Genomic DNA, 115,343 nt, shown 5'->3' with positions numbered 1-115,343 from the left:
CGCGCCTGCCGGTCTATCACAACGACATCAACCAGGTGCAAGGCGTCATCAATACCCGTGACATCAGCCACCTGCTGCCCAAGGGCACGTTGACCAAAGAGCAGTTGCTGGCGGTCTGCTACGAGCCTTATTTCGTGCCGGAAAGCACACCATTGCAGCTGCAGTTGCTGAATTTCCACAAACAGCAACGGCGCCTCGGCGTGGTGGTCGATGAATACGGCGAAGTGCTGGGCATCGTCACCCTTGAGGATATTCTCGAAGAGATTGTCGGCGAGTTCGAAAGCGAGCAGCGACTGGATAATCCGCACGTCAAACAACAGGACGACGGGCGTCTTGAAGTCGAAGGCGCAGCGTCCATCCGCGACTTGAACAAGAGCCTTGGCTGGCACCTGCCTTCAGACGGTCCGAAAACCGTCAACGGGCTGGTTACCGAGGCACTGGAAACCATTCCGGACGCTCCAGCCTGCTTGAAAATAGGGCCTTACCGGCTGGAAATCCTCGAGACCGAGGACAACCGCGTCAAGCGTGTCGCCATGTGGCAGAACACGCTGGTCCGCACGTTCAAATAAATGTCTGCCTTCAAATAGATCGCCCCACCCTTGCCTCTCGACCCATTCGGGTTACTCTGCTCGACGCTGCACCCACAATCACAATAAATGCATGCTTGCCGGACACGGTCCTTGCCGACCGGCGAGTCGACTGTCAGGGAATCCGCATGACCAGCACCCCGCTCTCTCGTGAAGATCATGACGCGCCCGCAAAGCCGGTGAATTCGACGACCCGCGTCGCCACGGCCAGCTTCATCGGCACGGCCATCGAGTTCTACGACTTTTACGTTTATGCCACCGCCGCCGCTCTGGTGATCGGTCCGGTCTTTTTTCCGCAGACGTCGGGCACGGCACAGATGCTGTCCTCGTTTCTGACCTTCGGCATCGCCTTTCTCGCTCGCCCTCTGGGGTCGGCGCTGTTCGGTCACTTCGGCGACCGGATCGGGCGCAAGTCGACGCTGGTGGCCTCGCTGCTGTTGATGGGGATCTGCACCACACTGATCGGCGTATTGCCAGGCTACGCGACGATCGGGGCATGGGCGCCGATTCTGTTGTGCGTGCTGCGCTTCGGCCAGGGGCTTGGCCTGGGTGGCGAATGGGGTGGCGCGGCACTGCTGGCGACCGAGAATGCCCCGAAAGGCAAGCGCGCCTGGTTCGGCATGTTTCCGCAACTGGGCCCTTCAATCGGCTTTCTCGCCGCCAACGGCCTGTTTCTGACGCTGGCAATGACCCTAAATGACGAACAATTCCGCGCGTGGGGCTGGCGGATTCCCTTTCTGCTCAGTGCCGTACTGGTCATGGTCGGACTGTACGTGCGTCTGAAGCTTGAAGAGACACCCGTCTTCGCCAAGGCCATGGCTCGCCATCAAAGGGTCAGCCTGCCCATCGTGGAAACCTTCGGTCAGCACTGGAAACCCATGCTGCTCGGTGCGGCGTCGATGGTGGTCTGCTACGCACTGTTTTATATCTCGACGGTGTTTTCGTTGAGCTACGGCGTGGCCACGCTGGGCTATACCCGGGAAACGTTCCTGGGGCTGTTGTGCTTTGCGGTGCTGTTCATGGCGGCGGCCACACCGCTGGCTGCATTGGCGAGCGATCGCTTCGGGCGCAAGCCGGTGTTGATTGCGGGTGGCGTGCTGGCGATCCTGTCAGGTTTCACCATGGAGCCACTGCTGACCCACGGCAGCACCTGGGCTGTGGCGCTGTTTCTGTGCATCGAATTGTTTCTGATGGGCATCACGTTCGCCCCGATGGGCGCGCTGCTACCGGAGCTGTTCCCGACACAGGTTCGCTATACCGGCGCATCGGCGGCCTACAACCTGGGCGGAATCGTTGGGGCGTCGGTCGCCCCCTTCTTCGCCCAGAAACTGGTGGCGATGGGTGGCCTGAGCTGGGTGGGCGGGTATGTGTCTGCAGCAGCGCTGATCAGCGTGCTGGCGGTGTTGAGCCTGAAGGAGACGCGGGACAGCGAGCTATAGCGTTGAGGTCATGGTGAATAGGCGGCAAGAACACGCGCTGCGTTGTTTCTTGCCGCCTGCGGCGTGAGCCTTACAACTTGACGTCGACTGCCTGCGAGGCACGAGTGGCCTTGGCACGAGCGGCTTCGATGGACTCGTCACGCGCCAGGGCAACACCCATGCGCCGCTGACCGTTGACTTCCGGCTTGCCGAACAGACGCAATGCGGTGTCGGGCTCGGCCAGCGCAGCACCGAGGTTGGCGAAAGCGGTTTGCGTGGATTGGCCTTCGACCAGAATCACTGCCGACGCCGAAGGGCCGAACTGGCGGATCAACGGAATCGGCAGGCCAAGAATCGCGCGTGCGTGCAGGGCAAACTGCGACAGGTCCTGAGAAATCAACGTCACCAGACCGGTGTCGTGCGGGCGCGGCGAGACTTCGCTGAACCACACCTGATCGCCCTTGATGAACAGTTCAACGCCAAACATCCCGCGCCCACCCAATGCCTCGGTCACCGCCTTGGCAACCCGCTCGGACTCTGCCAGCGCAACAGGGCTCATAGCCTGCGGCTGCCAGGACTCCTGATAGTCGCCCTTTTCCTGACGATGCCCAACCGGCGCGCAGAACGTGGTGCCACCGATGTGACGCACGGTCAGCAGGGTGATTTCGTAATCGAAGTCGATGAACCCTTCGACGATGACGCGACCCTTGCCGGCGCGACCGCCCTCTTGCGCATAGTCCCAGGCTTTCTGTACGTCATCGGTGCTCTTGAGCAGGCTCTGCCCCTTGCCCGAAGAACTCATGACCGGCTTGACCACGCACGGGAAACCGAGGTCTTCGACCGCCTTGCTGTACGCCTCGAAAGTGTCGGCAAAGTGGTAAGGCGAGGTCGGCAGCTTCAGCTCTTCAGCCGCCAGACGACGAATGCCTTCGCGGTTCATGGTCAGTTGCGCGGCGCGTGCGGTCGGGATCACAGTGAAGCCTTCGGCCTCAAGCTCAACCAGCGTCGCGGTGGCGATGGCTTCGATTTCCGGAACGATGAAATCCGGCTTCTCGGCCTCGATGACTGCGCGCAGTGCTGCGCCGTCGAGCATGTTGATCACATGGCTTCGATGCGCGACCTGCATGGCCGGCGCGTTCTCGTAACGGTCAACAGCGATCACTTCAACGCCAAGGCGCTGCAGCTCGATCACGACTTCCTTGCCCAGTTCGCCGCTGCCGCAGAACAGTACGCGCGTCGCGGTGGGCGACAGTGGAGTTCCGATTTGAGTCATCTCAGGTCCTCGTGAAGCAGATGTCGAGGGCTGCCCGCCGTATGCAAGCAACCGCTGTGGAGAAAGGCGCGCAATTTACCACGAAGCCCCGGCAAGTGGGCGCTCAGCCCGGACACGCACTGTTGCGCGCCCGCCAGGCCATGATCATCCAGACAATGGTCACGCCAGCGAACTTCGATAGCAGCGCGGTGAGCACGACCGGCGCTGTCAGGGCGTCGATCATGCCGAAGAAGATAAAGGTATCCAGCGGAATGCTGAGTGCCGAACTGATCCACAACCGATCACGCAACGGGCGCCTGGTAATGCTGAACACCAGCCAGTCAATGCATTCGGAAACCGCAAACGCCGTGGCGCTGGCCAGGGCGATGGTGGGGTCGCTGGTGACATAGGACAGGACCAGCGCCACCAGCATGGCAATGATCGCGCCATGGCCAAAGCGAATCTGCACCATGTCCCGCAACACGAACACCAGCCCGCCCCAGGCAGACCAGATCATGTCCAGGTGCGGCGCACTGGAAAAGGCGAAGTTGATCAGCACGACACTGCTGATGTAAGCGATCAGGAAAAGCATGGAGGGTTTGGGCCTGTGCAAGCGAGCGGCAATGATAGCAAACGCGGGCAAGAGCCGCGCCCAAGCGAAAACGAAAGCGTTATTCCTGACGTAGCAAATGCATCGACTGCACCGCCCTCTTCGCGAACAAGTTCGCGCCTACAAAAGCTCGCGGATAACCTGTAGGAGCAAACTTGTTCGCGACTACAAGGCCATCAGAACATCAGCGTGCCCCGCCAACCGTCCACATCAGGCCGCTGGCTCTGGCGCGCTTGTCGCACAGGCCGAGCACGACACGCCGCTCGTCGTTGCTCATGCGGCTCCAGCGGGTGATCTCGGTGACGGTTCGCTGGCAACCGGTGCATATATCCTGCTCATCCAGTGCACAAATACTCACACAGGGGGAGCGGACCGGCTTTTCGATCGGGGTATCAGTGCTCATCAATCTTCCTGCACCGCCAGGTCACGGGCGTAACGCTGGGCATTGTGTACGTAATGGGCTGCGCTGGCTTCCAGCATCTGCTTCTGCACATCGGTAAGTTCGCGCACCACTTTACCCGGTGTCCCCATGACCAGCGAGCCATCAGGAATGACCTTGTTTTCTCCGATCAGAGAATTGGCGCCGATGATGCAGTATTTCCCGATCTTCGCCCCGTTGAGGATGACCGCGTTGATGCCGATCAGGCTGTAGTCGTCAACACTGCAGCCATGCAGCATGGCGTTGTGGCCGATGGTCACGCCTTTGCCGATACTCAGCGGCGAGCCCATGTCGGTGTGCATCACCGTGCCGTCCTGCACATTACTGTTTTCACCGATGTGAATCAGTTCGTTGTCGCCACGCAACACCGCGTTGAACCACACACTCGCGCCGGCCTCAAGCCTGACATTGCCGATCAGCGTCGCATTGGGAGCCACCCAGCTCTGCGGATCGGTCTGGACACGGGATTCTCCCAGGCGAAATTTCATGCAGCCTCCTCGGGCGGGTCGTACTCATGGGGACGAACTATAAACGACGACGCTTCAGGTGCCAGCGACTCAGATCGTCGAGCGTTCGGGCGGATGATGCAGGCTGATTCTGGTGTCGTACAGCACGTTGACCAACTCGACGATCATGATCGCGGTAAGCCCCCAGATCTTGTACTCGCCATAACGGTAACTGGGCACGTACCAGCTGCGGCCTTCGTAATCGATACGGTGAGTGTGCTCGCGCGTGTCCTGACGAAAGAACTCCAGTGGCACGCTGAATACGGCAGCGATCTCGCCGTCATTGGGCTGGTATTCGACGAAGTCAGGTATCACCCCCACATAAGGCGTGACCTTGATACCGTGCTTGGAAATCAGCGGACTCAAAGGCCCGATCACCTCGACCAGCCCGGGAGGCAGGCCGATTTCCTCCTCGGCTTCGCGCAACGCAGTGAAAATCAGATCGGGGTCGCCCGGGTCGCGGCGGCCACCCGGAAACGCCACTTCACCGCCATGCGTCGACAGGCCACTGGCGCGCAGGGTCAGAATCAGCTCGGGTTGCTCGCTGCGGGTAATCGGCACCAGAACAGCCGCCTCGGGGAATTGTCGATCCGAGTCGAGGGTTTCTGGCGTATGACTGACTACACGGCGAAGTAGCTCATCCAGCATGGGAAATCTCGATCTGTTGCCTGTCTGGCATCATGCACCAAAGCAACGCTGCGCCCAAGCCCTTGTAGGACAACTCCGGTCACACTGAGGGTTGCCGAGCCGCCGCACGACAGGCCAAGATAGCGACTGCGTTCACTATCGACTGATCCCATGAAATTTTGCAGCCAGTGCGGCAACCCTGTTATCCAGCGCATTCCCGAAGGCGACAGCCGTTTGCGCTATGTCTGCGAGCATTGCCACACCGTTCATTACCAGAACCCGAACATCGTTGCGGGCTGCCTGGTGACGTTAGGCGGCAAGGTCCTGCTGTGCCGCAGGGCCATCGAGCCGCGCCTGGGTTTCTGGACGCTGCCGGCCGGTTTCATGGAAAACGGCGAAACCATCGAACAGGCTGCACGGCGCGAAACCATGGAAGAAGCCTGCGCCACCCTGAGCGAACTGCATCTGTACACCTTGATCGATGTGCCGCATATCAATCAGGTGCATGTGTTCTATCGCGGGGAGATGGCGAATGAGGCATTCGCCGCAGGCATCGAGAGCCTGGAAGTGCAGTTATTCGACGAAGCCGACATTCCGTGGTCGGACCTGGCTTTCATGACAGTCGGGCGTACCCTAGAATACTTCTTTGCGGATAGGCGTCGGCAGACCTACCCGGTTCATACCAGCGCCCTTCCCCCGTCACGTCCGTTGCTGGACACCTGAAAGCCAGGGTCGCACACAACATCGGCGCTTTTGTTAAAGAAGTATCTTCAGGGAAATCGTAATGCGCTGGTTGCTCGCACTCTTTTGCATGTCGTTCATGCCGCTTTCGCAGGCCGCGTTTACTCAAACTATCGTGCCCAAGGGCAGCGAACAGAAAATCATCAATAACAAGGTCATCAATACCGAGAGTATCGCCAGCAAGCCTATCGACAAGGTGCTGGTGCTAAAGTCGGTGCGCCAATTGCAGCTGATCAGCGGTGGCGAGGCATTGAAGACCTACCGAATCTCACTGGGCAAGAACCCCAAGGGCACCAAGCTGCAGGAAGGCGATCAACGCACGCCGGAAGGTTTCTACTGGCTCGACTGGCGCAAGCCCAGCAATAACTACAACCTGTCGATGCACATTTCCTACCCGAATGTCTCGGACTCGGCACGCGCACGTTCCGCAGGCGTGAAACCGGGGAGCATGATCATGATCCACGGCACACCGGTGGATGAAGAGTATCCGGAATGGTATTTCCACACGCTGGACTGGACCAACGGCTGCATCGCGCTGAAGAACAACGACATGCGGGAAATATGGGATCTGGTGAAAGACGGGACGATGATCGAAATTCGGCCCTGAATAGACGGCGTTGCGCATTCGCGAGCAAGCTCGCTCCCGCGAGACACTCTGAGCGATGGTTGTCGTCCCCACGCTCCAGCGTGGTGATGCATTTCCGGACGCTCTGCGCCCAGCTTCAGAACTCTGCCAGCCGCCATACTTCATAAGCAGGCGTTTCGTAGGGATGGCTCTGCCTGAGAGCCTCCACCACGTGCTGAATCAGTTCGTCAGCGACGACCAGCTCGACCTTCCACTCCTCTACCGACTCGACCACACCGCTCTGCCCGATAAATGGCTGACTGCCATCCAGCGGGCGGAACTGGCCCTGGCCGAGCACTTGCCACGAGCAGTGATCGTAAGCGCCGATTCGCCCTGCACCAGCAGCGAATACGGCGTTCTTGACCTCGTCCACATGGCTCGGCGGAACGAAGAAGGCGAGCTTGTACACGCGCCTTAGTTAACCCAGGCCCGCGCGTTGCGGAACATGCGCATCCAGGCACCGTCCTCGTTCCAGTCCTCAGGACGCCACGAGTTCTGCACTGCGCGGAATACACGCTCCGGGTGCGGCATCATGATGGTCACACGACCGTCGAGGGTGGTCATGCCGCCAATACCGCGTGGCGAGCCGTTCGGGTTGGCCGGGTAGGTTTCAGTCATCTTGCCGTGGTTGTCGACGAAGCGCAGTGCCACGGTGCCGGAAACGTCAGCTTCAAGCAGTGCATCGTCACTGCGGAACTCCGCGTGCCCTTCGCCATGCGCGATGGCGATTGGCATGCGCGAACCGGCCATGCCCTGCAGGAAGATCGACGCCGACTCCTGAACCTGGACCATAGCCACACGCGCTTCGAACTGTTCGGAGCGGTTACGCACGAAATGCGGCCAGAACTCGCTGCCCGGAATCAGCTCGTGCAGGTTGGACAGCATCTGGCAACCGTTGCACACGCCAAGCGTGAAGCTGTCGGAACGCTCGAAGAAGCCCTGGAACGCATCACGCGCGCGGCTGTTGAACAATGCCGACTTGGCCCAGCCTTCGCCGGCACCCAATACGTCGCCGTAAGAGAAGCCACCGCAGGCGACCATGCCCTTGAAGTCGTTCAGGTCGACACGACCGGCAAGGATATCGCTCATGTGCACGTCGATTGCGTTGAAGCCGGCACGATCAAAGGCTGCCGCCATTTCGACCTGACCGTTGACACCCTGCTCGCGCAGAACGGCAACCTGAGGACGAACACCCGTCTTGATGTACGGCGCGGCGATATCTTCATTGACGTCGAAGCCCAGCTTGACGGTCAGGCCCGGATTGTCTTCTTCCAGCAGCGCATCGAATTCCTGATCCGCGCATTCGGCGTTGTCACGCAGGCGCTGGATCTGATAGCTGGTCTCGGCCCACTGACGTTGCAACAGACGACGCTGGCCACTGAATACAGGCTCGCCATGGAAGCTGATCGATACTTCATCGTTGTTGATCGGCTGACCGATCACTGCCACGCAGTCTTCCAGACCGGCCGCGCTGAATTGCGCCAGCACCAGTGGAGTAGCGTCCTGACGCACCTGGATGACCGCACCCAGCTCTTCGTTGAAGAGGATCGCGCTCAGTTCGGAAACGTTGTCGGCCACACCGTCCAGATGCAGGTTCAGACCGCAGTGACCGGCGAAAGCCATTTCCAGCGTGCTGACCAGCAAACCACCGTCGGAACGGTCGTGATAGGACAGGATATGACCGTCGGAATTGAGACCCTGAATCACGGCGAAGAAGGCCTTGAGGTCTTCAGCGTCGTCGACGTCCGGAGCGACTCGGCCGAGCTTGCCGTGAGTCTGCGCAAGAATCGAGGCGCCCATGCGGTTCTGGCCACGACCCAGATCGATCAGGATCAGGTCGGTGATGCCCTTGTCCATGCGCAGCTCGGGCGTCAGGGTTTGACGGATGTCGACCACTGGCGCAAAGCCCGTCACGATCAATGACAGCGGCGAGGTCACGCTCTTTTCGGTGCCCTCGTCACTCCAGCGGGTCTTCATGGACATCGAGTCCTTGCCCACTGGAATGGTGATCCCCAGTTCCGGACACAGCTCCATGCCCACCGCTTTCACGGTGTCATAAAGACGCGCGTCTTCTCCAGGGTGGCCAGCCGCCGACATCCAGTTGGCCGACAGCTTGATGTCAGAAAGCTTTTCAATACGCGAGGCCGCGATGTTGGTCAGCGTTTCGCCGATCGCCATACGGCCCGACGCCGGAGCATTCAGCAGCGCCAGCGGAGTACGCTCGCCCATTGCCATGGCTTCGCCGGTGTTGACGTCGAAGCTGGTGGCGGTGACGGCGCAGTCAGCCACAGGCACCTGCCATGGACCGACCATCTGATCGCGAGCGACCAGACCGGTAATGCTGCGGTCACCGATGGTGATCAGGAAGCTTTTGCTGGCGACTGCCGGGTGGCGCAATACGCGCTGCACACTTTCTTCGATGTCCAGCGTGCTTGGATCGAAATCATCGCCGATCTCTTCTTCGCGGGCGACCGAGCGGTGCATGCGCGGCGCCTTGCCCAGCAGGACTTCCAGCGGCATGTCTACCGGACTGTTACCGAAATGGCTGTCAGTGACGGTCAGTTGCGGCTCTGCCGTGGCTTCGCCGACAACCGCAAACGGGCAGCGCTCGCGCTCGCAGATAGCCTTGAAGCGCTCGAAATCCTCGACGCCAACGGCCAGCACGTAACGTTCCTGGGACTCGTTGCTCCAGATTTCCAGCGGGGCCATGCCCGGCTCGTCATTCGGTACGTTACGCAGTTCGAAACGTCCGCCGCGATCGCCATCGTTGACCAGTTCAGGGAAGGCGTTGGACAGACCACCGGCACCGACGTCGTGAATGAAGCTGATCGGGTTACGGTCGCCCAACTGCCAGCAGCGGTCGATGACTTCCTGGCAACGACGCTCCATCTCGGGGTTTTCACGCTGAACCGAAGCGAAATCCAGGTCTGCGGAGCTGGTGCCGGTTGCCATCGAGGAGGCCGCGCCGCCACCCAGGCCGATCAGCATCGCCGGGCCACCCAGTACAATCAGCTTGGAACCCACGGTGATCTCGCCCTTCTGGACGTGATCTTCACGGATGTTGCCCATACCGCCCGCGAGCATGATCGGCTTGTGGTAACCACGAACCTCGTCACCGTGGTGTGTGGTGATGGACTGCTCGAAGGTACGGAAATAGCCGGTCAGCGCCGGACGACCGAACTCGTTGTTGAACGCCGCGCCACCTAGCGGGCCTTCAATCATGATGTCCAGCGCCGTCACGATGCGCTCGGGCTTGCCGTACGGCACCTCCCAAGGCTGCACGAAACCGGGGATCTGCAGGTTGGAGACGGTGAAACCGGTCAGCCCGGCCTTGGGCTTGGCACCGCGACCGGTTGCACCTTCGTCGCGAATCTCGCCGCCGGAGCCGGTCGCTGCACCAGGAAACGGCGCAATGGCGGTCGGGTGGTTGTGCGTCTCGACCTTCATCAGAATGTGCACAGGCTCCTGAACCGCGCCGTACTGACGGGTTTCAGGGTCCGGGAAGAAACGACCAGCGACGTTACCGACGATCACCGAAGCGTTGTCCTTGTAAGCGGACAGCACGCCTTCGTTGTGCATCTGGTAGGTGTTCTTGATCATGCCGAACAGGCTTTTTTCCTGGCTCTGACCGTCGATGTCCCAACTGGCGTTGAAAATCTTGTGACGGCAGTGCTCGGAGTTCGCCTGGGCAAACATCATCAGCTCGATGTCGTGCGGGTTGCGCCCCAGACCATTGAAGCTGGTGATCAGGTAATCGATTTCATCTTCGGCGAGGGCCAGGCCCAGCTCGACGTTGGCTTTTTCGAGTGCCGCGCGACCGCCACCCAGAATGTCCACAGCGGTCAGCGGCTTGGGCTGAGCGTGGCTGAACAGGTTGGCAGCCTGCTCGAGGTCGCCCAATACCAGTTGCGTCATGCGGTCGTGCAGGCTGTCGGCGATTGCCTGGGCCTCGGTCTCGCTGAACTGGCCTTCTACATAGAAGGCAATCCCGCGCTCCAGGCGCTGGATTTTGCTCAGACCGCAATTGCGAGCGATGTCGCTGGCCTTGCTCGACCAGGGTGAAATGGTGCCAAAACGCGGCAACACCAGAAACAGACGGCCGCTCGGCTCTTGAACCGGCACGCTGGGGCCGTATTTCAGGAGGCGATCGAGAACCTGCTGTTCTTCGCTGGTCAGAACGTCGTTGACGTCAGCGAAGTGGGCGAATTCGGCGTACAAGCCACTGACAGCTGAAACTTTTTGTTTCAGTTGTTCTAGTAATTTGCTGTGGCGGAAAGCAGAAAGGGCAGGAGCACCGCGCAGGATCAACATCTTCGGGACAGCCTCGAGAAGGGGGTGTGCTTTGAGGCCGCGTATTCTAGCCTAAACCGGGCATTTGATCACCCAAAACGGCGGCATCCGCTGCGCCCGAATGTCGCCCCACGCAAAAAAACTCCGGAAATGCCCATAAAAGCCACTCGCCTATCAGACGCAAGCTTCACTGTCGAGATATGGCGCCCGGTGCGCTTTGCGTATACTGCACCGATGTTCTTCAAACCAGATTTCCGCCCACGTTGCGCCAAATGGCTCATCGCAACCGGACTCTTCCTGATGCTCGGCGCCTGTGTGGAAAAACCCACCACACTGGAGCGAGTCAAGGAGGACGGCGTACTGCGGGTGATCACTCGTAACAGCCCGGCGACTTATTTCCAGGATCGCAACGGTGAAACCGGCTTCGAATACGAGCTGGTCAAGCGTTTTGCCGAGGACCTGGGCGTCGAATTGAAGATAGAAACGGCTGACAATCTGGACGATCTTTTCGACCAGATGAACAAACCGGGCGGTCCGGTACTGGGTGCCGCCGGCCTGATCGAGACGCCAAAGCGCAAATTGCAGGCGCGTTTCTCGCATTCTTATCTGGAAGTCACCCCTCAGGTGGTCTATCGCAACGGCCAGTCACGGCCGACCGATCCCGGCGACCTGGTGGGCAAGCGCATCGTGGTGCTCAAAGGCAGTGCGCATGCCGAGCAACTGGCGGCGCTCAAGGCGCAGAATCCCGGCATTGAATATGAAGAATCTGACGCGGTCGAGGTCGTTGATCTCCTGCGCATGGTCGACGAAGGCCAGATCGACCTGACCCTGGTCGACTCCAATGAGCTGGCAATGAATCAGGTCTACTTCCCCAATGTGCGCGTGGCCTTCGACCTGGGCGAAGCACGCGCACAGCGCTGGGCCGTAGCGCCGGGTGAAGACAATAGCCTGCTCAACGAAATCAACGCCTACCTCGACAAGGTCGAAAAGAACGGCACGCTGCAACGCCTGAAAGACCGCTACTACGGCCATGTCGACGTACTCGGCTACGTGGGTGCCTACACCTTTGCCCAGCACCTTCAGGAACGTCTGCCCAAATACGAGAAACATTTCCAGACATCGGCCAAGAAAGAACAGGTCGACTGGAGACTGCTGGCCGCCATCGGCTATCAGGAATCGATGTGGCAGCCGACCGTGACCTCGAAAACCGGCGTGCGCGGCCTGATGATGCTCACCCAGAACACCGCGCAAGCCATGGGCGTATCCAACAGGCTGGATGCACGCCAGAGCATTCAGGGCGGGGCAAAGTATTTTGCCTACATCAAGGATCAGCTGGACGACTCGATTAAAGAGCCGGATCGCACCTGGCTAGCTCTCGCTTCCTACAACATTGGCAGCGGTCACCTCGAAGATGCGCGCAAATTGGCCCAGAACGAGGGGCTGAATCCTGATAAATGGCTCGACGTGAAAAAAATGCTGCCGCGTCTGGCACAGAAGAAGTGGTACAGCAAAACACGATACGGCTATGCCCGAGGCGGTGAGCCGGTGCATTTCGTAGCCAACATTCGCCGTTATTACGACATTCTGACCTGGGTGACGCAGCCACAGCTTGAAGGAAGTCAGGTCGCCGATGGCAATCTGCACGTTCCTGGCGTCGACAAGACCCAACCGCCCGTCCCGCCAGCCTCTCCCGTCCCTTCCTCCAACAGCACGGACGAATCTGCGCTCTAAACGCTGTCTTTGCCAGCGTCCTTGGCTGCCCTGCGCATTCTGAAAAACTCGCTCAACATCGTCCCGCATTCCTCGCCCAGCACCCCGCCTTCGAACAGCACGCGGTGATTGAGAAATGCCTGACTGAAAAACTGCCCCTGGCTCTGCACGATGCCCGCCTTGGGCTCGAGCGCCCCGTAGACCACACGTGCCACGCGTGAGTGCACGATCAGCCCCGCGCACATGCTGCACGGCTCCAGCGTTACGTAGAGCGTGCTGCCCGGCAGGCGATAATTGTCCAGCGTCTTGGCGGCATCACGAATTGCGACCATTTCAGCATGCGCGCTCGGGTCGCTGCCGCTGATCGGGCAGTTGTAACCGCGACCGATGATCTCGCCGTTCTGCACCAGCACTGCCCCGACAGGCACCTCACCCAACAGTGCGCCTTGCGCGGCGAGCGCCAGCGCTTCACGCATGAAGTACTGATCCTTGCTGCGGTCGATGATCTGCGGTTGCCGCATCATGCCACCTCGATGGCGGCCATCAGGCCGGTTTCCATGTGATCGATCACGTGGCAATGGAACATCCATACACCAGGGTTATCCGCCACCAGCGCCACTCGCGCCCGCTCGTTACGACCCAGCAAGAACGTGTCAGTAAAGTACGGGATGATCTTACGCCGATTGGAGGCGATCACCTTGAAACTCATGCCGTGCAAATGAATCGGGTGCTGATACTGAGTCATGTTCTTCAGTTCGAAGATATAGCTTTTACCGAGCTTCAACCTGGCGATAGGCCGATCGGCGCAAGTCTTGTCGGTAATGTCCCACGCTTCGCCATTGATCTGCCACAGGCTGGGCGGCTTGCCATTGTCGATGTTGACCGACATGGAGCCCACCCACTCGAAGTTGAAATTGATCTTCTCGGCGTTATCCATATCAGGCTCGGCCACCGGATTGGCCGGCAGCTCGGGCGGCCACTGGCCGGGCGCGTCATTATTGGCGACCGAGCGGAACGTACCCAGGCGCACCGGGCCGTTACGCAACGAGATCTCCTCGCCCGCCGGCGGAGCCTTGATCGCCAGACAGATGCGCATGCCCGGCCCCAGCCAGTATTCGTCACCGAAGGGACGAGGCTTTACCGGATTGCCATCCAGTGCATAGATCTGCGCCTCGGCGTCCGGCAGGTTGAGGCGGTAGGTCACGGTATTGTCGAGATTGAGCAAGCGCACGCGTGTGATCTGCCCGGCAGGCAACTCAATCACCGCCTGCGGAATACCGTTCAGCGTTGAAAGCCGCCCCGCCGTGCCCTCACGCGCCGCTTCACGTAGCACACTGAACTCGGTAAAGGCACCCTGCTCGTCCACGTGCCAGCTTTTCAGACTGACCGTGCGCTCGTGGGCAAAACCGGTCGGCTCGCGCTCTTCGACAATCAGCGGCCCGACCAGCCCGCGGCCCAGCTCTTCGCTGCTGCTGACGTGCGGGTGATACCAGTAGCTACCGGCGTCCGGCACACGGAATTTGTAATCGAAGTATTCACCCGGCTTGACCGGCAACTGAGACACATACGGCACGCCATCCATTTCCAGCGGCAAGCGGATGCCATGCCAGTGAATGGTCGTCTCGACCGGCAACTGATTGATGAAGCGCAGCCGCAGCCACTCGCCCTGGCGCACGCGCAACTCAGTGCCCGGCGCAGAACCGCCGAAGGCCCAGGCAGGTGTCTTGTGCCCCGCCACCAGTTCCACATCCAGCGGAGCGGCGATCAGCACGAAGTCCGAACCGGCCTCCGACTCGCGCCGCCCCATCCAGTAACGCGAGGCCCCACCCGCGCCAAGGCCTATGACGGCCAGACCGGCGATACCTGTAAGGATTTGACGACGGGTAAAGGACATGAACGGCGCAACCTCAAAAACGACAACTGAGCGCATCTGCGAGCAAATGCGAGGGGCGAATACGATACACCTGCATTTGCGTAAAGATAAGGGTAGATACCACGAACTGAAGTCGAGGCGTAAAAAAGCCGGGCAAGGCAGTGACACCCGCTCCGGCTTTTTGCATCGATCAACCGCTATGACTGACTAACCCGCTGCAGCCATTCGTTATACGCCGGCTCTGCATCAAGCGGTAGATGGGCGCGGTAATACCCCCAGTTCTTCCTGCATGCCAAACACCTTACACACCAACAGTGCCATGCGCGATGCAGGGCTATTCCTGGCAGTATTCAGCGATGGGCTGCTGATAAAAAGCATCTAGTGCCTCCTCACGCTGGCACTTCCAACGGATATTCACACCCATCTGCAGGACTGTGACAACGCTACTATCGCACTGACCGTTATCACAACGTTTCACAACTTTTCACAACGATTTGCAGGTGATCGCAGTAAGAATCGAAGAACTCCTTTTTTCGCTTTCTTGCGGCCTTACCTTTCAAGGCTCGCCTTAACTGACGAGGCGCTCATGAACATCACGCCCAAAAACGACACGCTCCCTCGCGAAGGTCTTGCAGATTTCGAGTCGAGGCTTAAGCGCAGCATCGTCTCCGCCAAAGGCGATGAGCAGAAAAAGCCAGACCGCACCGCAACCGACAACGAGCAATGGCCGCCGATTGAAGGCACCACCGTGTCGGTTACCGACAACGGTGACATGCGTTACGAGCGTGATGGGCAAGGTGTTGTCGTGGCGGCGTCGACCAATCCGAAGTTGTATCAGTTTCTCAAACAACTCGATGACCTGAGCCAGTCTCCGACACAGAAATCGCTGGTCGAAAAAGCCATCGCCGACGGGACCCCAATCGCAGATCGAAACACCGAGCTACCAGCGTGGGGCGATATCAAGAACTTTGAATGGCAAGGTCAGCTGGAAACAGCCGAGGTGGTCACTTACGTCAAACAGGATGGTGAGAAGGTCACTGTTTCAAAATCACTCACACCGGAATTGTTCACTGCGGCTCAGCAAATGGGCCTCTCGCGCGTTACCGTGGAAAACCGCGTCAATAACAACGGGCGCGAAGTGGCAGACGAGAACGTCTATGTCGCGGATCACGACATCATCAAGGCTGGCACCAAGGACGAACTGGGTAACGGCGTGATCGAGTTCGAGAGCCGCGACGGCAAGCAATACGTGGTCTCCGAATATCAAAACAAGGAGCTGTATGACCGGGTTGCCGACAAGAGCAGTTCCGGGGTGCAGGGCGACGTGCAGAAGATCCGTGACGAACACGGCCTGGGCAATCTCGACGAACTGGATATTCTCAGTAAACCCACAGGCGTGAAGTCTGACGAGAAAGACAAGGACTCCGAAGACCTGACCGTGGTCGAGCTGGCCACCAAAAACCTGATGGACAAGTATCAGAAGCTGGTCGACGACAAGAAAGTCGACAAGAACAGCGACGTTTACAAACTGGTCATGGCGATCCAGGCCAAGGCCGGTATGGAAAGTGGACGCACCATCACGCCTTATATCGAAGAGCCTCGCGGCGCCGAGTCCTGGCGCAGGTTCGACAGCGAGGGCGAAACCCTGACAAGCGCCGATATGCAGGACATCCTCGACGGCAATAACATCGATAAGGCGTTGACGGAGCTGTTTGCCAATGGCAATGGCGAGAAGGACAAGATCGGCAAGGAATATCAGGCCGAGATGGACGCGGCCATCGAGAAAGTCAGCGGTGGCGATAAGGAAGCGTTGGCCAAGGACCTGCATGACAAGTTGGTCAGCAGCGAGTTCGTCGATTACCTCGCTGATCTGGACAAGGCCGGTAAAAAGTCCGAAGGACAATCCGATGTAGCCCGCCTGCTTTCCAGCCTGGAACTTCTCGATCCGCAATTGGCGAAAGACGCCCAGAATGAGCTGCAGAAAAACAGCGTCATGGCCGAAGTCGATAAGTTGATGGCCGACCCTGGCGGTATCCCGGACGAATACAAAGAGCTGGCCCTGAAGGACATTTTCTCTGCACTTAAACAGGGGATCAAAGGTATGGCGGATATACCCCGCCGTACTCAGGAGACGATCGAAAAATTCATCAACGAGTTGCTACAGGACAAAACCAAACTCAGCGATTTTTCGGACCAGGTAGACAAGGTCAAATCAGGCGAAATGACTCAGGCGCAGCTCGAGGAAAACCTGGCAGGTAAATACGTGGGTGCCGAAGACAAGGAAGGCTTCAAGAAAGCCATCGGCAAGCTTAATCAGAGCGGCGTATTCGGCACCGCTGCGGGCTTCACCTCTCTCGGTGGCGCTATCTATATGCTGACGGCCAAGAACGGCCAACTTGCTGATGATCCACTGGAACGCCTGGCTATCGCCAAGGACTTCATCACCTTCCTGGGCTCCGGTGCGCAGTTTGAAAAGACTGGCATCTTTGATTTGATGACCCACACCAAAACTGCGGATTTGCTCGGGCTGAGCAAGAGCGTCCCGGAGATCTGGGGCAAGGAAGGTTTGTGGGGCAAAAAGATTGAAACGGCGCAGGCTGCCAATAACGTACCAGACGTTGCGGACGGTCTGGAGAACCGACTGGACAGCGTTTATGAGCTGCACAGCATCAGAGCAGGTAGCAGTATCGGCGACGTAATGGATCAGATTGGCCTGATCAATGAGGTCAACGACGCCGGCTCGCTTTCCGAGGACGTCAGTCGCGAACTGCTGGACGAGATCGTGACCCGATCTGGCGGCAATCCGCCCGCAGATTATTCGAAGTACGGCAATCTGAACGAACTGGCTGAAGATTTGAGACTGAACATCAATCAGGATGCGGTGGTGCAGAGTATCAATTCTCAGCGCGCCTTAGTCGACCTCCCTGCCCTGGATGCTGAAAGCCTGAACAATATGGCCGTCGAGGTGGAGCGTGCTGCCAGCACGCCGGTTCCGGACTCTGCTTCCGGCTCCGGTTACGCCAGCTACAGCGACTCGTTGTACGAACTCTACGACGATGCCGTGCAGCGCTTCGTCGCACAAGACATCACCCCGCCAACCCGTGAAGCGTTTGCTGCCGGCATTGAGGACCAGCTGGAGCGCAACGGTCAGCCGGTCCCGGCGGAAAACGATCGGGTCAACCTGAGTGAAATGCTTGGCAGCGACGAGATCGATCGCGAGTCGATCAACGTGATGCTCGAAGCCGATAATCAACCAATCCCGGCTGATGACATCGTCGATAACATGCGCAACTCGGTCGGCCAGGCCGTGGCCGGTAATGCAGGGGGTGCGGGCCTGGTAGACCCACAATCTGTTGCACAAGGCGTTCAGAATGCTGCACCGGACGGAGCGGACAAGGTGGTGCCCGGTGTATCGGCGCGCATTGCCGGGACAGTGGTCAAGGTACTCGGCGTAGCACCGGACATCATGAGCATCGCCGATATCGTCATGGGCGGGATCGCCATCAAGGATGGCATCAAGTCCGACAGCGATCTGGCAATTGCCAATGGCAGCCTGCAAATTGTTTCAGGTGTGGCGGGCACAGCAGCCGCCGGGATCGGGATCGCCGGTTTGCTCGGCCCTATCGGCGCCATTGCTGGAGCAACCGCGCCGCTATTTCTGGTGACGGCAGGCCTGGGGATCATTACCGGCATCATCAGCGTGTTCGTCGATCATCAGAAGAAACAAAAGGCCACCGACAAGGAAGGCCAGTGGTTCAAGGATCAGGCCGAACTGGGCTTCGCGCAGGACGACTGGGGCGACAAGCTTGAATACGGGCGTTACAGCTTCTACGAATATGAAGGCCGGGATGCACCGGACGATCAAAGCATCTTCGACTACCAGACCGAAGAGTGGAAACACTTCCAGGAAACCCCACAGGATCAGGGCTCGTCGATGATCCGCCTGGACGAAAGCGTGCATAAAGACAAAAACGGCATCGTTGGCGAGAATACCAACGGCTTGCCAATGGACGTTTACAACAAGGCGTACTACGACGCGCACAAGGAAGAGATCGAAACCCTCCGCGAGAAGTGGGACAAATGGAACGGTAAGGACGACATCGTCAGCAAAAAGGACTTCGAGAAGATTCTGAGTGGTGGCGACGAGAAGGAAAAAGCTGCAGCCGAGTTTATTCTTAGTGACCAAGGCTTCTTCGACTTGCTGGATAACCTCTGGAAGAAAGACAAGCGCGACACGAAGATCAGCACGGATGACCTGGATACCTGGCTCAAGCTGATTGATGTGATGGATCGGACACCGGGTGAGACGGTGTTTTATGAGAAGCCGGAGTCGAATATTTATCGAGGCAGGTGAGTTCTTTGCTTGATTGGATGGGTGTGCTGTCGCTTCTGCTGGATAACTGACTGGCCGGTGGAGGCAGTGGCTGAGACTTTCTGAAAAGACAGTCTCAGCCATGTCACGGTGCAGGCCACTGTGCACTCCTCCGTATGCTCGCGGGCGCGAAAATCACGCCCTGCCAAGGCCTCACAGGTTGGTATCATGGACGGCAGCGCGATCCTCCCGTGGTCAGTCGCGCACCAGCTTCAGCAGTCCGCCGTCATACCAGGAAAGAGCTAACGACCCATCCTGTGCCAGGAAAAATGCCGGCGTTTCTTTATCAAAAGGACCCCAGCTTCCAGATTTGCATTCAACGCTATAGCGGTCGGCTTTTTCGATGCCAAGCTTATGGAGTTGTGGCTCTAGTTCAGCTCCACTGATCGGCGGAAGCTTATGAAAAACAGGCCCCTTGCACACATCTTCCGTCGAGTTTGCCGACGCCTTCCATGCAAGCTGGTCGTGATTGAAACTGAGACGTCGCCCCATAAAGCTCGGATCATCATCCCCCAGTGCCTGCACGCCCGAGTCTGATACCGCTACACCTGCAACATGCCAACTACCGTAAAGAACGCTTTCTCCAGGCTGATGGTGCTGTGGTGCATCCATATTCGCTGCGCATCCTGTCAGCGACAATATGATCAGAAAGGATGAACTGAAAGAAAATAGGGATTTCATGAAGGGGGTCCTTGGTTTTTGCGGATGCGGATATTGAATCTTTTTGCTGGGCTACGCCGGCGTTGACGTTAGGGGCTTGGGGGGCCTTTGAGCGGATTTTCCGTAACGATTTTCCTCGAACTTCAGATCAGTTTCAAATGAGGTGCTTTGCGGATTGCCCAATGTACCGGCCTGCTCACCTTTGGTAGTTTTAGAGAGCCTGCTGATACCCGCCCCACGAATTCCGGAGTTGCGCGATGAATCCAAGTACCGTGCCCACGCCTGCCCGCGGCGCCATTCGCTGGGAGGCCCATGCCTGCCTGCCGTTGCTGCCCAACCAGGACATGTCTGCGCTACTTCGTTACCGCGACAGCGGCTTTCATCACGTCTCGGTCAATGTGGGCATGGACATGACCCCGTTCGGCGATGTGATACAGGTCATCGCAGGCTTTCGCCAATGGCTGGTCGAGCATCCCGAAAACATCATGCTGGCCGGTACCCTTGCCGACCTGCACGGCGCCCGCGAGCAGGGAAAGCTGGCGGTGTCTTTCGACCTGGAAGGCTCTGACATGCTGCTGCAAGACCCGGCAATGGTCCGCTTGTATGCCGACCTCGGCGTACGCCAGATGCTTCTGGCGTACAACCGCGATAACAGCTGTGCGGGCGGTTGCCACGGCAGCGGCATGGGATTGACCGCGCTGGGACGCGAGGTCGTGAGGGCGATCAATGCTGCAGGTATCGTGATGGATTGCTCCCATACCAGCAAGCGCGCAAGTATGGAAATAATCGAGCTGTCGCAGCGGCCGGTTATTTTTTCACACACTAATATCAAGGCCGTGTATGACCATCCACGCACGGTGGATGACGAGCAGATCATGGCCTGTGTTGAATCGGGTGGTGTGATCGGGCTGACCGGTCTGGGTATTTTTCTGGGCGATCCGCAGGCGTCGGTCGAAGCCTTCGTGCGCCAAATCGATTATCTGGCCGAGCGAGCGGGGACGGCGCATATCGGCCTGGGCCTCGACACCGAGCTGCATCCTGATGTTAAGGATTTGTCCGAGGACGTGAAGGAAGAGGATTGGTGGCCCAAAGCATTCTATGGCGGTATCACTGGACATCGTCAACTGCAACCGGAAGCGCTGGGGCTGGTGGCAGAGGCATTGCTACAGCGTGGCTATGATGCCGCGCAGATCGACGGCATTTTTGGCGGCAACTTTATGCGGGTCGCTCAGGCCACCTGGCCGTAAGCGTCCGGTGATCACGCCTGCGAACGGTGCTATCGGCGCGCTATGGAAAAATGAATTGTTTCATGGCTGCCATCATCGCGATCATCAGAACGGCGAACCCCACCGCAGAAGTCCACTCGGACTCCGGTGTATAGGCAAACCAAGAGCCCTTCGATGGATATTTACCTCGCGTGAGAAGCTTCACGATGGGCCAGCCAACAGGAAAGCAGATGGCGCGAAAAATCGCTTCAATCAGTACATCCAGCACGTTCGTACGTCCCTTTGCTCGGCGATAATCGACAGACAAGTATTACGTGCCGAGGATTATTCGACAATGGCGATGCAGAACGATGTTTGCACTAAGTAACGTCCCTCTCAGGGCATAGATAGCTTGCAGAGTACGGGGTATGAGCCGACATTGCCGCTCTGCCGCCAACCATAACATCTTCAGAAGGATAATTAGCAGTCTCGATCAAGGTCGGCATCTTTTCAACCCGGCGAAACTCTAAGACTTTTATCTGGAGCAGGCGGCGTCCATTGATCCACAAACGCCGCGACTTTTTCTTCAATATGGCTCTCGATAGTGCGTAGACGGAGCAAAGGAATGCCGCACTTTTCCAGAATGCTGTTTTTCACGGTGTCTCTTTCGATCTGTACCGGATCGTTATGGTGACCGCCGTCGACTTCAACCACACCCAGTGGGCTCTTGCCTACCTTGAAATAAAGCACGAAATCACATCGGCCGCCATTTCTCATAAACTCCAGCTCCCTCTCTGTGAAACTCGCACGGGTAACCGACGCCAGTTGTATCAGCAGGACCTCGTGATGGAACATGATCCCGCGGCGGGTATCCTGCGCCAATGCTTCACGGAGTAAATGCGCCACAATCTGCTCGGACTTGAAGAAGGAATCATTCGGATTGAGCCTTTTTTTGAGACGCTCCAGCGAGCGGTCATACTCTTTATAAAGCAGGTCAAAAGCCGAAATCACCGGAGCTCGATGGACGTGCTCGTCTTCTGCGTAATATTCCATATAGCGGATCAGCGCAGCGATATGCCCATTGCTGGTTTTGAAAACATTGTCGCCTGTAACCAGCGTAAACCTGTTCTTGGCTCTGGATACCGCCACATTAACCATCCGCGCATCGTCTACAAAACTCAGGCGCTCCGGGCTTTTGTACTTGTCCAGCACAGTAGAAAAAACGATTTCGTCGCACTCCCTGCCCTGAAATTTATGCACGGTGGCGCTGACGAAATCAGCTGGCAGGCAGGAACCTGAAAGCATCGCCTGATTCTTGAAGGGGGCAATGAACCCTCTACCATCTTCTCCCTCCCAGAGGCTTTCCCCGTCGGCCTCAAGCACTGCCAATAAAGAGTCGAGCTCTCTGAGATTGGAATTGTTGCGCGTGTGGTTTCCCTTGGCAGTCACCAGCAGCGTCAACGGTTTTTCGCCATTGTCCATTGTCATCGGCACGAGCTGATTATCGTAAAACTGCTGATTGCAGAACTGAATAATTCGGGGATGACACCGATAGTGCTCTTTGAGCAACGTCATCGGTATCGAATTGCCGAACACACTGACGCATGAGTCCAAAAGGCTGTACTTCTCACAGTCATACCAGGGCGCGGGCGCTTCCAGCCCGAGTTTTTCCGGGATGTGTGCAAGTTGCTTCCTGTCCCCCACGATGATCAGATTTTTCGCACAACTGAGTGCCAGTACACCTGGGACGATGTCCTGTTGCGAGGCCTCGTCGATAATCACGTAATCGAGAACAGCCTTGCCGCCAAGGGAGTTGACGATTGAATGCGTACCGCTGCCAATGACCGGGTAGCGCTTCAGGAACGCATCAAGCCGCTTTCTGTAAGTGGTGTCGAAGGTATCGTCATCAGAGATATTACGATACAGGTGGTGTTTCAGGTGAAGCATGGAAGAAGTGGTCAACTCCTCCAGCAGCGCCTTGAAGTTACCGACGCCCAACGCCTCTTCATGGGCTGCCAACTCTGCCTTCTTACCTTGCAAGACCTTGTCGTAATAATGGAGCTGCAGGCTGTAGAAGGCAGACATGCGCTTGTCCCAGTTATCGAAGGGGCGAGTGCGCAGAATTCTGAAATTGAACAAGAGCTCGATACGGTCCTTGATTCTGATGCGCTCGCTCGAAAGCTGCTCAAGGTAAGCCATCAAGTCCGTCGTCTTTTGGGGCGACAGTTTATATCTGTCCAGAGAAGGACCGACCACACCGTTATCCCGCTGCCACTCTTTAAGGTAGCGCCGTTCTATCTCCAGCTCGTTAATCTCGATCTGCAACTGCGCCACTGCGTTACGAGCACCCAGGTAGCTTTTCAGCTGTTGCAGCACAGTCTGGATATGCTCAATGGCAGGCGCTGGTGAGGGTTCTGTGGAAGGTCGAGAAGGACGGTTAGCAAAAAACTCCTTCTGATTGTCGTTTTTACCCAGTCTCGCGACCAGATAATCCAAGCCACACTTCCCTAGCTTTTCATAAACATTCTCGACTGCAGAGTTATTGTTGGACACCACCGCCACTGTTTTTCCCTGCAAAAGGATGTTGGCAATGATGTTCAGGATAGTCTGCGTCTTGCCCGTGCCGGGAGGACCTTCAATCACGCTTATCTGTGAAAGGAACGCTTGCTCCACCGCCTGGAGCTGACTTTCGTTGAGGCCGAAAGGAAAGATGAAATTGCCTGACGACTCCAGCTTTCCATGCTGCCCTTTGCAGTAGGCATGCAGCGCCGTGGCCGGAGACAACGAAAGAGTCCCCATTTGGCGGTCAATATTTTCGGCCATTCCCTTTTTATCACCGGCAGCGGCAGTGCTGACCCGAGCTGCAGCCACTGAGCGAAAATAAGTGAATGCAGGCTCATCAGTGATCGAGGTCGGGGAAACGAAATCGATGTTGTCCATGTTGAACGGGTAGATGTCCGAACTGCCCGGAAACTGAACGAGCGCGTATTTCTCGCCATAGATCACCGCTTTCTCGACGGGACTCAGAACATAGCCTCCTCGTCTCAAAAGAAGCATGCCGTTGACCTCTCGGGTCGGATCGACTTTGCAGTCGTCAAGCGGACGGGTGTAGGTTTTTTTTGAGGGGTAATGGCAAGTCAGAATGAATGCACCCCTGACATCCTTTTTTATAACCCAGTCGCTAATTTGCCGGGTCTTGTCCTCGCCACACACAAAGATGGAAACCATAAATCCCTTAAACAGGTGTGATGACCACCTGTACGCATCCGTGCCGTAAAAATCCGAATTCATTGATTCGGGTAGTCGGTGCCATTCTGGCATTGCTAAACAGATTGATGCCAGCGCGAAGTGTGGCGAGGGGCTGTTTGATAGGGCACGCCACATAAAAACAGTGCTTGGCGATGCACAAAGCTGCCAGAACTCACCAACCCCAGAAACCCAAAAGCCCGCAATTACGCGGGCTTCAAGGCATTTCTTGCTAGCGGGTGCCGGACAATACCGGACGCCCCATCATTCCCACTCAATAGTAGCCGGCGGCTTGCTCGACACATCGTAAGTCACCCGCGAAATCCCTTCGATCTCGTTGATGATCCGGCCGCTCACGGTCTCCAGCAGCTCATAAGGCAGGTGTGCCCAGCGAGCGGTCATGAAGTCGATGGTTTCGACCGCGCGCAGCGCGACGACCCAGGCGTAACGGCGGCCGTCGCCGACGACGCCGACTGATTTGACCGGCTGGAACACTACGAATGCCTGGCTGACCTTGTGGTACCAGTCGGCCTTACGCAGTTCTTCGATGAAGATGTGGTCGGCACGACGCAGGAGGTCGGCGTATTCCTTCTTCACTTCGCCGAGGATGCGCACGCCCAGGCCTGGGCCGGGGAATGGGTGGCGGTAGACCATGTCGTAGGGCAGGCCAAGTTCGAGGCCCAGGCGGCGGACTTCGTCCTTGAACAGTTCGCGCAGTGGCTCGACGAGCTTGAGGTTCATTTCTTCCGGCAGGCCGCCCACGTTGTGGTGCGACTTGATGACGTGGGCCTTGCCGCTTTTCGCGCCAGCGGACTCGATGACGTCCGGGTAGATGGTGCCTTGCGCCAGGTACTTGATGTTGTCCAGCTTGCAGGACTCGGCATCGAACACGTCGATGAAGGTACGGCCGATGATCTTGCGCTTCTTCTCTGGATCGCTCTCGCCTTCCAGGTTGTTCAGGAACTGTTCTTCGGCGTTGGCGCGGATCACCTTGACGCCCATGTTCTCGGCGAACATGGCCATCACTTGCTCGCCTTCATGCAGACGCAGCAGGCCGTTGTCGACGAATACGCAGGTCAGTTGATCGCCGATGGCCTTGTGCAACAGCGCCGCGACCACGGAGGAGTCAACGCCGCCGGAAAGGCCCAGCAACACGTTGTCAGTACCGACCTGAGCGCGAACCTGAGCGATAGCGTCTTCAGCAATCTTCGAAGGGGTCCACAGTGCTTCGCAGCCGCAGATGTCGAGGATGAAACGCGACAGGATGCGACCGCCCTGCTTGGTGTGAGTCACTTCCGGGTGGAACTGCACGCCGTAGTAACCGCGCGCGTCGTCAGCCATACCGGCAATCGGGCAGCTCGGGGTGCTGGCCAGAATGTGGAAGTCTTCCGGCAGTTTGGTGACCTTGTCACCGTGACTCATCCATACGTCGAGGCCAAACAGGCCGTCGGCGTCGATATGGTCTTCGATACCATCGAGCAGACGGCTTTTGCCGACTACGTCAACGCGAGCGTAGCCGAACTCGCGCAGCTCGGAACCGGCAACCTTGCCGCCCAACTGCTCGGCCATGGTCTGCATGCCGTAGCAGATACCGAAAACCGGCACACCCAGGTCAAATACCGCTTGCGGGCAGCGCGGGCTGTCGGCTTCGTGTACGGACTCGGGGCCGCCGGCGAGGATCACGCCTTTTGGAGCGAATTCGCGGATCGCTTCGTCGTCCATGTCAAACGGATGCAGCTCGCAATACACGCCGATTTCGCGCACGCGGCGGGCGATCAGCTGGGTGTACTGGGAACCGAAGTCGAGGATCAGGATACGGTGGGCGTGAATGTCGAGGGCCATGACTCATTCTCGTCAAAAAACAGAAACGACACGGGGCTGCGTCAACAGCCCCGGCTATGAAACTTGCTGGCCTGCATCGAGGCAAACACCCCGATGCAGTCCGGATCAACCGACGCGATAGTTCGGCGCTTCCTTGGTGATCTGCACGTCATGGACGTGGGACTCAGCCATACCGGCGCCAGTAATGCGAACGAACTCGGGCTTGGTGCGCATCTGCTCGATGTCGGCACTGCCGGTGTACCCCATGGAGGAACGCAGGCCGCCCATCAACTGATGGATGATGGCCGACAACGGACCTTTATAGGCCACACGGCCTTCGATACCTTCCGGCACCAGTTTCTCGGCACCTGCGGACGAATCCTGGAAGTAGCGATCGGACGAGCCTTGCGCCTGGGACATCGCACCCAGCGAACCCATGCCGCGATAGGCCTTGTAGGAACGACCCTGGAACAGTTCGATCTCGCCTGGCGCTTCTTCAGTACCGGCGAACATCGAGCCCATCATCACGCAGGAGGCGCCAGCCACGATAGCCTTGGACAGGTCACCGGAGAAGCGGATACCGCCGTCGGCGATCATCGGCACGCCAGTGCCTTCAAGGGCAGCGGAGACGTTGGCGATGGCGCTGATCTGCGGCACGCCGACACCGGCAACGATACGCGTGGTGCAGATGGAGCCCGGGCCGATACCGACCTTGACTGCATCGGCGCCTGCGGCAACCAGTGCCCTGGCTGCTTCGCCGGTGGCGATGTTGCCGCCGATGACCTGCACCTGAGGGAAGTTTTCCTTGACCCAGCGAACGCGGTCGATCACGCCTTTGGAATGGCCGTGAGCGGTATCGACGACCACGACGTCAACGCCAGCCGCGACCAGTGCGGTGACGCGCTCGCCGGTGTCCTTGCCGGTACCGACTGCAGCGCCGACGCGCAGGCGAGCCTGATCGTCCTTGCTGGCCAGCGGGTAAGCCTTGGCTTTTTCGATGTCCTTGACGGTCATCATGCCCTTGAGCGCGAAGTTGCCGTCGACGATCAGGACTTTTTCCAGACGGTGCTTGTGCAGCAGTTCGCGCACTTCGTTCTTGTCGGCGCCTTCGCGCACAGTGACCAAGCGCTCTTTGGGCGTCATCACTTCGCGAACAGGGACATCAAGACGGTTTTCGAAGCGTACGTCGCGGGACGTCACGATGCCGACCAGGTCGCCATTGTGCAGAACCGGTACGCCGGAAATGTTGTGCATGCGGGTGAGTTCGAACAGATCGCGAACAGTGGCGTCGGCTTCGATCGTGATCGGGTCTTTAACGACGCCGGCCTCGAACTTCTTGACCTTGCGCACTTCGGCAGCTTGCTGCTCGATGGTCATGTTCTTGTGGATGATACCGATACCGCCTTCCTGGGCCATGGCAATTGCCAGACGGGCCTCGGTGACTGTATCCATTGCAGCAGAGACCAAAGGTATATTCAGCTCGATGCCACGGGTCAAACGGGTTTTCAGACTGACTTCGTTGGGAAGTACCTCGGAATAACCAGGCACAAGGAGAATGTCGTCGAATGTAAGGGCTTCTTGACTGATACGCAGCATCGCGGGGGCTCCCGGGCGGGAAATTGGAAGCGCGCCATTATACCCACAGACCCCGCCCGGCTCAATGCAAACCTCAGCCTATTATCAAAGCTGTTTATAGACGCACATTAACGCAGGAGACCGGGCGATCCAGACGTTCGGCGAAGTCATCCAGAAAGGTCTGCGTGAACGACGCATCCAGCCAGTTATTGAAGATGAAACCGAGGTTGGAAAACCCGCAGGCGTCGAGAAAAAGAAAGCCGTTGATGTCATCTTCGTGGCGGCATTCGGGGCAGGTGAAATTATCGGTATGACCGGGCATCCAGTCTTCCAGGCTGTCGAACAGCGCCTCCCCCACTTCGCGGCGACACTCCGGGCAACCGGCCTCTTCGGCAAAGTCGTTCAGCGGGGTATAGATGCAGCGCTTGGTGACGATTTCCAGGCCATTGACGACCTGCCCGAACGGCAACGCATCGGGGTTCTTCACCACCCGCTTCGCTCCGGGTGCCACTGCGTAGGCCATCTTGTTATAGGTGCGTCCACACGTGGTCAGCTCCGGCTCGACCACATCGAGCTTGACCAGCCAGCGCAGGATCAGCCGCGCCCTGGCCTCGTGCCCGGGAAAGGTGGAAATTTGCGGGACGATGATGCTTTGGGTGTTCATAACGGAGCGTCGCTTAAAGCTGTTCGAGGCCGCAGCTTAATAGGCTGGCCATTCAGGTCAAGAAGCAATCCTGCCTTTACCGACGAGACAGACCTGTGCGCCAGACCGGCATTGCCATTATGATGCCGGACATGATCAAAGACCCTTTCGCAAGACTCGGCCTCGACCGGGAAGTCCTTACTGTCAGCCAGCTCAACGGCCGTGCCCGTGTGCTGCTGGAAGACGTGTTCAGCAGTATCTGGGTCGAGGGGGAGATCTCCAACCTCTCGCGCCCGGCGTCGGGCCATGTGTACTTCACGCTGAAGGACTCTGGCGCGCAGGTCCGCTGCGCCTTGTTCCGGCAGAGCGCGGCGCGTGTGCGTCAGGCGCTCAAGGACGGCTTGCAGGTCAAGGTGCGCGGCAAGGTCTCGCTGTTTGAAGGCCGCGGCGACTATCAGTTGATTCTCGACACGGTGGAACCTGCCGGTGATGGTGCGTTGCGCCTGGCATTCGATGCGTTGAAAGCCAAGCTCAGCGACGAAGGCCTGTTCAGCGCCGAGCGCAAGGTCGCACTGCCGCTGCACCCGCAACGTATCGGGATTATCAGCTCTCCGACCGGTGCGGTGATCCGCGACATCATCAGCGTGTTCCGCCGTCGCGCGCCGCGGGTCGAGCTGACATTGATTCCCACAGCCGTTCAGGGTCGCGAGGCGATCAACCAGATTGTCCGCGCGCTGAAGCTGGCCGACAGCAGGGGCTTCGATGCGTTGATCCTGGCCCGTGGTGGCGGCTCGCTGGAGGACCTGTGGTGCTTCAACGAAGAAGCTGTCGCCCGCGCCATCGACGCGTGCGTGACGCCGATTGTCAGCGCTGTCGGGCATGAAACCGATGTATCCATCAGCGACTTTGTCGCCGACGTGCGCGCACCGACGCCCTCCGCTGCCGCCGAACTGCTCGCCCCGGATTCCAGCGACCTGCATCGACGCGTCGACAACCTGCACCGGCGACTGGTCAGCCGCATGCAGGACCGCCTGATGCGCGAGCGGCTGCGTCTGGAGGGTATTTCCCGGCGTCTGCGCCACCCTGGCGAGCGCTTGCGTCAACAGTCGCAACGGCTGGATGATCTGGACATGCGCCTGCGCCGCGCCTTCGAACAGAACATGCATCAACGCCAAGTGCGTCTGGCGCACCTGCAGAGCCGCCTTGCTGCCCAGCACCCGGGCCGGACCCTGGCCTTTTTGCGCCAACGTCTGGATGCCCTGGCCGAGCGTCTGCCGCGAGCCATTCGTGAACAGATCAAGGCGCGCAAGCTGCAACTGCAAAGTCAGGTGCAGACCCTCAACGTGGTCAGCCCGCTCGCCACACTGGGACGCGGTTACAGCATCCTGCTCGACGAGCGCGGCCACGCGATCCGCAGCGCGGCACAGACGCAAACGGGCCAACGGCTTACCGCCAGGCTCGGCGAAGGCGAACTGCAAGTGCGCGTCGAAGACAATCACCTCACACCCGTGACCCTCTCCCTTCTGGACTGACTGCCTGATGCTACGTTTTATTGCCCCGCTGTTCGCCCTGCTGCTCTGTCTTCCCGTTCACGCTGACAGCTTTATTACCCGCGCACTCGACAAACCGGTGCCAGGCGGCGTGGCGGTTGTCGATCTGGGCACTGGCGCTCAGGCTCCGACCGCCACCTATCAAGGCAAACCGGTGCTGGTGGTCAAGGAACAGGGCACGCGCTGGCTGGCCATCGTGGGCATTCCGTTGACCGTCAAACCCGGCACTCAGCAAGTCACGTCCGGCGGGCGCACGCTCAACTTCACCGTTGGCAGCAAGAAATACCCGGAGCAGCACATCACGCTCAAGAACAAACGTCAGGTCAATCCCAACCCTGAAGACAACAAACGCATCGAGGGCGAATTGGCCGAGCAACTGCGCGCTTACCGCAGTTTCAGCCCAGGCACGCCAAGCAACCTGATTCTGGACAAGCCGGTCAACGGCCCGCTGTCGAGCAAATTCGGCGTGCGTCGCTTCTTCAACGGCGAAGAGCGCAACCCGCATTCGGGACTCGACTTCGCGGTTCCGGCCGGCACACCGATCAAGTCCCCGGCAGCGGGCAAGGTCATCCTGACCGGCAATTACTTCTTCAATGGCAACACCGTATTCGTCGATCACGGGCAAGGCTTCATCAGCATGTTTTGCCATATGTCGAAGATCGACGTGAAGGTCGGCGACCTCGTCCCGCGTGGCGGAGTGGTCGGCAAGGTCGGCGCCACCGGTCGCGCAACCGGGCCGCACATGCACTGGAACGTCAGCCTCAACGATGCGCGCGTGGACCCGGCGATCTTCATCGGCGCTTTTCAGCCGTAAGCCTGTTGGTGAGCGAGCGTTACGGCGCTCGCTCACGTAAGCCCTCACTTGCGCACATCGCTTTTGACCAACAATAACCTGGATATAACGCTTTAAATACCGCTATAAAAAATCGTCAAAGGCGTATTTTCGAGAATTTATTCCAATCTTTTTCAAGTGCTTGCCATCATCCATGCCAATGGTTACGGTTGGCCTCATGAAAACCTCTCAAACCCTTATTCTGTTGCGCCAACACCGGTGCCTCAGCCTGGTCAGCGCCCGACTGCCTGGCTAGCATGCTGTGCCTCGTCCCTGTGTTCGCAATTCCCTGTGCTATCTATCCAGAACGGCAGGCCGCCCAACCCCGGCCCCGTGAATACAAAAGGATTTCCTGATGACCATGCTCAAAGACCCTTCGAAGAAGTACCGTGCGTTCCCGACCATTGATCTGCCTGACCGCACCTGGCCTTCGAAGACCATCGATGCAGCGCCGATCTGGTGCAGCTCCGACCTGCGCGACGGCAACCAGTCGCTGATCGAACCCATGGACGCGGCCAAGAAACTGCGCTTCTGGAAAACCCTGGTCAGCGTTGGCGTCAAGGAAATCGAGGCATCCTTTCCATCGGCTTCGCAGACTGACTTCGACTTCGTGCGTACCCTGATCGAAGACGGCCATATCCCGGATGACACCACCATCCAGGTACTGACCCAGGCTCGCGAAGACCTGATCGCCCGCACCTTCGAATCGCTGCGCGGCGCGAAAAAGGCCATCGTCCACCTGTATAACGCGACCAGCCCGTCGTTCCGCCGCATCGTCTTCAATCAGGACAAGGCCGGGGTGAAAGAGATCGCGGTCAACGCGGCCAAGCTGTTCGTCAAATATGCAGCACAACAGCCTGAAACCCAGTGGACCTTCGAGTACTCGCCGGAAACCTTCAGTGCGACCGAGCTGGAATTCGCCAAGGAAGTCTGCGATGCGGTGATCGAGGTGTGGAACCCGACGCCCGAGAACAAGGTGATCCTCAACCTCCCGGCCACCGTGGAAGTGGCGACACCCAATATTTACGCTGACCAGATCGAATGGTTCGGCCGCAATATTACCCGCCGCGACAGCGTGCTGATCAGCCTGCATACCCACAACGACCGTGGTACGGGCGTTGCCGCTACCGAGCTGGGCCTGATGGCCGGCGCAGATCGCGTCGAGGGCTGCCTGTTCGGTAACGGCGAGCGGACCGGCAACGTCGATCTGGTCACCGTGGCCCTGAACCTTTACACCCAAGGCATCAACCCGGAGCTGGATTTCTCGGATATCGACGGTGTGCGCAAGGTCGTCGAAGAATGCAACCAGATTCCTGTGCACCCACGTCACCCGTACGTTGGCGACCTGGTGCACACCGCGTTCTCCGGTTCGCACCAGGATGCGATTCGCAAGGGTTTCACCCAGCAGAAGGAAGGCGAGTTGTGGGAAGTGCCTTACCTGCCGATTGACCCGGCCGACATCGGTCGCAGCTACGAGGCGGTGATTCGCGTCAACAGCCAGTCGGGCAAAGGTGGCATCACTTACCTGCTGGAACAGGAATATGGCATCTCCCTGCCACGCCGCATGCAGATCGAGTTCAGCCAGGTGGTTCAGGGTGAAACCGATCGTCTGGGTCTGGAGATGACGGCCGAGCAGATTCACTCGCTGTTGCGTCGTGAGTACCTGCAAGCCAACGTTCCTTATGCGCTGATCAGCCATAAGTTGCAGGAGGAGAACGGCAACAGCTCGGTGGATGCCGAGGTGCACGTCGACGGCGAAACCCAGCACTGGCGCGGCAAGGGCAAGGGCGCCCTGGAAGCACTGGTTGCCGGTCTGCCGGTGGCCGTGGAAATCATGGATTACAACGAGCATGCGATCGGCTCGGGTACCACCGCCAAGGCAGCCGCCTACATCGAGCTGCGCGTGAATGGCGAACGCGCCGTCCATGGCGTGGGCATCGATGAAAACATCACCACGGCGAGCTTCCGCGCCCTGTTCAGTGCCCTGAATCGTTCACTCAGCCAGACCCAGGCCAAAGCTGCCTGATTCAATAGCCGGATGGCGGACGCAGGTCCGTCATCCGCATCGCCCTCTTCCCTCCCGCCTCACACTGCACCAGCCTCTTGCATTCCGCGCATGACCCTGCCTGTTTCGGCATAATCTTTTTCATTTATGCTGTGGTAGCATGCTGCCCTTACTCCAGAGCGCGCCCAATCCAACAGCAATTCATATGCTGACGATGCCTGCTCGGACTTACCTGCCAGCTGCACCTTTCCTATAAAACCAAGACGACTATTGCATTGATTTCCGGACGAAAAGAATGCTCGGGCAGACCCACCGTGCATTGAAATTACCATCGGCCTCGGTACGCTGAGCTGATCCAATCACATTTGGAGCGATTATGCCCAAGGCTTCCCATCAAGATTTGCGCCGTAGCTTCCGTGCGCTCACCTCGTCGAACGCTTGCTTTCACACAGCCTCGGTGTTCGACCCCATGTCAGCGCGAATCGCAGCGGATCTGGGCTTTGAAGTAGGCATCCTCGGCGGCTCCGTGGCGTCGCTGCAAGTCCTGGCAGCCCCTGACTTCGCCCTGATCACCCTGAGCGAATTCGTTGAACAGGCCACGCGCATCGGCCGTGTCGCACAGCTCCCGGTCATCGCGGACGCAGACCATGGTTATGGCAATGCCCTTAACGTCATGCGCACCGTTGTCGAACTGGAACGTGCCGGTATTTCTGCACTGACGATCGAAGATACCCTGCTGCCGGCACAGTTCGGACGCAAATCCACTGATCTGATCTCCACTGCCGAAGGTGTTGGCAAGATCCGCGCAGCGCTGGAGGCTCGCGTCGATCCAGAGATGTCGATTTTCGCTCGTACCAACGCAGCGATCATTCCGGTTCAGGAAGCCATCAGCCGGGTTCAGCAGTATCAGGCTGCCGGGGCTGACGGCATTACCATCGTCGGCATTCGGGACTTCGATCACCTGGCGCAGATATCCGAAGGCGTGACCGTACCGCTGATGCTGGTGACGTACGGCAACCCGGAACTGCACGACAACGCGCGCCTTGCCGAGATGGGTGTGAGGATTTGCGTGCATGGCCACGCAGCGTACTTCGCGGCGATCAAGGCCACCTATGACTGCCTGCGCGAGCAGCGTCAGATACTGGGCAACGAATCGAACATGAGTGCGACTGAACTGACCCACACCTACACGCAGCCTGAAGACTACGTAGAGTGGGCCCGTAAGTTCATGAACGTGAACGAGTGACAGGCAACGCTGGACGCTGCGCCGCCTGATCAGGGGCGCAAGCAGCTGAATGCCCACGCAACACTGTGCGCGGGCATGATGAGCGTCACTTCGGACGCAAAGCAGGCGATATCACGCGGTGGTGTTTACACCGCCACCGGTTTCCAGCTGCAGCAACGAGGCCTGCAACGTCTGCAGGTTGGCGCTGATGGTCGCGATCTGGCCCTGAATCGCCATGGATTTCTGCGCCTTCTCTTCCGCTGACCCTTTACCGCTTTGAGCAGCAGCCAGCTGCGCCTTCTGCTCGGCGAGTTGCTTCTGAGCGTCCTTGATCTGCTGCTTTATCTGCTCGATCGTCTGATTGAGAGACGATTCGCTGGAGCCACCCACGCTGCCGCCGCCACCCGCTGCACCGGCCTTGCCACCTTCAGTCGACGCCTGATCAGAGCTTTTCTCTGTTTCGGTAGTCGTGGTGGCGGCAGCAGTCGCGGTCTTGGCCGTTTCAGCATCAGTAGGCTTGACCGTTAGCGTCAACGAGCTTGAGTAACTGTTCAGCGTGGAGGTATTGATAGTAGTCATGACGGTCTCCTGGAAGTCTGGAAGAGCTATCGGCCGACTGGAAACATTCTGAAGTACTTTTATTGAATATTGAAAGAGTCCGCGTCCAGCCCGGCCGGAAACCGCGTACGGTAGGCTTGCAGGTCTGCCGCGCTGAGCGTCGCCCTGAACACTCCATCCGCTTCGCCCGCGCTCAACAGGCTCTCGCCCTGAAAATCCAGGACCTGACTGTCACCGGTGTACGCAAAGCCCTTGCCGTCCGACCCGACGCGATTGACCGCCGCCACGTAGCACAGGTTTTCAATGGCTCTGGCGGGCAGCAGGCGGTTCCAGTGCAGACGCCGTGCGCCCGGCCAGTTGGCGGTGTACAGCAACAGATCGGTGTCCTGGGCGTCACGGCTCCAGACCGGAAAGCGCAGGTCATAGCAGATCAGCGGGCGTACCCGCCAGCCGTTGAGCTCAAACATCACCTGGCGATCACCCGGCGTGTAGTGCTCGTGTTCACCGGCCATGCGAAACAGATGACGCTTGTCGTAATGCAGCAGCTCACCGTCTGGCCGCGCCCACAACAGGCGATTGCGATGACTGCCATCGGCAGCGCGCATCATGACGCTGCCGGTCACCACGGCGTTGGTACGCCTGGCCTGCGCCAATAGCCATAGCGATGTAGGCCCGGCTTCCGGCTCTGACAGGGCCTCGGACTCCATCGAGAACCCGGTGGTGAACATCTCTGGCAGGATCACCAGGTCCGCGCCGCGCGCCTGATCCAGCAATGGCTCGAAATGCTCGAGATTGGCCTCGCGATCATGCCACGCCAGCGTGGTCTGGATCAGTGCGAGGTTGAGGTTGGGCAGCCCGCTTATATCGCGCATAGTTTCTCCGCCGCCAGACGCAGCGTCTCTTCCTGTTTGGCGAAGCACAGGCGGATCAGGCGCTGCCCTTCTGGCGGGCTCTGGTAGAACACCGAAATCGGAATGCTCGCCACGCCATGCTCACGGGTCATCCACAAGGCCATGTCGACGTCATTGAGGTCGGGCCTGATATGCGAGTAATCGACCAACTGGAAATAAGTCCCGCCCACCGGCCGGAAGCTGAAACGCGACTTGGCCAGATGACTGCAGAAAAAGTCGCGCTTGGCCTGATAGAAGCCTGGCAGTTCATCGACATGCTCAGGGTGTTCGGCCATGAAGTCGGCCAATGCGTATTGCAACGGCGTGACACCACAGAAGCTCACATACTGATGCACCTTGCGCAGTTCGGACGTCAGCGCAGGCGGCGCGACCACGTAACCGGTTTTCCAGCCTGTGACGTGATAGGTCTTGCCGAACGAGCTGACGACGAAGGCGCGCTGATACAGCGCTTCGTGGTCGAGCACACTGACGTGGCGTGCGCCGTCAAACACCAGGTGTTCATAGACTTCATCGCTGAGCAGGTAAATGTCGCGATCGGCGATCAGCGCGGCCAGTCGATCAAGCTCTGCACGACTGATCAGGGCGCCGCTGGGGTTGTGCGGGCTGTTGATGACAATCATGCGGGTACGCGGGCTCAGCGCATCGCTGAGCTTTTGCCAGTCGATGGAGAAGTCATCCAGCCCCAGTTGCACATGAACGCAGCGCCCACCGGCCAGTTCGACGGCAGGCTCGTAGCTGTCATAACAAGGGTCGAAAATGATCACTTCATCGCCAGCACGAATAACGCTATGGATCGCACAGAAAATCGCCTGGGTGGCACCCGGTGTAATAGTGATTTCAGTGTCCGCATTGACCGTACGCCCATAGCTGCGGGCGATCTTTGCCGCAACTTGCTGACGAAGCGCAGGCAGCCCGGTCATCGGTGAGTATTGGTTATGGCCTTGAGTGACGTGTCGGCAGACCGCATCACGCAGCGCCTGCGGCCCGTCAAAATCAGGAAACCCCTGGGACAGGTTGATAGCTCCGGTTTCGGCGGCCAGCTGTGACATGACGGTGAAGATAGTGGTGCCCACGTTGGGCAACTTGCTGTCGATCATGGAACCCTTTCCCTGCAATCTCCCGGCACCGGGCGGCACGGGGTGAGGCAGGATAGCCCATTAAACGGACACAAAAAAAGGCGCCGAAGCGCCTTTTTCCAGATGCTGACTCAGCGCTTGTCGCGGCGCTTCTTGTCGGCCTTCTTGTGGTGCGACATCATCCGACGCTTCTTGTTGACCTGACGGTCGGTGAGCGTGTTCTTGTTGCCTTCATACGGGTTCTCGCCGCCCTTGAACTCGATACGGATCGGCGTACCGACCAGTTTGAGCACACGCCGGTAAGTGTTTTCCAGGTAACGGACGTAGGACTTGGGTACTTTCTCGACCTGGTTACCGTGGATCACGATCAGCGGCGGGTTGGCACCACCCAAGTGAGCGTAGCGCAGCTTGATGCGGCGGCTGCCGACCATCGGTGGCGCATGCTCGCTGACCGCATCTTCGAGAATCTGGGTCAGGCGGCTGGTTGGCCAGCGGGTTACCGCAGACTTGAACGAGTTCTGTACCGACTGATACAGGTTGCCCACGCCCGTGCCGTGCAGTGCGGAGATGAAGTGGATGTCGGCGAAGTCGACGAAGAACAACCGGCGCTCCAGCTCGATCTTCACGAAATCGCGTTCGCCCGGCGTCATGCCGTCCCACTTGTTCAGCGCAATGACCAGCGCACGACCCGCTTCAAGGGCGAAGCCCAGCAGGTTCAGGTCGTGGTCGACCACACCTTCGCGGGCGTCCATCACAAAGATCACCACGTTGGCGTCCTTGATGGCCTGCAGCGTCTTGACCACCGAGAACTTTTCAACTTCCTCGTGGATCTTGCCGCGCTTGCGCACACCCGCGGTGTCGATCAGCGTGTACTTCTCTTCGTTACGCTCGAAGGGAATGTAGATACTGTCGCGCGTGGTGCCTGGCTCGTCATAGACGATAACCCGGTCTTCACCCAGCATACGGTTGACCAGTGTCGACTTGCCGACGTTGGGACGACCGATGATGGCGATCTTGATGCCGTCTTTCTCGCTAGGGCCGGGAATGCGCTTGGCTTCCTGACCTTCGGCGACTTCCTCGACCTCAACGCCCTCTTCAGGCTCGTCTTCGTCCCTGGGGAATTCGCGCAGAGCGATTTCGAGCATCTGCGAGATACCACGACCGTGGGCACCGGCCACCGGGATGGCATCGCCCAGGCCCATCGGGCTGAACTCGGCGCGTGCCAGGTTCTCGTCGATGTTGTCGATCTTGTTGGCAACCACGTAGGAACGCTTGTTGCGCTTGCGCAGGTGCTCACCAATCATCTGATCAGCAGCGGTGTAGCCCGCACGGGCGTCCACCAGAAACAGCACCACATCGGCTTCTTCAATGGCCAGCAGCGACTGCTCGGCCATCTTTTCGTCCATGCCATGCTCGTCACCGGAGATACCGCCGGTGTCGATCAGAATATAGGAGCGCCCTTGCCACTTCGCCTCTCCGTATTGGCGATCACGGGTAAGACCGGACAGATCGCCGACAATGGCGTCGCGAGTCCTGGTCAGGCGGTTGAACATGGTGGACTTGCCGACGTTCGGTCGACCCACCAGGGCGATTACGGGAACCATGCGGCTCTCCACTTCGTTATTTCAGAAAATACAAAAGCCGCTGCAGGGCAGCGGCCGGAGTTCGGGGCGATGCCACAAAGGCACCGCAGCCTTGCCGAAGCAAGGGCACCCGGGGCCATTGGCCCCGGGCATGGACACTTATTGCTTGATGGTCAGGGCTTCCAGTTTGCCGCTGTTGCCATACACGTAAATCATGTCCCCAACCACCAGCGGACGCGCACGCAGGCCGTCGCTGTCGATACGTTCGCGACCGACAAAACGACCGTCCACCTGGCTCAACAGGTGCAGGTAGCCTTCCATGTCACCGACCGCTACGTAGCTGGAATACACTTCCGGCGCGCCGAGCTGGCGGCGAGCCAGTGATTCGTTGCTCCACAGTGCAGAGGACGAACGCTCGTCGATACCTTCGACAGTACCGGAGGCCAGAGTGGCATAGACGCTGCCAAAGCCCTGGGCGACACCCGAGTAACTCGAAGCATCACGCTGCCAGAGCACACGACCGCTTTCCAGATCGAGACCGGCGACGCGGCCCTGATAGGTAGCAACGTACAGCGTACCGCCGGACAGCAACAGGCCGCCGTCGATATCGACCACACGATCCAGTTCCGAGCGACCTTGCGGGATGGCAACACGCTGCTCCCAGATCGGCACGCCGTTGGTCATATCCAGAGCGACGACCTTGCCGGTCGACAGACCTGCCACGGCAAGACGGTTCGTCGCCAGCGGAGCACCGGTACCGCGCAGGGTCAGCACCGCCGGGGTACTTTCGTAGATCCAGAGCTGCGAACCGGTAGAGGCGTCGAAACCGACGATGCGGTCATCCTGAGTCTGGACAACGACCACGGAACCGTTGGTGGCAGGCGGAGCCAGCACTTCGCTGGTGACGCGAGCGCGCCACTTTTCTTCACCGGACGTGGCGTCCATGGCAATCACTTCACCCTTGAGGGTGCCGATCATCACCAGTCCGTAGCCCACGCCGACTGCACCGGAAACGGGCAGGTCGAGATCCTTCTTCCAGATCACGTCGCCAGTCAGACGGTCCAGCGACACGACTTCGCCCGTGACGTCAGCCGCATAGATGCGGTCGCCATCAATGGCCGGCACGAGCATGTTGTAAGTCTTGCCCTGACCGTCGCCAATGGAACGGCTCCACTGCTTGTGCAGAACCACTTCTTCTTTGAAGTCGGTCAGCTCGGCCGGAGGCAATTCCTTTTTGCTGTTGCTGCTGCAACCCGCGGCCAGAATGGCCAGAGCCAGCAATGCTGCATGTTTCCAACGAATCACGTCACGCATCCCCTTTCGCCAGATCGTCGAGCTTCATTTGCAGGCCACCCACTGCTGCGTCTTCGGACAGAGCAGATTTGGCCTTTTGGTATGCAGCATACGCCTCGTCGGTACGACCCAGCTGTACCAGCAGGTCACCCTTGAGTTCTTCACGACTGGCGAGGAAAGCCTTGTCGGCATCGCCGTCGAGCAGCTTCAGCGCGTCATCGGTCTTGTTCTGCGCAGCCAGCACGCGTGCCAGACGTTGACGGGCAATCTCGCCCAGCGTGTCATTGGCAGGTTTGTCGGCCACGGTTTTCAGCTCGGCTGCAGCATCGTCCAGCTTGCCAGCATCGACCGCCACCTTGGCGACGAACAGGCTACCGAACTGTGCGTAGGTAGTGCCACCGAATTCGCTTTTCAGTTTGCCGGAGATCTCGGCGACACGTGCGGTGTCTGCCTGACCACTGGGCGTCAGTGCGGTTTCCAGCAATTGCTGATAAAGCATCGAGGCGCCTTGCGACTGGCTGGCCTGATACCTGTGCCAGAACTGCCAACCCAGAACCACGACCAACGCAAGCAGACCGCCGGTCAACAGAGGTTTGCCGTTGCGCTGCCACCAGTCCTTCATTACCGCCAGCTCTTCATCTTCGGTACCCGACACCCCAATACTCCTATTCGCTAAACGGCTGTTAAATCAGCTTCAACCCTGCACGACGCAGGAGGCCAGGTGCTCTGACAGAGCATCCCAGGCAATATTTTGTTGTTCACCCTGACCACGCAGGGGCTTGACGCCAATGACCTTCGCCGCCAGTTCTTCTTCGCCGAGGATCAGTGCGAACAGCGCACCGCTCTTGTCGGCCTTCTTGAACTGGCTTTTGAAGCTGCCGGCACCGGCGTTGACCTGCAACCGCAGGGTCGGCAGCTGATCACGGACCTTTTCGGTCAATGCCAGTGCCGCCAGCTCGGCCGCTTCGCCGAATGCGCACAGGTAGACATCGACCTGACGGGCAATCTCTTCCGGCACCTGTTCAAGGGTTTCGAGCAGCAGAACCAGACGCTCGATACCCATCGCGAAACCGACGCCTGCAGTAGGCTTGCCACCCATCTGCTCGACCAGACCGTCGTAACGACCGCCCGCACAGACCGTACCCTGGGCACCGAGTTGATCGGTGACCCACTCGAAAACGGTCTTGCTGTAGTAGTCCAGGCCACGCACCAGCTTGGGATTGATCACATAAGGGATACCGGCGGCGTCCAGACGGGCCTTCAGGCCTTCGAAGTGAACGCGGGATTCGTCATCCAGGTAGTCCGCCAGTTTAGGCGCATCGACCAGCACAGCCTGGGTTTCAGGGTGCTTGGTGTCCAGCACGCGCAGCGGGTTGGTTTTCAGGCGGCGCTGGCTGTCTTCGTCCAGTTGGTCGAGACGTGCCGAGAGGTATTCGACCAGCGCGTCGCGATAACGCGCACGCGCCTCGCTGGTGCCCAGGCTGTTCAGCTCGAGCTTCACGGCGTTACGAATGCCCAGCAGGCCCCACAGGCGCCAGGTCATGACAATCAGCTCGGCATCGATATCCGGACCGTCCAGGTTGAAAACCTCGACACCGATCTGATGAAACTGACGATAACGGCCTTTCTGTGGACGCTCGTGACGGAACATCGGACCGATGTACCACAGTTTTTGAACCTGGCCGCCGCCAGTGATGCCGTGTTCGAGGACCGCACGCACGCATGCGGCGGTGCCTTCAGGGCGCAGGGTCAGAGAGTCACCGTTACGATCGGCGAAGGTGTACATCTCTTTCTCGACGATATCGGTCACTTCACCGATGGAGCGCTTGAACAGCTCGGTGAATTCGACGATAGGCATACGAATCTGGCGGTAACCGTAGTTATCCAGCAGACGGGCAACAGTGCCTTCGAAGTGACGCCACAACGGCGTCTGCTCGGGCAGGATGTCGTTCATGCCACGAATGGCTTGTAGAGACTTACTCACAGAAAATCCTTAGCAATCCGGGTTAGCCGCGCACGATGACCGAGGCGTCGGCTTCGGCTTTTTCAGCCGCTTTCTCGCGAATCAAGCGTTCCAGCTCATTCACGAGATTGTCATTGGTCAGTTTCTGCGCGGGTTTGCCGTCGATGTAGATCAGGTTCGGCGTACCACCGGTCAGGCCGATATGCGCCTCTTTGGCTTCGCCCGGACCATTGACCACACAACCGATGACCGCGACATCGAGCGGAACCAGCAAATCCTCGAGGCGACCTTCCAGCTCGTTCATGGTCTTGACCACATCGAAGTTCTGCCGCGAGCAGCTCGGGCAGGCGATGAAGTTGATTCCACGCGAACGAAGACGCAACGATTTGAGAATGTCGTACCCGACCTTCACTTCCTCGACCGGGTCAGCCGCCAGCGAAATGCGGATAGTATCGCCAATTCCTTCGGCGAGCAGCATACCGAGACCGACAGCCGATTTCACCGTACCTGAACGCAAGCCACCGGCTTCGGTGATGCCCAGGTGCAGCGGCTGAACAATCTCCTTGGCCAGCAGGCGATAGGCAGCGACGGCCATAAACACATCGGAAGCCTTGACGCTGACCTTGAAGTCCGGAAAGTTCAGGCGTTCCAGATGCTCGACATGGCGCAGCGCAGATTCTACCAAGGCCTCTGGCGTAGGCTCGCCGTACTTCTTCTGCAGGTCTTTTTCCAGCGAACCGGCGTTGACGCCAATACGGATCGGGATGCCTCGATCACGCGCAGCATCGACCACGGCCCGCACACGGTCTTCACGACCGATATTGCCCGGGTTGATACGCAGACAGTCGACGCCCAGCTCCGCCACACGCAGGGCGATGCGGTAATCGAAGTGGATGTCGGCGACCAGCGGCACCTTGACCAGTTGCTTGATGCGGCCGAATGCTTCGGCAGCGTCCATGTCGGGCACCGAAACACGCACGATGTCGACACCCGCCGCTTCCAGACGATTGATCTGTGCCACGGTAGCGGCCACATCGTTGGTATCACTGTTGGTCATGCTTTGCACCGCGATCGGCGCATCACCGCCGACTGGTACGGAACCGACCCATATTTTCCGGGATTCGCGACGCTTGATTGGAGATTCGCCGTGCATGACTTATTGCCCTAGCTTCAGGCGAGCAGTTTCGCCGCTGGTAAAAGGTGCTACATCCACAGGCTGACCGTTGTAGCTGACCTGCGCACCACGCGCATAGCCCAGACGCAGGGTCAACGGCGGCTTGCCGCTGACATCCAGACTGTCGCCCTTGCGCTTGAGGCCGCTGACCAGCACCTTGCCGTTTCCGTCAGTGACCTGGGTCCAGCAATCGGCAACGAACTGTACGGTCACCTGACCGGCACCCGCCACGGCAGGCACTGGCTGCTCGGCAGGTGCAGTCGGCATCGACGGCACGGTCGGCGCAGCAACGGGGGCTTGCGGCGTGCTCGCCGGTGGCGTGGCAGCAGCAGGCGTCTGTGTTTGTGGTTGTGCGGTTGCATGACCTGTAACGCTGGAAGCCGGGGCCGCTGGCGCAGCAACTGGCGCCTCACTGGCAGGCGCACCGGTATTCAACGGCAAGGAAGTTTGTCCGGAGGCAGGCGTTTCAGCCACAGCAGGCTCTTCCGGCTCGTCGAGCGGGTGAATCTGCGTGGTGCCGTCGGCACTTTCGACTTCGACGTGCTCCATGTTCAGCCCGGACTGATCCCTGCCGCGCAAGGTCGCCTGATCCTGCCACCAGAAGAAACCACCGCCGACCAGGATCACCAGCAACAGCAGGCTGACGATACGCAGAATGTTGTGCGACAGCCTGACCGGCTCTTCGATACGGCCCAGCGCGTGGACCGAACTGCCTTTACCGTCAGTGCCGGTGAACTGGTCGAACTGTTCGACCAGCGCCGCCTGATCAAGGTCAAGCAGTTTGGCGTAGGCACGCACGTAGCCCCGGGCAAACGTATGCCCAGGCAGCTTTTCAAACTGGCCGTTCTCCAGATTGGTCAGGGAGGTCACGGTGAGATTGAGTCTCAAGGCCACATCTGGCAGCGACCAGCTCCTGCTCTCGCGGGCCTGGCGCAGGGTTTCTCCAGGATTCACGCGATTGGTTGCTACAACTTCGGGATGCGCCGCTTTCATCATTGCTCCGACAGGTATTGCTGATATTCCGGCGTACCGGGATAGAGTCTTTTCAACAGCAGGCCAAAGCTGGCTGCCTTGTTACGATCATCATATATCTTCGCCAGCCGTGTACCGAGCAATAGACTACGTGCATTTTGCTCGCTGAGTTGGCTAAAACGGTCGTAATAGTCACGCGCCGGCACATATTGCTTGTCTTCGTAGGACAGCTGAGCCATTTCCAGCAAGGATAATGGCAACTGACGGTCCAGGCGCAATGCCTTGGTAAAATGCTCGCGAGCCTGCTCGCGGTTGCCCAGTTTCAGCGAGGTCATGCCCAGGCTTTCAAAAACCCGTGACCGCTCAGGATACAGGTTGTCGGCAGCCGCCTGTTCAAAACGCTCGTAGGCTTCCTTGTAACGTTTTTGCTCGAACAGAAAACTGCCGTAATTGTTGACGATACGTGTTTCGTTATTGCTGGCAGCCAACGCCTTGCGAAAGTACTGCTCTGCCAGCTCCGGCTCCATCTCTGTCTGGAACACCAGGGCCAGCGCGGCGTTGGCCTGCGCATCCGAGCTGTCGAGTTCAAGCGCCTTTTTCAGCGGAACCTTGGCGCGCTCGGTCTGCCCCTGCTGGAAATAACCCAGGCCAAGCTGCACGTAAGCCTTGCGCGCTTCCTCGCGCCCCTGGGCCGTCGTCAGCGGATTGACGTTACCGGTGGACACGCACGCTGTCAGCAGGACGACAACACAGAGCAGCAGCGAGGCACGCACAGGCATGGAGTCTCTCTCGGTCAGGTTCGCAGTCAGGTTCGAGTCACCGCGACAGGGGCCGCATCGGCCTCGGCGCTCAACTCACGCACTGCAATGTAGCGTTCGCTACGGCGTGTGCGGTCCATCACCTGCCCGACCAACTGGCCGCATGCAGCATCGATATCTTCACCGCGTGTGGTGCGCACAGTGACGTTATAACCGGCCTGATGCAACAGGTCCTGAAAACGACGGATTGCGTTATTGCTGGGACGCTCGTAACCGGAGTGCGGAAACGGGTTGAACGGAATCAGGTTGATCTTGCAAGGTGTGTCCTTGAGCAGTTCGATCATCTCGACCGCGTGCTCTACCTTGTCGTTGATGTCCTTGAGCATGGTGTACTCGATGGTGAGCACACGCTTTTCGCCCAGATTGGACATATAGCGACGGCAGGACTCGAGAAGCATTTTCAACGGGTATTTCTTGTTGAGCGGCACCAACTGGTTGCGCAGCGCATCGTTCGGTGCGTGCAGCGACAAGGCCAGGGACACGTCGATGTGCTTGGAAAGCTCATCGATCATCGGTACCACACCGGAGGTGGACAAGGTCACCCGGCGCTTGGAAATGCCATACCCCAAGTCATCCATCATCAGATGCATGGCGGCAATGACATTGTCGAAGTTCAGCAGCGGCTCACCCATGCCCATCATCACCACGTTGGTGATGGCACGGTCGACGGTCGCCGGGACGCTGCCGAAGGATTTGTTGGCAATCCACACCTGACCGATGACTTCGGCGGCGGTGAGGTTGCTGTTGAAGCCTTGCTTGCCCGTGGAACAGAAGCTGCAATCCAGGGCACAGCCCGCCTGGGACGAAACACACAAGGTGCCACGCTTGCCCTGCGGAATGTAAACGGTCTCGACACAGCTGCCGGACTCTACGCGCACCACCCATTTACGGGTGCCGTCGCTGGAGATGTCCTCGCTGACCACTTCGGGACCGCGAACTTCGGCACAGGCCTTGAGCTTTTCGCGCAGGGCCTTGCTGACGTTCGTCATCGCGTCGAAATCGTCGACGCCGAAGTGGTGAATCCACTTCATGACCTGACCGGCACGGAAGCGCTTCTCCCCGATAGAGTCGAAGAATTTCTCCATTTCCTGCTGAGTCAGCCCCAGCAGGTTGGTTTTACCAGTCGATGCAATCATGAATTCACCCTTCACTCGTCAGTCAAAAATGACTTAGCGAGCGGTTACTTCGGTAGCTGCGAAGAAGTACGAGATTTCGCGAGCGGCGGCTGCTTCGGAATCGGAGCCGTGAACAGCGTTGGCGTCGATGGAGTCAGCGAAATCAGCACGGATGGTGCCGGCAGCAGCTTCTTTAGGGTTGGTAGCGCCCATCAGCTCGCGGTTCAGAGCGATAGCGTTTTCGCCTTCCAGAACCTGAACGACAACCGGACCGGAGATCATGAAAGCAACCAGGTCGCCGAAGAAACCGCGAGCGCTGTGCTCAGCGTAGAAACCTTCAGCTTCAGCCTTGGACAGTTGCTTCAGCTTGGAAGCGACAACGCGCAGACCGGCTTTTTCGAAACGAGTGGTGATCTCGCCGATTACGTTCTTGGCAACGGCGTCAGGCTTGATGATGGAGAAAGTACGTTGAACAGCCATGGTGAAACTCCAGAAGCAGTGATTGAAGCGAAAAATTAAACCCGCGAATTATACGCGGGTTCTGGTGTATTGCCTAACTGCGTACGTTACTGAACGTCAATCGGCCTCTTCGATCCATAACCCCTGGATCGCCTCGAGAACCTTTTCCCCACTACGGTCAGGGTGGTCATCGAACTCAGGCAAGGCCATGACCAGATTACGCAGCCTGGGAAAACTCACAGTCAGCGGATCGACATCCGGGTGGCTTTCAGCCAGCTGGATGGCGATTTCCTGCACATCAACCCATTTGAGACTCATGAGCAATCCTTGAATCAGTGTGGCGCTTCAGCGGCGTGGTTGAGCGAATACTTGGGTATTTCGACCGTGAGGTCTTCGTTGCCGACAATGGCCTGACAGGACAGACGCGATTGCGCTTCCAGCCCCCACGCCTTGTCGAGCATGTCTTCTTCCAGCTCATCGGCTTCATTCAGCGAACCGAAACCTTCGCGAATGATGCAATGGCAGGTGGTGCACGCACACACGCCACCACAGGCGCTTTCAATCTCGATGTGGTGCTCGTGGGCAATGTCGAGAATAGACGTGCCGGGCTCCACTTCTACAACCAGCCCGTCCGGGCAATGCTCGGCGTGGGGCAGAAAAATCACCTGCGGCATCAGTTATTCCTCAATCTCATTCAAGTTGCGCCCGGCCAGTGCGGCTTTTACCGTCGAATCGAGGCGTCGGGCAGCAAATGCATCGGTCACCTGCGACAGACGCTTGGTCTGTTGCTCGATGGCATAACCATCGGTGCCTTGCATCAGTTCACGGAGTTCGTCCATCTGCAGGTTAATGACCAGGCGCTCTTCCTCGTCGAGAAGACGCTCGCCATCGGCATCCAGGGCACCCTGAACAGCTTCGAGCAGACGCTCGGCATCAACCTGATGCTCACGCAGCACACGAGCGACCTTGTCGTCGCCGGCATACTCGAAGGAGTCCTTGAGCATGCGGGTGACTTCGTCATCGGTCAGCCCGTAGGAAGGCTTGACCTGAATGCTCGACTCGATACCCGAGCCCATTTCACGCGCCGAAACGCTGAGCAGACCGTCAGCATCGACCTGGAAGGTGACACGAATCTTTGCCGCACCCGCGACCATCGGCGGGATGCCACGCAGCTCGAAGCGCGCCAGCGAACGACAGTCGCTGATCAATTCACGCTCACCCTGCAGTACATGAATCTTCATGGCCGTCTGGCCATCCTTGTACGTGGTGAATTCCTGACCACGCGCCACAGGGATGGTGGTGTTGCGCGGAATGACCTTCTCCATCAGACCGCCCATGGTTTCCAGCCCCAGCGAGAGCGGAATCACATCGAGGAGCAGCAGTTCGCCACCGTCACGCTTGTTGCCGGCCAGAGTATCGGCCTGGATCGCAGCCCCGATGGCCACCACCTGATCCGGGTCGATCTCGGTCAACGGCTGACGACCGAAAAGCTCGGCCACCGCTTCGCGTACGCGTGGAACTCGGGTTGAACCGCCGACCATGACCACCGCTTCGACTTCTTCAAGCTCGATACCGGTGTCACGCACCGCACGACGACAGGCCTTGAGACTGCGCGCGACCATAGGCTCGATCAGCGCATTGAGCGCCTCGCGGGTCAGCGTGCCACGCCAGTCACCGTAGGCGACCTCGACAGACTCGGCGTCAGTCAGCGCTTCCTTGGCCGAGCAGGCAGCCTGCAGCAGGCTGCGTTGCGCGGAAGGGTCGATATCGGCAGACAGACCGGCATCAGTGACAATCCAGTTGGCTATCGCATGATCGAAGTCATCGCCACCCAGAGCGGTATCGCCGCCAGTGGCCAGTACTTCAAACACACCGCCGGTCAGGCGCAGGATCGAGATATCGAAGGTCCCGCCACCCAAGTCATAGATGGCAACCACGCCTTCGGCTTTCTGATCCAGGCCATAGGCGACAGCCGCCGCCGTGGGCTCATTGAGCAGGCGCAGTACGTTGAGACCCGCCAGTCTGGCAGCGTCCTTGGTCGCCTGACGCTGAGCGTCATCGAAGTAGGCAGGAACGGTGATCACCGCGCCTACCAGCTCGCCACCCAACGAGGCTTCTGCGCGCTGGCGCAGGACCTTGAGGATGTCGGCAGACACTTCGACCGGACTTTTCGGCCCCTGCACGGTGTCGATGAACGGCATGTGCGACTCACCGCCAACAAACCGGTACGGCAGCTGCTCGCCCAGTTGCTTGACGTCAGTCAGACCACGCCCCATGAGACGCTTGACCGACAGAACGGTATTGAACGGGTCCTGGGAGGCGGCGATCTTCGCTGACTGCCCTACTTCGACACGATCAGCGTGATAGCGCACGGCAGACGGCAGAATGACCTGCCCCTCTGCATCGGCCAGCGGTTCGGACAGGCCGCTGCGTACCGCAGCAACCAGAGAATTGGTGGTGCCCAGGTCGATACCCACAGCCAGACGACGCTGGTGCGGTTGAGGACTCAGGCCGGGTTCGGCGATCTGCAGTAAAGCCATGCTGTTCAGAATAATCACTGGCGCGCGGCCGAAGCCGCGCGGGGTTAATCGTCGAGGCGCTCTTCTAACTGGCGCACTTCGTGAGAGAGCTTGTCGAGAAACTGCATACGCCGCATCAGCTTTTCAGCGTGCTCGCGCTGTGCAGCATCATTCCAACAGGCCGCGAAGCTCTGGTTCAGTTCGTCCTGAGCGACCTTGAGCTGACGCTTGAAGGTCGCAACGCCGGCGAGATCAGCCTCTTCCTGCAAGTCCTCAAGGTCTTCGCGCAATTGCATCTGCTGCAGAAGAAACTCGGGATCATGCACCGTGACTTCGAGCGGCACTTCGTTGCCGTTCATTGCCAGCAGGTAGCGCGCCCTTTTCGGCGGGCTTTTCAGGGTCTGATAGGCCTCGTTGAGACTGGCCGAGCGCTCCAGCGCCACACGCTGCTCACGCTCGGGGGCATCCGCAAAGCGATCCGGATGCACGTTACGCGCAAGCTCACGGTAGCGCGTGGCCAGCTGGTCAAGATCAAGCTGAAACTCGGGCTTGAGGTCGAACAGGGCGAAGTGACAGGGAGTACCCACAATAAAAAGCCTCAGACGTTGAAGCTTTCGCCACAGCCGCACTCACCGCGCGAATTGGGATTGTTGAACTTGAAGCCTTCGTTCAACCCTTCACGCACGAAATCGAGCTCGGTGCCATCCAGATAGACCAGACTCTTCGGATCAATGATCACCTTGACGCCGTGCATTTCAAACACGGTGTCTTCGCTGGCCGCCTCATCGACGAACTCGAGCACATAGGCAAGACCTGAACAGCCTGTGGTGCGAACACCCAGACGAACGCCGTCACCCTTGCCGCGCCCCTCAAGGGAACGTCGTACGTGGTTAGCGGCAGCTTCTGTCATGCTGATAGCCATCGGAACTCCTTAGCCTGTTGCATTAGCCTGTTGCAGTTGACTCTGTCGCAAGCTTCTCTTGAAAAGCCTGCTTACAGCAGACCTTTCTTTTGCTTGTAATCGCGAACGGCCGCCTTGATGGCGTCTTCAGCGAGTACCGAGCAGTGAATCTTCACTGGCGGCAGTGCCAGCTCTTCAGCCAACTGAGTGTTCTTGATGGTCTCTGCTTCATCCAGAGTCTTGCCTTTCATCCACTCGGTCGCCAGGGAGCTGGACGCAATGGCCGAACCACAGCCGTAGGTCTTGAACTTGGCGTCTTCGATAACGCCCTGCTCGTTGACCTTGATCTGCAGGCGCATCACGTCGCCGCACGCAGGAGCGCCGACCATGCCGGTGCCAACATCAGGATCTTCCGCGTTCATCTTGCCGACGTTACGTGGATTTTCGTAGTGGTCGATGACCTTTTCGCTGTAAGCCATGATTCTATTCCTCTCACATCAGGGAGCCGCTCTGCAGGTCACGTCGCAATTGCCCATGACCTGTCTTGGAGGCGACTTTAAATTAGTGCGCCGCCCACTCGATCTTGGAGATGTCGACGCCGTCTTTGAACATGTCCCACAGCGGCGAAAGCGTGCGCAGCCGGGTGACAGCCTCGCAAACTTTCTGCGCGGCGTAATCGATTTCTTCTTCGGTGCTGAAACGGCCGAAGGTGAAACGAATCGAGCTGTGCGCCAGTTCGTCGTTGCGACCCAGGGCACGCAGCACGTACGAAGGCTCAAGCGAGGCCGAGGTACAGGCCGAACCGGACGATACCGCCAGATCCTTGAGCGCCATGATCAGCGACTCGCCTTCGACATAGTTGAAGCTCAGGTTCAGGTTGTGCGGTACGCGTGCGGTCAGACTGCCGTTGACGTACAGCTCTTCCAGGTTTTCGACCTGCTTGAAAAAACGATCGCTGAGTGCCTTGATGCGCACGTTTTCAGCAGCCATTTCTTCCTTGGCGATACGGAATGCTTCGCCCATGCCGACGATCTGGTGAGTCGCCAGGGTGCCGGAACGCATGCCACGCTCGTGACCGCCGCCGTGCATGGTCGCTTCAAGGCGAACACGTGGCTTGCGGCTGACGTAGAGTGCGCCGATGCCTTTGGGGCCGTAGGTTTTGTGTGCAGAGAACGACATCAGGTCAACCTTGAGGCTGGCCAGATCGATTTCAACCTTGCCGGTCGACTGCGCGCCATCGACGTGGAACAGCACACCACGTGAACGGGTCAGCTCACCGATCGCGGCGATATCGTTGATGGTGCCGATCTCGTTGTTCACATGCATGATCGAAACCAGGATGGTGTCGTCGCGCAGTGCCGCTTCAATCATGGCAGGCGTGATCAGACCGTCTTCGCCTGGCTCGATGTAGGTCACTTCGAAACCTTCGCGTTCCAGCTGGCGAGTGGTGTCGAGGACAGCCTTGTGCTCAACCTTCGACGTGATCAGGTGCTTGCCTTTGCTGGCGTAGAAATGCGCAACACCTTTAATAGCCAGGTTGTTGGATTCAGTGGCACCCGAAGTCCAGACGATTTCGCGCGGATCGGCGTTGACCAGATCAGCGACCTGACGACGAGCGTTCTCGACCGCTTCTTCGGCTTTCCAGCCAAAGACGTGGGAGCGCGAGGCCGGGTTGCCGAAGTTTCCTTCGACGGTCAGGCAATCGATCATTTTCTGCGCGACACGCGGATCGACCGGGGTCGTCGCGGAGTAGTCGAGGTAAATTGGCAATTTCATTGAAGCTCTCCTATCAGGCAGGCGCACCGCTCATTCATCTGCGTTCATTCGACGGCGGACGTTTCGATCTTACCCAGTTGCGACATGTGGTTATGACCACGGCGCATATCCTGGCGCTGAGCGACTTCTTGTACCTCACGGCGAGTGACAAGATCCGCCAAGCTGATACCGCTTAGAAATTCGTGAATCTGCTGGCTCAGGTCGCACCACAGGTGGTGAGTCAGGCAGGTATCGCCAGCATGGCAATCGCCCAGACCCTGACACCGCGTGGCATCGACAGATTCATTGACTGCATCGACAACCTGAGCAACCTGGATGCCTTTCATGTCGCGCGACAGCTGGTAACCACCGCCCGGACCACGAACACTGGAAACCAGATTGCCGCGACGCAGCTTGGCGAACAGCTGCTCGAGGTAGGACAGGGAAATACCCTGCCGCTCGGAGATGTCGGCCAGAGACACTGGCCCGTTCTGCGCGTGCAACGCCAGGTCAAGCATGGCTGTTACAGCGTATCGGCCTTTAGTAGTCAGTCGCATGGCGTATACCGCAGAGGTTCGGAATGAGAGCGAGTATGCTATTCCCGAGTAAAAGAGTCAACTATTAGACCAAGTAAAACAGTCGGGATTAGCGAAAAGCGCGGGCTGCATCATAGCAAAGGTGCGGCGTAATGGCACGCACCCTGCCCACCGTGAGCGCTAGCCGACCTTGCCTTCCTGGCAGTCCTTGACGCAGTCGAAAACTTCGTCACGCAGCTCCGGCAACTCCTTGGCGCGGTAATCGCTGCCAAGCCTGCCGAGTGCATCGCACATGCCTTCCAGGCGCCCATCGACAGCCTGCAAATGGTCAAGCAACTGGCCAATAGCGCGCGCGACCGGATCGGGCATATCTGCACTGACACCGTAGGCATCGAAGCCGAGCTTCTCGGCCATGGCCTTGCGCCTGGCCTCAACCTCATCGTCTGACTTGACGATGATGCGCCCCGGGATGCCCACTGCGGTTGCGCCCGCAGGCACAGCCTTGGTGACCACTGCATTGGAGCCGATCTTGGCGCCGGCGCCCACCGTGAACGGCCCGAGCACCTTGGCACCCGCCCCGACCACCACACCGTCTTCCAGCGTCGGATGGCGCTTGCCGGCATTCCAGCTGGTGCCACCCAGGGTCACGCCCTGGTAGAGGGTGACGTCACTGCCGATCTCGGCGGTTTCGCCGATCACGATGCCCATGCCGTGATCGATGAAAAAACGGCGGCCGATGCGCGCGCCCGGATGGATCTCGATTCCGGTCATCCAGCGGCCAAAGTTCGAGACCACCCGCGCCGGCCATTTCCAGCCGTTGCGCCACAGAATATGGGCGAAGCGGTGCAGCCAGATCGCGTGCATCCCCGGATAGCAGGTCAGGACTTCAAAGGCGTTGCGCGCTGCGGGATCGCGGTGGAACACGCTTTGAATGTCTTCTCGCAGACGCTCGAACATCACTGATCCTTTCGCTTGTAGGGTTCACCGCGCGCGGCTTTCTGGGTTTCAGTGAGCACACCGCGCAGGATACTCAGCTCGGATCGCTCGACTTCGCTACGCCCGTACAGCCTGCGCAACCGGGCCATCAGATGCCGTGGCTTTTCCGGATCAAGAAAACCGATGGCCACCAGCGTGGCCTCGAGGTGGGTGTAGAAACCTTCCATTTCGTCCATGGTCGCCAGTTCGGCACTGTGCGCCGACGCAGGCCTTGAAGCCTCGCCCTGCTCCGCGGCAGCCAGCCAGGCCACGCGCACCTCATAACTGAGCACCTGTACGGCAGCCGCCAGATTGAGAGAACTGAACGCAGGGTCAGACGGGATGTGCACATGGAAGTGGCAACGCTGCAGCTCTTCGTTGGTCAGGCCCGCATGTTCGCGACCGAACACCAGCGCCACCTCGGCACCGTCGCCGGCCTGTTCGATGACTTTCTCACCCGAGGCACGCGGATCCAGCATAGGCCAAGGCAGGCTTCGATCCCGCGCGCTGGTGCCCAGCACCAGACGGCAGCCGACCAGCGCTTCTTCAAGGGTCGCCACCACCTGCGCGCCCTCGAGAATGTCGGTAGCGCCGGACGCACGCGCATCGGCATCGGGCGAAGGAAAAATGCGCGGATCGACCAGCACCAGACGCGAAAGCCCCATGTTTTTCATGGCGCGAGCAGCCCCGCCGATATTTCCGGGATGGGTAGTGCCGACCAGGACAACACGAATGTTCTGCAACAAAGCGAACGCTCACTGATACGAATTAGGGGGGCAAATCTTACAGAAACGGCTCGACTAACGCCATGAAGCTGTGAGAGCTGCAACAGCATGGGCGACCGCGCCGGACGCAAAAAAACACACACGAACCCGACAACCGTAACAACGCAAGGCTGGAAATAATTCGAATCAGCCCATAGAATGCCCGGCTCTCTTTAACAACCTTAGGTGAATTATCCATGCAGCCCATGCTGAATATCGCGCTGCGCGCCGCCCGCAGCGCCAGCGAATTGATTTTCCGCTCCATCGAGCGCCTGGATACCATCAAGGTTGACGAAAAAGAAGCCAAAGACTACGTCACAGAGATCGACCGCGCTGCCGAGCAAAGCATCATCACCGCTCTGCGCAAGGCCTACCCGACTCACGGCATCCTCGGCGAAGAAAGCGGCCTGCACGAAGGCAGCGGCGAAGGCACCGACTACCTGTGGATCATCGACCCACTGGACGGCACCACCAACTTCGTTCGCGGCATCCCGCACTTTGCCGTCAGCATCGCCTGCAAATACCGCGGCCGCCTCGAGCACGCCGTGGTTCTCGACCCGGTCCGCCAGGAAGAATTCACCGCAAGCCGTGGTCGTGGCGCAGCCCTGAACGGTCGCCGTCTGCGCGTCAGCCAGCGCAAGAGCCTGGAAGGCGCCCTGCTCGGCACCGGCTTCCCGTTTCGTGACAACCAGATGGACAACATCGAGAACTACCTGGGCATGTTCCGCAGCCTGGTAGGCCAGACCGCCGGCATCCGCCGCGCAGGTGCTGCCAGCCTCGACCTGGCTTATGTCGCTGCCGGTCGCTTCGATGCGTTCTGGGAGTCAGGCCTGTCCGAGTGGGATATGGCTGCAGGCGCCCTGCTGATTCAGGAAGCAGGCGGTCTGGTCAGCGATTTCACCGGTGGTCACGACTTCCTCGAGAAAGGCCACATCGTTGCCGGCAACACCAAGTGCTTCAAGGCGGTACTGACCGCGATCGCACCGCACCTGCCAGCTTCGCTCAAGCGTTAAGCGGCAGGCATAAAAAAACCGGCGCAAGCCGGTTTTTTTATGTCTTGTGAAGCTCAGCGGATGGCGTTACTGCGCCTGACCCAATATCAGCTGACCGTTCTTGTCGACCGGAATCTGGCTACCCGGATCACGCTCCATACGAACCTGACCCACCTTCTCGTTCAGCTTGTACTTGACGTTGTAGCCCACAACCTTGTCGCTCACATCATTGACCGTCGTGCAGCGGTTCTGCGTAGTGGTGTAGGTATCACGCTCCTGCATGCCTTCCTGAACCTTGTTACCCGCATAACCACCACCTACCGCGCCCGCGACTGTAGCGATCTTCTTGCCGTTACCGCCACCGATCTGGTTACCCAGCAAGCCACCGGCAACCGCGCCAATAACGCTACCGACGATCTGATGCTGGTCCTTGACCGGCGCCTGACGGGTAACGGTTACGTCCTTGCAAACTTCACGGGGGGTTTTGATCTGCTGATTGATCGGCTCTACCGCCAATACATCCGCATACTCAGGACCACCCTTGACCAAGCTATAGGTGGCAACGGCGCCGCCAGCAGTCACGACAGCAGCACCTAACACAGCACCAACAAGCATAGACTTGTTCACTTGAACCTCCTGACCAATCGAAACGCAGCATGGCTGCGCAATGCCTAGCCTTGGAGCATAAAAAAAGGCGCGAGTTCAGCACTCGCGCCTTTTTTATGATGGCCGGACCTACGGGAGGTCGTCAGCCTTCTCGACGACCACTGGAGGAATCAGATCCTCGGTGGTCAGGTTCAGCCAGATCAGCACCACGTTGGCGATGTAGATGGACGAGTAGGTACCCGCCAGTACGCCGATGAACAACGCGATGGAGAAGCCTTCCAGGCTGTCACCGCCAAACACCCACAATGCCACGATCGCCAACAGGGTCGAAACCGAGGTGGCAATGGTGCGCAGCAGTGTCTGCGTGGTGGAGATGTTGATGTTCTCGATCAACGAAGCCTTGCGCAGCAGGCGGAAGTTTTCGCGTACCCGGTCGAAGACCACAATGGTGTCGTTCAGCGAGTAGCCGATGATCGCCAGCACCGCCGCCAGCACCGTCAGGTCGAAGGTGATCTGGAAGAACGACAGGATCCCCATCGTCACCACCACGTCGTGAATCAGCGAGACGATCGCCCCGACTGCGAATTTCCACTGGAAGCGGAATGCCAGGTAGATCAGAACACCGCCCAGCGCCATCAGCATGCCGAGGCCGCCCTGATCGCGCAGCTCTTCACCGACCTGCGGGCCGACGAACTCGACACGCTTGACCACTGCCGGGTTATCGGCACCGGCCTTGCGCAGCGCCTCGGCAACCTGGGTGCCCAGTTGCGGGTCTTCACCCGGCATGCGCACCAGCAAGTCGGTGGTGGCGCCGAAGCTCTGTACAACGGCTTCGTGATAGCCCGCCGAAACCAGCTCCTGACGAACCTTTCCCAGGTCAGCGGGACGTTCGTAGGTCAGCTCGATGAGCGTACCGCCGGTGAAGTCCAGACCAAAGTTGAGCCCTTTATGGAACCAGCTGAACAACGCCAGTACGGTAAGGAGCATTGTGATGGCGAACGCAACATTGCGAACGCCCATGAAGTTGATGGTACGTAACATGGCAGCCCCTTAAATCCACAACTTCTTGAAGTCACGACCGCCGTAGATCAGGTTGACCATAGCGCGGGTCACCATGATGGCCGTGAACATCGAGGTAAAGATCCCGAGCGACATGGTCACCGCAAACCCCTTGACCGGGCCGGTGCCCATCGCAAAGAGAATGCCGCCGACCAGCAGCGTCGTCAGGTTGGCGTCGAGGATCGCCGTGTAGGCACGATCGAAACCTTCGTTGATAGCACGCTGAACCGTCATGCCGTTGGCGATCTCTTCACGAATCCGCGAGAAGATCAGCACGTTGGCGTCCACCGCCATACCCATGGTCAACACGATACCGGCGATACCCGGCAGGGTCAGTGTGGCACCCAGCAAGGACATCAATGCCAGCAGCATGACCATGTTGAGGGCCAGTGCCACGGTCGCGATCAGACCGAAGAAGCGGTAGATCGCCATGATGAACAGCGAGACGAACAGCATGCCCCACAGGGAAGCGTCGATACCCTTGGTGATGTTGTCGGCACCCAGGCTAGGACCGATGGTGCGCTCTTCAGCGAAGTACATCGGCGCCGCCAGACCACCGGCACGCAACAGCAGCGCCAGCTCGGAAGACTCACCCTGACCATTCAGACCGGTAATCCGGAACTGGCTGCCCAGTGGCGACTGAATGGTCGCCAGACTGATGATTTTCTTGTCTTCCTTGAAAGTCTGCACCGGCACGTCTTTCTCGACGCCATCGACCATCTGTTTGGTATAGGTGGTGGTCGGACGCTGCTCGATGAAGATCACCGCCATGCTGCGCCCCACATTGCTGCGGGTTGCGCGGCTCATCAGTTCGCCGCCGTGACCATCGAGGTTGATGTTCACCTGTGGACGACCATGCTCGTCGAAGCTGGCCTTGGCGTCAGTCACCTGATCACCGGTAATGATCAGACCACGCTCCACCGCCGCTGCCGGACGACCGCCTTCGCGGAATTCGAACATCTCGGTGGTGCCTTTCGAATCATCCGGGCCTGCACCCAGACGGAATTCGAGGTTGGCGGTCTTGCCCAGAATACGCTTGGCTTCGGCCGTGTCCTGAACACCCGGCAGCTCGACCACGATGCGGTTGGCACCCTGGCGCTGAACCAGCGGCTCGGCAACACCCAGCTCGTTGACCCGGTTACGCACGGTGGTCAGGTTCTGCTTGATCGAGTATTCGCGAATCTCGGCCAGCTTGGCAGGCGTCAACGCCATGCGCAGTACCGGGATACCGTTCAGCTCGGCAGGCGTGATTTCGAAATCGGTAAAGGTCTTGCGTACCAGTGCACGCGCCTGCTCACGCTCTGCGTCGTCGGTGAAGCCCAGCTGAATCACATTGCCCAGCTGCGGCAGGCTGCGATAACGCACCTTTTCCTTGCGCAACAGGGATTTGACTTCGCCTTCGTAGACTTTCAGACGCGCATCGATCGCCTTGTCCATGTCGACTTCCAGCAGGAAGTGCACACCGCCGGACAGGTCGAGACCAAGCTTCATCGGGCTTGCACCCAGGTGACGCAACCAGGTCGGCGTGGTACGCGCCAGGTTCAGTGCAACGACATAGTCGTCACCCAACGCCTTGCGCACGACATCCTTGGCTGGCAACTGATCTTCCTGCTTGCTCAGACGCAACAAACCGCCCTTGCCATTCTCGGCCAGAGAAGAAGCCTTGACCGAGATGCCGGCATCGGCAAGCGCCTTGGCTGCACGATCCACGTCCGCCTGATTGACTTGCAACGCAGTGCTTGCGCCGCTGATCTGGATGGCAGAATCATCAGGGTAGAGATTGGGTGCGGAATAAATAAAACCGACCACCAGCACCGCCAGGATCAGTACGTATTTCCACAGAGGGTATTTGTTCAGCATCACGCCGCCCGCTTAAAACGCGGGGCGCCTTGCGCGCCCCGTCGATGGGTAAAAAGTTGTTGCTCAGATCGCTTTCAGGGTGCCTTTAGGCAGAGTGGCCGCGATGGCGCCCTTCTGGATTTTCAGCTCAACGGTGTCAGACACTTCGATGACCACGAAGTCATCGGTCACTTTGTTGATCTTGCCCGCGATACCGCCACTGGTGACAACTTCGTCGCCTTTCTGCAGGTTGCCCAGCAGGTTTTTCTGCTCTTTGGCGCGCTTGGCCTGTGGACGCCAGATCATCAGATAGAAGATGACCAGGAAGCCGACCAGGAAGATCCACTCGAAACCACTGCCCGCAGGACCGGCAGCCGGTGCAGCAGCATCCGCAAAAGCGGGAGAGATGAAAAAGCTCATTTGTCGCTCCAGTTACATAATTAGTATAAAAAGCAGGAAAAACTCGTTCTGTTTCAACCCAGAGGCGGCGTTGGAAGACCGCGTTTGGCATAGAAGGCATCGACGAAGGCGGCCAATGTACCCTGTTGAATAGCCTCGCGCAAACCAGCCATAAGCAGCTGGTAGTGCCGCAAATTATGGATTGTATTGAGCATGCTCCCCAGCATTTCCCCGCACTTGTCCAGGTGATGCAGATAAGCGCGCGAGAAGTTCTTGCAGGTGTAGCAATCGCAGGTCGGGTCCAGCGGCGAATTGTCGTGGCGATGGAACGCGTTACGGATTTTCAATACACCGGTATCGGTGAACAGATGGCCGTTGCGGGCGTTGCGGGTGGGCATCACGCAGTCGAACATGTCGACGCCACGGCGCACACCTTCGACCAGATCTTCCGGCTTGCCTACACCCATCAGGTAACGAGGTTTGTCTGCCGGCATGAGGCCTGGCAGGTAGTCCAGCACCTTGATCATCTCGTGCTTGGGTTCGCCCACCGACAGACCGCCGATCGCCAGACCGTCAAAGCCGATCTCGTCCAGGCCTTCCAGCGAGCGCTTGCGCAGGTTCTCGTGCATCCCGCCCTGAACGATGCCGAACAACGCGGCAGTGTTTTCGCCGTGGGCGATCTTGGAACGCTTGGCCCAGCGCAGCGACAGCTCCATGGAGACTCGCGCCACATCTTCGTCGGCCGGGTACGGTGTGCATTCGTCGAAGATCATCACGACGTCTGACCCCAGATCACGCTGGACCTGCATCGACTCTTCCGGCCCCATGAACACCTTGGCACCATCGACCGGCGAGGCGAACGTCACGCCCTCTTCCTTGATCTTGCGCATGGCGCCCAGGCTGAACACCTGAAAACCGCCGGAGTCGGTCAGAATCGGCCCCTTCCACTGCATGAAATCGTGCAGGTCACCGTGGCCCTTGATGACTTCGGTACCCGGACGCAGCCACAGGTGAAACGTGTTGCCCAGAATCATCTGCGCACCGGTGGCCTCGATATCACGCGGCAGCATGCCCTTGACCGTGCCATAGGTGCCCACCGGCATGAACGCCGGGGTTTCCACCACACCGCGCGGGAAGGTCAGCCGACCGCGACGGGCTTTGCCATCGGTGGCCAACAACTCGAAAGACATACGACAGGTGCGACTCATGCGTGATCCTCTGGTGCCGATTCCTGTGGGGCCGTCGGCGCGGGATTGCGGGTGATGAACATCGCATCACCGTAACTGAAGAAGCGGTAGCCGTGCTCGATGGCCGCCGCGTAGGCCGCCATCGTCTCGGGATAACCGGCGAACGCCGAAACCAGCATCAACAGCGTGGATTCAGGCAAATGGAAATTGGTCACCAGGGCATCGACCACGTGAAACGGCCGGCCTGGATAGATGAAGATGTCGGTATCGCCGCTGAACGGCTTCAGTTCGCCGTCACGCGCGGCACTCTCCAGCGAGCGCACGCTGGTGGTCCCGACGGCAACCACTCGCCCGCCCCGTGCACGGCACGCGGCCACAGCGTCGACCACGTCCTGGCCAACTTCCAGCCATTCGCTGTGCATGTGATGATCTTCGATCTGCTCGACGCGCACCGGCTGGAATGTACCCGCGCCAACGTGCAGCGTGACGAACGCAGTCTCGACGCCCTTGGCGGCAATCGCCTCGAGCAGCGGCTGATCGAAATGCAGGCCAGCAGTCGGTGCAGCCACAGCACCCGCACGCTGCGCGTATACGGTCTGATAACGCTCGCGATCCGCGCCTTCATCCGGACGGTCTATATAAGGAGGCAACGGCATATGGCCGACACGCTCCAGCAACGGCAGTACTTCTTCGGCGAAGCGCAGCTCGAACAGCGCATCGTGCCGCGCCACCATCTCGGCCTCGCCACCGCCGTCGATCAGAATCGACGAGCCAGGCTTGGGCGACTTGCTCGAACGCACATGCGCCAGCACACGATGGCTGTCCAGCACGCGCTCGACCAGAATTTCCAGCTTGCCGCCGGAGGCCTTTTGCCCGAACAGACGTGCGGGAATGACCCGGGTATTGTTGAACACCATCAAATCGCCCGGGCGCAAATGCTCGAGCAAATCGGTGAATTGACGATGTGCCAGCGCGCCCGTCGGCCCATCGAGGGTCAACAGACGACTGCTGCGACGCTCGGCCAGCGGGTGGCGAGCAATCAGGGAATCGGGGAGTTCGAAGGTAAAGTCGGCGACGCGCATGATCGGGTTCGTTTAGCAGGGCCGGGAAGTTTATCCGGTTTGACGGCATTAGTAAAAAACCTGCGTAAATCCCTGTTGACCAACAGAAAACTCATCCTTATACTTCGCCGCCATTGAGCCCTGATGGCGGAATTGGTAGACGCGGCGGATTCAAAATCCGTTTTCGAAAGAAGTGGGAGTTCGATTCTCCCTCGGGGCACCACATAGCAGTATCCAGAGGTCCCAACCAGACCCGGAACACCAGATAAACCGGCCCACGAGCCGGTTTTTTTTTGCCCAGCTTTCCCAGCGAATCCCTTGCAAGCCCAGTTTATTGTGAGTAGATCGAGTTCGATCCAGATTTCTACTCACACTCTGACGGGAAAATCCCCCGCCAGCGCCAGCCCAGAGGGTTTGCCTTGGCTCTCACTGACACAGCCGCTCGTACAGCAAAGCCCCGCGAAAAACTCTACTGTCTGACGGATACCGCTGGCCTTTGCCTTGAGGTCACACGTGGCGGCTCGAAGCTTTGGCGATTCCGTTACCGTCTCGGTGGCAAATCCAAAATGATGGGGCTTGGCGCCTACCCCACCGTGACGCTCGCCAAAGCCAGAGAGCGCCGCGAGGACGCCCGCCAGGACCACCGAGCCTGTGGGTACGCCGGTAGTTGTCACCATGGGAATGCCAGAGGGTAAAGCGCTGATCCTCGACACCACCACCGCTCTGCTTGATCGCCAGGAGGTTACTGTTGAGGCAAGCCGAATGGACGGCGACAACTTCCGCCGCAACTTGGTGACCATCCTCGCGGAGCTGCGCGCAGGCTTGGCAGTGTATGCGTCGACATCGATGCGCCTGGTGACACTCAGCACCCCTGCTACTACGTGATCAGATTGGGCGAAGTCGAATTTACGGCTTCGCCTAGAGGAAGTCTCATGAATACTCTCAAATCGGACACCCTTCCGAAACCGATCCAGCAAGCACTAAACCGGATCGCGCACAGCCGCTCACTGCTCTATCAAGCTGCCTGCCGCGACCAGATCCGCAAGGAGATCGACATACTGCTAGCCAGCGGAATGAGCCACAAGGACGCAATCGAAGCGCTTAGGGCCAGCCCCCGACTCTCGCCCTAGGATACTGAGTCGAGCCATCAAGAAGCAGCAGGAAGATGCAAGCCGTACCGCTTCCAGCGACACAATAGAGTGGGGTGAGGTTAGCCTGCAAGCCTATACCCCACCACTTTCGGGCCAAGCTGAGAAGCCAATTAATATCAAAAAGGCTCTTTTACGTTGCCATCGAGAAACTCTGGCGTGTGTTCTTCCTCGAGGCTTTCTACACCCGCAATACAGTGAACAAATTTGACTATCGGAATATTTTTATCCTCCACATCTATACTGCGCACGTAGTTAAATGCTGATAGCGGCTTACCGAGAGACTTATCATAAACATAGCCATGCGTGTCCTCGAAATTTCTAATCGAAACGTAGCGGACAGCCGTGCATCCGCTTGCCCTAGCTTCAACAAGCTCGTCCCAGATACTTGTATTTAAAGACCAGGCACTGTTTTTCCTTGGACTCTTATCATTATTGAGAGACAGTACTCCATCCGTGTAAAGATACCTTTCGTCTGAATCATGAATAACATGCTGACAAATTTTAAAATGACTTAATACTTTAATAAAAAAAGGCATGTTATTTTTTGAACCAGTATTTAGGACAAAAACTTCTGATTTATTAAAGCATCTATCAAGAATATCACGAACCACAATGGCCTCGGTATCCCCTTCAACCATGACTACCTCATCCGCGAAAAAAGATTCGCATACATGAGGATCAAACCTATTGAGCATTTGAACTTGGTTTTTCGTGTCTTCATCACTGTCAAACAGACCGTGACCAGCTTGGTGGATTGAAGTGGTACCATCTTTGTGCTTAACGAATCTGGCAAGTGAAGTATGTGGCTTGGCAAGATCGATTAACTGTGGATCATGGGAGACGCAAAGTATCTGGTAAGAGTTTTGTCCAGCCAAGTCATACAGAGCCTCACGGAACCGGCGCTTATTACTAGGGTGTAGATATAGCTCTGGCTCCTCAAACAAGATTATATGCTTGCCGTCGGCCTTAGTTTCTTTAAAGATACCCAGTAAGTTTATTATCGCCTGACGTATCAAACCGTGACCATGCTGGTCGAACTGTCTCCCTCTATAAGCGGGTTCTGCTTCAACTTCTGCATTAGCAACCTCACCCTGGTCCTCCTTCAACTTTTCCAGAGTATCCAAAGCATCGGCCAAAACCGCAATTTCGTCTGTGACGTTAACGGGCCTGCCGCTAGGCTTATCGCCAATAAAAATGCTGAAGTCTTTCTCAATCGCTTTAGTTAGATCGGTCTCCTTATATGGATTAGTAACGATTTTCAACTCGAGCTCAGGGAATGTCTTTGCAAAGTTTTCATTTGCACCAGCGCAAATCCTCCCAAGATAGTCGTCCCCCTCCACTTTTTGCTGTAAAGTTTGGATTGCATTGATAGCAGCGCTGTATTCAGCCTCATGACTATCTTTAAGAGTTTTCAGTAGCTTATTCTTTATCTCTTTCTCGAGCCACTCCGTGAGATCCTTGATATTAGGCATAGCCTCTATGAAAATTATAGAGGGAGTAGCACTTGTTAGAATCTGCTCCAAGCCGCCGAATCCCCCAGCCACATACTCACCTTGGACGGGGTTAAAGGTTTCCTTCGAGGCAGCCGTATTAGGACTTACCCATGTCTTCCTAAATCGAACTTCGCCAGTAACTTCCGAAACCCACTTATTAAGCCCCTTACTATTAAAATTTTCGTCATCCGTGGAATCCTTGACGTAAACGGCCTCTATAATAATAGGACAATCTTTTGGATCTTGATGATGGAAATCTGTAATCAGCGCTTGTTTGTTAGGCGACGCAAAATACTCATATGCCCGTAAGACACTGGATTTCCCTATATTATTTTTCCCAAAAAGAAAAATTATATTATTGTCATCAAATTCAATTTCATTCTTCTCGCCTTTGACCGCTCGAAAATTTTGAATCTTTAAAGTTTTCAGTCGCATACATCTATCCTTGACTGTATGGCAGTCATTAACTTTCGCCCACGGGGTGCGAGCCGAAATTCTTAACAATAGACGACTTATACGGCGATGCTAGGGCAAACGAGGAAAAGTCATCTCATCAAGGCCCGCGCCTAAAGCGCTGGTCAGACTCTCTCGCATTGACGTATTGAGCACCAGGATCGAGAAAAATACGCAAAAAGACGTAAGTGGGTAGGCTATTTGTTCGCAGCACTGTGCCCCGCGCTGGCCGACCCTGGACTCCCCTCGGCAGACCAAAGCACGGTGCCATTAGGTGGACATAGCTGACTGAATCCTCAAGTCCCAAGGCTGGGATCAGTGTCTTTATTAGATGCTTGCTCAGATGACTGGGCGAGCGCAAGCTTGGCGGCGTCCAATCGCTCCTCAATCCTCCTCAGTTCATCCAAAGTCATCTGCCTTTCCTTTTCTCGATCTTCAGTTGTGTAGACATCCACACTGAGATGCTTTGATCCCACCAGCTTAGATAGGCTTTTCTCAATCCCCTCAAGGCTTCGTGCTACGCCTAACGCCGGGTCCCTCCCAAGTGAGCTTGTCCCCAAATGATCCGCCATATCCAGCGTGTAGACATTTGCCTCCCTAGGCTTAGCTTTGCTGCCGTGCCGCCACGAAATTGTCACCTCAAACGACTTGCCTCGAAGTACATTTATGTCAGCGAGATAGCTGCGCAGCCCTTGGCCCGGCTTAAGAACGCTAACCCGCTCAAAAGGAATTTTCGCGTCTTTCTGCCTCCCCTGGCCGTTTTCGAGTGGAGGATTGAAATCAATTCTAATGTCGTAAGCGGTGGCATTACCGGTATTGTCAACCGCTAGATCGTAATGCTGCAATGACCAACGGTTGGGAGTGAGTGTCGCTACAACATGAGGTTGGTCTGATGCCTCAGCCATCCTGGTGGTTTCTTTTGCCAGCAGCTTGGTGACCCGCCAGAGAAATATCGTGGCGACCGCCGTCACAACTGTGGCGATCACGCCTCCTGCACTGAATGCATCATTTACCCATGAAGTCTGCTCGGACATAGAACTCTCGACATTTCAGCGAATTTATCTTGTCTGGGGATGATAGCTACATATGGCCGCATATTCTGGCAAAGCCAGGCAAAGAATGGCTGTAACCTTGAGGGATTGGGATCAGCTGTCAGCAAGCGACTGCCCCATACAAATGTGAGTAGAATTATGAGTAGAGAAGAGGTCAAAACCAACACACTCCTTTAGAATAGGGTCTCACAGGCCAACAGTTCGAGTCCCCCTCGGGGCACCACCTTTAAAAAAGACCTTGAAATTCAAGGTCTTTTTTTCGTCTGGTGGAAAGTGCCTTGATCCAATCCTCGCTCTTCCGCCTCTTTCTCGGAATAGAGTGCTAAACGTCCAGCAAAGCCTTCCTGCATTAAACATTCGTCGTTACACACATGCCTTCGATGAGCAGTGGCCGAAGACCTCCAAATGCCGCTCCCCTAATCACTTGAACCTTTCGAAACGTCAGCACTGACAGGGCGTCTGCCTGACGTTTCTGTACGCGCATGGAACCTTATCGGGAAAATTTGCCACCCACCCGACAAATCCACAGTGGCGAACCGATTATGAGTAGCCTTTTCTACAAAACGTTGCTTGATGACTTTTCAAGATGCATGGAGATGCCCGCCTTGGCGTTTGACGATAAGGGTGCGTGCAACATGATCATCGACAAGGCATTCGCTCTGACGCTGTTGCGCGACGACACGCATCAACGTTTGTTGCTGATTGGTCTGCTTGAGCCACACGAGGATCTACCCTTGCAGCGCCTGTTGGCTGGCGCTCTCAACCCCCTTGTGAATGCCGGCCCCGGCATTGGCTGGGATGAGCAAAGCGGCCTGTACCACGCTTACCAAAGCATCCCGCGGGAAAAAGTCAGCGTGGAGATGCTGAAGCTCGAAATTGCAGGATTGGTCGAATGGATGAAGTGTTGGCGAGAAGCCCGCACGTGACCGCGCTTTCAATCTTCCGACGTATTTCAACTACTCTTGCTTAGCGTAAGGAGCTTTTAGTGAACCCTATCCATGCACGCTTCTCCAGCGTAGAAGCGCTCAGACATTCAAACGTTGATATTCAGGCAATCAAATCCGAGGGTCAGTTGGAAGTCAACGGCAAGCGTTACGAGATTCGTGCGGCCGCTGACGGCTCAATCGCGGTCCTCAGACCCGATCAACAGTCCAAAGCAGACAAGTTCTTCAAAGGCGCAGCGCATCTTATTGGCGGACAAAGCCAGCGTGCCCAAATAGCCCAGGTACTCAACGAGAAAGCGGCGGCAGTTCCACGCCTGGACAGAATGTTGGGCAGACGCTTCGATCTGGAGAAGGGCGGAAGTAGCGCTGTGGGCGCCGCAATCAAGGCTGCCGACAGCCGACTGACATCAAAACAGACATTTGCCAGCTTCCAGCAATGGGCTGAAAAAGCTGAGGCGCTCGGGCGCGATACCGAAATCGGTATCTACATGATCTACAAGAGGGACACGCCAGACACAACGCCTATGAATGCGGCAGAGCAAGAACATTACCTGGAAACGCTACAGGCTCTCGATAACAAGAAAAACCTTATCATACGCCCGCAGATCCATGATGATCGGGAAGAGGAAGAGCTTGATCTGGGCCGATACATCGCTGAAGACAGAAATGCCAGAACCGGCTTTTTTAGAATGGTTCCTAAAGACCAACGCGCACCTGAGACAAACTCGGGACGACTTACCATTGGTGTAGAACCTAAATATGGAGCGCAGTTGGCCCTCGCAATGGCAACCCTGATGGACAAGCACAAATCTGTGACACAAGGTAAAGTCGTCGGTCCGGCAAAATATGGCCAGCAAACTGACTCTGCCATTCTTTACATAAATGGTGATCTTGCAAAAGCAGTAAAACTGGGCGAAAAGCTGAAAAAGCTGAGCGGTATCCCTCCTGAAGGATTCGTCGAACATACACCGCTAAGCATGCAGTCGACGGGTCTCGGTCTTTCTTATGCCGAGTCGGTTGAAGGGCAGCCTTCCAGCCACGGACAGGCGAGAACACACGTTATCATGGATGCCTTGAAAGGCCAGGGCCCCATGGAGAACAGACTCAAAATGGCGCTGGCAGAAAGAGGCTATGACCCGGAAAATCCGGCGCTCAGGGCGCGAAACTGAAATCGGGGCTAAATAGCTGACACACTCACTGCCCTTATTACCTGTGTGGTCCTGAGATAGATTTATACCTGTTTCACACTTAAAACGCTCGATGCACCGCATCGGGCGTTTTCTATTTCAGGGATGTTTAGCAGTTCATTAAAAGCCGGAACAGTACTGAGCGCCGCAGCCTGAATGCTGAATCAGCCTCTGATCGGTTTTTTGGTCTCCAACCGCTTTCTCCGGAGCCTTTATCACCGACTGGGTAGAGGGCTATGAGTGGTCTTGTGATAAGCCCGTTGGCGAGGAACCTGCTCGCGCGCATCACGAATGAGGATAAACAGACGGTCTCTGCCTACGCACGACAACGCAGGAGCAATCAATATGAAAAAGCCCGCTCACCGCGGGCTTTTGAATTATTTTTGAGTAGGTGCCTGATGGGTCCGAACGCGACACTGGATAAACTTGCCAACCGCTGCCTATGGGCAACGTGTTCCTCAACCTCGGCATCAACATGCCAATACTTTCCTGGCAAGTAAAAAACCCTAGGATTGAAGACGGGCGGAACAATACAAGCACCTCATACACAGCACAAGAGGAAGAGGCTTGAAAAAGAGTTCAACCTCTTCCCTGCTATCAATGCGCCCTGTCAATCCCGAACTGATCCAGCACCGGGTCAACGTTATGATCAAACGCCTTCTGTGCCTTGTGCTTTTTGACTGCGTCGATAATCGCCGAAATACCAAAACCCAAAGCCATGGCGCCGTCGATGGCCCAGCCGATCACCGGGATTGCAGCGCCCAGCGCTGCGCCTGCGGCAAGTCCTGTGGCTTCGCCGGCAACCAGGCCGACAGCGCGGCCGATCATCTGCCCGCCCAGACGACCAAGGCCGGCAGACGCCTCGCGACCCATCATTTTCGCGCCGGTGTCTATGCCGCCCTTGATTGCCTCCGCACCCAACCTGGAGCTGTCGATGATGCTCTGAGCCGCGCCCAGCTTGTCGCCGCTGGCGAGCCTGTCAGACACTGACGCGAAGCCCATGACCGAATTGAATGCCTTGCCTCCGATACCTTGCTCGGCGAGCTGCTCGGCCAGCGAAGGGCCACCCTCTTCATCGGTCTTGCCCTCCAGCAACTTGCGGCCTTTTTTGGAGTTCTGCAGTTCGGACAAGGTGCTGGCCGTGTAGCTCTCACGCTCACCATTAACGAAATCAGCGGGCAGCACGCTTTCATACGCCGCTTTCTGGTTATCTGCGGTTTGCAGAGACTCACCGGCGTCAGACTTTTTCTGGCCAAGCAGTTGTTTCAGAGCGCCCCCTTCGCTGAAGTTGCGAACGTAGGAATCGGCAATCTTCGTTTGCACTTCATCAGGCTGGTTGTTGAATACTTGCTGGGCAGTGGGCACTTGGGCATCGGGAAACAGGTCTTTTTGCAGTTGCAGTTGAGCCGACAGACCGGTGATGGCGCCGCTGTAATCGGGGTCGGGGTTGTGTTTGTCGACGGCCTTGTCTGCGGTTGCCAGGTCGGTTTGCAAGGCCTTTCCGCTGTTGACGTTTTGAACCTGCTCAGTCACGGCCTTTTGCAGCGCCGAATCGCTGCTGACCAGGCTGCGCTCCTGTTCGGGAATACTTTTGTTGAGGTACTCCTGAACGTCAGGATCGGCTTGCAACTGAGCGATTCGCTCGTTAAGGCCCGCCTCGGTCTTCTCGGTATTGCGCAAATCCCGCCCGGCTATCACGCTCTGCTGAGTCTGCTGCAACTTGATCATCACAGCGGCCTTCTGCGCGCCGGTGTAAGCCTTGGGCTTCTCGAAAACCTGGGCGTTGAGTTTGCTGATATCGATACCGGCTACCGAATTCAACGTCGCGGCGTCGCTGAGCATGCTGGCGAACTGGCCACCATTTTTGGGAGCGCTCTTTCTGATCCACTCGCTCATATTGGACGCATCGAACACCTGGTCGGGACTATGCGCAGCCTTCTTGCGCCCGGTCAGACCGGCTTCATCCACCTGGCTGAGGAAGCCCGCCTGCGACCACATGTTGGACGACTGTTTGAGCGTACCTGACAACCCGGGGTTACTTTTAATCAGCGCTTTCAGACCCTCGGCGCTGACATTGCCATCGACATCGGTCTTGTCCGCCGCCCCGACTGCATGATGAGGGTCGGCAGCCGTGGCCAACGGCATATTGGCGCGCATCACCGCTGCGCTGCGCACCATTTCAAGGGATTGAGGATCGGCGCCGGGGTTGTCTTCCATGTACTTGGCCACGTCTTTGTCGGCATTGTCGGCCGCCTTCTCCATGTTTTTGGCGAACGCCTTGAGGTCTTTGTTGGTGATTTTGCCATCTGCATTACCGCCGTCCTTGCCGACGTCGACCGCCGTCTTCAACGCAGGATTGGCATTGATGAACGCCATCGCCTTTTCGGCGTTGGGGCCATTCTCTCTGGCCATCCAGGCTGCGGCGATGGGCCGGTTGAGTTCTTTGGCGGCCTGCTCGCGCTCTTCGGGCGGCAGGTTGGCAACCATCGGTTCCCAGCGCTTGAGCGCCTCGGGCGAAGAGTATTCGGAGTTATCGAGAAACGCTGCATCGGTCGCGCTCGGTGCATTCGCCGGGTTGGAGGCCGCCGTGGGTGACGCGCTCGCGGTTGACGAGACCGACGTCATCGGGGACACCTGATCACTGTCCTGATCGACGCTTGAGGTACTTTCGCTACTGCTGCTGCGAGTCAGCAGACTCATCAGCGATGAGCCGCTTTGCTCGGTTCCCGAAAAGGACGATGGGCTGTCGTTGGCCTGGCCGAACTGTACAAAAGCCTGACCACCACCTGCGCCGCTCTGCGTGAGCGAGGCTTTGGCCAATGGCGTCTCAGCAGCCAGTTCGCCAGAGGTGGGTTGATTCACGATGCTGCCGAGGGCAGGACTGGGAGAACTGGATATACGCATGGTTGCCATCCAAGTGGTGAGGGATGGCAACTGTGTGGTTTTGCGTGCGAGTTGGTTCCAGACAGATAACCACTCAGGCAAACGGGTCTATCTGTTGCTTGAGCTGCACCCGTGCCCGGGACAACCGTGAGCGGACGGTGCCGATCGGGACACCCAGCGTGTTGGCGGTTTCCTGATAATTGCCGTCCATTTCCAGCGAAACTTCCAGGACCTTCTGCATGTTCGTCGGCAAGCAATCGATGGCCTCTATGACACGTGCCAACTGCCGGTGCCCGTCTACCTGATGAGTAATATCGCCGTGCCATTCCAGATCGGTATGGACGTCGTCTTCCCAGCTTTCCTGATAAGGCTGGCGATACATTTTGCGGAAGTGGTTGCGGATCAGATTCAGTGCAATGCCACACAACCAGGTTTGCGGTTTGCTGGCGTGCTGAAACTTGTGCTCATTGCGTAACGCTTCGAGAAACACACACTGCAGGATGTCATCCACATCATCGGCGTTCTTTACCCGCTTCTGAATGAACGCCCTGAGCATCTGGATCTGATCGGCCGTCAATTGACGAATACCAGCGGACGAGGATGGTTTGCGTGGTTCGGTTACATCAAGGATCACAAGATTCGGGAGCATGGGCTTGCCTCATTTGATGGAGTGCAAGCCCTATAGCGATAACCATGCCAGCCAAAAAATATTTATAAGCATCTGTTTTATAAGACTATTTTAAAATTTGAAATTCTTTGAAATACATTTTTTTGCGCAACACGGTTTTTGGCTCTGCAGCTTTTGGCACAAACGCATAAGCCTTCGGCACCAGGGAACCGAAGCGCGTCAATGACCCACTCAGCGGTCATGACCAGGCCCAGAATCGTCCTATGAAAATCGTCGCCCCGCCTACATTACCCATTCGTCCGGTAGCGCCAATCCGCGCCATCACACCGGCTGCGCGAGCGATTCCCGGCAGCGGGTTGCCTGATGAAAAAGGCACCTCGTCACTGCAGGTCTCGCGCTTCGCCGCAGCGCTGGTGCAGCACAGCCGGATACTGCGTGAGCGAGAGCTGATCGCGAGCAGGAACGCGTTGCAGTCGCGGGCCGTCAAACTGGGCGAGCTTTATCAGTTGCTGATGAGCACCAGCGACACCGGGCTGGATAACGCCGCCAGACTGCTGCGCAAAAAACTGCTGCAGGACAACGACGCCGATCTGGAACAGGTTCTGGAATTCGCTGACGGCGACGCTGCCAAGGCTCACGTGGTGTTGCAGGCAGCGCGCAAACAGGCAGAAGACGATGGGGCTGAAGAAGAATATGCAGCGCTGACCCAGACGCTTAAACATCTGCGCCGCCGATTCGGTCCGCGCGCCCGCGCCGGTATCAATACCGCAAGAGCCTTCGGGCGCCAGAACATCGACAACAAGCGCCGCACTGCCTTGCGCAATCTATATGGCGTAGCGGTGTCGGGACAACCCAACGTCACGGGCTTGATCGAAGCCCTGATCGGCGAGCAACAGGAACCCGGCGAGTTCGACCTGAACCTGCGCGACATGCGCATCGCCATCGCCGACGATCTTTCGGCGATTACTCCGTCGGCTTCCCATGAACAACTGCGCACGCTGATGCATGGCCTGACCACCGCGCGCCATGTCACTACGTTGCTGCGCGGTTGCGAACACCTGCTGGGACGCATGCGCAAAAAGAATCCCAAACTGACCGTGGACCCTCCGGCCTTCCTCAAACACATGCTGACCCTGACGGCCAATGGCATGAACGTGAATCAGACCTTGCAGCTGACCCAGCACATCGGGGGCAACAAACTCGAACACCAGTTGGCGTTTCTCAATGGCCTGCGGCCGATGCTGATGCAACTGCCGATCCTGCTCTGGCGGGACCTGAAAAGCCGCCAGGCCGCGCTGAATAATCTACTCACGCTGATGGCCGAGCTTACGCATAAGGAACAGAAGCAACTATACGAGGGGCTTGCCTGATGAACCGGGTCATCAACTTTCTGAACATGGTCGCGCTGTCGGCCATGCGCCGCTCGGAACTGGTCGGTGCGTTTTTTGTGATCGCCATCGTGTTCATGATGATCACGCCGCTGCCCACCGGGTTGATCGACGTGCTGATCGCCGTGAACATCTGTATTTCCTGCCTGCTGATCATGCTGGCGATGCACCTGCCAAGGCCACTGGCGTTCTCGACCTTCCCTGCCGTGCTGCTGCTGACCACGATGTTTCGTCTGGCCCTGTCGGTTTCCACCACGCGGTTGATTCTGCTCAACCAGGACGCCGGACACATCGTCGAGGCGTTCGGGCAGTTTGTGGTGGGCGGCAATCTGGCGGTGGGTCTGGTGATCTTCCTGATCCTGACGGTGGTCAACTTTCTAGTGATTACCAAAGGCTCGGAACGGGTCGCCGAAGTCGGTGCGCGTTTTACCCTGGACGCGATGCCCGGCAAGCAGATGTCCATCGACAGTGACCTGCGTGCCAACCTGATCACCGTCCACGAGGCCCGCAAACGACGCGCTGAACTGAACAAGGAAAGCCAGTTGTTCGGTGCGATGGATGGCGCCATGAAGTTCGTCAACGGCGATGCGATCGCCAGCCTGATCATCGTTGCCATCAACATGATCGGCGGCATTTCCATCGGCGTGCTGCAACACAACATGGCGGCGGGCGACGCCTTGCAGCTGTATACCGTGCTGACCATCGGTGACGGCCTGATCGCGCAGATTCCTGCGCTGCTGATTTCCGTGACCAGCGGCATGATCATCACCCGCGTGCCCAACACCGAGGCGGGTGTGGAAGCCAACATTGGCCGCGAGATCGCCGAGCAGATCACCAGCCAGCCCAAGGCCTGGATCATCGCCTCGGTGGCCATGCTCGGCTTCGCGGCCCTGCCGGGAATGCCGACCGGTGTTTTCATTACCATCGCGATCATCTGCGGTGCCGGTGGACTGCTGCAGTTGCAACGGGCAAAACCCAAGGCCGATGAGCAACGTACAGCCGCTGTGGCGCCAGAAATGAACGGCAAGGAAGACCTGCGTACCTTTTCGCCCAGCCGCCAGTTTGTGCTGCAATTCCACCCCGGTCAGGACAGCGCACAGATCGAAGCGCTGGTCAGCGAAATACGCAAGCGCCGCAACCGTCTGGTGGTGCAGTACGGCCTGACCCTGCCTTCGTTCATCATCGAGCATGTCGATGACATTGCCCCGGACGAGTTTCGCTTCACCGTCTATGACGTACCGATGCTCAAGGCCACCTTCACGCAGAGCCATGTCGCCGTGGAAGCGCGCCAGCTGGAAGGCGAAAACCTTCCAGCGGCCATCCCGGGAAATACCGACCGCCAGGAAGATCAATGGGTCTGGCTGCCTGCCGAGCAGTCTGGCGAATTGAACCCGGTCAGTTCCACGACGCTGATCATCGAACGCATGGAGCGTGCATTGCAGTCCTGCGCGCCGCAGTTCATCGGCTTGCAGGAAACCAAAGCGATCCTCAGCTGGCTGGAGTCCGAGCAACCGGAACTCGCTCAGGAAATGCAGCGGGTCCTCACCCTGACGCGCTTCTCGGCCGTCCTGCAACGCCTGGCCTCGGAGTGTGTGCCGCTGAGGGCGATCCGGGTCATTGCCGAAACCCTGATCGAGCACTGCCAGCATGAACGCGATACCAATGTGCTGACCGACTATGTGCGCATTGCGCTCAAGTCGCAGATCTACCACCAGTACTGCGGTGCCGAAGGCCTGCAAGTGTGGCTGCTCACGCCGGAAAGCGAGGGGTTGTTGCGCGATGGCCTGCGCCAGACGCAAACCGAAACATTCTTCGCGCTGAGCAACGAGACCAGCCAGATGCTCGTGCAACAGCTGCACATTGCCTTCCCGGTACGAGCTCCCGAACAGGCGGTTCTGCTGGTGGCACAGGATCTGCGCAGCCCTCTGCGTACCTTGTTGAGGGAGGAGTTCTACCATGTACCCGTACTATCTTTTGCGGAAATCAGCAACGCGGCCAAGGTCAAGGTCATGGGTCGATTCGACCTTGAAGACGATCTCGAGCCGCTGGACAACGAGCACGCTGCCTGAGCCTGCAAGGCCTGAATGCACGGAGACTTTCAGATGTTTGAATTACGCGTACTGAATGGCCAGCACCAAGGCGCGGCATTACCGCTGATCGGTGAGCAATGGTCGATTGGCTCTGCCGGGCAACACGATCTGGCGCTGGACGATGCGGGCGTGGAAAGCCTGCATTGCCGCCTGCAACGTGTCGACGACAACTGGACACTGAACGCTGAACAAGGCGCGGTCTGCGACGAACAGGGCAACGCCCGGCCGAGCATCGACCTGACGCTCAATAACGCTTTCATGCTGGGTTCGGTGTGGCTGTGCGTTTCGCCTGCGGGCGATGAGTGGCCCTCGGTGCCCGCCGTGCTTCCCAAACAGCCCGAGGCCGAATCCGGGCCGGCACACAACGATGTGCCGCTGGAGAAGGTCAAGTCCCGCTCGCAATTTCTCAACCGCACCACGGGCATCATCGCCGGGCTGCTGGTGGGCGTCATCGGCAGCGCCTGGAGCCTGACCCGCCCGCCTGCTATTGCGATGGATCAGAGCCCGGCACACCTGGCTGCCGCCACAACAGAGGCCTTGCCCGATACGCCCAAGGCACCAGCCAGGGCTGCAAACCCTGTGACCGACAAACGCATACGCCTGAGCAACGCGGATGCCGTCCGCCATCAGTTGAGCACCATGCTCAGCGACCGCCTGCTGACTGACATCAGCGTGGAAGAGACGCCCGACGGGCTGATCCTCAACGGCGATCTGAAAGAAGAATCGCTGCTGGTCTACCAGCGCATGCTTCAGCGCTTCAAGGCGCTGTATGACTCGCCGGTAACCGTCCTGGACAACGTGGGCAGCAATCGCAACACCCTGCCCTTTGTGGTGGTTCAGATCATGACCGGGCCGCATGCGCATCTGGTGACTGCCGACGGTCGACGTGTTTACGTAGGTGACGAAGTGGATGGCCTGCGCCTCACCCGAATCGATAATCAGCGTCTGCAATTCGACGGTAATCGCCATATCGAGGTGAACTGGTGAATGCAGCACTGAACCTGTGGAAAGACGCGCATGCCAAGCGTTTGAGCCAGTATTGCGCGGTGCGCGTCATTGGCCGGGTCAGCGCCGTGCGCGGGATTCTGCTGGAGTGCAGGATTCCATCGGCCAAGGTCGGCGATCTCTGTGAAGTGAGCAAAGCCGATGGCTCGTTGCTGCTGGCCGAAATCGTCGGTTTCACCCAGGAATGCACGCTGCTCAGTGCCTTGGGCCCACCCGACGGTATTCAGGTGGGCGCGCCGATCCGTCCGCTGGGCGTGGCACACCGGATCGGCGTCGATGACAGCCTGCTCGGCTGTGTACTGGACGGTTTCGGGCGGCCGCTGATGGGCGATTGCCTCGGCGCGTTCGCCGGCCCCGAAGACCGCCGCACGACTCTGCCGGTGATCGCCGACGCCCTGCCGCCGACCCAGCGACCGCGCATCACCCGGGCCTTGCCCACCGGGATACGCGCCATCGACAGTGCGATTCTGCTAGGTGAGGGACAGCGTGTCGGGCTATTCGCCGGTGCGGGCTGCGGCAAGACCACACTGATGGCCGAACTGGCGCGCAACATGGATTGTGACGTCATCGTTTTTGGCCTGATCGGCGAACGGGGTCGCGAGTTGCGCGAGTTTCTCGATCACGAACTGGACGAAACCCTGCGCCGCCGCTCGGTGCTGGTCTGTGCAACTTCCGATCGTTCCAGTATGGAGCGCGCCCGCGCTGCGTTCACCGCCACCGCCATCGCCGAAGCCTTTCGCGCCCGTGGCCAGAAAGTGCTGTTGCTGCTCGACTCCCTGACCCGCTTCGCCCGCGCGCAACGGGAAATCGGTATTGCCTCGGGCGAACCACTGGGGCGCGGCGGTCTTCCGCCCTCGGTGTACACCCTGCTGCCACGGCTGGTGGAGCGCGCCGGGATGAGCGAGAACGGTTCGATCACCGCGCTTTATACGGTGCTGATCGAACAGGACTCGATGAACGATCCGGTCGCCGACGAAGTGCGCTCATTGCTCGACGGACACATCGTACTGTCGCGCAAGCTGGCCGAGCGCGGGCACTACCCGGCTATCGATGTGTCGGCCAGCATCAGCCGGATTCTGAGCAACGTCACCGGTCGTGAACATCAACGGGCGAACAATCGCCTGCGCCAGTTACTGGCCGCCTACAAACAAGTGGAAATGCTCCTGCGCCTGGGTGAATACCAGGCCGGGGCCGACCCGGTCACCGACTGTGCCGTGCAACTGAACGAAGCCATAAACGCGTTCCTGCGCCAGGACCTGCGTGAGCCCGTGCCGTTGCAGGAAACCCTGGACAGGCTGCTGCAACTCACCTCTCAACTGCCGGAGTAGCCATGGACGAACCACTGGAAGACGACCCGCAACAGGTTGCTCTGCATCAGGTGATCGGTCTGCTCACGCCACTGCGTCAACATCGTCAGGCCAGTGCCGAGCGGGCTCATCGCCAGGCGCAGTTGGAACTGAAATCGATGCTCGACCACTTAGCAGAGACCAGGGCGTCGCTGAATCAGGAACGCGAAAACCACAAGCGCCGCCGAGAGAGTCTGTCCCATGCGCATTTGCAAAGAACTCTCAGCCTGACTGATGTGGACGGCTGGCACGAAAAGGAAAGAACCATGCTCGACCGCCTGGCTTACATCCGCCAGGAGGTGCAGCAACAGCAAATGCGAGTAGCTGAACAACAGGCGTTGCTTGAACAGAAACGGCTGCAAGCCAAGGCGTCTCAGCGCGCGGTCGAGAAACTCGCCTGCATGGAGGAGACGCTCAACGAAGAAGGTTAAGTGACGATGACCGCACCGATCAAAACCCCCGCCAAAGCGCCACCCGCGCCGAGTACGCCGCCAGCCGCCTCGCGCCCCCTGCCTTCGCGGCGTCAGCCCGCGAGGTTCGATGACCAGCCGCCAGCCTTTACCGGTACGCCTCGGAGCGATGTGCAGAAGGTTCGTTTCGCGCTGAACCGTTCAGTGACCGACAGCCCGATGAGCGCCGACGGCATGTTCTTCTCGCAACTGCTGATACCGCAGGTAGGCGAAGAGCCGGATCAGCAGGGCTTCGGAGGCAGCGGTGTGGCCTTCTCCGCACAGTCCGAAAACGTACCGACGCAGTTGATCGACGAGCTGGCTCAGCGCTTGCCCGATCAGCCAGACGGTCCGCTGGCATTCAGCCTGCTCATGCCCAATCTGGGGAGCGTGCGGGTCAACGCCAGCAAATCCGAAAACCGCTGGAGTATTCAACTGGGGTTTGGTCGGCGTGACGTTCTCAAGCGCTTGCAGGGCCAGGTCGGCGCATGCCGGGAATCGCTGGCACAGGCGCTCGGTCAGGACGTCGAACTGGACATGCATGAAGACTTCACAGCATGAGCGCCCTGCGTCTGCGCAAGGTCGACGCTCTGCTGGCCCAAGCCACACGCGCACTCGGTGCCGGACGGCGCCTGGGCTTCAGCAGCCGCGGTCAGCACGCCGAACTGAGCCTGCTACCGCTGCTGGAAGACGCGCGGATACCGGCAGACGGTGTCTGGTTGAATACGGCGGTCGGCCCCTTGTTGCTGAGCGATGCCGAAGCGTTGCTCAGCCTGCTGGGCGAAGTGCCCTTCACGCTTGGCGGCGAGCACCAGGGCTGGTACTGGCAGTTGTTCAACCAGCGCCTGAGCCCGGTGGTCGCCGACCTGCTGGCGCCTGTTGCGCCGTTTTCCGATACCCCGACCGAGCTGGCCATCGGCTGCCGCGTTCACGTGCGGCTGGGCAGCGAGCGACTGGATACCCGCCTGCACGCCACACCCGCCACCCTGCTCAGGCTTCTGGGTTCGGCTGACTGGCAGGTCTTGAATCGTAACCTGGACGAATCCTGGTCGGTGTCGACACCGCTGATCGTCGGCGAACTGTCACTGACCCGGGAACAAATCGCCTCGCTACGCCCCGGTGACGTGGTGCTGCCCGCCCGCTGCCGCTTCGACAGCGCCGGACAAGGGTCCGTGACACTCGCTGGCCGTCAATGGGCGGCCCGCACCGACCAACAGGCACAGCATCTTTTTCTGCAGCTCAGTCATGAGGAGCACAGTCACCATGAGTACTGAAGATCTGTATCAGGACGACGTCGAGATGCTCGACGACTATGAAGAACCGGTGCCTGAACAGGCTGATCAGCAACAGCGTGACGACGAATACGCCGAGCACGCATTCGGCTACGCGGACAGCGACGCGGAGCATGAAGAGCAGTCGGGAGACCACAATGAATCGCCGATGCTCGATTCACTGGAGCTGGACCTGACCTTGCGCTGCGGCGAGCTCAGATTGACCCTTGCCGAACTGCGTCGACTGGACACCGGAAGCATTCTTGAAGTCAGCGGCATCGCGCCAGGGCACGCCACGCTGTGCCACGGTGAGCAGGTGGTTGCCGAAGGCGAACTGGTCGACGTCGAAGGCCGCCTCGGTTTGCAGATTACCCGGCTGGTGGCGCGCTCATGATCATGGAGGGCGTCAACCCGATCATGCTGGCGCTGTTTCTCGGCTCGCTGTCGCTGATCCCGTTCCTGTTGATCGTCTGCACCGCCTTTCTGAAGATCGCCATGACGCTGCTGATCACCCGCAACGCGATCGGCGTTCAGCAAGTACCGCCGAACATGGCGTTGTATGGCATCGCCCTGGCCGCGACGATGTTCGTCATGGCCCCGGTGGCGCACGACATACAACAGCGGGTCCATGAACACCCGCTGGAACTGAGCAACGCCGACAAACTGCAGAGCAGCCTCAAAGTGGTCATCGAGCCGCTGCAACGCTTCATGACACGCAACACCGACCCGGACGTCGTCGCCCACCTGCTGGAAAATACCCAGCGCATGTGGCCCAAGGAAATGGCCGATCAGGCCAACAAAAACGATCTTCTGCTGGCGATCCCGGCCTTTGTGCTGTCGGAACTGCAGGCCGGTTTCGAGATCGGTTTTCTGATCTATATCCCCTTCATCGTCATTGACCTGATTGTCTCCAACCTGTTGCTGGCACTGGGCATGCAGATGGTCTCGCCGATGACACTGTCGCTGCCGCTCAAACTGCTGCTGTTCGTGCTTGTATCGGGCTGGTCACGTCTGCTCGACAGCCTGTTCTATTCCTATATGTGAGGCGGTCATGGAAGCGTTGGCGTTGTTCAAGCAAGGCATGTTTCTGGTCGTCATCCTGACCGCCCCGCCGCTGGCCGTTGCGGTGCTGGTGGGTGTGGTCACCTCGCTGCTGCAGGCACTCATGCAGATTCAGGATCAGACATTGCCCTTCGGCATCAAACTGGGGGCCGTCGGACTGACCCTGGCCATGACCGGCCGCTGGATCGGCGTCGAGCTGATCCAGTTCATCAATATGGCCTTCGACCTGATTGCCCGCTCCGGGGTCAGTCACTAAATGCCCTTCGACGCGCACAGCGCCTTTCAATTCATGCTGGGCATGGGACTGGCAATGGCGCGGCTGATGCCCTGCATGCTGCTGGTGCCAGCCTTCTGCTTCAAATACCTCAAAGGCCCGTTGCGTTATGCCGTCGTGGCGGTGATGGCGATGATCCCGGCACCGGCCATCACCCGGGCTCTGGAGTCCCTCGACGACAACTGGTTCGCAATCGGCGGCCTGCTGATCAAGGAAGCGGTACTCGGCACCCTACTGGGGCTTTTGCTGTATGCGCCGTTCTGGATGTTCGCCTCGGTCGGCGCACTGCTCGACAGCCAGCGCGGTGCGCTCAGCGGCGGCCAGTTGAACCCGGCGCTGGGCCCTGACGCCACGCCACTGGGCGAATTGTTTCAAGAAACCCTGATCATGCTGGTCATCCTCACCGGGGGGCTGTCGCTGATGACTCAGATCATCTGGGACAGCTACAGCGTCTGGCCTCCGACGGCCTGGCTGCCGGGCATGAACGCTGGCGGCCTGGATGTATTTCTGGAGCAGTTGAACCAGACGATGCAGCACATGCTGTTGTACGCCGCGCCCTTCATTGCGCTGCTGTTGTTGATCGAAGCGGCGTTCGCGATCATCGGCCTGTATGCGCAACAGCTGAACGTTTCGATCCTCGCCATGCCGGCCAAGAGTATGGCCGGCCTCGCGTTTCTGCTGATCTATCTGCCGACGCTGCTGGAACTGGGCACAGGTCAACTATTGAAGCTGGTTGATCTGAAGTCGCTACTGACACTTCTGGTGCAAGTGCCGTGAGCGAAAAAACCGAAAAGGCCACGCCCAAGCAACTGCGTGACGCGCGGGAAAAGGGTCAGGTCGGGCAGAGTCAGGACCTCGGCAAACTGCTGGTGCTGATGGCTGTCAGTGAAATTACCCTGGCCCTGGCTGATGAAAGCGTCAACCGCCTGGAGGCGCTGTTGTCGCTGTCCTTTCAAGGTATCGACCGCAGCTTTGCAGCCTCGGTCGAGCTGATTGCCAGCGAAGGATTCTCCGTACTGCTCAGCTTTACCTTGTGCAGCGTCGGTATAGCGATGCTGATGCGTTTGATCAGTAGCTGGATGCAGATCGGTTTTCTGTTCGCGCCCAAGGCGCTGAAAATCGATCCCAACAAGATCAACCCGTTTTCCCACGCCAAACAGATGTTTTCCGGGCAAAACCTGCTCAACCTGCTGCTCAGTGTGCTCAAGGCCATTGCCATCGGCGCGACGCTGTATGTGCAAGTCAAACCTGTGCTGGGTACCCTTGCAGTGCTGGCCAACAGCGATCTGACGACCTACTGGCACGCGTTGGTCGAGCTGTTCAGGCATATTTTGCGAGTGATATTGGGACTGCTGCTGGCGATCGCCATGATCGACTTCGCCATGCAGAAATACTTCCATGCGAAAAAACTGCGCATGAGCCACGAAGACATCAAGAAAGAGTACAAGCAATCGGAAGGCGACCCCCACGTCAAAGGCCATCGTCGGCAACTTGCCCAGGAGATCCTCAATCAGGAGCCCAGCGCTGCGCCCAAGCCGTTGGAAGACGCCGACATGCTGCTGGTCAACCCGACCCACTATGCGGTGGCCCTGTATTACCGACCAGGCGAAACGCCTCTGCCTCTGATTCATTGCAAAGGGGAAGACGAGGAAGCCCTGGCATTGATTGCCCGGGCCAAAAAAGCCGGCATCCCGGTGGTGCAAAGCATCTGGCTGACCCGCACGCTGTACCGCTCCAAGGTCGGCAAATACATCCCCCGCCCCACCCTGCAGGCTGTCGGCCACATCTACAAAGTGGTTCGGCAACTGGACGAAGTCACCGATGAAGTGATTCAGGTCGAAGTCGAGCTGTGATGGCTGTTTAGCCATACGCGTACCCTTCCAGCCAAGTGACCTCAACCGACGTTATCTCGTGGTCGTCGAAGCCTGCATGAATCACAGACAGCGTCATACCGGGTCATACCGGGCTGCATTGCCCATTGGCGGCCTGGATGTCGGGGCTGCTCCGATGCCATGGCGCTTGACCAGGCCGCTGCTTGATCTCGGCTATGGTCTTTTTTATCGCTGGCGTCCGCAGTTGGCCTGGTCGTCCCATCCTGATGGCAGTGCTCGCTGCCGGGGTGACAGCTGTGCAGTGTCGAAAACCGACCGAGCTCCGCATGACCAGTAACTGCCTGATGCTTTTGGATTGCATCTGCGCAAAAAAAGACCGCCCCAGATGGGGCGGTCTTCTTTTCACGCGGGTGTTATCTCCTAAGCCAGATGATCCAGGCCTGCCAGTATCAGCTCGTTTCGCCGGATATCATCCAGGTTGGTGACGGCATAGGGGGCGTCGCTCACCGCGTGCCACACCACGAAATCACGCCGCATATCCAGGAACAGAAAGTAGTCATTGAATCGTTCGGCTTGTGAAAACCTCAGTTGCAGCGCCTCTCTGAGTTGTTCGGGACGCAGCGCTCGACCCTCGATGTGCAGCGCAATGCCCCAGTCATGATGCTCGCGCCGGCTGACGAAAGACACTCCGTTTGCCACCGGCCAGACCGCAGGACTCTGCGCCGCAACGTTGTAGTAGAACGCTGTTTTCTCCTCGACCTCGATCATGTCTAGTCCCTTAACTTCACGACGGTGTAATCACGCTCGTGGTCCTGGTCGTCAAGACCGTCACGCATGTCCGGAGGCCACCAGATGACCAGTTCGCGGCTGGTGGAGTCCGGGCGTTTGCAGGCAGTTCCCGAACAACCGTGGGTGGCGCACCCGGTCAGGGTAGCGAACACCACCAACACGACTGCAACGCTGCTGATCTTCATGGCTTTGCCCCCCGGAGCAGTGATGGCCGGCTCTCTTTGGCCATTTTCGATATCTGTGGCTGACGTACCGCGATATACACTTCGCTTTCCTCGCCCGGTTGCAGCCATGCATGGGGCCAGGCGGAGACGCCGATGACCCAGCGACCACCGCAGCGACTCTCGTCGATCCGCACCGGTTTGTCGGTATTGTTGCGCGCGACCACGACAGCCACACCCCAGTCCTTGCGGGCATACCATTGCGAGCGCTGGCCATCGAGGCTCAGGCCCTGGCCCGGGTCACACAGGCTGTCGGTTTCAAAGGGCAGTGTTTCGCCATCATGCATGCCCTCTGGCGCAGCGCCATCAACCATCTGCGTGAAGACTTTCTGAATGTCGCCACGGGTAGGCAGCTCACCGCCGTCACGCCGTTCCTTGATCCTTTTCATCTGATCATCGACGTCGTGAGGGTTGCCGTTCTGCACATAGCGAGCCGGGTTGACCTGATCGCCAATCAGTCTTGGCGTCAGGATGAACAGGCGCTCGCGCTGGCTCAGTTCACGGCTGCGTGACTGGAACAGCAGCTTGCCGATGTAGGGAATGTCGCCCAGCAACGGAACCTTGTGGACCTTGTCGTTGGCTTCAAGACCATGGAAACCACCGATGACCAGCGAACCGTGCTCGGCTATGACGGCTTGGGTACTGACATTGCCTTTGCGCACACTTGGCTGCGTGTCATTGATGTCGGAGATGTCGATCTGACCATCCTCGATATCGACGATCAGTTGCACCTGAGGCTTGCCATCGTGATCCAGCGAGCGCGGAGTCACCTGCAGACTGGTGCCTGCGGTGATGGGCTCGATATTGGCCACGCGTTCCGAGGTCGCGGTGAGGTATTCGGTGCGACTGAAGTCGATCACGGCCGGCTGGTTTTCAAGGGTAAGAATGGACGGGTTGCCGATCACAGACGCCGAGCCGTTACCTTCCAGCGCATGCAGTTCGGCGGCGAACTTGCCGGCGTTCTGAATGAACAGGGTGGAGCTGGTGCCAGCGTCGAACATGTTGGCGCCCCCGTTGACACTCCCGGCATTGAAGTTCCAGCGGCTGGACAGTTCTGCCAGCTCGTTGCGATCGATGTCGAGAATCACGGCGTCGATTTCGATCAGGTTGCGCGAAACATCCAGCTCTTTGATGAGCTTTTCGTACATGGCCTTGCGCGAGGGCAAGTCGTAGATCAGCACGGCATTGTTACGGACATCGGCGGTTACACGGATGTTGGCCCGCCCGCCAGAGCGACTTTTTCCACTGCTTTTGCTGCCGCCGCCACCATAGTGCAGCACCTGATCGAGGCCCTGCTCCAACGCATTGGTATCGAGGCCGCTGGAGCTCATTGGCAGACTCGGAGTGTCCGGGCTGCCACCGCCCGCCAGACCGTTACCGCGACCGCCTCGCCCCAGCAGATCCATACCATTGATGGACCCGCCATGAGAACGGGTATCCAGCAAATCCTGGAGAATGCTGGCGACACCGGCGACCACCAGTTGTTGATCGCGATAGCGAATGGTGCGGTCCGCAGCACTGGCGTACTTGAGCGGAAATACGATGACGTCCTGTTTGTCGCCCTTTTCCGGCGCTTCGACTTTCTTGCTGTAATCGCGCACCAGTTCCACATATTTTGCCGGGCCGCGAACCAGAACCACGCCTTCGTTCGGCAATACCCCCCAACCGAAGCGCTTGTCCAGCAGCCCCACATCGGTCAAGGCAGTCTGCAGGTCATCCACCGCGTCGGAGGACACTTCGATGCGTGCCGAGGTGTGCTCGCTGGAGGGGCTGACGTACAACGTGTCGTTATACACAAACCACTGGAAGTGATATTCCTGGCCCAGACGATCGAGAAACTCTTCCGGGCTCTGGGCGCGTATCCGGTCATCGAGGACTCCCGGGATGGGCGGCATGTCCAGCGCCATGCCGAATTCCTTGGCGAAGTCGGCCAGCGCCGTCGCCAGCTCGGTCTGCCGGGCATCGTAGGCGTAAGCCGTATGTTTCCAGGCTTCGGGGGTCACCGCCCACGTGGCGGGGGACAGCCCGATCAACAATAAAGGCAACCACATCAAGGCCTTGCGCATTTCAAACTCCCGGTTGCCGGTGATTGAGGGTCGTGCGCCCGGCTAAGGCGGGCACGGAATTGACCAGAGTGGTGTGCATCAGGCTGAGCAAGGCCGCGCGCTGATTGGCCAGGCTTTCCAGACGGTTCAGCAGATCGGCAAGGCCGCAGGGGCCAGGCATCCAGCTGACCAGCACCATGCAGCGCGTTTGCGGATCGATGGCGAACGCGCCGTCACAGGCACACGCCAGGCTGGCACCGCCGTGACTGAGCAATGCTTCGATACGCTGGGGGTCGTTGGCGTCATAGGGGTCGAGTAATTCGATGCTGCAACGGACTCCGCCACCCACCATTTCCAGCCGTGCGTTGGCGTCGTCGACCCAGCAGTCGAGCGGGCTCGCCGGACGCTGATCACGCCACAGGCCGACGACCTCCTCGAACTCACTGAAATCCATCGATGACATTTTTGGTCATTTTATAACCAGCCTGCTGGCATTGATCAGCGATGTTGGAGCTGACCGCAGCCTGCTGGCTCGCCTCACTGAAGGCATCGATGTCGTCGGCGGTGAAATGCCCATTGCCCCCGTCCAGCACGTCATCCACGTCGGACAACGCGCGAGTGAGCGTGGAATCGAGGTTATTTTGCAGGGATTTGAAATTTATCATGTCCTGATACTCCAGCAGAAAGGTTCAAACCTTGAGTGGAGCAAACAGGTGGAGCGGTTCCATTTTCGCCGCAAGAGTCTGTTTCAGGCAGCTGGCTCCGCGCCTGCCAGCCCATTGCGAAGGGTTGCCCAATCGATTTCGAAAGCGCCGTTGGCGTCGCTCAGGCGCAGGCTTTCGGTGGTCAGCGTCGCATCGCGCTTGAGCTCCCAGTGCTCGGCAAAACGGCTCTCTGCCAACCATTCGGCGACCGGCTCGGCCATCTCCGGATGAACGCTGAGTGTGGCCACTGCTTCGTTGAGCTGACTGGCTGCCAGGTTCCTGACCAGTGCCCGAGCGCGCTCGGCAAGGGTTGTTTCGTCGAGCAACTGGCACAATGCCTCAGTCAGCAGTTCCTCTACAGCAGTCATGGCCTGCTGCTGCAAGGCTTCGCGCTGAACGTGCAGCTCGTCCAGAAAGGCATTGGCACGCTCCCAGAACTGCGCAAGCGCCTCCTGATGCCGATGATCGGCTTTAGCCTGCTCAAGCACCAGCAGTTGCTCCGCCTGACGGCGCGCGTCAGTCAGAATGTCGCGAGCCAGCAAACTGTTGGCGATGTCTTCACGGCGCAATACCGGCTCGGGCAGCACCGCGTCGGCAGTCAAAGTAATACTGCGTTTGGCAAGCATGGGAGAATTCCTGGTGCAGAGAGGAGCGGATACTCAGGCCGCGGTGACACGCCATAGAACAGCCTGCCACAACGTCTGAAGTTTATTTTCGGGGGCCGCGCAAGGTCTGTCGGCGACCTCATCGGGCGCCCAGGCCAGACGCAATCGCGACCAATACTCAGGCCCGAGCCAGGCACCCAACAGCAAGCGCGCATCTTCACGCTCCAGCTCCAGCCAGACACCGGGGCGCAACGCTTTGGTCAGCGCCCAGCACCACTGCCCGTCATGGCCGTCGCTTTCGTTACGGGAAAAACAGATGCGCTGCGCCAGATCCAGCGCCTGATCACGCTGCACGGGCGTCAGTGCCAGCCAGTTCAAAACAGGCTCCGCAGGCATTGGCGGTTGACTTGGCGTGATGCCGATACTCTGCAGGAACACACTGTGACGGCTGACCATAAGGGCTTCACAGTCGCTGACGGTCAGTCCGCAGCGCTCGGCGAACCGGCTTTGCCAGCCCGGATGCGCCCATGGCCAGGGATTGCACCACCACTGAGTCCAATAGTCCTCGGCGGTCAGGTCCATCACGCGCGCGCCGGTACGGTCGAGCGACTCCGGCCGGCAAAGCCGATCCGCCGCAGCACTGAAGCGCGCCAGTCACTGCGCAACAGCAGCGCGGTGATCAGCAGCAATACCGCCAGGCCAGCCGGCACCAGCCAGAGCATCAAGTTCCAGAACGGCAAATTGGCGCTGTCCAGCTTGAACGGTCCGAAACTGACCCACTGTGTGGTTTCCTGAAACTCGGTAGCCGGTACGAACACAATGGAAAACTTTTTCGATTCTGCCGCTTGCGTCGACATACCGGGGATACTGCTGGCGACCATCTGCTGAATGCGTCCGCGCACGCTGTCCGGGTCAAGCGCTGCGGAGTGTTTGATGAACACCGCAGCAGAAGCAGGTTGCACCGGTTCGCCCGGTGCGATGCGTTCCGGAAGTACCACGTGCACCCTGGCCACGATGACGCCGTCTATCTGCGAAAGTGTCGCTTCGAGTTCCTGAGACAGGGCATAGATGTAGCGGGCGCGCTCTTCGAGCGGGGTCGAAATGACCCCTTCTTTCTTGAAGATATCCCCCAGACTGGCGCGGGACTGACGTGGCAGGCCGGCAGCGTTGAGCACTCTGACGGCGCGGTTCATGTCGCTTGTGGCGACGGTGACGACAACGCCGGTTTTTTCCAGACGTTTGCGCGCGTCGATATGCTGATCGGCAAGGCGCGCAACGACCTCGTTGGAGTCCTGCTCGGACAGGCCGGTGAACAGATCGGTTTCATCACTACAGCCGCCGAGCAACACCATGCAAATCAGCAACAGCCCTGCGCTCAGAAATTTCACGGAAACCTCTACTGCAAGTTAGTCAGCTTGTCGAGCGCCTGCGCAGTCTTGCTCACCACCTTGGTGGTGAGCGCAGTCTGCAACGAGCATTGCGACAAGGTTCTGGTCATCGCCGCGATATCCAGCGCGTCTCCAGTCCCAGAGGCTTTCTTCATCGACCGCATCGCTTGCTGAGACATTTTTTCGGTTTCGCCCAGACCGCCGGAAATTGCGCTGGCGATATGCTCGGAAAGCGGCGCTCCACTTGAAACGCCGTCCGGCTGCGTGGCAGCGGTGAAGATGTCGACATCCGCCTGGGCCGGTTCTGAAACGAGCCCCTGTGGCACATCCTGCCCGAGTTCCGGCGAGATGCTTTTAACATTACCAAGGTGGGAAATGGTCACGTGAGTTCTCCGTCAGGCGGTTGTCGGTCAGGCTGCAGCCTGATTGCGGGTGCCTTGCAGCAGCGTACTGACCAGCAAGGTGGCGATTTGCGCAGCGCTCGACTGCACGTCGGTGCCTGTTTGCCCGGCATCCTTGAGCGTTGCCTCCAGGCCCTTGAGCAGCAAGCCGCCCAGCAACTGATCAAGATCCTGAGCGGACTGTCCGCCATTCGCCGACGTACCGGTCTGCGGGGTGTTTACGGGTGTGCCCAGTCCACCACCGGCCAATACCGATTGCAGGCCACGGTCGATAAGCTCGCCGATCAGTTGCCCCGCTTCACCACGGGTATTGCCGCTGTCACCGGGACCGGTATTGGCGTCGATCAGGGGATCACCCATCACGGACGAGTTGTTGGAAAAACTGCTCGGAGTGCCCAGACCTCCACCCGTCCCTGCCAGACTGCCAGCGTCACTCTGCTGATTACCCAGTTGCTGGCCAATGATGTCGAGTGCCGAACGGAACGCAGCCGTTTCGTCGCCATCAAGGAAGTTGTCTTCCTTGAGTTCGTTCACCCAGGAGCCCGAGTCCGGCTTGGGAAACTGTGCGGGATTGTCATCCATGAACTGCGCGATCTTGTTCAGCATCGGCATATCGTCTTCGGAGAAGCTTGTCCCGCCATCCTGCTTGGTCAGAAGATCATCGAGCATCGACTTGGCCAGGCCATTGAGCACCTGAGTCATCAGGTCCTGCTGTCCGGTACCCGAGGCGCTGTCCGCAGACGCGCCGAAGTTGTCACCGAGCTTTTCATGGATCAGCTTGTCCAGCGCAGCGATGACATCCTCAATACCGCCGCCCGCCTTGCCATCTGCGGCCATCGACTTGGCCAACAGTTTTCCCAATGGCGAGCTGTCGTCGAGTTGACCATTGCGCATCAGTTCCTCGGCCAGCTTCACGACAACTTCCTGAAGCGCCTTGCTCGACGTACTGCCAGTCGTCTCGGCTTCAGGACGTACCAGGACAAGGGCCATTGCCGGGGTTTGCAGCGAGCTGCTGTTAAGACTGAGACTCTGCATCACAACCTCCTAAAAGTAGCAGCCCCCTCAGGTACGAAGGGGCGTCAAGAAATCAGAACTGGACGACCGAGTTCCGGATCTTGCTTGCGACGATCTGGTTGGAAAGCGCCTCTTTCTTGTCCTCAAAGCCCGCCAGCATGCTCGACTCGCGGAGCAGGCCGTTCTCTTCGTTCGCGGTGCCGTCAAGCTCGGCACTTTTTGCATCGCCTTTGCTGATGCTGGAGCGAGTAGCGTCGATGCTGTCAGTGCTGCCGGTGTTGCTCACCAGTGCAGCATTACGGTCGGCGCTGCTCTTTACGCTGTTGATGCCCTGAGCGGCACCACCGATCGTGTTGACTACACCGCGACCCGCACCCGCCAGAGAACTCATGATAGTCATAACGTCATACCCCTTCGTCTGTACCAGCGTAATTGCTTGGTACAGCTAGGTGGCATGTGTCCGCGAATCGGTTCCAGATCTTCTGCAAAAAATCAGATGCTCAATTCCTTGATGCGACGGTAGAGCGTACGACGTGGAATATCGAGCTCCAGGCTGGCCGCGTCGATGCAATTGCGGTGGCGCTTGAGCGCTTGCTGAATCAAGGCCTTTTCGATCGCCCGCAATTGGAACTTGAGCCCGCACGCCATGTGCTCTTCGGTCTGCGAGTCAGCCCCCAGCAAGGGGAAGCCCAACACATGACGCTTTGCAGCGGCCTTGAGCTCGCGGATATTGCCGGGCCAGCGATGCCCCGTCAGTACCTGCTGCAGCAACGGGCATACATCGGGAATCGCGACGTTCAGTTCTTTGGCCGACGCCGCCACAAACCGAGTGAACAGCGGCAGGATACGCTCGGGCTGATCGCGCAGCGGCGGCAGTTTGAGGGTCAGCACGTTCAGGCGAAAGTACAGGTCGCGCCGAAACTTCCCCTCTTCGACGGCATCGTCCAGAGAGGCCTGAGCCGACGCAATCACACAGATATCCAAGTGGATCGTGGAGGTCGAGCCCAGACGCTCCAGTGCTCGGGTTTCAAGCACCCTCAGCAGCTTGGCCTGGAGGGCGAGCGGCATGCTATCGATCTCATCCAGATACAAGGTTCCACCCTGCGCCGCTTCGATGTAGCCCATTCGAGAACGGTCCGCGCCGGTGTAGGCTCCACTCACCACCCCGAACAGCTCGCTCTCGGCGAGCGATTCCGGAATGGCCGCGCAGTTCATCGGTACGAAGCGCCCCTGGCGCCCGGACATGTTGTGAATGCGCCGGGCAGTGGTGTCTTTACCGGTGCCGGTTTCGCCCGACAGCAAGACATCGATGCCGAGCTGCGAAATACTTTCGGCAACGATCCCCAGATTGGGTACGCGCTCCGCATCCAGGTCATCGTCAAACTCATCATCGAGATTCATTTCATGACTCCAATGGCATCGGCGTTGCGCGAGCGCAGCGGCGATTCAGGACTCGGCTGCCAGGTCGATATGCGAAGCAACCCCCAGCTCTTTCATGCGGTGGTAGAGGGTCCGCCGGGGCAGTTCGAGTTCCTCTAGCACAGCGTCGAAATTGTGGCGATGCCGCTTCAAGGCATCCTGGATGAGCATTTTCTCGATGACGCGCATCTGCATGCGCAGTCCTGTTACCGGGTCACGCGCTTCGACCGGCTCGGCGCCCAGCAACGGCAATCCGAGGACAAATCGCTTGGCAGCGGACTTCAGTTCGCGCACGTTGCCGGGCCAGTCATGACTCAACAGGATCTGTACACGCCCATTGTCGAGCGTTGGAGCGGAGCGGCCACACTCTGCGGCGATGTCCTGGGTGAACTGGTCGAACAATGGCAAAATCTGCTCGCGACGCTTGCGCAAGGCTGGCAACTGCAGTGTCAGCACATTGAGCCTGAAAAACAGGTCACGACGAAAAAGTCCTTGTTCCACCAGTTCATCCAGCGGGCGCTGGGCCGAGGCGATCACTCGCAGATCCAGGGGTATGAAGTCGGTCGAGCCCAGCCGCTCGACCCCCCTGCTTTCCAGCACGCGCAGGAGCTTGGCCTGAAGGCTCAACGGCATGCTGTCGATTTCGTCCAGATAGAGGGTGCCGCCGTTGGAGGCTTCGATGTAGCCCTCGCGAGCGCGGCACACGCCGGTGAACGCACCATTGACCACGCCGAATAGCTGACTCTCTGCCAACGACTCGGGGATGGCCGCACAGTTCATGCCGACAAAGGGCCCTGTCCTGCTCGACAGCTCGTGAATCCGGCTGGCCAGGGTGTCTTTGCCGGTGCCGGTTTCCCCGCAAAGAAGCAAGTCCATATCCAGTAGCGCACTGTGCATTGCAATTTGATGACCAGCCGATAATGCAGTTACGTTCCAACGCGTTCGAACGTCGTTATCAATGTCTGTGCTCATCGATCACTCTCATAGCGGGAGGAAGGCGGAATATTAATACCACGTCTTACAAGGCACACCTATAGTAATTTAGTTCCCCAACGATGGTAAAAAATTTCACAAACTCGAGAATCACTATCAAGTAGCGCCAGCACCTTAAGATTCACTCGGTATAGCGAACGCGCTTTTACATGACCTTATTAATATATACTTATTCCAAAATTATCATAGACTTACGCTGGCCAAGCATCGCCGCAGGCCCCACAGCTGCTGGGGATCCGGGCGCATGCCCGATCAGGAGCCATAATGAAATCGAAAAATTTGTAACTTGCCAATCGTAGAAAAAACAGTTAGCCACCCCATGAACTTCGATGCCCCTGCACGGTGTGCCGCAACGCGTGAGTTCTTTGCAACAGTAAAAATCGATCAAACCAAAAGAATAAAGCACATGCACTTAATAGATTAACTTTCAATAACATTACAACTAACAAACTCAGGCATAAACCTGTCAATGTCCAACCTGCTCCACACGTTCGAATATAAAGTGCCGGACTGCAAAACAATGCCCGATAACTGGGCGGATACAACCAAGTTATCAGTCGGATTTCCGAACAGTGCGACATCGCTGATTTGGTTGGATCCAGAATCCCCCCATTTCTTGGGCCCATCTCGCGATAGCTTTTTGCCATACCTGCATTCGGTAATCCGAACGCGTCGCCTTTTCAGAATTTAGATTGTCAGGTTCTGAAAATGGCTAATCGGCTGAAAGGATTCACTGTAGGACAATCTGGCAATCAAGGATTATGGCGCTGTGAACTTTTCCCTCCATAAGCAGCGCTGATACCTCATCATCACTGAGATTGTTTCAAAATATGTGTAAGTATTTACTTACAATTCTTTACAAAGTTTGCATGATCCATTGAGAAACATATCTGGTGCAGGTCGGTCAGCCGCCCTTTTTACGCCCCTATAACGGCAAAAAAAGGAGCAAAATTCTGCCTCCGAGGATTTCGGATACACACTGAAAACGCGAAAAAGCACTAAAAAAGGTCAATTTTCAGGTGCTTTAAGGGCTCAGGAGAAAAAAATCGAGAGGTTATTGGCGTGGATCGCTCGCGTACACCACGACACGAGGACCGTTCGGCAGCTCACGCGGCTCATCGCGGTACGCGATCTCGTCGCGCTTGCGTGGCGACGAACGGTCATCGATGTACAGCCTCTTTTGTATCCGGCGGTCCAGTAACGAACGCTCGTTTTGCGATTCAAGCTGTGTCGCCTGCGACGACGCCAGACGCTCAGGCTGGATGGGGTCGGATACAGGCACCCGCTCGGCAGCGTTAACGGGTTGCGCGGCGCCGGGCAAGGGTTCCTGCCTGGCAACCTGCACCACTTTCGGTTGAGGTTCACGTCTGACCGGTTGCACCGATTCCGGTGCCGGCTCCCGCCCAAGAACCTGCATCAGGCCTACGGTCTGCTCGCGCGCTGCTGCGTGCAACGGTCCAGGCGTCGGAGCGCGCTCGGCCACCTGCGACGATGGCTGACGCTCGAGCACGCGCTTTCCAGGGCTGGGCGGGATGACAGCGGTTGTCGGCGACTCTCCGGTGATCCGCTCGATACCAGCAGTCAAAACCTGCGTGTGGGTCTTGGGAATCAGCAAGCGTCCCGGCCCATCCGGGGTCTTTTTTCGCAGGAATGCCGGGTTGAGGCGCAACAACTGCGCCTCATCTACCCCGGTGGTGGCGGCGAGCTGAGTCAGGTCTACCGTGTGGTTGAGCTCAACCACATCGAAATACGGCATGTTGGCGACCGGCGTCAGTTGCACGCCATAGGCGCCTGGATTACGCACCACCAGCGAGAGTGCCAGCAGGCGCGGAACGTAGTCCTGGGTTTCGCGGGGTAAATTCAAATGCCAGTAGTCGACAGGCAAGCCACGCCGACGGTTGGCGTCGATCGCTCGTGCAACCGTACCCTCGCCTGCGTTATAGGCCGCCAGTGCCAACAGCCAGTCGTTATTGAACTGATCATGCAGGCGAGTCAGATAATCCATCGCCGCCTTGCTTGACGCTACGACATCGCGGCGGGCGTCGTAGGTAGCGCTCTGGTTCAAGTTGAACTGGCGACCGGTGGACGGGATGAACTGCCAGAGGCCCGCTGCCGCCGCCGGGGAGTTGGCCAAGGGATTGTAGGAGCTCTCGATCATGGGCAAGAGTGCCAGTTCCAATGGCATGTTGCGCTCATCCAGGCGCTCGACAATGAAATGCAGATAAGGCGTGGCGCGCTTGCTGGCCCCGGTCAGGAAGCCCCTATTGTTCAGCAGCCAGTCACGCTGACGAGCAATACGTTCATTGACGCCCTGCCCGTCCACCAGCCGGCATCGCTGCGCTACCCGTTGCCAAACGTCCTCGCCGTTGTAGACGGGCAAATCGGAAACAGTCGTTGCAGCCAGAGGGTTTGCCTGCGCGTCGTCAGAGCGATGCCCCAGCCCGGCGACCAGTCGCGGTAAGCGGTCCAGGCGCGGCTGTGAGTCATCGACTGACTGACAGCCCACACACAGCGACCCCAAGGCCAGGACGGCGATCTGTATCGAACGAGCCAGCAAACGAGGAGACGAAACGTGGAGGGCAACGGCGGCCATGTGCGGAATGTCCTGAACGTGTCCCCCTACGTGGCACGCCCGCCTTTCCAGTTCCCTGCAACGCGTATTTCGCTTGCGTACGCACAAGCCTGAAACGTTTCAGCCAGCTGTTTTTCTGTGGAACCGGTGCCTTTCCCATGCCACACAGAAGCTGAAGGACTTTTCAAAGGGTTACAAAATCGCCGTCGTCGGGCGGCAAATGGAAAGGGAGATGCACCGTGCAGGCACCAACGGTCAACCGCAATTCCGGTAACGTCATTTCGCCAGAAGCAACAGCAAGAGCCGACAACCCTTCAAATCTGCGGCAGCAAACTGAACAGCCGACCCAGCGCTCCTCACATTCCCTGGGGAGCATGGGAAAACGGCTGCTGAAAAGCGTCGGTAAGGTTTTCCAGAAATCCAGGGCACCCCGGCAGTCGGCCGCCAGATCGCCCAGTACACAAACACCCTCAAGCTCGGCGCCGCGCTCCAGTCGCGAGGCCGGCAGAAATACCGGTCGTGGCAATCATTTGCAGGATAACCCGGCGCCGCGCAGCGACCAGCCTCCCAAGTCCATTCTGCGCACCAGTGCGAACAGGGCAAACGCGTCAGGGACGACGACGCATGAAATAGAAGAAGGATCGACGCGGACAGGCACTGCCCCCCGTAACAATCGCCGTGTCACATTCAATCTTCCGCAGGATCAGCTCACACACAGCGCTTCGCAGCAGCTCTCCGCAGAGCCCATGACTGACGAAGAGGCGGTCGCCAGCGCTATGCGCGAACGCCGTAACCCTGGCAGCCGCCTGCAAGGCTCCGATGGTACACGCCAGTCAATGCAACCTGTCGACACGAACACGGCAAGCAGTTCCGGCACCAAAGCCGACGATCCTGAAGAGCCGCTTGCGCCGCGCAACCCCGGTCTGGAACCTGGCACCAGCGGGCGCTCCGCGCTCAGGAGCGAGCAACGGCTACGCAATGCGCAACCACAGGCCACTGTCAGGCTGAGTGCCGACGGCAAGCCGGATTTCTCTTCGTTCAAGACGCCCGGCATGGCCGCGCTGCTGGACGACATACTCGCCAAGCCCGGACAAACCTATCTGGCGCAGCAGAGTGAGCAAGGCGCGCAGGGCCACCAACTTCTGCAAGCCAACGGGCATCTGCTGCATCTGGCGCAGGACGACAGTTCGCTGGCCGTCATCCGCAGCAGCGAGCCCACACTGCCGGTAGCAGGCGGGAAACCTCCGCCGGTGAACATGCAGCGTGAAGAAAACCACATTCATCTCGACACCCTTGACGGGCGGCGCAGCCAGGAGTTGCCAGGCAAGGCCCATATCGCCCACCTCACCGAGGTCCATCAGACCACCAGCGGCGACCGCCTGCGCGTGCATGAAGACCGGCTGTACCAGTTCGAACCGCTCGCCGCTCGCTGGAAACCAGTGGATGATATCGAGGACATCGCTTTCAACCGCCTGATAACCGGAGGCAACGGCTCGGTCTACGCCAAAAGTGACGATGTCGTCGTCGATCTCTCCAGCCCGTTCATGCCGCACGCCGAGTTCAACGACCTGAAGTCATTTTCGGTTGCCCCTGACGATACCGCGGCACTGCTCAGCGGCTCGGACGTGCAGACCGTCCTGCTGGCCGACATGAGTCCGGTGATTGGTGGGCTGACCCCGAAAAAAACCAAAGCCCTTGAACTCGACGGTGGTCAGGCACAGGCCGCCGAAGTTGCCCTGAGCAACGACAGGCTATTTATTGCAGACACGCAGGGCAGGCTTTACAGCACTGATCGCAGCGCCTTCGAAAGCAACGACCCGATGTTGCGCCTGATGCCGGAGCGGGCCGGCTACAGGCTGGACGATCAACCCATGGGCGGCCACAACAGCGTCAGCGGATTCATCAGTGGCGATGACGGTCGCGTGCACGCGCTGATCAGGAATCGTCAGGGCGAGGTGCACTCCCATGCGCTCGATGAGCAGGGTACGAAACTGGAAAGCGGCTGGAACCTGACCAATGCGTTGGTACTGGACAACACACGCGGCCTGACGGTTATGCCAGCGCCTACCGGTGCCGACCGCCTGCACCTCGACCGTGCCGGGCTGGTCGGCCTGAGCGCCGGTCGTATCCAGCGTTGGGATGCGACGCCACAGTGCTGGAAAGATGCTGGCATCAGGGAGGTGGATCGCTTGCAACGCGGTGCCGACAGCAACGCCTACGTATTGAAAGGTGGCAAGCTGCTCAGGCTGGATGTGGCCCCTAAACACCCCAATGTCGCCTTCGACCACAATACGGCGCTGGCCCAGATAGCACGCTCGACCAAGGTGGCGATGGGCAAGGAAATCGCAGGGCTGGAGAATCGGGTCGTGACCGCCTTTGCCATGGTCAGCGACAAGCGCTTTGTTGTGCTCGATGATCAGAACAGGCTGACGGCCCATAGCAAGGACCACAAACCCATTGATCTGGATACGTCCGCAATCGAGGGAGACATCAAGGAACTGGCCCTGGACGAAAAGCACAACCTTTACACACTGAGCAGCACCGGCAAGCTTTACTGCATGCCCAGAGAGGCATGGCAGGCAACCCGATTCGGAGGCCAGTTGGCCGCCAAATGGACGCCGCTCGCAGCACCTGACGGGCAACCGGTCAAAGCGCTGTACAGCAATGATGACAATCGCTTGAGCGTCCAGATCGAGGACGCCGCCGGTCAAGGCCTGATGCAACTGAAAGAGGGGCAGTGGCAAGCGTTCGAACAGCGTCCCGTAGAAAAAAACGGCTTGAACGACGTCTACAATCGCATCACGCGAGCGCACAAGACCTGGCGGATTCCAGGCACCGGGTTGACGGCCAAGCTGGACATCAATGCATTCGGGCGCAGCGGCATGGAGAAAAGCAATCGTCCCGCCGCCAGCGAGGCTATTCGGGCCAATGTCTACAAGCACACGCTGGAACCGCCTCGCTGGATGAAGAACGTCGGCAACAACATCCAGCATCGCTATCATGGTCGCGAGGGCCTGAAGGAGCTCTACAAGAAAGAGCTGATCGCGTTCAAACAACTTGAACTGATTCATGAAGCCGGCGGCGCACCGCCGACCCCGGGCAACGATCTGAAGGCGCGGATTGCGCGCCTGCAGCTTGGCCCTGAAGGCGCTGAGCTGGCAAAAGAACTGGAAGTATTCCGCGACGAACTGGAGAAGCACGCCAGGACCGCGTTGGAGAACATCGGCAAGGATTACGGCAAGCTCAAAAACCTGAGGCAGAACGACGGCGTGCTCAACCAGCACAGCGAATTGGCAAAGTCGTCGAAACGCACTCAGCTAGGCAAGAAGCTGGCTGAACTGAGGTCGATGCTCAACTTCAAAAGCTCCGGCCATGATTTCGTCAATGAGCTGGATAACGCACTGACCCGGGTCGCCCCGTCCGCAGAAAACCCAACGGCCGCAACGCTCAAGCAGCTGAAAGACAACGGGGTAAAGCTTTCTCACACCAAAACCGATATCGGCCTGGGTCAACGCCGCGATGCCAATGAAGATCACGGGCTGAGCAAGGCCCGCCTGGCGCTGGATCTGGTCACCCTGAAAGACCTCGGCGCGCTGATTGGCAAGGTTGAGCTGCTGGCACGCAGCAGCGACCTGCCCAGGCTGCAAGCGGAATTGACCTCGTTACGCGATGTGACCTATGGCGAGAACCCGGTCAAGCAGGTCACCGACATGGGCTTTACCGATAACGCAGCACTGGAAGGCGCGTATGACGCGGTCAAGGCGTTCTCGAATGCACTCAAGAAATCCGACCACGCTGTCAGCGTCAATATGCGCGCGGCAACCGGCAGCCAGGATCAGTCCGAGCTGGCCGACACGCTCAAGGCCATGCTCAAAAACCTGGAGCATGGCGACGATGAAATCGGCGTGCAACGCAGTTACGGGCTGAACCTGACCAGCCCGTTCGCCGTCCTTGCCGACAAGTCGACAGGCCCGTGGCCGACCGCCGGGGCTACCGGCAATCGCAACTACCTCTTCAGTGCTGAACGTTGCGAAGGTGGCGTGACCCTGTACCTGATGAGAGAAGCGGCCGGCAATATCAGCGGCGGCGTGGGGGGTGGCAAGGACTACTGGCCTGGCTTTTTCGACGAAAACCACCCTGCCCGCAGCGTCGATATCGGTAACAACCGCAAGATGACCCCGAACTTCCGTCTTGGCGGAGACGTGACCGCAACCGCTGCCGCGAGCCAGCGTGCCGGGGTGATCTTCAATGTAGCGGACGACGAAATCGATGGATTCGTCGACGACCTGTTCGAAGGCAAGCTCAACCCCTTGCAGCTGTTGAACAAGGTCAAGGACCACGAAACCTATGAAGCGCGCCGCTTCAATTTCGATATCACGACAGGCTTCAGCGCCGATATGCGCGTCGGCTTCGGTCTGTCGGAGGCCGACAGCGCGCCGCTTTCCGCCGTTGCGCGTCTGGGCGTGGCGGCGAATGTCACGGTCAACCTGCTGAGCTATACCGATTACTCCCTGACCCAGAAGAACGACAAGACAGAACTGCGCGAGGGCGGCAAGAACCGGCCGCGCTTTTTCAACAGTCTGATCTTCGGCGGGCAGGCGCGCGGGCAGATCGGTGGCACGCACACCAACGCCACAGCGACCCCGGCCTCCGCTGCCGGGCCGACGCCAGCGACTCAATCGGCGGCCAATAACCTGGGCGTCGCAGCGAACGTGACCATCGATGACAAAACCGTCAAACGGGTCAAGTTCCGCTTTAACGTAGCGACCCCGATGAGCACCGAGAGCCTGGACAAACTGTCGAAAAGTCTCGCTGCAGCCTTCAAGGATAAAGCCACGACAGCCAGGCTTGCAGCGCTGCAGGATCCGCTGAACGCGCTTTACGCCGACATGGACACTGAGCAGGCCACTCAGGCACGACTTGACGAGCTCAAAGCGCTGTTTGCCGACAGACCGTCGCAGAACGACACGCAATACAAGGCGCTTCGAGACCTGAAACGGGCGGCCGTGCAACACGAAGCGTCGATCAGCAATCACAGCGTGCTGGACAATGCCCGCTTCGAAACCAGCAAGACCAACCTGTCCGGCCTGAGCAAGGAAAGCATCCTCACCAGAATCATGGGTTCGATACGCGAAGCCAGTGCGCCCGGCAACGCCGCCAGGGTCGCCGAGTACATGCGTCAGGACCCGACGCTCAGCGCCATGGTCAAGCAGCTTGAAAACAGCCAGGGCACCCTCGCCCGGGTACGCCTTGAACCAAAAGACTCGCTGATCGACGAGATCGACGAAGGCAGCCGCAGGGGTACGCTGACGCAGACCGAACTCTCCGGCCTTCTGGAAAATCGCAACAACATGAGGATCAAAAGGCTGGTGGTGTTCCATGCGCCACCGCAGACCGAGAACTTCACGTCACCCACGCCACTGATCAGCTACAACAGCGGTGCGTCGTTGAGCGTGAACAAGACCCTCGGGCGAATCAATTTCATCTATGGCGAAGACCAGGACAAACCCATCGGCTACACGTTCGACGGGGAGCTGTCGCGGCCCTCGGCATCGCTGAAAGAGGCGGCAGGCGAGTTGAAACTGTCGGGCTTCGAAGTCAAAAGCTGATAGCTGAAACAACGCAAAAGCGCCGCATGGAAGCGGCGCTTTTGCGTGCACACCCGTCTGCTCAGGCGTGCAGAAATGCGCGAGCTTCGCGTGCCTGAGCAATAAAGCCACGCGTCACGTCGCAAAAGGCTGGCTCATCGAGCGACACCAGCTCACGTTGCGCACACAGGCGTACATCGCCCTGATCGACGGCAAACCAGCAACCGTGCAAACGGGCGACATCGAAGTTCAGGCTCAACAAATGCTGCAAATCGGCAGTGCGTTCAGGGCAGCGCCCGACGCGGCAATGAAAGATGACCATTTCACTGTGCTCGGGCAGCTCGATGACGGCGGCTTCGTTGTCCTGGCCGTCATACAGCGCGCATACCCCGTTCTGCCAGGTAAGCGAAGTGCCAAGCTGGGTACCCAGCGCAGTGATGAAACGGGAAAACTCATGTTGCGAGGTATTCATCGTCATAGTCCTTTAAGAAAAGCCTGAGCTGACCAGGCAGTGAGTGGCTGCCTGGCGCTGTCGGTTCCAAAAGAAAGGCTCAGCCCTGGTTGCTTTCGTCAGCGTCGGCGCCCCTCCTCCATCGCCGTCAGTTCGACAGCAGCGGCGTCATCAACTGCTGGCGATGATGTTTCCGCTGGTTTGAGTGCATCGCGCAACGAGGACACGCCGCTTGCTACGCCGTCTTCCACGACACGCACCGTATCGACCACCACCTGGGTCGGTAATTGCAGCGCACCCCTGGCCATGTGATAGGCGTTTTCAACGGCTCTGGGGACACCACCCAGGGTATCCGGCTGGAACGTATGCGGCAGTGAAGCTCTGTCCGGATGGCGAATAGTGTTCCAGGCGCTTTCAGTACGCGGCAGCATCGGCACTGCGCCGCCCATGCCCGCCTCTTTCAAGGCCTTGGCCTCGGCCGTAACCGACTGGTTGGCATACAGGGTCGACAGGTAAGACACCGAACCGGTTGCCGCCAGCGCCATGTTGCGCAGGATATTACCCGCGCTGAGCGTGCCGGATGTACCTTCGGGCTGGACTGCCACCGGTGGTAGCGCGCCGTTCAGCGCTGCGCTCTGCACACCTGAAACAGCCTTGCTGTAGAACGCGGTGCGTACCGCCGGCTCGCGAAGGTCCAGGCCTTTGGCCAAGTCCTTGCCCAGGTCGGCATTGGCGCGGTCCGGGGTGAAGACCGGGATCTTGCGTCCGCGCGGATCGACATAGGTCGAGTTCAGCTGTGCAATGGTCTGGGTGGTGGCTGATATGGCCCCGGCGATCCCGGAGGTCACCGCTCTGGCCGACAGGGTCTGGCCATTGAGCAGATTGAAATCATTCAGCATCTGGCGTACCGCCTGCCCGCCACCAAAGGCACCGTAGGGGATCATCTCACCCAGTGGGTGGGTGGACGAAACCTGAACCTTTTTCTGATTCAAAACCGCTCGCTCGCTTTCGACGAAGGCTTTGTCCTCAGCGGCTTCTTCAGGTGTTTTTCTGACCAGTGCGCCGTTGTCGTTCTTCAACTCAAAAGGGTCGGGAATCACCGAGTCGGTATCAATCCCCTTGAGCGGTACCATATTCAGCCGCTCATTGAGGCCGGTTTTCTGAAACCCGGCCTGCACGACCGGCTTCAACAGATTGGTAATGCCCTCATGAGCCACGCCGGCAGTCAGTCCTACGGCCAGGGCCCTCTTCATGCTGGCGTCGGCGCTCTTTCCGGGAACGGCATCTTTCATCGCGTCACCGGTGGCCGTACGGATATACCCCAGGTGGAGCATGGACACCATAAACTGCGGCACCGCTGCCGCGACGATCGGACCGACCCCCTTCCAGCCGCCGACCGAGTTGCGATCAACGTTCAGCTTGTCGATCAGAGCATCCATTTGCGTGTGAGCGACAACGGCATTCAGCCGCTTGGCTTCAGGCGATTTGCAGAAGTCGGCGTGCAAGTCGCTCAGCATCGCTCTGGCCGTTTCCAGCGCCTGTCTATCCATCAGCAGACCCGGTCTGCTGCCCTCATTGGCGCCCTCCAATTGACTGTCCAGTGCGGCGATGCGTTCATCCAGCACCGCGAGACTGTGGTTCAACCCCGCTTCGATGGACTTACTCGCCCGACCGGCGTATTCGCCCAGCGCCGCCTGACTGACCGCCAGCGTGTTGCGGTCGCGCAGCCCTCCGGGGCCGAATCCATCAGCCGTCGCGTCGTGCATGAGCTGGAAGTGTTCCAGCTGGTCTGCGAGCGACTGGGCAAAGCCCTTGATCAGTTGCTCGGTCTCGGCCTTGCCTGGCACATGCCCTGGCTCAGCGAATCGTCCGAGCGTTTGCTGCAAGTCGGAGCCATGAAACTGTTTCAACTCATAACGCTCAGGCGCCAACCGGGCGGCCATGACTTCGAAGGGCAGCTTTTCAGACTGCAACAAACTGCCGATCAGCAGGGCCGCGTTAGAGCTGATAGTCGGTGTGGAAGTGCCTTGTACGGTGGGCTGTTCGGCACGAAACTTCTGCAAAATCGGCAGATGTCGCGGCGCGACTGGCAGGCGAGCGGCGCCGGCCGCCGAGCTTTCCGGCGCCTGCGCGGCCGACTGGCTGGCGGTCAGCGGCGGGTTGCTGCCCGGGCTTACCGCGTGTGGATGAGCCTGGGCGACAGCGGCAGCTGGCTGCGGCTGGTTCGCCTGGACGATCTCGGTACTGCCTGATCCGCCGACTCGTGTGCCGATCATTGGAACCTCCCGGCGCTCGCAGGATTATCACGCATGGTTGCCTTGGAAGCGGGCATATTGAGCGGGGCACCCGCAGTGCCCACCGGTCCCATGAAACCGTGTTCGCGCCACTCTCTGGCCAGGTCGGCAAAGGACTTCATCAACAACAGCACGCCCTCGGCTGTCGCTCGTTCAAGGCCTATCGATCCCATCAGCAGCACTCGGCCGGTCTGGGCATTCCAGGAGAAAGCCGGGCTGTGGGCACCCGAAAACATATGAAAGTTGATGTCCATCAACGCCAGCAATGCGCTGTCGCGATTGCGCGCGGGCAACGCGCCCATATCCCCGTAGATCAGAATCGCACGCCCCTCGTCGCGATCCTGATAGTGAAGTGTGAAGTCGACGTCGCTGATTTTGAAATTGGCTGACTCGTAAAAACGTTCGGGTTCGGAGATCAGGCTGAGCGCGCAAATCTCATTTATAAGCGTTTGATACTCATCATTTTTGTTCATTTCACGGCCTCTGAGTGCGATGTGGGTCCACACCATTTTTTTGCTGGCGTGCGCGCACTGAGTCGGAGGGCAAGGTGTTTTGGTTCCTTGGGGCGAGTCTGCCTCTCCAGACACGTACATCGGGATCATCGCCAGTCAACGCACACAAACGGGAACCCGTCCCACCGTGTTGCCACTCACTTCGGGCAACGCCAAGGCAGAGTCCTCATCGACCTATAGAGCCCGACAAGGACGCGGCGATCAACGCCGGTAAATCCGGAAGACGACGCTGGTTCATATGTCCATCCCATCGAGGTAAAGCACCATGAGCATCGGTATCAACTCCTCCACCACCTACCAACCCGCTTCAACCCAGTTGGACTTCTCGGCGCTGAGCGGCAAGAGCCCACAGACCAATACGTTCAACGATGAGAGCACTGCACAGGCCGTCGACCCGAGTGCCCTGCTGTTCGACACTGCCAGCCAGAAAGACGTCAGTTTCGGAAAGCCCGACAATACGGTTCAAAGCCCCACCGACAGCAGTGCTGCAACTGACCCGCAGTCCAACGTCGTCAAGCTGCTCAGCGCGCTCGTCACATCGCTGCTGCAAATGCTCATGAACCTCAATAAAAAACAGGACACGGGTCAGGACTCCAACGAGTGGCAAGACCCGTTTCAGAACAATGGCGGACTCGGTACGCCATCGACCGAAGGCGGTGGCGGTGGCGGTGGTACTGAGGCGGCTTCAGGCGGTGACGACGGCGGCGGCGGTACAACGGCAGCGTCGGGTGGTGGCGATGGTGGCGGTACATCCCCAACCACTGAAGGTGACGGCGGCGGTAGTTATGCGTCGACTGGCGCAGACGGCAGCGGCACGCCTTCGACCGAGGACGGAACCGGTGGCGGTGGCGGTGGTAGCGTAACGCCTCAAGTCACCCCACAACTGGCCAATCCCGGCCGCAGCTCGGGCAACGGCACGGTTTCGGATACAACGGGCTCTCTTGAGCAATCCGGCGAGGTCAATGTCGAGAAAGACACCATCGAAGTCGGTCCTGGCCAGGTGTATGACGGCCACGGTGCAACCTTTACCGCCGACAAGTCGATGGGCACCGGCGACCAGGACGAACATCAGAAACCCCTGTTCGAACTGGCCGAAGGCGCTGTGCTGAAAAACGTGAACTTGGGTGAGAACGAAGCCGACGGCATCCACGTGAATGCCAAGAACTCGGAGCAGGTCACCATTGATAACGTGCACGCCCAGAACGTCGGTGAAGACATGATCACGGTCAAGGGCGAAGGAGGCGCAAAGGTCACCAACCTGAACATCACTAACAGCAGCGCCAACGGTGCCGATGACAAGGTCATTCAGCTCAACGCTGATACCCACCTGAAAGTCGACGGTTTCAAAGCCACCGATTTCGGTACCCTGGTCCGCACCAATGGCGGCAAGCAGTTTGATGACATGAGTGTCGAGCTCAATGGCGTGGACGCCACCCATGGCAAGTTCGCACTCGTCAAAAGCGACAGCGATAACCTGAAGCTGGCCACTGGCGACATCGCCATGAGCGACGTCAAGCACGCCTATGACAAGACCAAGGCGTCTACCCAGCACACCGAGCTTTGATACGACGCATACATGAGGAACAAGCAAAGGGGCGCATTCCGTAGAGGGCGCCCCTTTCCTTTACCGGCTATGGTTGGAGACGCTTATGAGCGCCCTGGCTGAAACGGCACCGCGCTCGGTGAACCCGCTGCAATGCCACCCTCTTCTATGTCCGGCTCACGAGCATTGCGACGACGTAATGTGTCACGCAGGGATGCCCCCGTCGCAGCAATCGCCTCACTACTCGCGTCGATGCCCGCCCTGGCCAGCTTGACAGTCTGATCGGCTACATAGCTGGTCGAACTCGACGCCGCCGATTTAACCGTATCCTGCAAGAACGACTCGGCCTTTTTCACTGCGGGATCGGTTGCGACTGCGGCCGTGGTCCAGGCTGCGAACACACCTGCCGAGCCGGCCATATTGGTCAGTTGGCTGACCGCCGCCTTGGTGGCCGGGTCAGTGATATTTTTGGTCGCCATCTCCTGCAATTTGCCCACGCCGGCAAAGCCGCCCGCCAGGGCCAGCCCGTTTTGCGCAAGACCGGTGGCCGACACCAGGCTTCTCACCGCTTTCAGGCCGTCGGTGGCGACGTCAAGCGGCAGACCCGCCATCCGCTTGCCAGCGTTCAGCGCCGCGCCGGCGTAGCTGGCTGACTTGATCGCATTGTAGGCCTCAAGCCAGTCGGTTTCTTCACTCAAGTCTGCCTTGGGTTCCTTGTCCTTGATGCCAAGCACGAATGCACCGCCGCGCAGGTGATCACGCGCCTGCACACTGAGCATCCGATTGCCGAACCCCGCGTTGGCCGCCAGGCCACCTGCCGCCGACACGCTGATGTCGACCGCACCCTGCACGGCGGGTCTGGATGCCAGTGCTGGCGCCAGCACGGTACGCACCGCATTACGCGCACTGTAAGTCTGAACGGCAATGCCCAGATCGACCGCCTGACGCATGACACCCGGCGAATGACGCTTCACGGAAGCAGCCATCGCATCATGCAGTTTCTCAGGCGAGGTACTCAGGTAGTGCAGGTCGCCCGTGGCGCGATTCATGACCGTAGTGCCCACCTGATCCATGACACCGGACAGCGCTCCGGATACAAATGGCGTCAGGGGTTTGAGCGGCGTCGGCAGCCAGTCGCCCTTGTTGATGGCAGGCTGCATGTACTGCAACACCGACGCAGCGGCAAACGGCGTGGCACGTAGCGCGGTCGAAGCGGTGGTTGCCATCCTGTCGAACTTCTCCGCCTTGGCGAAGGTTTCGCCAATGCTGGCAGGCGTTTCGCCCTCGTCCAGCAAGCGTCTGGCGCGAGTATCGATGATGTTGTCGATCTGCTCGTTATGCGCATGAACAGCGTCCTGATCGACGGCCGACTCACTCAACGGCAGTTTGTGCGCAGCGAACACATGATCTTTCAGGTAATCGGTAATGGCTTGCAGATTGGTCTGCTCGGCACTGCTGAGCTCGCGTACGGAACTGGAGGCAGACGATTCCGATGCGGAATAAAAGCGCTCCAGCTCGATGCTGGGGTGCGGGCTGCCGGTTCGGTTGATGTTCATGGAAACTCCCTCTCTATTGCGTAAGTTGCGTAGCAACGCGACGAGACGGGTCTGGCCGGACGACTTGCTTGTGAACAGGCAAGGCAATGGGGCGTCGGTCCGAGAGTGATAGGAATTGCAAACGTCCGGGTGCCCGTCAGCGAAGAGGACCGACAAGGCTGTGTGGTCGCAACTGTGCCGGGGGTTCCAGCTGTCGGCATGGGCCGCCATGGTCAAGACAGGCGTGACTGTTTCGCCACCATGGAGAATTAAGCGAGCTTTAAGCCTCGGTCAGTAAGTTTGCAGCGTGGCGTGTTGATTGACCGCGCCAAACCTCTTCCAACCCAGCAAAGGAGTGCCGCAATGTCTGGTCCTTTTGAAAAAAAATGGCGGTGCATCAGCAGAACGGTCACCTACGTTGGCTGGTCACTGTTCTGGCTTCTGCTCTGGGACGTGGCCGTGACCATGGACTTCATGTTGGTCCAGGGTGCTGGGATAGATCTCCCGCTGATGCCGCTTACGCTGTTGTGCTCGGCGCTTATCGTGCTGATCAGCTTTCGCAATTCCAGCGCCTACAACCGCTGGTGGGAGGCACGCACGTTATGGGGCGCGATGGTCAACAGCTCGCGCAGCTATGGCCGCCAGGTACTGACCTTGATTGAAGGCAATGCCAACGAGCGCGGCAACCCGGTGAAAGAAGTGCTGTTCAATCGTCACGTGGCTTACCTGCGGGCACTGCGCGCTCATTTGAAAGGCGATGTCAGCAAAGCGAAACTTGAAGGGCTGTTATCGGATTCCGAGATTCAGCGCGCAAAAGAGAGCAACAACTTTCCCAATGACATCCTCAATGGCTCGGCGGCCATGATCTCCGAAGAGTTTGTCGGGGGTCGAATCGACAGCATCCGCTTGGCGCGACTGGAGTCGACCATGGTCGAACTGTCCAACTGCCAGGGCGGGATGGAACGCATCGCCAATACGCCGCTGCCCTACCCGTATGTCTATTTCCCCAGACTGTTCAGTACCCTGTTCTGCATCATCATGCCGCTGAGCATGGTGACCACTCTGGGCTGGTTCACCCCGGCGATATCCACGGTGGTCGGCTGCATGCTGCTGGCAATGGACCGCATCGGCACTGACCTGCAAGCCCCGTTCGGCGCCAGCCAGCACCGGATCCGCATGGAAGACCTGTGCAACACCATCGAAAAGAACCTGCGCTCGATGTTTGATGCACCGGCAAGGCAAAGTCTGGTGATTGACGCGCAAGATCAGCAGGGCAGCGCCTGGCAACCGCATCGGCTGGTCGTTTAGAAGCGCTTGACTGGCGTGCCGATGTTCAACGTTGGCACGCCACCCGGGACATTGAGCATCCCATTGCCAGACCAAAGACAGCACGGTTCAAAACACAAATCCCTGCCCCAGTTCGCCTTCCATCCATTCCAGAAATCGCCTGACTCTGGAGAAGCTGGAGTGCGCCTTGGGGAATACCAGATGGTGCGCGGCGACCGGTGCAGTCAGGGCTTGAGGGGCAACTTCGATCAACTCACCCGTGGCCAGGTATTTTTGCGCCAGCAACGTACTTTCCAAGGCAAATCCCAGCCCGTGGCTGGCCGCTTCGAGCGTCATGTATGAGCGGTCGAAACTCAGCGCGTAGGGCTTTTCCGGACGAGCCAGACCATGCCGGGCAAACCATTCAGGCCATTTCAGCAGTGTGGCCTCGGAGAGAATCAGTTCGCGGTCGAGCAAGCCAGCGGCGCTCTCCACCGGACGTCGCGCCAATAGCTGCGGAGACGCCAGCACAGCGAATTTCTCGTCACGCAAGGTGCGCACTTCATAACTCGGCCAGTTCGGCCTGCCATGCCGGATATCGACGTCGATCTTGTCCCTGCTGAAATGCAGCGACTCGTAAGAACACGACAGGTTGATCTGAATGTCCGGATGGCTTACGCGAAAGGCTTCCAGCCTGGGCATCAGCCACAGCAGCCCGAAACTGGGCGCAGAATGCAGACGCAGGCAATCGAGGCTGACATCGCTGGCGGCACGCTCGGTGGCGACGGCGAGGCTGTGCAGCACCCCGGAGACATCTTTCAGATACTGCTCACCGACCGGCGTCAGGGTCACACCACGGGCGGCCCGAACGAACAACTGCCGGCCAATCAAGGCCTCCAGTCGAGCCAGTTGGTGACTGACCGCCGACGGCGTCAGATCCAGTACTTCGGCGGCTCTTGCCAGGTTGCCAAAGCGCGCCGTCTGCTCGAAAGCCTGAAGCGCTTTCAGCGGTGGCAGGCTCAGCGGTGCATCGTCATCAGGCCGCATGGATGCTCCGATGTGTCCGATTATTCGAGTTTCGTTCATTCAACCACTCGCCTGTCGAATTGACGAGAGGTGAATTTTTTTCAGCATCCAGTGATTTTTGCGGCATTGCTCAGGATCGGCACCGGGAACACTCTGAAGTCATCGATCACCCGAATCGAACCCAATAACAATAATCAGAGGTAACCCTCATGCTACTTCAAGGCAAAATTGCAGTGATCACCGGCGCGGCGTCGGAACGCGGTATCGGTCGCGCAACCGCGATCACCTTCGCCAACCACGGCGCACGCGTGGTGATTATCGATCTCGACGAGTCCGCAGCACGCGATGCCGCCGCCGCACTGGGCGAAGGTCATCTCGGCCTGGCGGCCAACGTCGCCGACGAACGTCAGGTTCACGAGGCCGTCAGCAAAATTATCGCGCGCTATGGTCGCATCGACATTCTGGTGAATAACGCCGGTATCACACAACCCATCAAGACCCTGGACATCCGCCCTTCCGATTACGACAAGGTGCTCGACGTCAGCCTGCGCGGCACCTTGCTCATGTCGCAAGCGGTGATCCCGACCATGCGCGCCCAGTCCTCGGGCAGTATCGTGTGCATGTCTTCGGTTTCCGCCCAGCGCGGCGGCGGTATTTTCGGCGGGCCTCACTACAGCGCAGCGAAAGCCGGCGTGCTGGGCCTTGGCAAGGCAATGGCGCGGGAATTCGGCCCCGATCAGGTGCGTGTCAACTCCATCGCTCCCGGCCTGATTCATACCGATATCACCGGCGGTCTGATGCAGGATGAGCGACGCCACGCGATCATCGACGGCATTCCCTTGGGCCGCCTGGGCGCAGCGCAGGACGTGGCCAATGCCGCGCTGTTTCTGGCCAGCGACCTGTCGTCCTACCTCACCGGTATCACGCTGGATGTGAACGGCGGCATGCTGATTCACTGACCGCGAGTGGACGGGCTGGCAAACAGCCTGTGTTTGTTCTGGATCGACGATACGCCAGGCGGTTGCCTGGCGATCTATAAAAACAAGAGATCAGACCATCATGATAACCACCATGACCCTCGACGCGGTGTCGACCACGCGCGCCAATGCCTACCGCAAGACCGCCTGGCGACTGATGCCGTTCCTGATGCTGTGCTACCTGTGCGCGTACCTGGATCGGGTCAATGTCGGCTTCGCCAAGCTGCAGATGATGAACGACCTGGCCTTCAGCGAAACCGTCTACGGGCTGGGTGCAGGCATGTTTTTCATCGGCTATTTCCTCTGTGAGGTGCCCAGCAACCTGATCCTTCACCGGGTCGGTGCCAGACGCTGGATCGCCCGCATCATGATCTCCTGGGGGATTATTTCCGCGCTCTTCGCCTTGGTCGAAACTGCCTGGCAGTTCTACGCCCTGCGCTTTCTGCTCGGGGTGGCGGAAGCCGGTCTGGCACCCGGTCTGCTGCTGTACCTAACGTACTGGTTCCCCTCTTATCGCCGCGCGCGCATGACCGTGCTGTGGTTCATCGCCATCCCGCTGTCCGGCATGATCGGCGGCCCGCTGTCGGGCTACATCATGACCCGCTTCGCAGGCGTTCATGGCTGGGCCGGCTGGCAATGGATGTTCGTCCTCGAAGCGATCCCGACGGTGATCGTCGGCTTGCTGGTGCTGAGCTACCTCAAAGATGGCGTGCATCAGGCGACATGGTTGTCCGCTGAAGAAAAGGAACTGGTCAACAAGGAGCTGCAAGAGGACAACAGCCAGAAAGTGGTACACGCGTCGGTAGGCGCCTTCATTCGCGACAAGCGTCTGTGGCTGCTGGCGTGCATCTACTTCTGCGTGGTGATGGGCCAGTACGCAATCACCTTCTGGCTGCCGACGCTGATTCGCAATGCAGGCGTTTCCGACCCGCTGCATATCGGCCTGATGACCAGCCTTCCCTACCTGTGCGCAATCGTCGTGATGCTGTTGATGGGGCGCAGCGGCGACAAGCATCGAGAACGCCGCTGGCACCTGGTCGGGCCGATGATCGCAGGCGCGCTCGGGCTGAGCCTGGCAGCGCTGTTCGGCGGCAATCTGCTGCTCTCGGTGCTCAGCCTGTGCCTCGCCGCAGCAGGCATTCTCTCGGCATCGTCGCTGTTCTGGATGCTGCCCACCACCCTGCTGGGCGGGGTATCGGCGGCCGCCGGGATCGCCGGAATCAACAGCTTCGCCAATCTCGCGGGCTTCTGTTCGCCCTACCTGATCGGCTGGATCACCACCACGACCGGCTCAAGCGCCATTGGCATGTACCTGATTACCGGCGTGCTGTTCATCGGCGCCTATCTGGTGCTGCGCATCCCTGCCGCCTCGGTCAATCGTTGAGTCAACGGAGTAATCACCATGACAGCCACTACTTTACCTGCGCCTTCCACTTCGCTGGCGCAGCGTGCTCATAACATTCGTCGACACGCATTACGCATGGGCCAGGTTCAGGGCCAGGGTTATGTCGGACAGGCGCTGGGCGCTGCGGACCTGCTCGCCGTGTCCTATTTTCACGCGCTGAACCATCGCCCTGAAGACCCTGAATGGGAACAGCGTGACCGCTTTTATCTGTCGATCGGCCACTACGCCATTGCGCTGTACGCGGCATTGATAGAGGCGGAAATCGTCCCGCTCGATGAACTGGAAACCTACGGCTCGGATGACAGCCGTCTGCCTATGTCCGGTATGGCGACTTACACCCCCGGAATGGAAATAACCGGCGGTTCGCTGGGTCATGGTCTGGGCATTGCCGTAGGGGCCTGTCTGGGTTTGAAACGCAAGAACTCGCGTTCTTTCGTCTACAACCTGCTGTCGGACGGCGAGCTGAACGAAGGCTCCACCTGGGAAGCGGCCATGTCCGCCTCGCACTGGAAGCTGGACAACCTGATCGCGATCATCGATGTGAACAACCAACAGGCCGATGGTCACTCCAGTGAGGTACTGGCGTTCGAACCCATTGTCGAGCGCTGGCAGGCGTTTGGCTGGTTTACCCAACGGGTCGACGGCAACGATCTGGACGCGCTCGTCGCCGCCTTCGACAACGCGCGCCAGCACGACGGCGCGCAGCCCAGGGTCATCATCTGCGACACCAAAATGGGCAAGGGCGTGGCGTTTCTGGAAACCCGTGAAAAGACCCACTTCATCCGCGTGGATGAGCACGAATGGGACATCGCACTGAATAACCTCGATGAGGGGAAAACCATATGAGTTCTGCCAATCACACACCGGCTCCGTCCGTTGCCACGAAGAAAAAACTGACCACCTCGGCGATGATCGCGTCTATCGCGTCCGAGGGTCAGGCCACTCGCCCGGCTCCGTTCGGCCATGCATTGGCGGCGCTTGCGGAGCAACGTCAGGACATCGTCGGGCTGTCGGCTGACTTGTCGAAATACACCGACCTGCACATCTTCGCCAAAGCGCACCCTGAACGTTTCTACCAAATGGGCATGGCCGAACAGTTGCTGATGAGCGCGGCTGCGGGCATGGCTCGGGAAGGCTTCGTACCGTTTGCGACCACTTATGCGGTGTTCGCCTCGCGTCGCGCTTACGACTTCATCTGCATGGCGATTGCCGAAGATAACCTCAACGTCAAAATCGTCTGCGGTCTGCCGGGCCTGACCACCGGTTACGGGCCGAGCCATCAGGCCACCGACGACCTGGCGATCTTTCGCGCCATGCCCAATCTGATGATCGTCGACCCCTGTGATGCACTGGAAATAGAACAGGCGGTCCCTGCGATCGCAGCGCATCAAGGCCCGGTTTACATGCGATTGCTGCGCGGTAACGTGCCCTTGGTGCTGGACGAATACGGTTACACATTCGAGATCGGCAAAGCCAAGACACTGCGCACTGGCAACGACGTGCTGATCATTGCCACCGGCCTGATGACCATGCGTGCACTGGAAGCGGCCAAGCAGCTGCAGGCTGACGGTATCGACGTGGCAGTGTTGCACGTACCGACCATCAAACCGCTGGACGAACAGACCCTACTCGCTGAAGCCAGAAAGCCGGGCCGGCTGGTGGTGACGGCCGAAAACCATTCGGTCATTGGCGGGCTGGGCGAAGCAGTGGCGACGGTGCTGCTGCGCAATGGCGTGACGCCCACGTTCAGGCAGATCGCCCTGCCGGACGCTTTTCTCGACGCTGGCGCGCTGCCTACACTGCATGACCGTTATGGCATTTCCACGCCCGCCGTCTGTACGCAAATCAAGGCGTGGCTTTAAGCACTGACAGGCGCAGGGGCTTATCTCCCTGCGCCTCGGGAGCACGTATTGAACGCCGATGAATTACTGGACCCGGCCTATCGTTGGTTCATGGACGAGCCGTCGAGCAACTGGACGCTGCACACCCTTGCCGACATCAGGGCTCGCGTCAGCGCCTCATGGGCAACCGCCGCCACAAAGCGCGGCGAGCAACACTGGACCTCCTCCGATTCGGACAACGGCGTCAGGTTATGTCTTTATCGTCCGGACCTTTCGCTCTCTCACTCTGGACTCCCCGTCATCCTGTATATCCACGGGGGCGGCTTTGTACTGGGCAGCCCGGAGATGGCCGATGACTACCTCGCAACGCTGGCCGTCGAGCTCCAGGCAATCGTCATTGCCGTCGACTACCGGCTTGCACCCGAGCATCCATTCCCGATCCCGCTGGAGGACTGTTACGCAGCGCTGGAGTGGATATTGAGCAACGGGCTGACGCAGGGCATGGACACCCGCAACCTGGTGATCATGGGTCACAGCGCCGGCGGCGGGCTTGCTGCCGCGCTCGCCCTGCTGGCAAGAAACAGAGGTCTGCGGACCATCGCCGGCCTGGTGCTGATCTACCCGATGCTGGATCACCGTACAGGCACACCCGACACTCCGTCAGCCAACCCGACTACCGGCACTTTCAGCTGGTCGCGTCAGGCCAATCATTTTTGCTGGGAATGCCTGCGCGGTGCCTACGCACTGGACGATGATCGCCAAGCCCTGTTCTCGCCCGCACTGACCACCGACCTGAGCGATCTGCCGCCCACTTTCATCTGCGTTGGCGCACTCGATCTCTTTCTGGAAGAGGACCTGGCATTCGCGCTGACCCTGTCGCGCTCTGGGGTGCCGGTGGAATTGCATGTCTACCCAGGCGTGCCGCATATGTTCGATCAGTTGCCAGGCGAGCAGACAGCGCAGGCTACGCAAGATATTGCCCGGGTCGTGCGCAGGATGATCGCAGCAGGGTTATGCGACTAGAATGACGCGCATGTTGCGGTGACGATCGCGAGTGCCATTTCAATGATGCGCTGAATGTGCTTGGCTGAGAGGCTCCCGCAGGGTCACGGCCTCGCCTCTGCTCAGGAATGCACACCTTACGACTGGAAAAGGGACACGCCTTGATGCTCGCCACGAAACTTCACCTGCTGTGCGGCAAGATCGCATCCGGTAAATCGACACTGGCAAAATCAATCGCGACCGAGCATTCAGCGATCCTGCTCAGTGAAGATCAATGGCTCTCTCGGCTCTACCCTGACGAGATCAAATCAGTGGCGGACTACGTGCGTCTGGCCCATCGGATTCGCGACATCATCGGCCCTCTGGTCATCGACATGCTGAAGTCCGGTATGTGCGTGGTTCTGGATTTCCCAGCCAATACGCTTGCCGACCGCCAATGGCTTCGCAGCCTGGCTGAAGACGCTCAGGTTAAGCATCGACTGCACTATCTCGATGTGGAAGATGATATTTGCCTTGCCAGACTGCATGCTCGCAACGAAACAGCAGAGCATGACTTTGCGGCTACAGATGCGGAGTTCAGGCTGATCACGCGCTACTTCCAGACTCCACACACTGACGAGGGGCTGGATATCCTGGTTCACCGCCTGTCATTCATCAGAGGGCGCGTGGCGACGTCCTTCCAAGAGTCTGATTTCTGATGCTCCCGCAACAGGCACCCTGCGTAGCCGGTCGGCAAAGATCGGGACAAACGGATGCCTTAACGCCACTCCACAACGAAGCCTGCCATATGAACCTTCGGCCGATATGGCGCTCACTTTATAGGTTGCCTTGTCTCATTGCCGAAAGGAATTCGCATGCTTTCGACCTCACCATCGAACCCTCTTGCCAGCCCTGTCGAGCGTGAGCTCAGTCTGCGCGCGGTGATTACCGGGGTTGTGCTCGGTATCCTGTTGACGCCTTCCAATGTGTACGCCGGGTTGAAGATCGGCTGGTCGTTCAACATGTCAATCATTGCGCTGTTGATCGGTTATGCGATCTGGCAAGGGCTGTCGAAGCGCGCCTCCGGGCAGCTGCCGTGGACGCTGCATGAGAGCAACATCAATCAGACGGTCGCCTCGGCCGCTGCGTCGATCATTTCTGGCGGGCTGGTCGCGCCGATTCCGGCTTATACCTTGCTGACAGGCCAGCAATTGGACGCCATCCCGATGATCGCCTGGGTCTTTTCGGTGAGCTTTCTGGGGATCTGGATTGCCTGGTATTTGCGGCCGTCACTGCTCAATGACACATCGCTGAAGTTTCCCGAAGGCATGGCCACTCTGGAAACCCTCCTGCACATCTACAATCACGGCCGTGAAGCTGCGACGCGCCTCAAGGTGCTGCTCAGTACCGCGTTGCTGTCGGCGCTGGCCAAGTGGATCGACACGTTCGTATGGGCGTTCCCGCGCTGGTCGCCGAGCGCTCAGTTGGAGCGCCTGACCTTTACCGCGGACCCTTCGCTGTTGCTGGTGGGGTTCGGGGCGATTATCGGTATTCGCGTCGGCTTGACCCTGCTGATCGGTGCCGTGCTGGCCTGGGGTGGCCTGGCGCCGTGGCTGCTGGAACAGGGGCTGGTGACGTTGCCGTCCGACAGCAGCGGCCCGCAGTTCGCCGCGCTGGTGGAATGGTTGCTGTGGCCGGGCGTGAGCCTGATGGTCTGTTCGACGCTGGCTTCGCTGGCTATCCGCCTGTGGACACTGCACGCGTCTACCAAAGCCAGCGGCGGGACGCCCTGGTCAATGCCCAAGCCCGGGCCGGCCGCCGGTTTTGCGCTGGCGATCCTGTTGGTGGTCAGCCTGCAGGCGCTGTTGTTCGGTATCAATCTGTGGATGGCATTGCTGACCATTCCTCTGGCGATCTGCCTGGCGGCCGTGGCGGCTCGTGTGGTCGGTGCCACGGGTATCCCGCCCATCGGCGCAATCGGGCAGTTATCGCAACTGAGCTTCGGTATCGTCGCGCCCGGTCAGGTGCCGATCAACCTGATGAGCGCCAACACCGCAGGCGGTTCAGCCGGGCAATGCACCGATTTGATGAACGACTTCAAGGTAGGCCGGGCGATTGGCGCCACGCCGCGCAAACAACTGATCGCCCAGACACTGGGGATTTTCGTCGGCAGTATCGTCGGGGTCCTGGCTTATATGGCGCTGATCCCGGACCCGCAATCGATGCTGCTCACCGAGGAGTGGCCAGCCCCGGCGGTGGCGACCTGGAAGGCTGTGGCGCAGACCCTGACGCACGGTCTGGATTCGCTGTCGGCAAGCATCCGCTGGGCGATTTTCATCGGCGGTCTGGCCGGCTTGCTGCTGGGCATCCTCGACAGCACACTACCTGCGTATCGCGCCCGGTACTTGCCCAGCGCCGCAGCCCTGGGCCTGGCCTTCGTGCTGCCCGCCTCGGTGTCGTTGATGATGGCGCTCGGTGCGGTGCTCACTTGGCTGGTGAACTGTCGCTGGCCATCACTTACCGAACGCTTCGCCATCACCGCGGCGGCAGGCCTGATTGCCGGCGAGAGCGTTACCGGCGTCGGTGCGTCGTTGTGGCAAATGGTTCAGAACGGCGGGTAGTCGCATGCATGGTGCGACAGGCAAACTGCTATGATTCGCGCCTGTGCAAGCGAGTTGAAGAATATGAATCGTCGCAAGAAAATCCAGCAGTTGCTGAAAGCTCATGCCAAAAAAGCCAGCGCCAAACTGGCCCCGCAGAGCAAGGCCAAATACATCAGCAAGGCCGACCGCGTGAAGCTGGCGGCCGAAGCGGATCAGGAATCCAACAGCCAGTCCGAAGGCTGACCCGCCACGTGAGCACCATCGTGCGACGCAGAGCGTCGAGACCTGCATTCCCACGCTGGAGCGTGCGGAACGATCATCGCAACTATCGTGCG

General features: G+C 58.8%; 104 protein-coding genes, 1 tRNA gene and 3 pseudogenes (1 of these 108 cut by a window edge). 41 read left to right on the top strand and 67 right to left on the bottom strand.

Annotated elements, in window-relative coordinates:
- A protein-coding gene (locus BT119_RS10900; protein WP_072365653.1) for a transporter associated domain-containing protein crosses the window boundary here: on the top strand, positions 1 to 569 show its 3' end. 679 nt of this gene lie to the left of the window's left edge; the window shows 569 of its 1,248 coding nt (coding positions 680-1,248); its start codon lies beyond the left edge, outside the window; the stop codon is at positions 567 to 569.
- 146 nt (positions 570 to 715) lie between these two features.
- Positions 716 to 2,026, top strand: a complete 1,311-nt coding sequence (locus BT119_RS10895) for an MFS transporter (protein ID WP_003364998.1) — start codon at positions 716 to 718, stop codon at positions 2,024 to 2,026.
- Positions 2,027 to 2,096: 70 nt separating this feature from the next.
- On the opposite strand, the gene purT is transcribed toward BT119_RS10895, so the two are convergent.
- The 5 genes from purT to BT119_RS10870 all read right to left on the bottom strand — a co-directional run bounded on the left by purT (position 2,097) and on the right by BT119_RS10870 (position 5,460).
- A complete protein-coding gene (gene purT / locus BT119_RS10890; RefSeq protein ID WP_072365650.1) occupies positions 2,097 to 3,278 on the bottom strand; it encodes a formate-dependent phosphoribosylglycinamide formyltransferase in 1,182 nt (393 codons plus the stop codon).
- A gap of 103 nt (positions 3,279 to 3,381) precedes the next feature.
- On the bottom strand, positions 3,382 to 3,849 hold the full coding sequence (locus BT119_RS10885) for a hypothetical protein (protein WP_003365000.1): 468 nt from the start codon (positions 3,847 to 3,849) through the stop codon (positions 3,382 to 3,384).
- Positions 3,850 to 4,051: 202 nt separating this feature from the next.
- The gene (locus tag BT119_RS10880; RefSeq protein WP_072365648.1) at positions 4,052 to 4,270 is read right to left on the bottom strand and encodes a DUF1289 domain-containing protein; all 219 of its coding nucleotides are present in this window, start codon (positions 4,268 to 4,270) and stop codon (positions 4,052 to 4,054) included.
- The gene (locus tag BT119_RS10875) at positions 4,270 to 4,794 is read right to left on the bottom strand and encodes a gamma carbonic anhydrase family protein (protein ID WP_003433434.1); all 525 of its coding nucleotides are present in this window, start codon (positions 4,792 to 4,794) and stop codon (positions 4,270 to 4,272) included. Before BT119_RS10875 ends, BT119_RS10880 begins: the two co-directional genes overlap by 1 nt.
- A gap of 69 nt (positions 4,795 to 4,863) precedes the next feature.
- Positions 4,864 to 5,460: a CoA pyrophosphatase gene (locus BT119_RS10870; RefSeq protein ID WP_003365012.1), complete on the bottom strand. Its 597-nt coding sequence runs from the start codon at positions 5,458 to 5,460 to the stop codon at positions 4,864 to 4,866.
- 150 nt (positions 5,461 to 5,610) lie between these two features.
- Between BT119_RS10870 and BT119_RS10865 the strand changes: the two genes are divergently transcribed.
- Both BT119_RS10865 and BT119_RS10860 read left to right on the top strand, forming a co-directional pair.
- The gene (locus BT119_RS10865; protein WP_010428262.1) at positions 5,611 to 6,162 is read left to right on the top strand and encodes an NUDIX hydrolase; all 552 of its coding nucleotides are present in this window, start codon (positions 5,611 to 5,613) and stop codon (positions 6,160 to 6,162) included.
- A gap of 202 nt (positions 6,163 to 6,364) precedes the next feature.
- Positions 6,365 to 6,787: pseudogene (locus BT119_RS10860) on the top strand (murein L,D-transpeptidase family protein); the annotation flags it as partial.
- 115 nt (positions 6,788 to 6,902) lie between these two features.
- Here BT119_RS10860 and BT119_RS10855 read toward each other — a convergent pair.
- The gene (locus BT119_RS10855) at positions 6,903 to 7,214 is read right to left on the bottom strand and encodes a YqfO family protein (RefSeq protein WP_044309228.1); all 312 of its coding nucleotides are present in this window, start codon (positions 7,212 to 7,214) and stop codon (positions 6,903 to 6,905) included.
- A 5-nt stretch (positions 7,215 to 7,219) separates the two neighbouring features.
- On the bottom strand, positions 7,220 to 11,116 hold the full coding sequence (gene purL, locus BT119_RS10850; protein WP_072365644.1) for a phosphoribosylformylglycinamidine synthase: 3,897 nt from the start codon (positions 11,114 to 11,116) through the stop codon (positions 7,220 to 7,222).
- A 213-nt stretch (positions 11,117 to 11,329) separates the two neighbouring features.
- On the opposite strand from purL, the gene mltF reads away from it, so the two are divergent.
- Positions 11,330 to 12,826, top strand: a complete 1,497-nt coding sequence (mltF, locus tag BT119_RS10845; protein ID WP_072365641.1) for a membrane-bound lytic murein transglycosylase MltF — start codon at positions 11,330 to 11,332, stop codon at positions 12,824 to 12,826.
- On the opposite strand, the gene tadA is transcribed toward mltF, so the two are convergent.
- Positions 12,823 to 13,326: a tRNA adenosine(34) deaminase TadA gene (tadA, locus tag BT119_RS10840; protein ID WP_003365021.1), complete on the bottom strand. Its 504-nt coding sequence runs from the start codon at positions 13,324 to 13,326 to the stop codon at positions 12,823 to 12,825. The two genes, mltF and tadA, sit on opposite strands and share 4 nt — an antisense overlap.
- Positions 13,326 to 14,699 carry a multicopper oxidase family protein gene (locus tag BT119_RS10835; protein ID WP_072365639.1) on the bottom strand — a complete coding sequence of 458 codons (1,374 nt, stop codon included), beginning with the start codon at positions 14,697 to 14,699 and terminating at the stop codon, positions 13,326 to 13,328. The genes tadA and BT119_RS10835 overlap by 1 nt, the downstream gene beginning before the upstream one ends.
- 565 nt (positions 14,700 to 15,264) lie before the next feature.
- Here BT119_RS10835 and BT119_RS10825 point away from each other — a divergent pair.
- A complete protein-coding gene (locus BT119_RS10825; RefSeq protein WP_072365635.1) occupies positions 15,265 to 19,032 on the top strand; it encodes a hypothetical protein in 3,768 nt (1,255 codons plus the stop codon).
- Between the two features lie 213 nt (positions 19,033 to 19,245).
- Here BT119_RS10825 and BT119_RS10820 read toward each other — a convergent pair whose 3' ends face one another.
- Entirely contained in the window at positions 19,246 to 19,731 is a 486-nt protein-coding gene (locus tag BT119_RS10820) for a hypothetical protein (RefSeq protein ID WP_072365633.1), read from the bottom strand.
- Between the two features lie 236 nt (positions 19,732 to 19,967).
- Here BT119_RS10820 and BT119_RS10815 point away from each other — a divergent pair, with 236 nt between their 5' ends.
- Positions 19,968 to 20,957 carry a dipeptidase gene (locus BT119_RS10815; protein WP_058416010.1) on the top strand — a complete coding sequence of 330 codons (990 nt, stop codon included), beginning with the start codon at positions 19,968 to 19,970 and terminating at the stop codon, positions 20,955 to 20,957.
- 40 nt (positions 20,958 to 20,997) lie between these two features.
- Here BT119_RS10815 and BT119_RS10810 read toward each other — a convergent pair whose 3' ends face one another.
- From BT119_RS10810 to BT119_RS10790, 5 genes are all read right to left on the bottom strand, one after another.
- Positions 20,998 to 21,204, bottom strand: a complete 207-nt coding sequence (locus BT119_RS10810; protein WP_003365036.1) for a hypothetical protein — start codon at positions 21,202 to 21,204, stop codon at positions 20,998 to 21,000.
- Between the two features lie 221 nt (positions 21,205 to 21,425).
- Positions 21,426 to 24,143, bottom strand: a complete 2,718-nt coding sequence (locus BT119_RS10805) for an AAA domain-containing protein (RefSeq protein ID WP_175550572.1) — start codon at positions 24,141 to 24,143, stop codon at positions 21,426 to 21,428.
- A 282-nt stretch (positions 24,144 to 24,425) separates the two neighbouring features.
- Positions 24,426 to 26,003 (bottom strand): glutamine-hydrolyzing GMP synthase, encoded by a 1,578-nt coding sequence (gene guaA / locus BT119_RS10800; RefSeq protein ID WP_055007843.1) that lies wholly within the window; start codon positions 26,001 to 26,003, stop codon positions 24,426 to 24,428.
- A gap of 105 nt (positions 26,004 to 26,108) precedes the next feature.
- Entirely contained in the window at positions 26,109 to 27,578 is a 1,470-nt protein-coding gene (gene guaB / locus BT119_RS10795) for an IMP dehydrogenase (protein WP_003433443.1), read from the bottom strand.
- 94 nt (positions 27,579 to 27,672) lie between these two features.
- Positions 27,673 to 28,221 (bottom strand): hypothetical protein, encoded by a 549-nt coding sequence (locus BT119_RS10790; protein ID WP_046719836.1) that lies wholly within the window; start codon positions 28,219 to 28,221, stop codon positions 27,673 to 27,675.
- 131 nt (positions 28,222 to 28,352) lie between these two features.
- Between BT119_RS10790 and xseA the strand changes: the two genes are divergently transcribed.
- From xseA to BT119_RS10770, 4 genes are all read left to right on the top strand, one after another.
- Complete coding sequence (xseA, locus tag BT119_RS10785) at positions 28,353 to 29,732, top strand: exodeoxyribonuclease VII large subunit (RefSeq protein ID WP_161937151.1); 1,380 nt, start codon at positions 28,353 to 28,355, stop codon at positions 29,730 to 29,732.
- Positions 29,733 to 29,739: 7 nt separating this feature from the next.
- Positions 29,740 to 30,564 carry a M23 family metallopeptidase gene (locus BT119_RS10780; RefSeq protein WP_060708763.1) on the top strand — a complete coding sequence of 275 codons (825 nt, stop codon included), beginning with the start codon at positions 29,740 to 29,742 and terminating at the stop codon, positions 30,562 to 30,564.
- A gap of 373 nt (positions 30,565 to 30,937) precedes the next feature.
- The gene (gene leuA, locus BT119_RS10775; protein WP_003433446.1) at positions 30,938 to 32,608 is read left to right on the top strand and encodes a 2-isopropylmalate synthase; all 1,671 of its coding nucleotides are present in this window, start codon (positions 30,938 to 30,940) and stop codon (positions 32,606 to 32,608) included.
- A 355-nt stretch (positions 32,609 to 32,963) separates the two neighbouring features.
- Positions 32,964 to 33,833 carry an isocitrate lyase/PEP mutase family protein gene (locus BT119_RS10770; RefSeq protein ID WP_003365065.1) on the top strand — a complete coding sequence of 290 codons (870 nt, stop codon included), beginning with the start codon at positions 32,964 to 32,966 and terminating at the stop codon, positions 33,831 to 33,833.
- A 111-nt stretch (positions 33,834 to 33,944) separates the two neighbouring features.
- Here BT119_RS10770 and BT119_RS10765 read toward each other — a convergent pair whose 3' ends face one another.
- The 22 genes from BT119_RS10765 to trmJ all read right to left on the bottom strand — a co-directional run bounded on the left by BT119_RS10765 (position 33,945) and on the right by trmJ (position 53,166).
- Positions 33,945 to 34,391 carry a FlxA-like family protein gene (locus BT119_RS10765; protein ID WP_003365067.1) on the bottom strand — a complete coding sequence of 149 codons (447 nt, stop codon included), beginning with the start codon at positions 34,389 to 34,391 and terminating at the stop codon, positions 33,945 to 33,947.
- Positions 34,392 to 34,450: 59 nt separating this feature from the next.
- Positions 34,451 to 35,242, bottom strand: a complete 792-nt coding sequence (locus tag BT119_RS10760; RefSeq protein ID WP_072365631.1) for an amidohydrolase — start codon at positions 35,240 to 35,242, stop codon at positions 34,451 to 34,453.
- Complete coding sequence (locus BT119_RS10755; protein ID WP_072365629.1) at positions 35,230 to 36,378, bottom strand: pyridoxal phosphate-dependent aminotransferase; 1,149 nt, start codon at positions 36,376 to 36,378, stop codon at positions 35,230 to 35,232. Before BT119_RS10755 ends, BT119_RS10760 begins: the two co-directional genes overlap by 13 nt.
- 110 nt (positions 36,379 to 36,488) lie before the next feature.
- Positions 36,489 to 37,961: a ribosome biogenesis GTPase Der gene (gene der / locus BT119_RS10750; RefSeq protein WP_003365072.1), complete on the bottom strand. Its 1,473-nt coding sequence runs from the start codon at positions 37,959 to 37,961 to the stop codon at positions 36,489 to 36,491.
- A 138-nt stretch (positions 37,962 to 38,099) separates the two neighbouring features.
- Positions 38,100 to 39,254, bottom strand: coding sequence for an outer membrane protein assembly factor BamB (bamB, locus tag BT119_RS10745; protein ID WP_072365627.1), 1,155 nt, complete (start codon positions 39,252 to 39,254; stop codon positions 38,100 to 38,102).
- Positions 39,247 to 39,888, bottom strand: a complete 642-nt coding sequence (locus BT119_RS10740) for a YfgM family protein (RefSeq protein ID WP_002552488.1) — start codon at positions 39,886 to 39,888, stop codon at positions 39,247 to 39,249. The genes bamB and BT119_RS10740 overlap by 8 nt, the downstream gene beginning before the upstream one ends.
- A gap of 39 nt (positions 39,889 to 39,927) precedes the next feature.
- On the bottom strand, positions 39,928 to 41,217 hold the full coding sequence (gene hisS / locus BT119_RS10735; protein ID WP_003365074.1) for a histidine--tRNA ligase: 1,290 nt from the start codon (positions 41,215 to 41,217) through the stop codon (positions 39,928 to 39,930).
- Positions 41,218 to 41,239: 22 nt separating this feature from the next.
- A complete protein-coding gene (ispG, locus tag BT119_RS10730) occupies positions 41,240 to 42,349 on the bottom strand; it encodes a flavodoxin-dependent (E)-4-hydroxy-3-methylbut-2-enyl-diphosphate synthase (protein ID WP_003365075.1) in 1,110 nt (369 codons plus the stop codon).
- A 3-nt stretch (positions 42,350 to 42,352) separates the two neighbouring features.
- Positions 42,353 to 43,363 carry a RodZ domain-containing protein gene (locus BT119_RS10725; RefSeq protein WP_072365624.1) on the bottom strand — a complete coding sequence of 337 codons (1,011 nt, stop codon included), beginning with the start codon at positions 43,361 to 43,363 and terminating at the stop codon, positions 42,353 to 42,355.
- Positions 43,363 to 44,121, bottom strand: coding sequence for a type IV pilus biogenesis/stability protein PilW (gene pilW, locus BT119_RS10720; protein WP_003409116.1), 759 nt, complete (start codon positions 44,119 to 44,121; stop codon positions 43,363 to 43,365). The genes BT119_RS10725 and pilW overlap by 1 nt, the downstream gene beginning before the upstream one ends.
- A 26-nt stretch (positions 44,122 to 44,147) precedes the next feature.
- Positions 44,148 to 45,296: a dual-specificity RNA methyltransferase RlmN gene (rlmN, locus tag BT119_RS10715; RefSeq protein WP_003433455.1), complete on the bottom strand. Its 1,149-nt coding sequence runs from the start codon at positions 45,294 to 45,296 to the stop codon at positions 44,148 to 44,150.
- 33 nt (positions 45,297 to 45,329) lie between these two features.
- Positions 45,330 to 45,755 (bottom strand): nucleoside-diphosphate kinase, encoded by a 426-nt coding sequence (ndk, locus tag BT119_RS10710; protein WP_002552482.1) that lies wholly within the window; start codon positions 45,753 to 45,755, stop codon positions 45,330 to 45,332.
- Positions 45,756 to 45,851: 96 nt separating this feature from the next.
- Positions 45,852 to 46,052, bottom strand: coding sequence for a Fe-S cluster assembly protein IscX (gene iscX / locus BT119_RS10705; protein WP_002552481.1), 201 nt, complete (start codon positions 46,050 to 46,052; stop codon positions 45,852 to 45,854).
- A 14-nt stretch (positions 46,053 to 46,066) separates the two neighbouring features.
- A complete protein-coding gene (fdx, locus tag BT119_RS10700; protein WP_003433456.1) occupies positions 46,067 to 46,408 on the bottom strand; it encodes an ISC system 2Fe-2S type ferredoxin in 342 nt (113 codons plus the stop codon).
- Positions 46,409 to 46,411: 3 nt separating this feature from the next.
- Positions 46,412 to 48,274: a Fe-S protein assembly chaperone HscA gene (gene hscA / locus BT119_RS10695; RefSeq protein WP_003433457.1), complete on the bottom strand. Its 1,863-nt coding sequence runs from the start codon at positions 48,272 to 48,274 to the stop codon at positions 46,412 to 46,414.
- Between the two features lie 44 nt (positions 48,275 to 48,318).
- On the bottom strand, positions 48,319 to 48,840 hold the full coding sequence (hscB, locus tag BT119_RS10690; protein ID WP_002552478.1) for a co-chaperone HscB: 522 nt from the start codon (positions 48,838 to 48,840) through the stop codon (positions 48,319 to 48,321).
- An 11-nt stretch (positions 48,841 to 48,851) separates the two neighbouring features.
- Positions 48,852 to 49,175 carry an iron-sulfur cluster assembly protein IscA gene (gene iscA, locus BT119_RS10685; protein WP_003365093.1) on the bottom strand — a complete coding sequence of 108 codons (324 nt, stop codon included), beginning with the start codon at positions 49,173 to 49,175 and terminating at the stop codon, positions 48,852 to 48,854.
- A 71-nt stretch (positions 49,176 to 49,246) separates the two neighbouring features.
- On the bottom strand, positions 49,247 to 49,633 hold the full coding sequence (iscU, locus tag BT119_RS10680) for a Fe-S cluster assembly scaffold IscU (protein ID WP_002552476.1): 387 nt from the start codon (positions 49,631 to 49,633) through the stop codon (positions 49,247 to 49,249).
- An 82-nt stretch (positions 49,634 to 49,715) separates the two neighbouring features.
- Positions 49,716 to 50,930, bottom strand: coding sequence for an IscS subfamily cysteine desulfurase (locus BT119_RS10675; RefSeq protein WP_003365095.1), 1,215 nt, complete (start codon positions 50,928 to 50,930; stop codon positions 49,716 to 49,718).
- Positions 50,931 to 50,974: 44 nt separating this feature from the next.
- On the bottom strand, positions 50,975 to 51,466 hold the full coding sequence (gene iscR, locus BT119_RS10670) for a Fe-S cluster assembly transcriptional regulator IscR (RefSeq protein WP_002552474.1): 492 nt from the start codon (positions 51,464 to 51,466) through the stop codon (positions 50,975 to 50,977).
- Positions 51,467 to 51,625: 159 nt separating this feature from the next.
- Positions 51,626 to 52,402 (bottom strand): serine O-acetyltransferase, encoded by a 777-nt coding sequence (gene cysE / locus BT119_RS10660; protein ID WP_058397328.1) that lies wholly within the window; start codon positions 52,400 to 52,402, stop codon positions 51,626 to 51,628.
- On the bottom strand, positions 52,402 to 53,166 hold the full coding sequence (trmJ, locus tag BT119_RS10655) for a tRNA (cytosine(32)/uridine(32)-2'-O)-methyltransferase TrmJ (RefSeq protein WP_003433458.1): 765 nt from the start codon (positions 53,164 to 53,166) through the stop codon (positions 52,402 to 52,404). Before trmJ ends, cysE begins: the two co-directional genes overlap by 1 nt.
- Positions 53,167 to 53,381: 215 nt before the next feature.
- Here trmJ and suhB point away from each other — a divergent pair, with 215 nt between their 5' ends.
- Entirely contained in the window at positions 53,382 to 54,197 is an 816-nt protein-coding gene (suhB, locus tag BT119_RS10650) for a type III secretion system regulator SuhB (protein WP_003314166.1), read from the top strand.
- A 66-nt stretch (positions 54,198 to 54,263) separates the two neighbouring features.
- Here the strand turns inward: suhB and BT119_RS10645 are convergent, their stop codons facing one another.
- The 6 genes from BT119_RS10645 to queA all read right to left on the bottom strand — a co-directional run bounded on the left by BT119_RS10645 (position 54,264) and on the right by queA (position 60,348).
- Entirely contained in the window at positions 54,264 to 54,803 is a 540-nt protein-coding gene (locus tag BT119_RS10645) for a glycine zipper 2TM domain-containing protein (RefSeq protein ID WP_002552471.1), read from the bottom strand.
- A gap of 108 nt (positions 54,804 to 54,911) precedes the next feature.
- The gene (gene secF / locus BT119_RS10640; RefSeq protein ID WP_003433459.1) at positions 54,912 to 55,823 is read right to left on the bottom strand and encodes a protein translocase subunit SecF; all 912 of its coding nucleotides are present in this window, start codon (positions 55,821 to 55,823) and stop codon (positions 54,912 to 54,914) included.
- 9 nt (positions 55,824 to 55,832) lie between these two features.
- The gene (gene secD, locus BT119_RS10635; protein WP_003433461.1) at positions 55,833 to 57,701 is read right to left on the bottom strand and encodes a protein translocase subunit SecD; all 1,869 of its coding nucleotides are present in this window, start codon (positions 57,699 to 57,701) and stop codon (positions 55,833 to 55,835) included.
- Positions 57,702 to 57,764: 63 nt separating this feature from the next.
- Positions 57,765 to 58,100 carry a preprotein translocase subunit YajC gene (yajC, locus tag BT119_RS10630; protein WP_002552468.1) on the bottom strand — a complete coding sequence of 112 codons (336 nt, stop codon included), beginning with the start codon at positions 58,098 to 58,100 and terminating at the stop codon, positions 57,765 to 57,767.
- 53 nt (positions 58,101 to 58,153) lie between these two features.
- Positions 58,154 to 59,269 carry a tRNA guanosine(34) transglycosylase Tgt gene (tgt, locus tag BT119_RS10625; RefSeq protein WP_003365111.1) on the bottom strand — a complete coding sequence of 372 codons (1,116 nt, stop codon included), beginning with the start codon at positions 59,267 to 59,269 and terminating at the stop codon, positions 58,154 to 58,156.
- Positions 59,270 to 59,283: 14 nt separating this feature from the next.
- Positions 59,284 to 60,348: a tRNA preQ1(34) S-adenosylmethionine ribosyltransferase-isomerase QueA gene (gene queA, locus BT119_RS10620; protein WP_002552466.1), complete on the bottom strand. Its 1,065-nt coding sequence runs from the start codon at positions 60,346 to 60,348 to the stop codon at positions 59,284 to 59,286.
- A gap of 117 nt (positions 60,349 to 60,465) precedes the next feature.
- Between queA and BT119_RS10615 the strand changes: the two genes are divergently transcribed.
- From BT119_RS10615 to BT119_RS10600, 4 genes and pseudogenes are all read left to right on the top strand, one after another.
- Positions 60,466 to 60,550, top strand: a tRNA-Leu gene (locus BT119_RS10615).
- Positions 60,551 to 60,746: 196 nt separating this feature from the next.
- Positions 60,747 to 60,965 (top strand): annotated as a pseudogene (locus BT119_RS10610) (Arm DNA-binding domain-containing protein); the annotation flags it as partial.
- 37 nt (positions 60,966 to 61,002) lie between these two features.
- Positions 61,003 to 61,212 carry a hypothetical protein gene (locus BT119_RS10605; RefSeq protein WP_072365622.1) on the top strand — a complete coding sequence of 70 codons (210 nt, stop codon included), beginning with the start codon at positions 61,003 to 61,005 and terminating at the stop codon, positions 61,210 to 61,212.
- A 47-nt stretch (positions 61,213 to 61,259) separates the two neighbouring features.
- A complete protein-coding gene (locus BT119_RS10600; protein ID WP_072365620.1) occupies positions 61,260 to 61,457 on the top strand; it encodes a hypothetical protein in 198 nt (65 codons plus the stop codon).
- A gap of 137 nt (positions 61,458 to 61,594) precedes the next feature.
- Here BT119_RS10600 and BT119_RS10595 read toward each other — a convergent pair whose 3' ends face one another.
- Both BT119_RS10595 and BT119_RS10590 read right to left on the bottom strand, forming a co-directional pair.
- On the bottom strand, positions 61,595 to 63,406 hold the full coding sequence (locus BT119_RS10595) for an ATP-dependent nuclease (protein WP_072365618.1): 1,812 nt from the start codon (positions 63,404 to 63,406) through the stop codon (positions 61,595 to 61,597).
- Between the two features lie 314 nt (positions 63,407 to 63,720).
- Positions 63,721 to 64,458: a hypothetical protein gene (locus BT119_RS10590; RefSeq protein WP_072365616.1), complete on the bottom strand. Its 738-nt coding sequence runs from the start codon at positions 64,456 to 64,458 to the stop codon at positions 63,721 to 63,723.
- 560 nt (positions 64,459 to 65,018) lie between these two features.
- Between BT119_RS10590 and BT119_RS10585 the strand changes: the two genes are divergently transcribed.
- Both BT119_RS10585 and BT119_RS10580 read left to right on the top strand, forming a co-directional pair.
- The gene (locus tag BT119_RS10585) at positions 65,019 to 65,402 is read left to right on the top strand and encodes a type III secretion system chaperone (RefSeq protein WP_032609490.1); all 384 of its coding nucleotides are present in this window, start codon (positions 65,019 to 65,021) and stop codon (positions 65,400 to 65,402) included.
- A gap of 59 nt (positions 65,403 to 65,461) precedes the next feature.
- On the top strand, positions 65,462 to 66,589 hold the full coding sequence (locus BT119_RS10580) for a T3SS effector HopA1 family protein (RefSeq protein ID WP_003365117.1): 1,128 nt from the start codon (positions 65,462 to 65,464) through the stop codon (positions 66,587 to 66,589).
- Between the two features lie 147 nt (positions 66,590 to 66,736).
- On the opposite strand, the pseudogene BT119_RS27490 reads toward BT119_RS10580, so the two are convergent.
- The 3 genes and pseudogenes from BT119_RS27490 to hrpL form a co-directional block, all read right to left on the bottom strand.
- A pseudogene (locus BT119_RS27490) lies at positions 66,737 to 66,945 on the bottom strand (hypothetical protein); the annotation flags it as partial.
- 259 nt (positions 66,946 to 67,204) lie between these two features.
- Positions 67,205 to 69,511 (bottom strand): type III effector HrpK domain-containing protein, encoded by a 2,307-nt coding sequence (locus tag BT119_RS10575; RefSeq protein ID WP_058416988.1) that lies wholly within the window; start codon positions 69,509 to 69,511, stop codon positions 67,205 to 67,207.
- A 73-nt stretch (positions 69,512 to 69,584) separates the two neighbouring features.
- A complete protein-coding gene (gene hrpL / locus BT119_RS10570) occupies positions 69,585 to 70,139 on the bottom strand; it encodes an RNA polymerase sigma factor HrpL (protein ID WP_003365122.1) in 555 nt (184 codons plus the stop codon).
- A 242-nt stretch (positions 70,140 to 70,381) separates the two neighbouring features.
- On the opposite strand from hrpL, the gene sctW reads away from it, so the two are divergent.
- Genes sctW through sctU form a run of 12 tightly spaced genes read left to right on the top strand, consistent with a single transcriptional unit; the run spans position 70,382 to position 80,856 of the window.
- The gene (gene sctW / locus BT119_RS10565; RefSeq protein ID WP_024662110.1) at positions 70,382 to 71,488 is read left to right on the top strand and encodes a type III secretion system gatekeeper subunit SctW; all 1,107 of its coding nucleotides are present in this window, start codon (positions 70,382 to 70,384) and stop codon (positions 71,486 to 71,488) included.
- Positions 71,488 to 73,575, top strand: a complete 2,088-nt coding sequence (sctV, locus tag BT119_RS10560) for a type III secretion system export apparatus subunit SctV (protein ID WP_003365126.1) — start codon at positions 71,488 to 71,490, stop codon at positions 73,573 to 73,575. The genes sctW and sctV overlap by 1 nt, the downstream gene beginning before the upstream one ends.
- A 33-nt stretch (positions 73,576 to 73,608) precedes the next feature.
- Entirely contained in the window at positions 73,609 to 74,583 is a 975-nt protein-coding gene (gene sctD / locus BT119_RS10555; protein ID WP_003365128.1) for a type III secretion system inner membrane ring subunit SctD, read from the top strand.
- Entirely contained in the window at positions 74,580 to 75,929 is a 1,350-nt protein-coding gene (gene hrcN / locus BT119_RS10550) for a type III secretion system ATPase HrcN (protein WP_003365129.1), read from the top strand. Before sctD ends, hrcN begins: the two co-directional genes overlap by 4 nt.
- 2 nt (positions 75,930 to 75,931) lie before the next feature.
- Positions 75,932 to 76,378, top strand: a complete 447-nt coding sequence (locus BT119_RS10545) for a hypothetical protein (RefSeq protein ID WP_054080725.1) — start codon at positions 75,932 to 75,934, stop codon at positions 76,376 to 76,378.
- A 6-nt stretch (positions 76,379 to 76,384) separates the two neighbouring features.
- A complete protein-coding gene (gene hrpP / locus BT119_RS10540; protein WP_072365612.1) occupies positions 76,385 to 76,957 on the top strand; it encodes a type III secretion system protein HrpP in 573 nt (190 codons plus the stop codon).
- The gene (locus BT119_RS10535) at positions 76,954 to 77,670 is read left to right on the top strand and encodes a hypothetical protein (protein ID WP_060708756.1); all 717 of its coding nucleotides are present in this window, start codon (positions 76,954 to 76,956) and stop codon (positions 77,668 to 77,670) included. Before hrpP ends, BT119_RS10535 begins: the two co-directional genes overlap by 4 nt.
- Positions 77,660 to 78,061: a FliM/FliN family flagellar motor switch protein gene (locus BT119_RS10530; protein WP_054080722.1), complete on the top strand. Its 402-nt coding sequence runs from the start codon at positions 77,660 to 77,662 to the stop codon at positions 78,059 to 78,061. Before BT119_RS10535 ends, BT119_RS10530 begins: the two co-directional genes overlap by 11 nt.
- On the top strand, positions 78,058 to 78,711 hold the full coding sequence (gene sctR, locus BT119_RS10525; protein ID WP_003409078.1) for a type III secretion system export apparatus subunit SctR: 654 nt from the start codon (positions 78,058 to 78,060) through the stop codon (positions 78,709 to 78,711). The genes BT119_RS10530 and sctR overlap by 4 nt, the downstream gene beginning before the upstream one ends.
- Positions 78,712 to 78,718: 7 nt before the next feature.
- Positions 78,719 to 78,985, top strand: coding sequence for a type III secretion system export apparatus subunit SctS (gene sctS, locus BT119_RS10520; RefSeq protein ID WP_003339811.1), 267 nt, complete (start codon positions 78,719 to 78,721; stop codon positions 78,983 to 78,985).
- On the top strand, positions 78,986 to 79,780 hold the full coding sequence (gene sctT / locus BT119_RS10515) for a type III secretion system export apparatus subunit SctT (protein WP_003433471.1): 795 nt from the start codon (positions 78,986 to 78,988) through the stop codon (positions 79,778 to 79,780). It abuts the gene before it with no gap.
- Positions 79,777 to 80,856, top strand: coding sequence for a type III secretion system export apparatus subunit SctU (sctU, locus tag BT119_RS10510; RefSeq protein WP_072365610.1), 1,080 nt, complete (start codon positions 79,777 to 79,779; stop codon positions 80,854 to 80,856). The genes sctT and sctU overlap by 4 nt, the downstream gene beginning before the upstream one ends.
- Positions 80,857 to 81,255: 399 nt before the next feature.
- On the opposite strand, the gene BT119_RS10500 is transcribed toward sctU, so the two are convergent.
- From BT119_RS10500 to BT119_RS10435, 14 genes are all read right to left on the bottom strand, one after another.
- Complete coding sequence (locus BT119_RS10500; RefSeq protein WP_003365146.1) at positions 81,256 to 81,603, bottom strand: hypothetical protein; 348 nt, start codon at positions 81,601 to 81,603, stop codon at positions 81,256 to 81,258.
- A gap of 2 nt (positions 81,604 to 81,605) precedes the next feature.
- The gene (hrpT, locus tag BT119_RS10495; protein WP_003314144.1) at positions 81,606 to 81,809 is read right to left on the bottom strand and encodes an HrpT family type III secretion system protein; all 204 of its coding nucleotides are present in this window, start codon (positions 81,807 to 81,809) and stop codon (positions 81,606 to 81,608) included.
- Positions 81,806 to 83,911 (bottom strand): type III secretion system outer membrane ring subunit SctC, encoded by a 2,106-nt coding sequence (gene sctC, locus BT119_RS10490; protein WP_072365608.1) that lies wholly within the window; start codon positions 83,909 to 83,911, stop codon positions 81,806 to 81,808. Before sctC ends, hrpT begins: the two co-directional genes overlap by 4 nt.
- 1 nt (position 83,912) lies before the next feature.
- A complete protein-coding gene (locus tag BT119_RS10485; RefSeq protein ID WP_003415377.1) occupies positions 83,913 to 84,353 on the bottom strand; it encodes a type III secretion system protein HrpG in 441 nt (146 codons plus the stop codon).
- Positions 84,331 to 84,555, bottom strand: a complete 225-nt coding sequence (locus tag BT119_RS10480; RefSeq protein ID WP_003314139.1) for a type III secretion protein — start codon at positions 84,553 to 84,555, stop codon at positions 84,331 to 84,333. The genes BT119_RS10485 and BT119_RS10480 overlap by 23 nt, the downstream gene beginning before the upstream one ends.
- Before the next feature lie 83 nt (positions 84,556 to 84,638).
- Positions 84,639 to 85,220: a type III secretion system stator protein SctL gene (sctL, locus tag BT119_RS10475; protein WP_054080718.1), complete on the bottom strand. Its 582-nt coding sequence runs from the start codon at positions 85,218 to 85,220 to the stop codon at positions 84,639 to 84,641.
- A gap of 33 nt (positions 85,221 to 85,253) precedes the next feature.
- The gene (locus BT119_RS10470) at positions 85,254 to 85,781 is read right to left on the bottom strand and encodes a hypothetical protein (protein ID WP_003365149.1); all 528 of its coding nucleotides are present in this window, start codon (positions 85,779 to 85,781) and stop codon (positions 85,254 to 85,256) included.
- A complete protein-coding gene (sctJ, locus tag BT119_RS10465; RefSeq protein ID WP_003433474.1) occupies positions 85,781 to 86,587 on the bottom strand; it encodes a type III secretion system inner membrane ring lipoprotein SctJ in 807 nt (268 codons plus the stop codon). Before sctJ ends, BT119_RS10470 begins: the two co-directional genes overlap by 1 nt.
- Positions 86,588 to 86,595: 8 nt before the next feature.
- On the bottom strand, positions 86,596 to 86,970 hold the full coding sequence (gene sctI, locus BT119_RS10460) for a type III secretion system inner rod subunit SctI (protein WP_003314135.1): 375 nt from the start codon (positions 86,968 to 86,970) through the stop codon (positions 86,596 to 86,598).
- A gap of 27 nt (positions 86,971 to 86,997) precedes the next feature.
- Complete coding sequence (gene hrpZ / locus BT119_RS10455) at positions 86,998 to 88,023, bottom strand: type III secretion system effector HrpZ (protein WP_003433477.1); 1,026 nt, start codon at positions 88,021 to 88,023, stop codon at positions 86,998 to 87,000.
- Positions 88,024 to 88,075: 52 nt separating this feature from the next.
- Entirely contained in the window at positions 88,076 to 88,402 is a 327-nt protein-coding gene (locus BT119_RS10450) for a type III secretion system major pilin HrpA (RefSeq protein ID WP_003314134.1), read from the bottom strand.
- 92 nt (positions 88,403 to 88,494) lie between these two features.
- On the bottom strand, positions 88,495 to 89,403 hold the full coding sequence (gene hrpS, locus BT119_RS10445; protein WP_003365153.1) for a transcriptional regulator HrpS: 909 nt from the start codon (positions 89,401 to 89,403) through the stop codon (positions 88,495 to 88,497).
- Between the two features lie 45 nt (positions 89,404 to 89,448).
- Complete coding sequence (hrpR, locus tag BT119_RS10440) at positions 89,449 to 90,393, bottom strand: transcriptional regulator HrpR (protein ID WP_072365606.1); 945 nt, start codon at positions 90,391 to 90,393, stop codon at positions 89,449 to 89,451.
- A gap of 1,075 nt (positions 90,394 to 91,468) precedes the next feature.
- The gene (locus tag BT119_RS10435; RefSeq protein ID WP_054080715.1) at positions 91,469 to 93,007 is read right to left on the bottom strand and encodes a lytic transglycosylase domain-containing protein; all 1,539 of its coding nucleotides are present in this window, start codon (positions 93,005 to 93,007) and stop codon (positions 91,469 to 91,471) included.
- A 218-nt stretch (positions 93,008 to 93,225) separates the two neighbouring features.
- On the opposite strand from BT119_RS10435, the gene BT119_RS10430 reads away from it, so the two are divergent.
- Positions 93,226 to 98,595, top strand: a complete 5,370-nt coding sequence (locus BT119_RS10430; protein ID WP_072365605.1) for an AvrE-family type 3 secretion system effector — start codon at positions 93,226 to 93,228, stop codon at positions 98,593 to 98,595.
- A gap of 61 nt (positions 98,596 to 98,656) precedes the next feature.
- On the opposite strand, the gene BT119_RS10425 is transcribed toward BT119_RS10430, so the two are convergent.
- The 3 genes from BT119_RS10425 to BT119_RS10415 all read right to left on the bottom strand — a co-directional run bounded on the left by BT119_RS10425 (position 98,657) and on the right by BT119_RS10415 (position 101,792).
- Positions 98,657 to 99,046: a type III secretion system chaperone gene (locus BT119_RS10425; RefSeq protein WP_003433480.1), complete on the bottom strand. Its 390-nt coding sequence runs from the start codon at positions 99,044 to 99,046 to the stop codon at positions 98,657 to 98,659.
- A 98-nt stretch (positions 99,047 to 99,144) separates the two neighbouring features.
- On the bottom strand, positions 99,145 to 101,301 hold the full coding sequence (locus BT119_RS10420; protein ID WP_072365603.1) for a restriction endonuclease: 2,157 nt from the start codon (positions 101,299 to 101,301) through the stop codon (positions 99,145 to 99,147).
- Complete coding sequence (locus BT119_RS10415; protein ID WP_032609531.1) at positions 101,298 to 101,792, bottom strand: CesT family type III secretion system chaperone; 495 nt, start codon at positions 101,790 to 101,792, stop codon at positions 101,298 to 101,300. Before BT119_RS10415 ends, BT119_RS10420 begins: the two co-directional genes overlap by 4 nt.
- Positions 101,793 to 102,096: 304 nt before the next feature.
- Here BT119_RS10415 and BT119_RS10410 point away from each other — a divergent pair, with 304 nt between their 5' ends.
- Positions 102,097 to 103,395, top strand: coding sequence for a pectate lyase (locus BT119_RS10410; protein ID WP_003365182.1), 1,299 nt, complete (start codon positions 102,097 to 102,099; stop codon positions 103,393 to 103,395).
- An 83-nt stretch (positions 103,396 to 103,478) separates the two neighbouring features.
- On the opposite strand, the gene BT119_RS10405 is transcribed toward BT119_RS10410, so the two are convergent.
- The gene (locus tag BT119_RS10405) at positions 103,479 to 104,930 is read right to left on the bottom strand and encodes a type III effector (protein WP_072365601.1); all 1,452 of its coding nucleotides are present in this window, start codon (positions 104,928 to 104,930) and stop codon (positions 103,479 to 103,481) included.
- A gap of 342 nt (positions 104,931 to 105,272) precedes the next feature.
- On the opposite strand from BT119_RS10405, the gene BT119_RS10400 reads away from it, so the two are divergent.
- The gene (locus BT119_RS10400) at positions 105,273 to 106,217 is read left to right on the top strand and encodes a bestrophin family protein (protein ID WP_003433484.1); all 945 of its coding nucleotides are present in this window, start codon (positions 105,273 to 105,275) and stop codon (positions 106,215 to 106,217) included.
- Positions 106,218 to 106,304: 87 nt separating this feature from the next.
- Here the strand turns inward: BT119_RS10400 and BT119_RS10395 are convergent, their stop codons facing one another.
- Positions 106,305 to 107,222, bottom strand: a complete 918-nt coding sequence (locus BT119_RS10395; RefSeq protein ID WP_072365599.1) for a LysR substrate-binding domain-containing protein — start codon at positions 107,220 to 107,222, stop codon at positions 106,305 to 106,307.
- A 188-nt stretch (positions 107,223 to 107,410) separates the two neighbouring features.
- Here BT119_RS10395 and BT119_RS10390 point away from each other — a divergent pair, with 188 nt between their 5' ends.
- From BT119_RS10390 to BT119_RS10355, 8 genes are all read left to right on the top strand, one after another.
- The gene (locus BT119_RS10390) at positions 107,411 to 108,160 is read left to right on the top strand and encodes an SDR family NAD(P)-dependent oxidoreductase (RefSeq protein WP_072365597.1); all 750 of its coding nucleotides are present in this window, start codon (positions 107,411 to 107,413) and stop codon (positions 108,158 to 108,160) included.
- Between the two features lie 100 nt (positions 108,161 to 108,260).
- Positions 108,261 to 109,562 (top strand): MFS transporter, encoded by a 1,302-nt coding sequence (locus BT119_RS10385; RefSeq protein WP_024662124.1) that lies wholly within the window; start codon positions 108,261 to 108,263, stop codon positions 109,560 to 109,562.
- A gap of 18 nt (positions 109,563 to 109,580) precedes the next feature.
- The gene (locus BT119_RS10380; RefSeq protein ID WP_072365596.1) at positions 109,581 to 110,429 is read left to right on the top strand and encodes a transketolase; all 849 of its coding nucleotides are present in this window, start codon (positions 109,581 to 109,583) and stop codon (positions 110,427 to 110,429) included.
- Positions 110,426 to 111,445: a transketolase family protein gene (locus BT119_RS10375; RefSeq protein WP_058397431.1), complete on the top strand. Its 1,020-nt coding sequence runs from the start codon at positions 110,426 to 110,428 to the stop codon at positions 111,443 to 111,445. Before BT119_RS10380 ends, BT119_RS10375 begins: the two co-directional genes overlap by 4 nt.
- A 48-nt stretch (positions 111,446 to 111,493) precedes the next feature.
- Positions 111,494 to 112,447 (top strand): alpha/beta hydrolase, encoded by a 954-nt coding sequence (locus tag BT119_RS10370; protein ID WP_072365594.1) that lies wholly within the window; start codon positions 111,494 to 111,496, stop codon positions 112,445 to 112,447.
- 143 nt (positions 112,448 to 112,590) lie between these two features.
- Positions 112,591 to 113,124: a P-loop nucleotide/nucleoside kinase family protein gene (locus BT119_RS10365; RefSeq protein WP_072365592.1), complete on the top strand. Its 534-nt coding sequence runs from the start codon at positions 112,591 to 112,593 to the stop codon at positions 113,122 to 113,124.
- Between the two features lie 156 nt (positions 113,125 to 113,280).
- The gene (locus BT119_RS10360; protein ID WP_072365590.1) at positions 113,281 to 115,026 is read left to right on the top strand and encodes an OPT family oligopeptide transporter; all 1,746 of its coding nucleotides are present in this window, start codon (positions 113,281 to 113,283) and stop codon (positions 115,024 to 115,026) included.
- 63 nt (positions 115,027 to 115,089) lie between these two features.
- Positions 115,090 to 115,251, top strand: a complete 162-nt coding sequence (locus BT119_RS10355) for a DUF2986 domain-containing protein (protein ID WP_072365788.1) — start codon at positions 115,090 to 115,092, stop codon at positions 115,249 to 115,251.
- Positions 115,252 to 115,343 lie beyond the last annotated feature (92 nt).

The organism is Pseudomonas sp. NFACC10-1 (assembly GCF_900119195.1).
Taxonomy (GTDB): Bacteria; Pseudomonadota; Gammaproteobacteria; order Pseudomonadales; family Pseudomonadaceae; genus Aquipseudomonas; species Aquipseudomonas cerasi.
Note: the sequence above shows the minus strand (reverse complement) of the source record. Positions and strands in the feature narration are given on the sequence as shown.

Coding starts and splice junctions, on each gene's coding strand:
- BT119_RS10485 (WP_003415377.1), bottom strand. CDS start 84,353: ATGTCATCGATGGATTTCAGTGAGTTCGAGGAGGTCGTCGGCCTGTGG.
- BT119_RS10470 (WP_003365149.1), bottom strand. CDS start 85,781: ATGGACCTGACCGCCGAGGACTATTGGACTCAGTGGTGGTGCAATCCC.
- BT119_RS10405 (WP_072365601.1), bottom strand. CDS start 104,930: ATGAACATCAACCGAACCGGCAGCCCGCACCCCAGCATCGAGCTGGAG.
- tgt (WP_003365111.1), bottom strand. CDS start 59,269: ATGTCTTTCGAGTTGTTGGCCACCGATGGCAAAGCCCGTCGCGGTCGG.
- tadA (WP_003365021.1), bottom strand. CDS start 13,326: ATGCGGCAACCGCAGATCATCGACCGCAGCAAGGATCAGTACTTCATG.
- sctW (WP_024662110.1), top strand. CDS start 70,382: ATGAAAATCGTCGCCCCGCCTACATTACCCATTCGTCCGGTAGCGCCA.
- suhB (WP_003314166.1), top strand. CDS start 53,382: ATGCAGCCCATGCTGAATATCGCGCTGCGCGCCGCCCGCAGCGCCAGC.
- rlmN (WP_003433455.1), bottom strand. CDS start 45,296: ATGATTGCATCGACTGGTAAAACCAACCTGCTGGGGCTGACTCAGCAG.
- iscA (WP_003365093.1), bottom strand. CDS start 49,175: ATGGCTATCAGCATGACAGAAGCTGCCGCTAACCACGTACGACGTTCC.
- purL (WP_072365644.1), bottom strand. CDS start 11,116: ATGTTGATCCTGCGCGGTGCTCCTGCCCTTTCTGCTTTCCGCCACAGC.
- queA (WP_002552466.1), bottom strand. CDS start 60,348: ATGCGCGTCGCCGACTTTACCTTCGAACTCCCCGATTCCCTGATTGCT.
- BT119_RS10435 (WP_054080715.1), bottom strand. CDS start 93,007: ATGGCCGCCGTTGCCCTCCACGTTTCGTCTCCTCGTTTGCTGGCTCGT.
- pilW (WP_003409116.1), bottom strand. CDS start 44,121: ATGCCTGTGCGTGCCTCGCTGCTGCTCTGTGTTGTCGTCCTGCTGACA.
- iscU (WP_002552476.1), bottom strand. CDS start 49,633: ATGGCTTACAGCGAAAAGGTCATCGACCACTACGAAAATCCACGTAAC.
- hrpT (WP_003314144.1), bottom strand. CDS start 81,809: ATGAAGATCAGCAGCGTTGCAGTCGTGTTGGTGGTGTTCGCTACCCTG.
- ndk (WP_002552482.1), bottom strand. CDS start 45,755: ATGGCTGTTCAACGTACTTTCTCCATCATCAAGCCTGACGCCGTTGCC.
- BT119_RS10480 (WP_003314139.1), bottom strand. CDS start 84,555: ATGATAAATTTCAAATCCCTGCAAAATAACCTCGATTCCACGCTCACT.
- BT119_RS10870 (WP_003365012.1), bottom strand. CDS start 5,460: ATGCTGGATGAGCTACTTCGCCGTGTAGTCAGTCATACGCCAGAAACC.
- BT119_RS10790 (WP_046719836.1), bottom strand. CDS start 28,221: ATGAACACCCAAAGCATCATCGTCCCGCAAATTTCCACCTTTCCCGGG.
- BT119_RS10865 (WP_010428262.1), top strand. CDS start 5,611: ATGAAATTTTGCAGCCAGTGCGGCAACCCTGTTATCCAGCGCATTCCC.
- sctS (WP_003339811.1), top strand. CDS start 78,719: ATGGAAGCGTTGGCGTTGTTCAAGCAAGGCATGTTTCTGGTCGTCATC.
- BT119_RS10380 (WP_072365596.1), top strand. CDS start 109,581: ATGACAGCCACTACTTTACCTGCGCCTTCCACTTCGCTGGCGCAGCGT.
- BT119_RS10420 (WP_072365603.1), bottom strand. CDS start 101,301: ATGATCGGCACACGAGTCGGCGGATCAGGCAGTACCGAGATCGTCCAG.
- BT119_RS10815 (WP_058416010.1), top strand. CDS start 19,968: ATGAATCCAAGTACCGTGCCCACGCCTGCCCGCGGCGCCATTCGCTGG.
- cysE (WP_058397328.1), bottom strand. CDS start 52,402: ATGTTCGAGCGTCTGCGAGAAGACATTCAAAGCGTGTTCCACCGCGAT.
- BT119_RS10875 (WP_003433434.1), bottom strand. CDS start 4,794: ATGAAATTTCGCCTGGGAGAATCCCGTGTCCAGACCGATCCGCAGAGC.
- BT119_RS10385 (WP_024662124.1), top strand. CDS start 108,261: ATGATAACCACCATGACCCTCGACGCGGTGTCGACCACGCGCGCCAAT.
- BT119_RS10575 (WP_058416988.1), bottom strand. CDS start 69,511: ATGCGTATATCCAGTTCTCCCAGTCCTGCCCTCGGCAGCATCGTGAAT.
- BT119_RS10880 (WP_072365648.1), bottom strand. CDS start 4,270: ATGAGCACTGATACCCCGATCGAAAAGCCGGTCCGCTCCCCCTGTGTG.
- hscA (WP_003433457.1), bottom strand. CDS start 48,274: ATGGCTTTACTGCAGATCGCCGAACCCGGCCTGAGTCCTCAACCGCAC.
- BT119_RS10835 (WP_072365639.1), bottom strand. CDS start 14,699: ATGTCCTTTACCCGTCGTCAAATCCTTACAGGTATCGCCGGTCTGGCC.
- hrpP (WP_072365612.1), top strand. CDS start 76,385: ATGACCGCACCGATCAAAACCCCCGCCAAAGCGCCACCCGCGCCGAGT.
- BT119_RS10765 (WP_003365067.1), bottom strand. CDS start 34,391: ATGACTACTATCAATACCTCCACGCTGAACAGTTACTCAAGCTCGTTG.
- BT119_RS10770 (WP_003365065.1), top strand. CDS start 32,964: ATGCCCAAGGCTTCCCATCAAGATTTGCGCCGTAGCTTCCGTGCGCTC.
- yajC (WP_002552468.1), bottom strand. CDS start 58,100: ATGAGCTTTTTCATCTCTCCCGCTTTTGCGGATGCTGCTGCACCGGCT.
- iscR (WP_002552474.1), bottom strand. CDS start 51,466: ATGCGACTGACTACTAAAGGCCGATACGCTGTAACAGCCATGCTTGAC.
- mltF (WP_072365641.1), top strand. CDS start 11,330: ATGTTCTTCAAACCAGATTTCCGCCCACGTTGCGCCAAATGGCTCATC.
- sctL (WP_054080718.1), bottom strand. CDS start 85,220: ATGCTTGCCAAACGCAGTATTACTTTGACTGCCGACGCGGTGCTGCCC.
- BT119_RS10585 (WP_032609490.1), top strand. CDS start 65,019: ATGAGTAGCCTTTTCTACAAAACGTTGCTTGATGACTTTTCAAGATGC.
- bamB (WP_072365627.1), bottom strand. CDS start 39,254: ATGCGTGACGTGATTCGTTGGAAACATGCAGCATTGCTGGCTCTGGCC.
- BT119_RS10365 (WP_072365592.1), top strand. CDS start 112,591: ATGCTCGCCACGAAACTTCACCTGCTGTGCGGCAAGATCGCATCCGGT.
- hrpR (WP_072365606.1), bottom strand. CDS start 90,393: ATGAGCACAGACATTGATAACGACGTTCGAACGCGTTGGAACGTAACT.
- BT119_RS10755 (WP_072365629.1), bottom strand. CDS start 36,378: ATGATCGACAGCAAGTTGCCCAACGTGGGCACCACTATCTTCACCGTC.
- BT119_RS10760 (WP_072365631.1), bottom strand. CDS start 35,242: ATGCGCGATATAAGCGGGCTGCCCAACCTCAACCTCGCACTGATCCAG.
- BT119_RS10725 (WP_072365624.1), bottom strand. CDS start 43,363: ATGAAAGCGGCGCATCCCGAAGTTGTAGCAACCAATCGCGTGAATCCT.
- BT119_RS10360 (WP_072365590.1), top strand. CDS start 113,281: ATGCTTTCGACCTCACCATCGAACCCTCTTGCCAGCCCTGTCGAGCGT.
- BT119_RS10545 (WP_054080725.1), top strand. CDS start 75,932: ATGGACGAACCACTGGAAGACGACCCGCAACAGGTTGCTCTGCATCAG.
- iscX (WP_002552481.1), bottom strand. CDS start 46,052: ATGAGTCTCAAATGGGTTGATGTGCAGGAAATCGCCATCCAGCTGGCT.
- BT119_RS10390 (WP_072365597.1), top strand. CDS start 107,411: ATGCTACTTCAAGGCAAAATTGCAGTGATCACCGGCGCGGCGTCGGAA.
- BT119_RS10395 (WP_072365599.1), bottom strand. CDS start 107,222: ATGCGGCCTGATGACGATGCACCGCTGAGCCTGCCACCGCTGAAAGCG.
- sctC (WP_072365608.1), bottom strand. CDS start 83,911: ATGCGCAAGGCCTTGATGTGGTTGCCTTTATTGTTGATCGGGCTGTCC.
- guaB (WP_003433443.1), bottom strand. CDS start 27,578: ATGCTGCGTATCAGTCAAGAAGCCCTTACATTCGACGACATTCTCCTT.
- BT119_RS10605 (WP_072365622.1), top strand. CDS start 61,003: ATGGGAATGCCAGAGGGTAAAGCGCTGATCCTCGACACCACCACCGCT.
- BT119_RS10590 (WP_072365616.1), bottom strand. CDS start 64,458: ATGTCCGAGCAGACTTCATGGGTAAATGATGCATTCAGTGCAGGAGGC.
- BT119_RS10400 (WP_003433484.1), top strand. CDS start 105,273: ATGTCTGGTCCTTTTGAAAAAAAATGGCGGTGCATCAGCAGAACGGTC.
- BT119_RS10355 (WP_072365788.1), top strand. CDS start 115,090: ATGAATCGTCGCAAGAAAATCCAGCAGTTGCTGAAAGCTCATGCCAAA.
- der (WP_003365072.1), bottom strand. CDS start 37,961: ATGGTTCCCGTAATCGCCCTGGTGGGTCGACCGAACGTCGGCAAGTCC.
- BT119_RS10885 (WP_003365000.1), bottom strand. CDS start 3,849: ATGCTTTTCCTGATCGCTTACATCAGCAGTGTCGTGCTGATCAACTTC.
- BT119_RS10535 (WP_060708756.1), top strand. CDS start 76,954: ATGAGCGCCCTGCGTCTGCGCAAGGTCGACGCTCTGCTGGCCCAAGCC.
- hrpZ (WP_003433477.1), bottom strand. CDS start 88,023: ATGCAGAGTCTCAGTCTTAACAGCAGCTCGCTGCAAACCCCGGCAATG.
- hrpL (WP_003365122.1), bottom strand. CDS start 70,139: ATGCTCCCGAATCTTGTGATCCTTGATGTAACCGAACCACGCAAACCA.
- sctD (WP_003365128.1), top strand. CDS start 73,609: ATGTTTGAATTACGCGTACTGAATGGCCAGCACCAAGGCGCGGCATTA.
- secD (WP_003433461.1), bottom strand. CDS start 57,701: ATGCTGAACAAATACCCTCTGTGGAAATACGTACTGATCCTGGCGGTG.
- BT119_RS10425 (WP_003433480.1), bottom strand. CDS start 99,046: ATGAATACCTCGCAACATGAGTTTTCCCGTTTCATCACTGCGCTGGGT.
- BT119_RS10415 (WP_032609531.1), bottom strand. CDS start 101,792: ATGAACAAAAATGATGAGTATCAAACGCTTATAAATGAGATTTGCGCG.
- BT119_RS10895 (WP_003364998.1), top strand. CDS start 716: ATGACCAGCACCCCGCTCTCTCGTGAAGATCATGACGCGCCCGCAAAG.
- hrpS (WP_003365153.1), bottom strand. CDS start 89,403: ATGAATCTCGATGATGAGTTTGACGATGACCTGGATGCGGAGCGCGTA.
- BT119_RS10825 (WP_072365635.1), top strand. CDS start 15,265: ATGAACATCACGCCCAAAAACGACACGCTCCCTCGCGAAGGTCTTGCA.
- sctV (WP_003365126.1), top strand. CDS start 71,488: ATGAACCGGGTCATCAACTTTCTGAACATGGTCGCGCTGTCGGCCATG.
- BT119_RS10410 (WP_003365182.1), top strand. CDS start 102,097: ATGAGCATCGGTATCAACTCCTCCACCACCTACCAACCCGCTTCAACC.
- sctT (WP_003433471.1), top strand. CDS start 78,986: ATGCCCTTCGACGCGCACAGCGCCTTTCAATTCATGCTGGGCATGGGA.
- fdx (WP_003433456.1), bottom strand. CDS start 46,408: ATGCCGCAGGTGATTTTTCTGCCCCACGCCGAGCATTGCCCGGACGGG.
- BT119_RS10530 (WP_054080722.1), top strand. CDS start 77,660: ATGAGTACTGAAGATCTGTATCAGGACGACGTCGAGATGCTCGACGAC.
- sctR (WP_003409078.1), top strand. CDS start 78,058: ATGATCATGGAGGGCGTCAACCCGATCATGCTGGCGCTGTTTCTCGGC.
- BT119_RS10375 (WP_058397431.1), top strand. CDS start 110,426: ATGAGTTCTGCCAATCACACACCGGCTCCGTCCGTTGCCACGAAGAAA.
- BT119_RS10805 (WP_175550572.1), bottom strand. CDS start 24,143: ATGGTTTCCATCTTTGTGTGTGGCGAGGACAAGACCCGGCAAATTAGC.
- secF (WP_003433459.1), bottom strand. CDS start 55,823: ATGTTACGTACCATCAACTTCATGGGCGTTCGCAATGTTGCGTTCGCC.
- BT119_RS10780 (WP_060708763.1), top strand. CDS start 29,740: ATGCTACGTTTTATTGCCCCGCTGTTCGCCCTGCTGCTCTGTCTTCCC.
- guaA (WP_055007843.1), bottom strand. CDS start 26,003: ATGGCCCTCGACATTCACGCCCACCGTATCCTGATCCTCGACTTCGGT.
- leuA (WP_003433446.1), top strand. CDS start 30,938: ATGACCATGCTCAAAGACCCTTCGAAGAAGTACCGTGCGTTCCCGACC.
- BT119_RS10500 (WP_003365146.1), bottom strand. CDS start 81,603: ATGATCGAGGTCGAGGAGAAAACAGCGTTCTACTACAACGTTGCGGCG.
- BT119_RS10595 (WP_072365618.1), bottom strand. CDS start 63,406: ATGCGACTGAAAACTTTAAAGATTCAAAATTTTCGAGCGGTCAAAGGC.
- xseA (WP_161937151.1), top strand. CDS start 28,353: ATGATCAAAGACCCTTTCGCAAGACTCGGCCTCGACCGGGAAGTCCTT.
- BT119_RS10450 (WP_003314134.1), bottom strand. CDS start 88,402: ATGACTATCATGAGTTCTCTGGCGGGTGCGGGTCGCGGTGTAGTCAAC.
- BT119_RS10600 (WP_072365620.1), top strand. CDS start 61,260: ATGAATACTCTCAAATCGGACACCCTTCCGAAACCGATCCAGCAAGCA.
- purT (WP_072365650.1), bottom strand. CDS start 3,278: ATGACTCAAATCGGAACTCCACTGTCGCCCACCGCGACGCGCGTACTG.
- BT119_RS10675 (WP_003365095.1), bottom strand. CDS start 50,930: ATGAAATTGCCAATTTACCTCGACTACTCCGCGACGACCCCGGTCGAT.
- ispG (WP_003365075.1), bottom strand. CDS start 42,349: ATGCACGGCGAATCTCCAATCAAGCGTCGCGAATCCCGGAAAATATGG.
- BT119_RS10820 (WP_072365633.1), bottom strand. CDS start 19,731: ATGAAATCCCTATTTTCTTTCAGTTCATCCTTTCTGATCATATTGTCG.